The sequence below is a fragment of the Chelatococcus reniformis genome, from assembly GCF_014640075.1.
GTDB lineage: Bacteria > Pseudomonadota > Alphaproteobacteria > Rhizobiales > Beijerinckiaceae > Camelimonas > Camelimonas reniformis.
Genome location: NZ_BMGG01000004.1, coordinates 424,008 through 538,491, shown reverse-complemented (window position 1 = coordinate 538,491; position 114,484 = coordinate 424,008). Strand labels below are relative to the sequence as shown.

Genomic DNA, 114,484 nt, shown 5'->3' with positions numbered 1-114,484 from the left:
CAAGCCAATACAGCATGGGCGGCGACAGCCTCCTGATCAGGCCCCGATGGCCTCGTCGGCGTGGACGCTGGGAAACCGCGCCTTCAGGGCTGCGACCAGGCGGGAAATCCGCGTCCCGTTCGACCCCTTGACCATCACGACGTCGCCGGCGCGAATCGTGCTGGCCAGATGCGTCTCCAGTCCGCCCGGCTCGTCGGCATAATGGGCCCGGCGCTCCATGGGAAGTGCGTGCCACAGATTGAGCATCTGCGGGCCGGCCGCAAACACGAGCTGCACATCGTTCTCCACCACATCCCGGGCGAGCTCGGTGTGCAGCTTTTGCGCGTGCGCGCCCAGTTCGAGCATGTCGCCAAGGACGGCGATACGGCGGCCGCGCAGCGTGACCGCGGCCTGGCCGAGGGCGTGCAGCGCGGCCTGCATCGAGGCCGGATTGGCGTTGTAGCTTTCATCGACCAGCATGAAGCTGCCGCCCTGCACGGCGAGCTCGCTACGCGCGCCGCGCCCCTCCGGCGGCGCCAGATCGGCGAAGCGAAGGGCGGCGAGGCACAGGTCGCCGCCGATCGCCTGGATGGCGGCCAGCACCGCCAGGCTGTTGTGCACGAGGTGCCGGCCCGGCGTGCCCAGGCGATAGGCCACCAGCGTGCCCATCACGTCGGCCTCGACCACCGACATGTCCGGCTTGGTGATGGCCCGCACCAGCTTCACGTCGGAGTCCTCGCGCTCGCCGAAGGAGACGATGCGGCCGGCGGGCGAGGCCAGGGCATGCTGCTTCAGCCGCTCGAAATGCGGGCTGTCGCGATTGATGATGGCGGTGCCACCGGGCGCCAGACCCGAGAAGATCTCGCCCTTGGCATCGGCGATCGCCTCCACGGATGGAAAGAACTCCAGATGCACCGGGGCGACCGTCGTCACCACGGCGACGTCGGGCTGCACCATGGCCACGAGCGAGGCGATCTCGCCCGGAGCGCTCATGCCGATCTCGAAGATCCCGAACTCGGTCTCCCGTGGCATGCGGGCCAGCGTCAGCGGCACGCCCCAGTGGTTGTTGTAGGAGGCGACGGACGCATGGGTGCGCCCCTGTCCCATCAGCGTCTGGCGCAGCGCCTCCTTGGTGCTCGTCTTGCCGACCGACCCGGTGACGGCGATCACCCTCGCCCGCGAGCGCGCCCGGCTGGCGCGGCCCGCGGCCACCAGCGCCGCCAACACGTCGTCGACGACGAGGAGAGGCCCGAGCTGGGCCATGTCGGCCGCGTGCGCCTCGTCCACCACAGCCGCCGCGGCGCCCTTGGCCAGGGCTGCTTTGACGAAGTCGTGGCCGTCGCGCGCCTCGCCGGCGACGGCAAAGAACACGTCGCCTGGCATCAGGCTGCGGGTGTCGATCGAGACGCCGGTGACGACTTCAGGCAAGCCGCCGTGGGCCCGCGCATGCATCGCCACCATCAGTTCGAGCCCGGTCCACAGCGGACCGCTGGTCTCATTCGTCATGTCGTCATCTCCGAAACAGCGGCCCGCACCGCCTCGTGGTCCGAGAACGGCAAGGTGGTGGAACCGACGATCTGCCCCGTTTCGTGCCCCTTGCCGGCGACGACCAGGACATCGCCGCGGTTCAAGCCGCGCACCGCGGTTCGGATGGCCTCGCCGCGGTCGCCGATTTCGCGCGCCGACGGCGCGCCTTCCAAAATGGCGGCACGGATCGCAGCTGGATCTTCCGAGCGCGGGTTGTCGTCGGTCACGATGACCGCATCCGCGCCCTCGATGGCTGCCTTCCCCATCAACGGGCGCTTGCCGGGATCACGGTCGCCGCCAGCGCCGACGACGCAGACCAGCCGGCCCGACGCATACGGCCGCAGCGCCGTCAGCACCTCGCGCAGCGCGTCCGGCTTGTGCGCGTAGTCGACGATCACCAAGCCACCGTTGACCTCGGCGACGCGCTCCATGCGACCGGGCACGCCGGTGAGGCCTTCCAAGGCTGCCATCACCGGAGCGGCCTCCTCGCCCGTAGCGATGCACAGGCCCGCGGCCACGAGCGCATTCGCCGCCTGGAACTGGCCGACCAGCGGCAGGCGGACCTTGTATTCCGCGCCCCCGATCTTGACACGGAGCCGCTGTGCAAAGCCATCCGGCTTGATCTCGGTGATCTGCATGTCCTCGCCGCCCTCGCCGACGCTGAGCGTGTCGAGCCCGCGCGCCGCCGCCGCCACGAGGACCTCCTCGCCGTGACCGGAATCGACGTTCACCACGGCGACGCCCGTGGACGGCAGCAGTTCGTTAAAGAGCCGCAGCTTGGCTTCGAAATAGGCGTCCAGGCTGGGATGATAGTCGAGATGGTCGCGGCCCAGGTTGGTGAAGCCGGCCGCGCTGAGGCGCACGCCGTCCAGCCGCCGCTGCTCAAGGCCGTGGGAAGAGGCCTCCATGGCAAGGTGGGTGACGCCCTCGCCCGCGAGCTTGGCCAGCAGTTCGTGCAGCGTGATCGGGTCTGGCGTGGTCAGCGACCCGTAGACGGCCCCGGACGGGGCGATAACGCCGATCGTGCCGAGCGAAGCGGCCTGCCGCCCGCAGGCGGTGAAGATCTGACGCACGAAGTCGGCCACCGAGCTCTTGCCGGCGGTGCCAGTCACCGCCACCACCGTGCGCGGTTGCCTGGGATTGAGCCTGGCGGCGGCCACGGCGAGCGCGCGGCGGGCATCCTTGACCTGGCCGAACGCGACGTCGGCCGGCAGATCGGCCGGACGCTGCCGCTCGGCCACGATCGCCACGGCGCCCCGGGCGAGCGCCTCCGGCACGAAGCTCATCCCGTCGAGCTTGCTGCCAGGCACGGCGACGAAGGCGTAGCCCGGCTGCACCTTGCGCGAGTCGAGAGCCACGCCCGCGACCGGTCGGGAGGCCTCGTCGGCCGGGAAGCTTCCCGGAAACAGCTGGCCGAGCGTCATGTCGAGATCATCTCTCCGCACCTATCCCCCGGGCATCCCAAACCCGGCCCTTGCCATCGGCCTGCCCACGGCCATGGCGCCCTCTGCCCTGCGACGATGGCCATTCTGCGAACGTGAGCGCGGCCTTGAGGGCGACGCCAGAGCGCTCCGCGACGGGGTGGAGCCACCCCGTCGCGGAGAAGCGCACCGGATTTGAGGCCGCTCGATAACGCAAGACCGCGACGATCGCGAGGCCGCCGCATGCGCAGGCCACTCGTCGCGCCTCAGCGCGTTCCCCAGGCGCCGAGGCGCACCATGGTCGGGAAGGGCATCGCCGGGGCTTCGAAGCGCGGCGGCAGGCCGAGCAGCGGCCCCACGCGCTCGATGATCTTGCCGGTGGTCACGCCGGCGTTCCAAGCGGCGGTCGCGTAGCCGCTGGATTCCGGCAGGCCCTGCGGCTCGTCGTACACGGTGACGAACAGGTATTTGGGCTTGTCCGCCGGGGCGATGGCCATGAAGGTGGTGAACAGGCGGTTGTGGGCGTAGCGGCCACCGATCACCTTCTCGGCCGTGCCGGTCTTGCCGCCGACGAAATAGCCGGGGACCAGCGCCTTCCTGGCCGAGCCCTTGGTGCCGTTGAGACGCATGATGTAGCGCAGCGCCTCACTGGTCTCGGGCTTGATGACGCGGCGATACGAGGCCTTGGCGTCTTCGTCGCTGCGCTTGAGGAAGGTGGGCGTGATCCAGTTGCCGCCATTGACGAGCGCGCCGACCGCGGCCGCGGCCTGCAGCGGTGCCACCGCGAGGCCGTGGCCGAAGGCGATGGTCATCGTGTTGAGCTCACCCCAGCGGGCCGGCACGATGGGCTCGGCGTTCTCCGGCAGCTCGGTCTTCAGCCGGTCGAGCTGGCCCATTTTTTTGAGGAAGGTCTTGTGCCCATCGACGCCGACGGCCAGCGCCATGCGGGCCGTGCCGATGTTGGACGAATGCAGGAAGATTTCCGGCACGGTCAGCACACGGTTGGTGCCATGGTAGTCTTTGATGGTGAACCTGCCGTAGCGCAGCCCGCCGCGGGTGTCGAAGCTCGAGTTGATCGACACCTTGCCGCTGTCCAGCGCCATGGCAGTGGTGATGGCCTTGAACGTCGAGCCCATCTCGTAGACTCCCACCGCCATGCGGTTGATGCGGTCCTTCTCCAGCGCATCGACCGGGTTGTTGGGATCGAAATCCGGCAGCGAGACCAGCGAGATCACCTCGCCGGTGTTGACATCGAGGATCAGGGCGGCCGCCGCCTTCGCCTTGAAGTGCGCCATGCCCTTGACCAGTTCGTCGCGCACCGCATGCTCTGCCGGCAGATCGAGGGAGAGCTGCACCGGCTTGAGGTCGGCGGCGCTGGCGGCGAAACCGGCGCCCGCCAGATCCTTGAGGCCCTGGCTGTCGATGTATTTCTCGATGCCGGCGATGCCTTCGTTGTCGACGTTGGCAAAGCCGAGGATGTGGGCGCCGGCGGGGCCGTTGGGATAGACCCGCTTGTTTTCGGGCAGAAAGCCCACGCCCGGGATGCCGAGGCGATGCACCTCGTTGCGCTGGTTGGGCGTCAGCTCGCGCTTGACCCAGACGAAGCCGCGCTTGGTGGAGAGCTTCTCGCGCAAGTCCCGCGCGTTGAGGTCCGGCAACACGGCGGTGATGAGCTCCGTCGCCTCGTCCGGATCGATGATGTTGCGCGGCTCGGCGAAGACCGAATAGGTCTTGATGTCGGTGGCAAGCACTTCGCCGTTGCGGTCGACGATGTCCGGGCGGGCGGCGGAGATGACGCCGCCGCCGATCCGCTCGGACGCGTGCTGCGGCACGATGGCGAAGGAGACCAGGCGGGCGGTGACGGCGCCGAACACGACGGTGAAGGCGAGCACGAGCACCAGGATGCGCGCGTGGCTCTTCTCGGCGCGCATGCGGAAGACGTCTCGGGCGTGATGCCAGAGTCGCCCTCGCCAGAGGCCGCGGCCGGCCGGCGCCGCGCCGTTCGGCGACGGCGGCCCTTGTTCTGCGGTGCGGATCGCGGCGGGGTCGACGGGGGTCGGGTCGAGCATCGCTACCTCGCCGGGGTCTTGCCGGACGCTGGCGTCCGGGCCTCGCCCGGTTCAGAGACCTGGGGCGTGGCGGTGGGGATGGCGAGCCCCAGATCCTCCAGCTTGCGGCCGATCGTGTCGACGCGTGCCTGGCGTTGGGGCAGGTCCGCCATGCGCACGATCTGCTCGATCTCGAGCGGCTTGAGGTCGAGGTGGCGCTCGGCCAGCGCCTGCAGGCGCTCGGGCCGATTCAGACGCTGCCATTCGGCCTGGAGGACGGCGATCGTCTCCTTCTCCTTCTGCACGCGCCGCTTCAACTTGGCGACCTGCTCGGACAGGTAGATCGTGTCGTATTTGATGGAATAGGCGTAGACGGCGGACGCGATGAGCGCGCCGATCGCCATGATGTGCAGCAACCGGATCAAGCGCGACCTCCACGTGAGGAAGAAGCTGCGGGGAGCGCTGCCAGCGCTGCGACGGAGGTTTCTTCCTCGCGCGCCGGCGCCATGGTGCGGGCGGCAGCCCTGAGCTTGGCGGAGCGCGCGCGCGGATTGGCGCGCACCTCCGCCTCCCCGGGCAGCACCGGCCCCCGGGTCACCCCGGTGAACGTCGGCTCGGCCGGCGCGAGCCCTGGGAGGTAGCGCGAGGCGCCCCCCTTGCCTTCGCGCTTGGCGAAGAACTGTTTGACGATGCGGTCTTCCAGGGAATGGAAGGTCACCACCACCAGGCGGCCGCCCGGCGCGAGTGCCCGCTCGGCGGCGTGCAGCGCCCGCACCAGCTCCCCCAACTCGTCGTTGACGGCGATGCGCAGGGCCTGAAACGTGCGGGTCGCCGGATGCGGCCCGTTGGGCTCCGCCCGCACGATGCTCGCGACAATGTCCGCCAGTTCGCGCGTGGTGCGGATCGGCGCCTTGCGCCGCGCCTCGATCAGGGCATGCGCTACGGCGCGAGCGCGCCGCTCTTCGCCATAGTGATAGATGATGTCGGCCAGCCGCGCCTCGCTCGCGCCGTTGACGATGTCGGCGGCGCTGTCTCCGTCGCTGCCCATGCGCATGTCGAGCGGGCCATCGAGACGGAACGAAAAGCCCCGCTCGCCCTCGTCGAGCTGCATGGACGACACGCCGATGTCGAGAACGACGCCGTCGAGGGGCACGAAGCCCTCCCCCGCCGCCACCGCATCGAGCTCGCCGAAGCAGGCCTCGATCAGGGTCAGGCGGCCGAGCGAGGACCGCACCAGCTTCTCGCCAGCCATGACCGCCGTGGGATCACGATCGAGCGCGAGCAGCCGCGCCGCCCTGCTGGCCTTCAGGATCGCGGCGCTGTAGCCGCCGGCGCCGAAGGTGCCGTCCAGGAAACGGCCGCCGCGCTCGGGCGCCAGGGCCACGAGCACCTCCCCCAGGAGCACCGGAACGTGACGAGCCGGTCCGCCAGCGGCGCCGGCATCACCGTCGCCGCGGCCCGTCATGTCCCCGGAACCCCTGGGGGTGGAGAACTTCCCGGGCGCGCCGCGAGCCGCGCGCCGAGGGTCTTCTTGAGATCCCGAACCCGGGCGCGCGCCTCGTCGAGGTGCTGCCGGAAATGCTCCGGCTCCCAGATCTGAAACTTGTGGCCATGCCCCACCAAGGTCACCGTATCCGTGATGCCCGCATGGGCCTTCAAACTCTCGGTCAAGATCACCCGGCCTTCCGGATCGATCTTCAAGACCTCGCTCGTACCGAGCAGCGCGGTCGATAGATGGTCTCGCTCCTCCGAATACGGCGAGAGGGACGCGAGCAGCGCATCGATCTCGCCCAGCAGCGCATTGCCGCCCGCATCCAGCGCCGGCGCATCCAGCCCCGGATGGACGTAGAGGCCCTCGAACCCGTCGCGCGCCAGCACCGCCCGGAACGAGGCCGGGATCGACACCCGGCCCTTTGAATCGAGCCGGTTGGTGAAGTTGGACACGAAACGGTCCATCGCCCCCGACCGATCCAGCTTTCCTGCTCCGCATGACGACGACCGCAATGCCGAAGCGCACGCCTGGGCCGCATCCGCCCCGCGACGGGCCCTGCCGTTGGACCGGCCGGCTGTGGGCCAACCCCGTCCTTCCGGCCGATGCAAGCGCTGGCTGGATGATTTGGGATATCATGGGACCATATGGGCGTCAATGGAATCGACTGGGGACAACGTGGGTTGGCCCGCGTGGTCGCGATCACGCCACGTTAAGGTTAACGAAGTGTATTCAAGGGCTTGCAGAGATATTGCCGGAATGGACTCGCGCACCGACGACTGGCCGGCGCGGCAACCACCAGGGGCGGCCGCCGTTAGCGGCGCCCGCCACCAACGGCCCGCTCTGCGGGCGAAAATATGGAAGGAAATTTGCCAGCCGGCCTATAAGCCGGGTTCTGTAAGGCCCCGAACGCGTTCGGGACGTGACGACCATTCCTCTGGGACGGCCGTTACCGGCCGCCTCAAGCAACCAACCCGGGCGACTAGGCGGAAAACAGGCCTACGCTTGCGCGTGCGCCGCCCCTATTTGGTTTTGCTCCCGGTGGGGTTTGCCGTGCCGTCCCCGTTGCCGGCGACGCGGTGCGCTCTTACCGCACCCTTTCACCCTGACCTCCGGCGGGCCGAAGGCGGACTGCTCTCTGTGGCACTTTCCCTAGGGTCACCCCCGCCGGACGTTATCCGGCACCGTGTTTCCGTGGAGCCCGGACTTTCCTCTGTCGCATGCGACAGCGGCCGTCCGGCCGACTGGCAGGTCCGATGTGAGCCGCTTGCGGCGCGCGGTCAAGAGCCAGTGGCCGCCGACGGTTCAGTGGGACGCCATCATCGTGCGCACGCGGGCGCAATACTGGGCGGCGGCCCGTGTCATGCTCATCGCCCGATGGCCAGCCTGATACTTGAGGATGGTGCGGCAGGTATCCCCGTCGGCCAGTTGATAGGCCATGGCGAGATATTTGAGGCCATAGCGCAGGTTGGTGTCGGCATCGTAGAGGCCGCTCACCGGACCGCCGTAGCCGACCGAGCGGGCGGTGGCCGGATGGATCTGACTCAGGCCGATATAGGGGCCGTTGCGGGCGTTGGGATTGTAGCGGCTCTCGACGCGGATGACGGCGTCGGCGAGGCCGACCGGAATGCCGTAGGTGCGGGCATGCTTGGCAATCAGGTCGGCGACCGCCGCGCGCGCCGCCCGGTCGCGGTCGCGGCTGTGCCAGCGCCCACGACGGCCCGCCTCCGGCAACTCCTCGGGCGCCAAGGCCGCTGGCGCCTGCGGGGCCGCCGGCTGGCTCTGCTGCGGCTGGCCCGACAGAAACTTGACGATGTCGAAGCCTCCGGCAGGGGCGGTGGCCTGTGTCGCGGCCGACGCCTGCACCACCGGCGCGGCAGCAGCAGTCGCCGCCTGGTCCTGCGCCTCTGCCGCCTCGGCGGCCCGCCGCTGTGCCCGCCGCCGCGCCTTGGCTTCCCAGCGGGACATGCGCGCCGTCGCCACCCCGCTTCTGGCCTCCCCCGCGGGGAGCCTGGCGGTATTCGGCTCCGCCGCGGCAGTCCCGTCAGCGGGCTGAACCGGCTCGGTCACGGCGGGCTGGCCGGCGGCGGCCCGTGCCGTGCTCGGCGCCTCTTTCTTGGCGGCGGCCTTGGCCGGCTTCCTGTCCTGGGCGGCCTTGGTTGCCGGCTCACGGACGGGCGGCAGCGGTGCGGTCGCGGCGACGGCCGTGTCGTCTGCCGGCCCAGCGGTCTTTGCCGTGGGCTTGCTGGGCGTGGACTTGTTGGCCGAAGCGGGCTTGCTGGCCGAAGCGGGCTTGGGTGCGGCTTCCGACCTGTGCACCGGCTTGCCCGGCTTGGGCGCGTCCGGCCATGGCGAGCCGCTGGTGGGAAGGAGCGTGGACGGCAGCGCCGGCTTGGTGCCCTCCTGCGCCGAAACGGCGCTGGGCACGAGAACCGTCGCGACGGCATAAAGCAACGCCGCCGTGATCGGTGTCGGACTTCCCACGATGATGGTCTCCCGCCCCGTTGGACTGCGAGGCTACAACCTGCCGCCAAATACGGCAATCGTGTGAGGCCAATGCCATTCTGACGTCGGAAAGTTGACGACGGCCGCAGGACCGCCCAGCAACTGACCTGACCCGACATGCGCCAGCAGTTGCTGGATTATTACTGCGACGCCGGCCGGGCGGCCGTCATGCTTTGCCGCATCTTGGCCTCTTTCCCCTTTGCTGGTAGGGAATTATTCTGCGCCGCCAGCTCATTTCCCGTGCAGCGCAGGCCACGTTTCGTAACGGCGACAGGGGAGCACGCGCATGAAGAAGTGGTTGGCCATCGGGTTCGTGGCAGTGACCGTATCGGCTTGCTACACGCCGCAGGATCGTGCCGTCGGTGGCGCCGCCCTCGGCGGCCTCGCCGGTGCAGCCATCGGCGGGGCCGCGACGGGCACCGGCGGCGGTGCGCTGGCCGGCGCCGCGATCGGCGCCGTCGGCGGCGCCATGGTGGGCGCGGCCACCGCTCCCGCCAACTGCCGCTACTATTATTACGCCGGGCGGCGGTATCAGGAATGCTACTGAGTTCGTCCGACGCGACCTCGACGTTGCGCTGACGGCGCCAGCCGCGAGACCGGCCGTCGATGATGGACCGCCGCGTGGCACGACGTGAACGGGATAGTCAGATCCCGCCGGCAGAGCCGGCGGGATTTTTGCGTATTACGGCCGCTTTTCCGTTTCAGGAGCGGGGTGCGCGCGTCGCAACGGACAGAATCGCCCGCTTGCGACGTGCTCCTCTTTGATCAGGAACGCGACTCGGGCGAGCGGGTGACCCTATCCGATCGGCTGGGAAGCGCCCTTGCGGACACGAATCATGAGCGTATGGGGAAAACTAAGCGGTGCAGGACTGGGAGCCCTCATCGGCGGCCCGCTCGGCGCGCTCGTGGGGGGCGCGGCCGGCCATGCCCTGGTCGACCGTCTGCTGTTCGGCACGGCCCCGCCCGACGTGGTTTTCGCCACCGGGCTGGTGGCGCTGTGCGCCAAGATGGCCAAGGCCGACGGCGTCGTCACCCAGAACGAGGTGCTGGCCTTCCGCCGCATCATCGACGTGCCGCCGGCGGAACTGCGCCGTGTCGAGCGGTTGTTCGATCTCGCGCGCCACACCACGGCCGGCTACGAAGCCTACGCCCGCCAACTCCGCGACCGCTTCCGCGACGACCAGCCCCTGCTCGAGAGCGTCGTCGACGGGCTGTTCGAGATCGCCAAGGCAGACCACGCCATTCACGAGGCCGAGACCGCCTATCTCGAGCACGTCACCCTCGCGCTGGGGCTCGACCATGCGGATTACCGCCGCATCGAGGCCCGTCACGTGGCGCGCCCCGACGACCCTTACGTCGTGCTGGGGGCGGAACGCGGCATGAGCAACGCGGAATTGCGCACCCACTATCGCCGCCTGGTGAGCGAGAGCCACCCCGACCGGTTGATCGCCGCCGGCCTGCCCGCCGAGGCGGTGTCCATCGCCACGGACCGGACGGCCGCGATCAACGCCGCCTGGGAGCGCATCCGCCGCGAGCGGGCGGCTTAGAGCGGGATGACTCTGTTCGAATCGTCCCGCTCCAAGCCTTTGATTTCACCATGATCTTGTCCAAGAACCGGTCGTCAGTTTTTGGGATCATGCTCTAGCATGGCACCCGCGATCGATCTGACGATGGAGGGCGCGGCGCGCGCCGGCATGACTATGACGAAGCTGGTTCCCGATAGCCCTGCCGCGGCCAAGGTTTTCCCCTCGCCCAACCACGGCGAGCGGGCCGGCGGGCAGCCGCCGCGCCTGCTCATCCTGCACTACACCGGCATGGCGCAGGCGGCGGAGGCCTTGCAGCGGCTCTGCAACGCCGCTTCCAAGGTATCGTCTCACTATTTCGTGTTCGAGAACGGCCATGTGCTGCAGCTCGTGCCGGAGGCCCGCCGCGCCTGGCATGCGGGGCTCGCGCAATGGGCCGGAGAGACCGACATCAACTCCGCCTCGATCGGCATCGAGATCGCCAACCCGGGCCACGCCGGCGGGCTGCCGCCATTCCCCGAGGCGCAGATCGCGGCGGTGGTCCGGCTCTGCCAGGACATCGTGCAGCGGCGCGGCATCCGCGCCGACCTGGTGCTCGGCCATTCGGACGTGGCACCCGAGCGCAAGGACGATCCCGGCGAGTTGTTCCCGTGGCGGCGTCTGGCCGAGGCGGGCGTCGGCCATTGGGCCGCCCCCGCCCCGATCCGCAGCGGGCGGTTCTTCAGCCCCGGCGAAAGCGGCGCTCCGATCGAGGCGCTGCAAGCGATGCTGGCGCTGTATGGATACGGGATCGACATCACCGGCGTCTACGATCGGCGCACCGAGGCGGTGGTGACGGCATTCCAGCGCCATTTCCGCCCCGAGCGGGTAGACGGCATCGCCGATGCCTCGACGATCAGCACCCTGCACGACCTGATCGGCTCCCGGCCGGGGCCGCTGCTAGCCTAGAGCGTTTTCGAGCGAAGTGGACGCCGGTTCGCGTGAAGAAAACGCGACAAATCAAATAGATAGATCATTTCGGCGATTCGAATAAACGCGGAAATGCTCTAGACCGATGCGAAGGGCGGCATCGCCAAATAACCAACAAGAAGATTGTCCGCTCAGGCTTGCCTCGGCAATAGCTCTGTCACAGTGTCGTGCCATGTCGAGCGCTCGAGCATTTTGCCATTGGATGAGTCCATCCACTGGCAGAGAAATGCTCATCGTCTTTTGAATCTGGAGCGCTTCTCAGCGATCGGGTGATTCCACCTGATCGCGCAGCGCTCTAGCGCAACGAGCCGACGTGTTGAGGGGGCAACCGATGTTCGAGAAAATTGTCGACACACTTGCACGCAACATCGGGCTCACCCCGGAACAGTCGAACAAGCTGATCGGCGAAGCGATCCGTCTGCTGACATCGCAGGTCGACGGCGCGCGCGGCCTGCTCGATCGGGCCCGCACCCTCGGCCTCATCGGCTCGGCCTCCGAGTGGCTCGGCCATGCCGATGCCCCCGCGCTCAGCGGCGAGCAGAGCCGGCGGCTGTTCGGCACCTCCGTCGTGGAGGCGATCGCCGGCCGGCTGCACCTGTCCGCCGACCGCACGGCGGCCGCGCTCGGCGAAACCATCCCGCGCGTGATCGGCCAGCTGTCGCCGGGCGGCACGCTGCCGGCCGCGCTGCCGGCGTCGGTCCTCGCACTGGCGCCGACGATCGCGGGCGGCCCTCGCCTGAGCACGCGGGACGTGGTCGGGAGCTGGGCGCTGCGCGGCGTCATCCTCGCCGCCGTCATCGCCGCCCTCTGGTGGCTGGCCTACCAGCTGAGCAAGCCGGGCACCATCGCCCAGCCGCCGGCGACCACGACGGCACCGAGCGCCGACGGCGGCGCCAAGCCGGCGGCCCCCGCCACGGCCGGCGGCTCGCACGGCGCCCCCGCGGCGGGAAGCGGCGCTCCGGCGACCTCCGCGTCTCCGTCCCCCGCCACGACAGCGCCCCCCACGGCCGGCGCCCCGACGACGGCAGGCACCGGCACCCCCGCAACGGGGACCGCCGCGGCGTCGACGCAGCCGACGCTCGACCTGCGCCGGGACGAGGCCGGCAAGGTCACCTACTCCGGTGCTGTAGCGGACGCCAGCACGCGTGGCGGCATCCAGGCCGCCCTCGAAACCGCCTTTGGCAAGGACAACGTGAGCGGCAGTCTCAACGTCGATGCCAAGCTCGGCCCGGCGCCCTGGCTCAACTGGCTCGGTAAGCTCTTCGATTTGTTCAAGGGCAGCGGCAAGGGCAACTTCGCGTTCAACCTGAACGGGCCCGACCTGAAGCTCGGCACCCTGCCGCAGGGCCTGGACGCGTCCAAGCTGATGGCTGGTCTCGGCGGACTGGTCGGCGGCCCGTCGATCACGCTGCCCGACGGCACCAAGGCCGCGCCGACGCCGGCCGCCGCCACCACCGCAGGTGCGCCGGGCGCCGCGCCGACGGGGGGAAGCGGAGCACCCGCGGTGCCCGCCGCCGCACCGACCGCCCCCGCCACGCAGCCCACGCTCAACCTGCGTCGGGACGAGACCGGCAAGGTCACCTATTCCGGCACGGTGTCGGACAGCGGCACCCGCGCCGGCATCCTCGCGGCGCTCGGCGCCGCCTTCGGCAAAGACAACCTGAGCGGCACCATCGCCGTCGACCCGAAGGTCGGATCCGCCCAGTGGCTCGGCTGGTTCCGCAAGCTGCCCGGCTTGTCCAAGAGCGCCGGGAAGGGCGATTTCGCCTTCAATCTGAACGGCCCCAATCTCAAGCTCGACGCGCTGCCGCAGGGCGTCGACCCGTCGAAGCTCGCGAGCGGCCTCGCCGGCCTGTCGATCACACTGCCCGACGGCACGAAGGCGGCGGAGACCCCGGCGGCCGGGAGCGCGGCTGGCGGCGCCAAGGACACCGGACCCGGCGCCGAGCTCGACAGCGACACGGTCATGAGCGCGCTCGACAGCATGTCGCCTGACAACCCCAACGTCGACGATCTGACCAAGACGCTGTCGCTGCTGTCGATCGAGTTCGCCACCGGCAGCGCCGAGGTGCCGGCAAACGAACGGAAGGTGCTCGTCAAGGCCGCCAGCTTCTTCAAGAAGCTGCCACCCAGCTTCCGGATCGAGATCCAGGGTCACACCGACAACCAGGGCTCGGAGGCGATCAACGAGCCGCTGTCGCTGGAGCGCGCCAACGCCGTCCGCGACATCCTGGTCAAGGAAGGGGTGAGCGCTGCGAGCTTTATCACCCGAGGCTTCGGTGCGACCCGGCCGGTCGCCAGCAACGACACGCCCGAGGGGCGCGCCCGCAACCGGCGCATCGACTACGTCATCGCCGCCCGCTGACAATCGCGCACGGCTCCGGCCGGGCCGTGCGCGGCCCGGCTATTCGTCATTGCAGCGACGGCGGGCCATGACGAGCGGCATCGGGGTTCGACTAAATGCCTAAGCGGCGCAAGGCCGATGCCGGAGCCCCCTGCACGACCTTATGAATCTGATATATATCAGCCACTTATGTCTAGACCTTTGGCGATCGGCCGGCATCTGCGGCGTCACTTGCCGCCGCCGCAGTCGGGCACCCGTGTCCGATCGGCCGGCAGACGCGTCGACAACTTCGACGGCCACGGCTAGCAATCGACGAAGAGGCGGGTCTAGGGGGAGCACATGAAGTCCATCGCAACCGTCGGTCTGATCCTCGCCGCGGCGGGGCTCTGGCCTTCCGCCCCGGCCGCTGCCCAGGACCTCAAGGTGGCGCTGATCTCCAGCAAGACCGGACCGCTCGAGGCCTACGCCAAGCAGACCGAAGCCGGGTTCAACCTCGGCCTCGAATACCTGACTGGTGGCACCATGACGGTGAACGGCCGCAAGATCGTGGTGATCGCCAAGGACGACCAGGGCAAGCCCGACCTCGCCAAGTCGATGCTGGAGCAGGCCTACATCGACGACGATGTCGATCTGGCCGTGGGGACCTCGTCGTCGGGCGCCGCCCTCGCCATGCTCCCGGTGGCAGAGGACGCCAAGAAGGTGCTGATCGTCGAGCCGGCCGTCGCCGACGCGATCACCGGCGACAGATGGAACCGCTATATCTTCCGCACGGCCCGCAACTCCACCCAGGACGCGCTGGCCGCGGCGGTGGCACTCGGCGGCGGCGAGGCGTCGATCGCGACGCTCGCCCAGGACTACGCTTTCGGCCGCGACGGTGTCGCCGCCGTCAAGGCGGCGCTCGAGGCCACCAAGAGCAAGGGCAAGGTCGTCTTCGAGGAGTTTGCGCCGCAGAACGCCACCGACTTCACCGCATCGGCGGAGCGCATCTTCGAGGCCCTCAAGGACAAGCCCGGCCGGCGGATCCTCGTCATCATCTGGGCGGGGCCGAGCCCGTTCACCAAGATCATGGATCTCAAGCCCGAGCGCTTCAAGATCGAGCTCGCGCCCGGCGGCAACATCCTGCCGGTCATGAAGACCTACAAGCCGTTTCCGGGCATCGAGGGGGCCGTCTATTACTATTACGGCTTCCCCAAGAACGCGATGAACGACTGGCTGGTGGCCGAGCACACCAAGCGCTTCAACATGCCGCCCGACTTCTTCACCGCCGGCGGCATGGCGGCCGCGGCCGCGCTCGTCGCGGCGGTCAAGAAGGCCGGTTCGACCGACACGGAGAAGCTCATTGCGGCGATGGAAGGCATGGAGTTCGACACGCCCAAAGGCAAGATGACCTTCCGCAAGGAGGATCATCAGGCCATGCAGGCGATGTACGCCTTCCGCGTCAAGGCGGACGGCAAATCGGAATGGGACCTGCTCGACCTCGTGCGGGAGATCCCGGCCGCCGAGCTGCCGGTGCCGATCCGCAACAAGCGCTGACGCCCGCGCGTGGCTCCTGCTCCGTCGCCGCCGGCGCTTGAAACGCGCGACCTCACCATCCGGTTCGGCGGCCACGTCGCCGTCGACGCGGTGAATTGCGCCTTCCACCCGGGAACGCTGACGGCCATCGTCGGCCCGAACGGAGCGGGCAAGACCACCTATTTCAATCTGATCTCCGGCCAGTTGCGGCCGACCGATGGCCAAGTCCTGGTGAGGGGCGAGGACGTGACCGGCCTGACGGCGGCGGCGCGCACGAGGCGCGGCCTCGGCCGTGCCTTCCAGCTCACCAACCTGTTCCCCGGCCTGACCGTGCGCGAGAACATCCGCCTCGTCGTGCAGAGCCGCCGCGGCGCCGGCATGGATCTGCTGAGCCGCGCCGCGCGGCGGACCGACCTGGTGGACGAAGCCGACGCCGTCCTGGCGCGCATGTCGCTGGCCGGGCGCCGCGACGACCTCGCCGGCGCGCTGCCGCACGGCGACCAGCGCAAGCTCGAGGTGGCGATGCTCGCAGCGCTCGAGCCCGACGTCTTCATGTTCGACGAGCCGACCGCCGGCATGAGCGTCGACGAGGTGCCGACCATCCTCGACCTGATCCGGCGCATCAAGGAGACGACGGACAAGACCGTGCTGCTGGTCGAGCACAAGATGGACGTGGTGCGCCAGCTCGCCGACCGCATCATCGTGCTGCACAACGGCGCGCTGGTCGCCGACGGCGAGCCGGCGGAGGTCATCGCCTCGCCGATCGTGCAGGAGGCCTATCTCGGCGGGGCGATCGAGCATGCCTGAGGCCGCGTCCGGATCGGCCGCCGCGGCCGGCGCCATCTGCGCCCCGCTGCTCGCGCTCGCGGGCGTGCACACTCACATCGGCCCCTACCACATCCTGCACGGCGTGGACCTGGCGGTACCCCGCGGCGGGCTCACGGTGCTGCTCGGCCGCAACGGCGCGGGCAAGACGACGGCACTGCGCACCATCATGGGCCTGTGGCGGGCGTCCGCCGGCCGCATCGACTTCGACGGCCGGCCCATCGCCGCCCTGCCCACATCCGACATCGCCCGCGCCGGCATCGCCTACGTGCCGGAGACGATGGGCATCTTCAGCGACCTGACGGTGCGCGAGAACCTCGTCCTGGCGGCCCGCCAGGGCGCCATGGACGCGGACCGCCTGCGCTGGCTCTTCGGCCTGTTTCCGGCGATCGAGCGCTTCTGGCAGCTGCCCGCCGGCACGCTCTCGGGCGGGCAGAAGCAGATGCTCTCCATCGCCCGCGCCATCATCGAGCCGCGCCAGCTCATCCTCGTCGACGAGCCGACGAAGGGACTGGCACCGGCGATCATCGCCAACATGGTGGCCGCGTTCCGCGAGCTGAAGGCGACCGACACGACCATCCTGCTGGTGGAGCAGAACTTCCTGGTCGCCAGGGCGCTGGGCGACAACGTCGCGGTGATGGAGGACGGGCGCATCGTGCACGCGGGCGCCATGGCCGAGCTCGCCGAAGACCGGAGCCTGCAGCAGCGGCTGCTGGGCCTCAGCCTGGACATGCATCAATGAACGTTGCCAAAGCCAACGAGCCGGCACCCGCGGCGCTGCCGGCCCGCAAGGTCGACTGGGCGCCCCTGGTGCTGGTCCCTCTGCTCGCGCTGGCGGCCTTGCCGCTGGTCGGCTCGACCGCCACCTGGACGACGCTGACCATCGCAGCGCTGGCCATGGGCATGATGATCTTCATCATGGCATCCGGGCTCACCCTGGTGTTCGGCCTGATGGACGTGCTCAACTTCGGTCACGGCGCCTTCATCACCGTCGGCGCCTACGCCGGCCTCATCGCGGCGGTGCCGCTCGCCGGCTGGCTTGCGTCCGACCAGCTCGCCGTCAATGCCGTGGCGCTCATCGCCATCATCCTGGTCGCCATGGCCGTCACCGGGCTGGTCGGCTACGCCTTCGAGCGCCTCATCGTCATGCCGGTCTACGGCCAGCACCTGAAGCAGATCCTGGTCACCATGGGCGGCCTCATCGTCATCCAGCAGCTCGTCATCGTGCTGTGGGGCCCGGTGCAGATCCCGCTCGCCGTGCCCCAGGCATTGCGCGGCGCCTTCTTCTTCGGCGACGTCGCCATCGAGAAGTACCGGCTCACCGCCGTCGTCCTCGGCCTCATGATCTTCGTCGCCATGCAGCTGGTGCTGACCCGCACCAAGCTCGGCCTCCTGATCCGCGCCGGCGTGGAGAACCGCGAGATGGTCGAGGCGCTGGGCTACCGCATCCGCCGCCTGTTCGTCGGCGTGTTCGTCACCGGCTCGATGCTCGCCGGCCTCGGCGGGGTGATGTGGGGCTTCTACCGCGAGACGCTGACCCCGGGCATGGGTCTTGAGGTGATGGTGATGATCTTCATCGTCGTCATCATCGGCGGCCTCGGCTCGGTGGGCGGCTGCTTCATCGGCGCGCTGCTCGTCGCGCTCACCGCCAACTACATGAGCTTCCTCGCCCCCAAGCTGGCGCTCGGCTCCAACATCATTCTCATGGTGGCCATCCTGCTCTGGCGCGCGCAGGGGCTCTTTCCGGTCGCGAAGCGCGCATGACGGCCCCCGCCCCCGCCGCAGCTCCGGCCAAGGGCGCCGCCATGGCGCGCTCATCGGCGCCGAGGAGCCGCCTGCTCAGCGCCGTCCTCGTCCTGATCTTTGCCGGCCTGGCGCTCGCGCCCTTCGTCTTCCCGGGCTCGCAGTCGCTCAACGTCGCCGCCAAGATCTGCTACTTCATCGTGCTGGCGGCGAGCTTCGACCTTCTGCTCGGCTACACTGGCATCGTCTCGTTCGCGCACACGATGTTCTTCGGCATCGGCGGCTACGGCGCTGCCATCAGTCTCTACGCGCTGGCGCCCGACTGGACCTCGCTCGCCATCGGCACGCTCGCCGCGCTCGTCGTCTCGGTGCTGCTGGCGCTGCTGATCGGGCTGTTCTCGCTGCGCGTGCGCGCCATCTTCTTCGCCATGATCACGCTCGCGGTGGCGAGCGCCTTCGCCATCCTCGCCTCCCAGCTCGGCTGGCTCACGGGCGGCGAGGACGGGCGCACCTTCCGCGTGCCCGAGCTGCTGCGCCCCGGCACGCGGCTCATGGACGGCACCCTGTTCGGCGTCCAGATCAACGGCCGGCTGGCTGCCTACTACCTGGTCTACGCCAGCATGGTGCTGCTGTTCGTGACCATGCTGCGCGTCGTCAATTCACCGTTCGGCAGCGTGCTGCAAGCGATCCGCGAGAACGACTTCCGGGCCGAGGCGATCGGCTACCGCACCGTCGTCTACCGGGTGGTGATCAATTGCATCGCCGCCGCCATGGCGACGCTCGCCGGCGTGCTCTGCGCCGTGTGGCTACGCTACACCGGCCCGGGTACCACGCTCAGCTTCGACATCATGCTGGACATCCTGCTGATCGTGGTGATCGGCGGCATGGGCACGCTCTACGGCGCGGTGATCGGCGCCACCCTGTTCCTGCTCGCGGAGAGCTATCTGCAATCACTGATGGGCGCGTTCAGCGCCGCCACCGCCGGGCTGCCCGTGCTGCCGCAGCTCTTCCACCCGGACCGCTGGCTGCTCTGGCTCGGCGTGCTCTTCATCCTGAGCGTCTACTTCTTCCCCTCGGGCATCGTCGGCCGCCTGCGGGGGCGGTAGTCTCGGATCCCGCCCAGTTGCGCCACCCCCTGCGCCGGCTTATGTAATTGCCATCCGAGGAGTGCCCTCACCAGCGGGGGCTGAGACGGCAGGCGATGCCGAATCCTTTGAACCTGATCCGATTCGTATCGGCGGAGGGACGGGATGGCGCCATCCAAGACCTATTCAGACAACAGCAAGAGGCCGACGCCGGAGGCGATCAGCATCGTCGGCGCCAGTGTCGCCGGCACGTGGCAGGCGCTCGCCTTCGCGCAAGCGGGATGCCCCGTCACGCTCTACGAGCGCCATAGCGGCGACCTCGTCGGCGCCACCAGCTATTGGGCCGGCGGCATGCTGGCGCCGGACTGCGAGGCGGAGGTCTCCGAGCCGCTCGTGGCGCGCCTTGGGCACCGCTCACTGGCGCTGTGGCGCGACGCGCTGCCCGGCACGCGGTTCGAAGGCTCACTGGTGGTCGCGCATACGCGCGACCGGGCGGACTTCGAGCGCTTCGCCCGCCTGACGCCCGGCCATGCCCGCCTCGACGCGGCCGGTGTCGCGGCGCTGGAGCCGGCGCTCGCGGGCCGTTTCCGCGACGGGCTGTTCTACGCCGCGGAGGGGCATGTGGAGCCGCGCCGCGTGCTGCCCATGCTCTACCGGCGGCTCGCCGAGCTCGGTGTCGTCCTGCGCTTCGGCGAGGAGGTCGCGCCGCACGAGCTGCCCGGCACCGTCATCGACTGCCGCGGCCTGGCGGCGCAGGATGCCCTGCCCGAGCTGCGCGGCGTCAAGGGCGAGGTCGTCATCGTCGAGAGCCGGGATGTGACGTTCACGCGCCCGGTGCGGCTGCTGCACCCGCGATGGCCGCTCTATGTCATTCCGCGCGAGGACGGCCGCTTCCTCATCGGCGCGACATCCATCGAGAGCGAGGACGACCGCGTCAGCGTCCGCTCCGCGCTGGAGCTGATGACGGCAGCCTATGCCCTGCACCCGGCCTTCGGCGAGGCGCGCATCGTCGAGATCGGCGCCGGCCTGCGCCCGGCCTTCCCCGACCATGCGCCGCGGGTCACGGTCGAGGGCCGCATCCTGCGCGTCAACGGCCTCTACCGTCACGGCTTCCTGCTGGCCCCCGCGTTAGCCGAGCTCACCGCCGCCTTCGTCGTCGACGGGCAGCAAGACGACGAGGTGATCCACGCCGGCGCCCCCGCACATCGGCGTGCGCCTGAGGAGGTATTGTCATGATGCTGACGGTCAACGGCGAACGGCGCGAGGCGCGGTCCGCCACGGTGCGCAGGCTGCTTGGCGAACTCGACTACGAGACCGAGTTCGTCGCCGTCGCCGTCAACTACACCGTGCTGCCGCGCGGCCGTTGGGACGAGCCGGTGCTCAAGGATGGCGACGCCGTCGAGATCGTCTCGCCGCGGCAGGGCGGCTAGCTTACATCAGGCAGGAAGCCACGATGCTCACATTCTACGGCCAGGAGGTCGCCTCACGCCTGCTCATCGGCACGGCGCTCTATCCCTCGCCCACAATCATGCAGCAGGCGATCAAAGCGTCGGGCGCGGCGATCGTGACGGTGTCGCTGCGGCGGGAGGCTGCCGGCGGCAAGGCCGGTGACGCCTTCTGGTCACTGATCCGCGACACCGGCGCGCGCGTGCTGCCCAACACGGCCGGCTGCCGCACAGTGCGCGAGGCGGTCACGACGGCCGAGCTGGCGCGCGAGCTGTTCGGCACGCCCTGGATCAAGCTGGAGGTGATCGGCGACGACGAGACGCTGCAGCCCGACGTGGTCGGCTTGGTGGAGGCGGCCGCGCTCCTGACCCGGGAGGGCTTCAACGTCTTTCCCTATTGCACCGAGGACCTCACCGTTGCGGGCCGGCTGATCGACGCCGGCTGCGAGGTGGTGATGCCGTGGGCCGCGCCGATCGGCAGCGCCAAGGGCATCGTCAACCCGGCGCCCCTGGCGCTGCTGCGGGCCCGCTTTCCCGACGTGCCGATGGTGATCGACGCCGGTCTCGGCGCCCCCTCCCATGCCGCGCACGCCCTCGAGCTCGGCTATGACGCCGTCCTGCTCAACACCGCCATCGCCAAGGCGGGGGACCCGGTCGCCATGGCCGAGGCCTTCCGGCTTGCGGCCGAAGCCGGGCGCACGGCCTACGAAGCCGGGCTGATGGCGCCGCGCGACTTCGCCTCCCCTTCCACCCCCGTCGTGGGAACCCCGTTCTGGCATGCCGCAACATCCTGACCGCTTCTATCCGATCGTCGACACGGTAGCCTGGGTCCAGCGCCTGGCGCGCGCCGGCGTGCGCACCGTGCAACTGCGGGCCAAGGACCTCGACCGCGCCGAAGCCGCAGCGCTCGTCGGGGCCGCGCTGGCGGCGACGGCCGGCACGGCGACCGAGCTCATCGTCAACGACCATTGGGAGGCGGCGATCGATGCGGGCGCCCGGCACGTGCATCTGGGCCAGGAGGATCTCGCGGTCGCCGACGTCCCTGCGATCCGCAAGGCAGGCCTGACGCTCGGGCTGTCCACCCACGACGAAGCCGAGCTGGAGGCTGCCCTCGCGGCCAGGCCCGACTATGTCGCGCTGGGGCCGATCTATCCCACCACGCTCAAGGTCATGCGCTTCGGCCCGCAGGGCCTCGACCGGATCGGGCAGTGGAAGCGGCAGGTGGGCCCCATGCCGCTCGTCGCCATCGGCGGCATAACGCTGGAGCGTGCGCCCGGCGTCTTTGCCGCCGGCGCCGATTCGATCGCCGTCGTCAGCGACGTGACGCAGAACCCCGACCCGGATGCGCGCGTGCGCGACTGGCTCGCCTTCACGCAGAGCGAGCCGCGCTGAGCGTCGGGTTGCGCCGCGCCAGATGGACGCGGATCGGCTGTTGGCGCCCGCGCAGTTGCCATTCGACGACCTCATCGAAGCGGTCAGCCGGATCTTGCGCGGCCTGGACGCACGCGTCGGACGCCGCGATCGTCGCGCCGAGCTCCCGTGTGGCCCCCTCGAGGCGGCTGGCGACGTTGACCACGTCGCCGACCACGGTGAACTCGATCCGCCGGTCGGCGCCCAGATTGCCGATCATCACCGGACCGCAGTGCACGCCGACCGACAGCACCACGGGCTGGGCGCCGCGGGCAACGCGCTTGGCGCTCCAGCGCGCGACCTCCTCGCGGAGCGCGAAGGCGCAGGCGAGCGCGCTGGCCGGCGCTGCGGGACGCTCGTCCAGGCCGCCGAAGGTCGCCATGAAGCCATCGCCCAGGTATTTGTCGAGGGTGCCGCCGTGCGCGAAGACCACCTGGCTGCAGCGCTCCTGGAACGAGCGCAGCAGCGCGAAGGTCTGCTCCGGCGAGAAGCGCTCCGTCAGCCCGGTGAAGCCGACGATGTCGGCGAAGAGCACCGCCACGGGACGCGTCGCCGGCTCGCCGAAGCCGTGCGGCGCCCGGGCGGCGAGCGCATCCGCCACATCCGGCGACACGTAGCGGGCAAGATCCGCGCGCACCACCTCGGCCTCCACCTGGGCCAGCAGGAGCTGTCGGCTGCGCCAGACGGCGACCGCCAGAATTGCCGTGAACAGGCCCGTCGCGACGAGTTGCGTCCACCATTGCGTCAGGCCGACGAAGGTCGGCTCAAAATACAGACGCAGCACGTCCGAGGAGGCCACCGGGCCATTCGCAGCCGCATCCTGGTAGCGGATTGTGGTGGGCAGCTCATAGAGGACGCGGACACCGACCGACCAGATCGCGGCGATAACGGCACCGGTCCAGAGCACAAGGAGCGGCGAGAAGGTGAGCGCCGCCTCGGCGAGGAGGAGCAGCAGGTACAGGAACTCCTGCCCGCGCAGCCGCGTCTGCACCGGCCAGTCGCCGCCGAGCCCGACCGGCGGCGGCACCAGGATGGCGGCCGTGACCAGCGCCACATCGAGCACGATGAAGCCGAGCTTGATCCACTCCACCCGCCGGTGGCGCCGCAGGCGATACGGAATGTAGCCGAGGATGAAGAAGGCGACAGCGATTGCCGCGTAATAGGCGTCGCGCGGCCATGGCACGATGGCCATGAGCCACAGGGACACGACGAGGATGCCCGCCGTCCGCGCGCGGAAGGCGAAGGAGAGTCCATCGACCTCTGCAGCCCTCACGCTGGCGCGCAGGCGGCCCCTGGGGCGCGGCAACCAGAATCCGACGTTGCGACGTGCCCTGGTCGTGGTGGCCCGCGCCCGTGTATTGCGTCCGAACACGGGCCGATGTGACACCGCGCAGCCCTGCTTGTCGAGCGCCGCCGCCGGATCGTGAACAGGATGTGTCACGCGGGGCCAGAAGCTACAGCGCGCAGCCTCCCTCACCGAGCGGCCGGATGATCTCGGCCGCCGGCACCCGGAACTCGATCTTGTAGTAGTCCCAGGGGCCTCTGCTCTCGGCAGGCGCCTTGACCTCGGCCAGGAACAAATCGTTCATCAGTCGCCCGTCGGAGCGGACCTTGGCCCCTTCGGCGAACATGTCGTCGACGGGGGCCGCCTTGAGCTGCTGCGATACCTTGGGGCCGTCATCCGTTCCGGCTGCGTCGATGGCCCGCAGGTAGGCCAGCACGGCGCTATAGACGCCGGCGTGAACCTGGGTCGGCACGCGACCGCCGGAGAGCTTCTTGAACCGTTCGGTGAAGGCGCGGGTGGCATCGTTGCGGTCCCAGTAGAAACCCGTGACGACGCGCAGCCCCTGCGCGGTCTCCAGCCCCAGGCCGTGCACATTGGTGATGTAGAACGTCGTCGCCGCGAGCTTCTGGCCACCCTTGGTCAGGCCGAACTCGGCGCCCTGCTTGATGACGTTGATCGTATCCGGGCCGGCGTTGGCGAGGGCCACGATCTTCGCCCGGGATGTCTGGGCCTGCAGGACGAACGACGAGAAATCGGCGCCGTAGAGCGGATGGCGGGCGGAGCCGAGCACCTTGCCTCCGGAAGCCTGGACGACGCTCTTCAGCTGGCCTTCCATGGAATGGCCGAAAGCATAGTCGGCCGCTAGGATGTACCAGGTGTCGCCGCCGAGCGCGATGTTGGCCTTCGCCACGGCACGAGCGATCGCATAGGTGTCGTAGAGCCACAGGAAGCCGGTGGGCGAGCAGTCGGCGCCGTAGATCCGGTCGGTCGCCGAGCCCACGTGCATGATGATCTTCTTCTGCTCGCGAGCGAGCGCCTGGACCGCGAGGGATACGGCCGAGTTGCCGATATCGGTGATCATGTCGACCTGTTCGGTCTCGTACCAGCGCCGCGCGATACCCGCGCCGATATCGGCCTTGTTCTGGTGGTCACCCACCACGAGCTCGATTTTGGCGCCGCGCACCGTGGGACCGAAATCCTCGACGGCCAGCCGCGCCGCGTGCAGCGAGCCGATGCCGGTCACGTCGGCACTGGGACCCGCCTGATCGTTGAGCACACCGATCTTGACGACCTTGTCCGAGATCGCAGGGCCGGTGCTCTGGGCGTGGACTGAGGCGGCGAACAGGCAGGCCACGGCGGCCGAGGCCGCCAGCTTTAGCAAAGACATCTGGTTTCCCCCCGCGGCACCCCGCGGAGCGGAGGCCTCGTCGCTTTTCCGATCAGCCGGATTTGTTATGACCGTTTGGTAATATATCGGATGAATCGTGTCAATCGTAGCTGCGCCGCGTGGGTCGTCAGCCCCATCCCGGGAGCCGCCGGCGTGACGGCCGCCGGCACACCCTTCGCTTGGCGCATTCCGATCGGATGAAGCCGCCCGATCGGAGCGAAGCATTTTAGATTCAATGGCTTGGAGCAAATCCCGATGGCATGCGGGCCGGCACCTCGTCGAGGGGAGGCATGGCAAGAGGCGCGGACCATCGGCCTATGGTTGAGCCAGGGTCAGCGCTCGGATCGTTGGCTCGGATTATGGCAACGCCGGCGGCATCCTGAGTGACCTTGCGTAAATCTGGGCCGCCCTCCCGATTAAATTTCCGGTAAGTCTTTCGGCACTACGCTCCAGTCAACCGAACGATTCGTGGTGCGCGGAAGATATTTCGGCACGATGGCGTTAGCGTGAGCTCGGCCGACGACATATTCTCGCCATGTCCGGCCTATTCATGCGCGCCTTCCGCAACAACGAGGGATGGTTAGTTGACCCACCGAGGGATGGCGCTTGCGTTCGCCACTTTGTTCATCACCGGGACCGCCGCGTCTGCGGCTCTTGCAGACCACAGACAGGGCCGCCTCCAGGGCGGCCAACGCGGCATGGCCAGCTACTACGGCCCGGGCTTCCACGGCCGCCGCACGGCCAGCGGCGAACGCTTCAACGCCGGCGCCATGACCGCCGCGCACCGCACCCTGCCCTTCGGCACGCGCGTGCGGGTGACCAACGAGCGCAGTGGGCGCTCCGTCGTCGTGCGCATCAACGACCGCGGCCCCTTCGGGCACGGCCGCATCATCGATCTCTCGAGTGGCTCCGCCCGCGCCCTCGGCATGGGCGGCACCGCTCCGGTCTCGCTGGTGCCCCTGACCCGCGCCGCGGCCAACTGAAGCCGAGCTTCGCGCCCGCCGCCTACGCCGCTTCCTGCGCGTAGGCGGACGGGTCGTAGTTGAGCACCGGGCCCAGCCACCGCTCCACCTCGGCAATCGCCATGCCCTTGCGGCGGGCGTAGTCCTCCACCTGGTCGCGCTCCACCTTGGCGACGCCGAAGTAATGTGCGTCCGGATGGGCGAGGTAGAGTCCCGCGACGGTCGAGCCGGGCCACATGGCGTAACTCTCGGTGAGCCTGACACCGATGCGCGGCTCGGCGCCCAGCAGCCCGAACAGCGTCGCCTTCTCCGTATGGTCGGGCTGGGCGGGATAGCCGGGCGCCGGCCGGATGCCACGGTAGGTCTCGTCGATCAGTTCGTCGTTGGAGATCGCCTCGTCGGCCGCATAGCCCCAGAACTCCTGGCGCACGCGTTGGTGCATACGCTCCGCAAAGGCCTCGGCGATGCGGTCGGCCAGCGCCTTGACCATGATCGAGGCATAGTCGTCGTTGGCACCGGCAAAGCGCTTGGAGATGCGGTCCTCCTGGGCGCCGGCGGTGACGACGAAGCCGCCGACATAGTCGGCCTTACCCGTCTCGAGCGGCGCGACGAAGTCGGCCAGCGCCAGGTTCGGCCGGCCGTCGCGCTTGCTGAGTTGTTGGCGCAGGGTGAAGAAGGTAGCGAGATCCTCGCCGCGGCTCTCGCCGGTGAACAGCCGGACGTCGTCGCCGACCGCGTTGGCCGGCCAGAAGCCGATCACCGCCTTGGGGTTGAACCAGCGGCCGTCGATGATCTGCTTCAGCATCGCCTGCGCGTCGTCGTAGAGCTGGCGGGCGACCGCGCCCTGCCTCTCGTCCTCCAGCAGCGCCGGGAACCGGCCCTTGAGCTCCCAGGTCTGGAAGAACGGCGTCCAGTCGATGTAGCGCACGAGCTCGGCCACGTCGTAGCTGCCGAATACGCGGGTGCCGAGGAAGCTCGGCTTGGGCGGCGCATAGCCATCCCAATCGATCTTGAAGGCGTTGGTTCGCGCCTTGGCGAGCGGCAGCCGCTGCTTGTCGGCCTCAGCCCGGGCGTGCGCGCTCGCCACCTTGGCATATTCCGCCTTGAGCCCGTCCACGTAGGGGCCGACCTGCTCCTGGGAGAGCAGGCTCGACACGACGCCGACGGCGCGGCTGGCGTCGGTGACGTAGACGGTCTGGCCCTTGGAGTAGTTGGGATGGATCTTCACCGCCGTGTGCACGCGGCTGGTGGTGGCGCCGCCGATCAGCAGCGGGATGGCGAAGCCCTCGCGCTCCATCTCGCTCGCGACGTTGACCATCTCGTCGAGCGACGGCGTGATCAGCCCGGAGAGGCCGATGATATCGACCTTCTCCTGGCGCGCCGTCTCCAGGATCTTGTGCGCCGGCACCATGACGCCGAGATCGATGACGTCGTAGTTGTTGCAGGCCAGCACGACGCCGACGATGTTCTTGCCGATGTCGTGCACATCGCCCTTCACGGTTGCCATCAGCACCTTGCCGGCCGCCTGCCGGCCGCCACCGCCGCCGCCGGCCTGCTTCTCGGCCTCCATGAAGGGCATGAGGTAAGCGACGGCCTGCTTCATCACCCGGGCGGACTTGACCACCTGCGGCAGGAACATCTTGCCGGAGCCGAAGAGGTCGCCGACGACGCTCATGCCGGCCATCAGCGGCCCCTCGATGACGTGCAGCGGCCGCTCCACGGTGAGGCGCGCCGCTTCGGTGTCGGCCTCGATATATTCGGTGATGCCGTTGACGAGCGCATGCTCGAGCCGCTTCTCCACCGGCCAGCTGCGCCAGGTGAGATCCGCCTCGCGCGCCTGCTTGCCTGCCCCGCCCTTGAACCTCTCGGCCGCTTCCATCAGCCGCTCGGTGCCGTCCTCGCGCCGGTTCAGCACCACGTCCTCGCAGGCCTCGCGCAGCGCCGGATCGATCTCGTCGTAGAGCGCGAGCTGGCCGGCATTGACGATGCCCATGTCCATGCCGGCCTTGATGGTGTGGTAGAGGAACACCGCGTGCATCGCCTCGCGCACCGGCTCGTTGCCACGGAAGGAGAACGAGAAGTTGGACACGCCGCCCGAGACGTGGGCGTGCGGCAGGGTGCTGCGGATCTCGCGCGTCGCCTCGATGAAGTCGACGCCGTAATTGTCGTGCTCCTCGATGCCGGTCGCCACCGCGAAGATGTTGGGATCGAAGATGATGTCCTCGGGCGGGAAATCGAGCTTCTCGGTCAAGAGCTTGTAGGCGCGGGTGCAGATCTCGACCTTGCGCGCCTGGGTGTCCGCCTGACCCGTCTCGTCGAAGGCCATGACCACGACCGCAGCGCCGTAGGCCCGCACGATGCGCGCCTCGGCCAGGAACTTGGCCTCGCCCTCCTTGAGCGAGATCGAGTTGACGATACCCTTGCCCTGCAGGCACTTGAGGCCCGCCTCGATGACCTCGAACTTGGAGCTGTCGACCATGACCGGCACGCGGGCGATGTCGGGCTCGGCGGCGACGAGGTTGAGGAAGTCGACCATCGCCTTCTTGGAGTCGAGCAGGCCCTCGTCCATGTTGATGTCGATGACCTGGGCGCCGTTCGCCACCTGGTCGCGCGCCACGTCGAGCGCCGCCGCGAAGTCGCCCGCGGTGATCAGCTTGCGGAACTTGGCCGATCCGGTGACGTTGGTGCGCTCGCCGATGTTGACGAACGGGATGTCCGCCGTGAGCGTGAACGGCTCCAGCCCAGACAGCCGCAGCAGAGGCGCGACCTCCGGCGGGACGCGCGGCGCCTTGCCGGCCACCGCCTCGGCGATGGCGCGGATATGGTCCGGCGTGGTGCCGCAGCAGCCCCCGGCGACGTTGACCAGTCCCGCCGCGGCGAATTCGCCGACCAGCTCGCCCATCGCCTCCGGGCTCTCGTCGTAGAGGCCGAATTCGTTGGGCAGCCCGGCATTGGGATAGGCGCAGACGAAGGTGTCGGCCGCCTTGGCGATCTCCTGGATGTGGGCGCGCATCTCGCGCGCGCCGAGCGCGCAGTTGAGGCCGATGGAGAACGGCCGCGCGTGGCGCAGGGAATGCCAGAAGGCGGTCGGCGTCTGGCCCGACAGGGTGCGGCCGGAGAGGTCGGTGATGGTGCCGGAGATCATGATCGGCAGTTCGACGCCGCGCTCGGCGAACACCGCCTGCGCCGCCACCACCGCCGCCTTGGCATTGAGCGTATCGAAGATGGTTTCGATCAGGATGATCTCGGACCCGCCGTCGATCAGGCCGCGCACCTGCTCGGCATAGGCCTCGCGCACCTCGTCGAAGGTGACGGCGCGGAACCCGGGATTGTTGACGTCGGGCGAGATCGACAACGTCCGGTTGGTCGGCCCGATCGCGCCGGCGACAAAGCGGCGCCGGCCGTCCTGCCGGCGGGCGAGCTCGGCCGCCTCCCGTGCCAGGCGCGCGCCCTCCCGATTGAGCTCGTAGACGATCGGCTCCAGCCCATAATCCGCCTGGGCAATCGAGGTGCCGGAGAACGTGTTGGTCTCGACGATGTCGGCGCCGGCCAGGAAGTATTGCAGGTGGATGTCGCGGATCGCGTCCGGCTGGGTCAGGATCAGCAGGTCGTTGTTGCCGCGCAGGTCCTTGGAATGGTCCTCGAAGCGGCCGCGGCGGAAGTCCTGCTCGCCGAGCTTTAGGCCCTGGATCATCGTGCCCATGGCGCCGTCGAGCACCAGGATGCGCTGGCGGGCCGCCGCCGTGAGCGCCGACCGTACCTCGTTGCCGTCGGCGGCCGTGATGTCCGGAAGATCCGTCATGGTGTCAGTCCCGTGTGCCGCAGGTTGTCGGGCTTAGTCAGGTTGGGCGATCGCAGCGGAAACATAGCCGGGGCGAACCCGGCCGTACGCCCTACTCCGCTGCTTGCGCCTGCGCCCCGGCGCCGCGCGGTGCCCTGAGGCCGAGCAGATGGCAGACCGCATAAACGAGGTCGGCCCGGTTCATCGTGTAGAAATGGAGATCGGTGACGCCCCTGTCGACCAGGTCGAAGGCCTGTTCGGCGGCGACCGCCGAGGCGATCAGCCGGCGGGTCTCGACGTCGTCGTCGAGCCCCTCGAACCTGTGGGCGAGCCAGCCGGGCACCGAGGCGCCGGCTCGCGCGGCGAAGCTAGCCGCCTGCTTGAAGTTCTGCACCGGGAGGAGGCCCGGCACGATCGGAATGGCGATGCCGCGGGCGCGGGCCCGGTCGACGAAGCGGAAGTAGACGTCGTTGTCGAAGAAGAACTGGGTCACCGCGCGGGTCGCGCCGGCATCCACCTTGCGCCTCAACATGTCGATGTCGGCGTCGATGCTGCAGCTCTCGGGATGCTTTTCCGGATAGGCCGAGACGGTGACCTCGAAATCGCCGATCGCCTTGATCGCCACCACCAGATCGGGTGACGACTGATAGCCGTGCGGGTGCGGCCGATAGGCCGCCCCCACGCCCTCGGGCGCATCGCCCCGCAGCGCCACGATGTGGCGCACGCCGGCCGCCCAATAGTCGCGCACCACCTCGTCGACTTCCGCGCAGGTCGCCGAGACGCAAGTCAGGTGCGCCGCAGGCTTCAGGCTCGTCTCCTCCACCAGGCGCTTGACCGTGGCGTGAGTGCGCTCGCGGGTCGAGCCGCCGGCGCCGTAGGTCACCGAGACGAAATGCGGCGTGAGCGGCTCCAGGCGGCGGACGGAGGCCCACAGCGTCTCCTCCATGGCCGGCGACTTGGGCGGAAAGAACTCGAACGAGACACGCGGCAGCCGCGCGCCATCGCGGCTCGGCCGAAAGCCATTGCTCGTCATCACGCCACCTCCGATTGTTCCGCTTTCAACGGCCAGTCCCCGATGAGGCGCCGGTCGCGCCCGAGCGATAAGGTTACCGTCAGATGCGCCTTGTCGCCCGTGGCCAGGTCCCGCTGGGCCCTGAGGTCGAGCCCGGCCTCGTCGAACCAGGCCTCCAGCTGCTCATGGCCGAAGCCGAGCCGGCGATGCTGATGCCGTTCGCGCAGGAATTCGTGCTCGTGCGGCGCAAAATCGACCACCAGGAGGCGTCCGCCCGGGGCCAGCGCCGCCGCCGCCTCGCGCAGCGCGCGGGCCGGATCGTCGAGGAAATGCAGCACCTGATGCAACACGACGAGATCGAAGACGCCCCGCTCGACCGGCAGCGCGTGGATGTCGCCCTGGCGCAGCTCGATGCGCGCCAGACCCGCCGCCTCCAGCTTGGCCCGCGCCACGGCGAGCATGGCGGGACTGGCATCCACCCCGACCGCCCGATCCGCCAGCGGCGCCAGCAGCTGCAGCATGCGCCCGGTGCCGGTGCCGAGGTCGAGCAGCGCACGCACCGGCCGGGCCCCGACGACCTCCAGGATGGCGGCCTCGACAGCTGCCTCCGGCACATGCAGCGACCGCAGGCGGTCCCAATCCGGCGCCAGCTGGGCGAAGAAGCGCTCCGCTGCCCGCGAGCGTTCCTCCCGCACCTGTGTCAGCCGTTCTTGATCGCTGGCCAGCAACGGATCACGCCGGTCGAGCGATGCGAGGACGGTCCGCAGCACCTGCGGGGCCCCCGCCCCGTCGGCCAGCCGAAAGAATACCCAGGCTCCCTCGCGGTGGCGCTCCACCAGGCCCGCCTCGGCGAGCAGCTTGAGGTGGCGGGATATGCGAGGCTGCGACTGGCCAAGCGTTTCGGTGAGATCTGAGACGTTGAACTCACCGACGGCGAGGAGCGCCAGGATGCGCAGACGCGTCTCCTCGCCGGCCGCCTTGAGCGCCTCGAGCAGGGGCTCGAACCGGGTGGGGGACGGCGGCTTCATCGGCTCAGACACTCCCATGTAACGATATAAAGATATCTTTATGTCATATTTGGCGCCGGGGCAAGCGAATTCGCAGGGCAGATGTTGGCCGCGCCGCCCCCGGCGATCCACCCGGCGCAGTCGAAAGTCATTCATGCTCAATATGATGGAAGCGCCACGGCGGCGGCGCGGAACGGACGGGTCGGCGCGCGTCTCGACCCAAACCCTACTGTCGCTCGCGCAACAGATGCGTGAGCGGCAGCATGCGATTTCGACGTACGGCGATGATCAGCACACCGAGGAGCGCGATGCCCGTGCCCGTGACCGTGCGCAGGTCGAGCCGGTCGCCGGTGATGACGATGCCGAGAGCGATGGTGATCAACGGCGTCATCAGCGTGAGGGGCGCAACGAGGTTGGCCTCATAGCGGTGGATCAGCCCGTAGTAAGCGGTATGGGCGAAGACCGAGACGACGATGGCCGCGAACAGCACGGCGAACACGAACAGCCAGCCGCCGGCGATCGCCCGTTCGACCTGCCCCTGCTCCAGCAGAGCCGAGGTCAGCGCCATGGGGACCAGGCTGGCGACGCCGACCCAGGCCTGGAACTGCAGGGGCCGCACCCCGTGCATCTGCTTCATCATGATGGCGCCGATCGAGGCCGCCAGCGCCGACGCCGCCACATAGATGAGCCCGACGGAGGCCGAAACGCCCTGCGGATCCCACATCACCAGAATGGTGCCGAGGAAGGCGAGCACGATGCCGAAGCGACGGCGCCAGCCGATCCGCTCGCCCAACACGAGGACAGAGAGGATGGTCGTCATCGGCACGCCAAGCTGGGTGACGATGGCTGTCGCCGACGGAGTGGCCGTCTCGAGCCCCTTGAACACCAGGCCGAAGCTGCCGGCTCCCATGCACAGCGCGACAGCGATCGTGCGCCACCAGGGCTTGGGCATTGGCCACAGCCACGGCAGGCAGATCAGGCCGACCAGGACGAAGCGGATGGTGGCGTAGAACAGCGGCGGGACCTGGAGGTCGGATACCACGATCTTGCTGACCACCGTGCTGAAGGCCCACGCCACGCAGATGGCCACGAACAGTAGAAAATCCCGGGAACTCATCGGTCTCGCCAGCCACAAGAGCGGATCCGACGTCGTGGCTGCTGCGGCGCGCGCAACGCCTCTTCGGATCCGAAATCACACGAGATTGAAGGCGCGCCGGTGAGAACCGGAAGCCGCGGCGCCTCTCGCTGAGCGCCGAAGCGATGGAATTGCAGCTCCGCCGGGCCGCAGACCCGGCGCACGGCACGCGTCCGTTCAGATCGATGCTCTGGCGCTGGGCAGACCGCCCGGGCACTGTAGAGCAGAAACCTGACGATTGTGCATCGCACACATTGTCCGCGCGCCGTCCCTCCCACATGCATCCGGCGCATAGCCGACCGGATGTGCGGCAATCCGGCCGAACTAACTGACAATGCTTGCGTTTACGATTGCCTAACCATCCCCGACCCAATGTCTGGCATTGCACAACGGCTGGCGTTCCCCTAGGACGATTGACTAGGGGTGGGGGCGCTGCCTGTTGCGAGGAATCGCATGCCGGGTCAACGCATTGAGACCATCGATCTGTGGCGGGGCCTCGTCCTCGTCATGATCTTCATCAATCACATCCCCGGCAATCCGCTCGAACACCTGACGCTGCGCAACTACGGTTTTTCCGATTCGGCCGAGGCGTTCGTCTTCGTGTCCGGTCTGGCAGTGTCCTACGCCTATTTTCCGAAGGTCGTCGCCGGCGACCTGCTGGGCGCCGTGCGGCGATGCGTGCAGCGGGCGGTCAAGCTCTACGGCGTGCATGTCCTCATCACGCTCGCCGCCCTGGTGCTGTTCGGCCAGGCGTTCCTCGCCACCCGCATCCCCTCGCTGGTGGTCGATCACGGCCGCGACATCAGCTTCATGGAGCCGATGCGCGCCCTCGTCGGCCTGGCTCTGATGAGCCACCAGCTCGGCTATTTCAACATCCTGCCCCTTTACGTGGCGCTGATGTTGATGGCACCGGTGCTGCTGCTGGCCGCCCGCATCCATACTCTGCTGGCGCTCGCGGTCTCGGCCCTGCTCTATCTGGCTTCGCGCTGGTTCGATTTCGCCCTGCCGACCTGGCCGATCCAAGGACGATGGTTCTTCGATCCCTTCTCCTGGCAGTTGATCTTCACCATCGGCCTGGTCTGCGGCATCGAGTGGCGCAGCCGCCCGCTGCCGTATGCGCGCACGCTGTTCATCGGCTCGCTGGCAGTCGTCTGGGCAAGCTTCGCCCTGGTGACCGACGCCCTCGGCCAGTCGCCCGGTCTCTACGACGCGGCCCGTCACTACCTCGACCTGACGAAGACCGACCTCGGACTCACCCGCCTCGTCCATTTCCTCGCGCTCGCCTACCTGGTGTCGCAGTTGCGGCTCGGCAACGCGCTGCTGCGGCTGCCGGGCGCGGACAAGCTCATGCTGCTCGGCCGCAATGGCCTGGGCGTGTTCGCCGCCGGCTCCCTGGCCAGCGCACTTGGACAGATCCTGCTTGCCATTTCCGATGACTCCCCGGTGGTCGGTGTGATATTCGTGCTTACGGGAATTCTGGGGCTAATAGTCGTCGCGAGCATCCTGGAATGGTCGGCAGCATCGTCATCGTCCGATCGGCGGTCTTCGCCGCGGCGGCCCTCATCTGTGTGGCCGGCGCCTCGGCATGGGCCAACGAGCAAGGGCTGACCCCGGCCGTCTCCGCCCCGCCACCCCTGCCTGCACTGACAGCGCCCGATATCGCGCCGCCCAGGGCGACGTCGCCGAAGCTGGCGGCGCCGGAGTGCATCGCGGCGCGGCCGGCGCTGGCCACGACCGGCGATCTGACGGGCACCGGCGAGCGACTCGCTGCCGGCGGCAAGCTTTCCATCCTGGCCATCGGTTCCTCGACCACTGCCGGCACCGGCACGTCGTCGCCGGCGGCCGCCTACCCGGCGCGGCTGGAAGCGGAGATCGAGCGCCGGCTGCCCAACGTCGACGTCAAGGTCACCGTCTCGGGCGTCGGCGGCGAGACGGCCACGCAAACCATCGCCCGCCTCGAGCGTGAGGTGGCCCAGACGAAGCCGGATCTGGTGATCTGGCAGGTCGGAACCAACGATGCCCTTTCGGACGTGCGCGAGGATGATTTTCGCTCGCTGGTCGAGCGCGGCATCGCCGCCACGACGGCGGCCGGCGCGGATCTGATCCTGCTCGACCAGCAGTTTTTTCCCTCGCTGCGCCGCAAGGCCCGCTACGAGCGCTTCGTGCAGATCGTCAGGGACGCGGGAATGAAGAAGCGAGCCTGCGTGTTCGGACGCTATGCGCTCATGAAGGAATGGGGCGAGGAGTCATCCGAGACCCTCAAGGCCATGCTGTCCGGCGACGGTTTCCACATGAGTGATCGGGGCCACGCCTGCATGGCGCGGATCCTCGCCGACGAGATCGTCAAGGCCTCGTTCAGTCAGATCCACGCCTCCGGCGCCATCTAGAGCGTTTTCGAGCGAAGTGGACGCCGGTTCGCGTGAAGAAAACGCGACAAATCAATCAGATAGAAGCATTTCGGCGATTTGAAGAAACGCGAAAATGCTCGAGGCGCGAGCATTCCGATCCGTCGACATCATTTCGATCGGACAGGAGGGCTCCAAGGACTTGAATGTTGGAGCCGCCGGCCGGTGGTTGCGCCCGATCGGAATGCGCCCTCGACGCCCGGCTCAGAGCAGCCCCGCGCCGACGTTGATGGCGAAGGCCAGGATGGTCGTGTTGAAGAAGAACGCCAGCACGCTATGGGCCAGCACCAGGCGGCGAATCTGCGCCGAGGTGATTTGCACGTCGGATGTCTGGCTGGCAGCTCCGATGTTCACCGCGAAATACGCGAAGTCCCAATAGTCGGGCCGCGCGTTCACCCCGGGAAAGGCGAGGCCGACCTGGCCGTCGTCGTTGTAGTACTCGTGCGCGTAATGCAGCGTGAACGCCGTGTGCACGAAGAACCATGAGGTCAGGATCGTGCAGCCGGCCAGAGCCAGGGCGAAGGCGTGGGCCTCCGGTGTCTTTCCCGCGGCCGCACTCAGCACGAAGCCGATGGCAACGATGCTCGTGAGGGCCGCGGCGCAGCAGACGACGAGAATGACACCCGCACCCTCGTCCTCCTTGACGGCGCGCTGGCGCATGCGGCTGACGTTCGACGTCGCCATCATCTGGAAGGCGAGAACGAGCCAGAGGATGGCCCCTGCATTCCAAGCCACCAGGACGCGCGTGGCCAGCAGGTCGAACAAGCCGCCTGTCAGCAGGAATGTCGCCACCATCACGGCCAGTGCGATGGTCGTTCGGATGCGCGTGCGCATGACCCGCAGCCACGGGGGCCCGGCGGTCGCCACATGCCCCGCGCGACCGGCGCGGAGCCACCGCCGCCCGTTGCCATGCCGCGGCGCTCTCATCGATCGTCGCCCTTCGCCCGCAACGTGACGCTGCCGACGCCGGCCGTCATTTCACCGCCACCAGAAAGAAGCGCGGGAACCTGAGCAGCAGCTTGCCGTCCGTCTGCAGCGGATAGGCAGCGGCGATTGCGGCCCGATAGGCCACCAGATACGCCTCGCGCTCGCGCGCATCGAGCGGCGCGAGGAAGGGGCGCAGCCCCGTGCCCTTGACCCATTCGATGACCGCGTCGGGCCCGGCCAGCACGAAATTGTAGATGGTGTGCCAAACATCGAAGCGGCTGCACAGCGGCTTCAGGCGATCGTAGAAGACGGCCGGTTCCGCCAGTCGATCGCGCAGCGTGATCGCCTCGGCCAGTTTGCCGGCAAAGGGCTGCGTCGCCGCGATCTCGCGCATCAGCCGGTGCGAGGGCTCGGCCAGGTTGTCGGGCATCTGCACCGCCAGCACGCCGTCCGGCGCCAGGGCGTCGAGCAGCCCGGCCATAACGTCGAGGTGGTTCGGCACCCATTGGAAGACGGCGTTGGCAAACAGGAGGTCGGTGCCGGTCGGCGGGGCGTAGGTCGCCAGATCCGCCTCCTCGAAGCTGAGGGCAGGCAATTGCTGCCGCGCCTGGCGCAGCATGTCCGGCGAACTGTCGACGCCGCAGACTCTGGCCTGCGGAAAGCGGGCGACCAGCAGCTCGGTCGAGTTGCCCGGTCCACATCCGAGGTCGACGACCTCGCGCCGCGGGCCGGAGGGCACCTGAGCCAGGAGATCGCGCGCCGCCCGCGTGCGCTCGTCTGCAAACAACAGGTACTGCTCTGCGCTCCATTCAGCCATGACGGGCACCTCCTAATCGGCCGCGATCCGCCGCAGCGTCGCCGCATCTGGCCAGCAATCGACCGGCAACCCGCGCGCCTTCTGAAATGCGCCGACCGCGAGGCGCGTCTTCATGCCCGCCTTGCCGTCGATCTTGTCCGCATAGATGCCGAGGGCCGCGAGCTTGCGCTGCATGGCGGCGAGCGCGCTGGCCGAGGGCTGCGTGACCGGCGACCATGGGGTGGCGAAGCTGCCGCCACCGGCAATGCGGTCGGCCAGATGGCCGACATACAGCACGTAGAGGTCGGAGAAGTTGTAGGCCTTGAGCACGAAATAGTTGGTACCGATGAGAAAGCCGGGCCCGTACGGGCCGGCCGGCAACAGCAGGGCGAACCGGGCCGAGCTGGAGGCGACGCCGTTCCCGTCGACCGGCCGGAAGCCGGCGGAGAGCCATTGGCTGTAGGCCTGGGGCTGCTCTGGGCTGCCCAGCGTGCAGTCGACGCCCCGCGGGGCCACCACCTCCAGCGCCCATGGTTCGCCCGCTCGCCAGCCCTCGCCCTTGAGGTGGTTGGCGATCGACGCCAGCGTGTCGGGGGTCGACCTCCAGATGTCGGGACGGCCCGATCCGTCGAGATTGACCGCGTATTTGTAATATTGCGACGGCAGCATCTGGGCCATGCCGATGGCGCCGGCCCACGAGCTCTTCAGCGCGGCGCGCGACACGACCCCATCCTGCAGCAGCTTCAGGGCGTACAGGAACTCGCCCCGGTATTCCTGACGTCGGCGCCCGGCCCAGGCTTGCGTCGCCAGGGTCCGCACGGCGTCGTATTTGCCGACCTGCGTGCCGTAGCCGGACTCGCGCCCGAAGATGGCCAGCACGATCGGCCCCGGCACGCCAAAGCGACGTTCGATCGCGGCGATCTGCGGCCGCAGGCTGGCGAGGAGCGCCCGCCCCCTGCCGGCCGCTCCGCCAATGGCCTTGTCAGACAGGTATTGCGCCGGCGTCGCCGTAAACTCGGCCTGTCCGGCATTGGTGGGGCCGCCCTGCCCCCGATCCAGGTTGGGTAACGACAGGTCCGGCGTCAGGCCGGTGGTTGCAGCGTCGAACGTAGCCGCCGATACACCGAGGGCTTGCGCCTCGGGCTTGAGCGAGGCGACGAAGTCCGGGAAATCGGCCGCCGCGGCCGGTCCGGCCCACGCCCCCAGCGCCAGGGCGAGAGAAAGCACGGTCGCAAACGTCATGCGCACGTCGGCACCTCGGATCATGCTGCGGTCGAATCGGCCGCGGTCGCGTTGTCTTGCGCAGAGCGCCTGAAGTACGCCATCACGCCCTTCTGGGGTAGCGCTGGAGCGCTTCGCGATTGGCCCGATCCGTCCAATCGCATAGAAACGCTTCGGATTCAAAGATTTGGAGCCCTTTTCCGCGGGCGGATGATTGCGTTCAATGGCACAGGCGTGCTGGAGGCACCAAGGCACTGCATGATCCGATATGTCTTCGCCGGCTTGGCGGCGGTGGGTTTGATGGCGGCAGTCTTGACGACCGTCTCGCTGGTTCACGCCGAGACGCCGGCCGAGCTCTGCCAACGCGTCGGAACCGACAATGAGTTCCGGCCGGTGCCACACGCCTTGATGGACAAGGTGATGTCCGCGTTCGGCGCTCATGATCTCTCCAAAGGCGCGGGCAAAGGGCCGATCTGGCGATGCATGGCCGGCAAGGTGGTGGCCTGCGTGCCGGGCGGCGAGCGCTATTGCGGCCGTGCCGATACGCAGGTGATGGCAACGTCCGATTCGACCGACTTCTGCCGGACTCACCCCGGCAGCACCACGATCCCGACCGCCGTCACCGGCCGCGACACCATCTTCAAATGGAGCTGTGACGGCGACACGCCGAAGAACGGCGGCCCGGTGCGCACCGTCGACCCGCGCGGTTTCGTAGCGGACTATTGGAGGGTGATCGATTAGAGCCTTTCCCTATCAGTCGGAACCCACCGACCGGGATGAAAGGGTACAAGCCATTGGTCTTTATGGATTTATCGGACCGAATGGTTCACCGGATCGGCATGCGTTCCAAACACCGCCGGCTCTTCAAAAGGACTGCGGCCGCATTCTTGCGTCGAGGCTCGCGGCGAACTGCTCGAGGTAGCTTGCGAGGTCGCGGCCCGGCTCGTCGGTGAACGCCGCTTCGAGGACAACCGGCTCCGCGACGCGATCGAGACGAAACGCCCGGAAGTCGTGGCGCAGCCCGCACCAGGCGATCAGCAACCAGCCCTCCGAGAACGCGGTGAGCGCCAGGGGCCGCACCTCCCGCTCGGTGCGCTTGCCGTCGGCGTCGGTGTAGCGGAAGGCGACGAGCTTGCGGGCGCGTAGCGCCCCCCGCAGCGCGGCGGCGAAGGCCGGCGCCCGGCGCTCGGGTCGCTGCGACGCGCGCAGCCGACGGTCCTCGCCCCCGGGCGTCGACCGGCCGGTCCAGACCGCATCGATCTTGGCCTGGGCCGCACGGGCTGCCGCCGACAGGGCGGGGTCGCCGACCTGCGCCACGTAGGCCAGACCGAGGGCCAGGGCCTCGAGCTGGTCGTGGTCGAAGGTCAGCGGCGGCAGATCGACCGGGCCGCGCAGCAGGTAGCCGACACCGGCCTGGCCCTCGATGGGAAAGCCTTGCGCCTGCAGCGAGACGATGTCGCGGTACACCGTGCGCACCGAAACTTCCAGGCGCCGTGCGAGCTCATCGGCGATCACCAGCTTGTCCTGCCGAAGGTGGCCGATGAGCTCGATCAGGCGGTCTGCGCGGCGCATGTGGAGAAGCCTCCTGACACCATGCTGTCAGGAGCGACAGGCTAATCCTCTCCCCCAAGCGCGGCAACGAACCGGCGGGAGCAAGTCATGACGAATCGACAGATGCGCGAAACGGACGCAGCCGAGGCTCTCCTCGACAGCATTCCGATGCCGCCGAGTGCCCAGCTGCTGGGTTGGCACATCGTGGCGGCGGATCCCACCCGGGGCTGGATCAGGATCGGCTTCGACGGCAAGCGGGCGTTTCTCAATCCGGCGGGCCTGATCCAGGGCGGCCTCCAGACGGCGATGCTGGACGACACCATGGGGCCGGCCGTGTGGATCCGGACCGGCGGCGAGCTCTACACCGCGACGATCGACATGCACGTGAGCTTCCTGGCGCCCGCCCGCCCGGGCCAGCTCTTCGGCGAGGGCCAGGTGGTCCAGCTCGGCCGCACCATCGCCTTCATGGAGGCCCGCCTCTTGGACGGCGACGGGCACGTTCTGGCCCGAGCCAACGCCAGCGCGCGGCTCATGCACGCCGCGCGCGCGTTAGGCTGAGATTCAGCTGGTGGATGGGCGGTCGGGTCAAGCCCGGCCACCTATCCACCAGGCAGGTATCACCGCGAGAACTTCTTGTACTGGATACGCTTGGGGATGACCGAGTCGATGCCCAGGCGCCGCTTCTTGTCGTTCTCGTAGTCCTGGAAGTTGCCTTCGAACCATTCGACGTGGCTGTCGCCTTCGAAGGCCAGCATATGGGTGGCGATGCGGTCGAGGAACATGCGGTCGTGGCTGATGATGACGGCACAGCCGGCATAGTCCTCCAGCGCTTCTTCGAGCGCGCGCAGGGTGTCGATATCGAGGTCGTTGGTCGGCTCGTCGAGCAGCAGCACGTTGGCGCCGGACTTCAGCATGCGGGCCAAGTGAACACGGTTGCGCTCGCCGCCCGAGAGGCTGCCGACCTTCTTCTGCTGGTCGCCGCCCTTGAAGTTGAAGGCACCGCAGTAGGCCCGGCTGTTGATTTCCTTCTTGCCGAGATAGATGATCTCGTTGCCCTCCGAGATCTCTTCCCAGACCGTCTTGTTGGCATCCAGCGCGTCGCGCGACTGGTCGACATAGCCAAGGGACACCGCATCGGCGATGTCGATGCGGCCCTCGTCGGGTTGATCCTGGCCGGCGATCATGCGGAACAGAGTGGTCTTGCCGGCGCCGTTGGGGCCGATGACACCGACGATGCCGCCAGGTGGCAGCCTGAAGGAGAGATCGTCGATGAGGAGCTTGTCACCGAAGCCCTTCTTGATGCCGTCAAACTCGATGACCTTGTTGCCCAGGCGCTCGGCCACGGGAATGATGATCTGTGCCGTCTGCGGCGTCCTGTCCGCCTGCTTGGCGACCAGCTCCTCGTAACGCTGGATACGCGCCTTGCTCTTGGTCTGGCGCGCCTTGGGCGAGGCGGCGATCCATTCCTGCTCGCGGTCGAGGGCACGCTGGCGCGCCTCGTCCTCCCGGCCCTCCTGCTTCAGCCGCTTCTGCTTCTGCCCCAGCCAGGAGGAGTAGTTGCCCTCGTAGGGAATGCCGCGGCCGCGGTCGAGCTCGAGGATCCAGCCGGTGACATTGTCGAGGAAGTAGCGGTCGTGGGTGACGATCAGGATCGCGCCGGGGTAGGTACGCAGATGGCCTTCCAGCCAGTTTACCGTTTCGGCGTCGAGATGGTTAGTTGGCTCGTCGAGCAGCAGCAGCTCCGGCTTTTCGAGCAACAGGCGGCAAAGCGCCACGCGGCGCTTCTCACCGCCGGAGAGACGCCCGACGTCCCAGTCGTCGGGCGGACAGCCCAGCGCCTCCATGGCCTGGTCCACCTGGCTGTCCAAGTCCCAGAGGCCCTGCGCCTCGATCTTGTCCTGCAGCTCGGTCATCTCGTCAGCGGTCTCGTCCGAGTAGTTCATGGCGAGATCGTTGTAGGCGTCGAGGATCGCCTTCTTGTCGGCGACGCCTTCCAGGACGTTCTCGCGGACGGTCTTGCTCGCATCGAGCTGCGGCTCCTGGGGCAGATAGCCGACGCGTGCGCCCTCCGCGACCCAGCCGTCGCCCGTCCACTCCTTGTCGATGCCGGCCATGATCTTGAGCAAGGTCGACTTGCCGGCGCCGTTGACGCCGAGAACGCCGATCTTGGCATCCGGGTAAAAGGACAGATTGACGTCGTCGAGGATCTTCTTGCCCCCGGCGTAGGCCTTGGTCAGGCCGCGCATGTGGTAGATGAATTGACGGGACATGGAACGGGCTCCACCCGGTTGGGGGTGTTTGGGATCGGCACACCGGATGGCGCGGCCGGCCGCAGGGACATGATTGGCGCCCTATCTAGCGTTCGCTCACCGCCCCCGCAAGGCAGGCTGGGCAAGCCTGGGATACTCGTTCTACGGTTGTCACGCAGTCTTGGCAGGAGAGGGCGTGCGCCGTCCGTCCTCGCGCACAGATGATTGGCGCCGGGCGGCCAGGTGAGCTGGAACCGGGCGGACGGGCGACGGGAGGGACTATCGATGAGCCAAACGGACGATCTCGAGGGCCTCAGGGGCCTCATCAACGAGCCGCTGTCGCGCCGCGGCTTCGTCATGACCGCGCTGATGAGCGGCTTCACCGTCGCCACCGCGCACGCCCAGGCCGGCCAGGCGATCCAGACGCCGGCCGACGGGCTCGTCGCCGGCGAAGTGAAGATCAAGGTCGCCGACGGCGACATGCCGGCCTATCGGGCCATGCCGCAAGGAGGGGGTCCGTTCCCCATCGTGCTCGTCGTCGAGGAGATCTTCGGCGTGCACGAATACATCAAGGACACCTGCCGAAGGCTGGCGAAGCTCGGCTACGTCGCGATCGCGCCCGAGCTCTACGCGCGGCAGGGCGACATCTCCAAGGTCACCGACGTGCAGCAGATCCTGCGCGATTTCATCGCCAAGACGCCGGATTCGCAGGTGATGTCGGATCTCGATGCCGCGGCCAAATGGGCTGTCGCGGACAGCAAGGGAGATCCCAAGCGGCTCGGCATCACCGGCTTCTGCCGCGGTGGCCGGGCCGTGTGGCTCTATGCTGCCCACAACCCGGATGTGAAGGCGGCGGTGGCCTGGTACGGCCCGCTGGCCGGGCAGACCACCCCGATCCAGCCCAAGACGGCCGCGGATGTCGCGGGCGACATCAAGGTGCCCGTGCTCGGCCTGTACGGCGGCGCCGACCCGGGCATCCCCGTGGCGGCGGTCGAAGCGCAACGCGACAAGGCGAAGGCGGCGGGCAAGACCGTCGAGATCGTCATCTTCCCCCAGGCGGGGCATGCTTTCCATGCCGACTACCGGCCGAGCTACAACAAGCAGGCGGCGGAGGACGGCTGGCAGCGCATGCTCGCCTGGTTCAAGACCTACGGCGTCGCCTGAGGCGCCCGCTGGCGGCGGCTTGACGGCCGCCGCCCTTTCATTGGGCACCAAATCAAGAGATTGTGGTCACGGCGCAAACCGATCACGCGATCGGACAAGCCGCCGCGACGGGACGGAAACGCTGAGAGAGCCTGCCCAGCGTCCCTGGCGCCGGCCGAGGAGTGGACCATGTGCGGAGTATTGCGGCCGTGACGGCCCTGGTCGACGCCTCCAGACGGCGCGAATCGGCCAGATGGGGCTGGATCGTCGTTGCCGCCGCCTTCACGGTGATGTTCATCGCGCTGGGCAGCACCTACACCTTCCCCGCCTTCTTCGCGCCGTTGCAGCAGGAATTCGGCGCCCCGCGCGCCTCTTTGTCCTGGGCGTTCTCCATCGGCGTGGCGATCTACTTCGCCGTGGGCGCCCTCAGCGGGCCGCTGACGGACCGGTTCGGTGCGCGCTGGGTGGTGCTCACCGGCATGATCCTGGTCGGCGCCGGTCTCATCGTCGCCGCCCGGGCGACGAGCCTGTGGGCCCTCTATCTCGGCATCGGCCTGGGCCTCGGCATCGGCGTCGGCTTCGCCTACGTGCCGTCGATCAGCGCCGTGCAGCGCTGGTTCGTGCTGCGCCGCGGCTTCGCGTCTGGCATCGCCGTGTCCGGCATCGGCGTGGGCACCCTGGTGATGCCCAAGATCGCCGAGGCGCTGATCGATCAGCTGGGATGGCGCGGCGCCTATCTCACGCTCGGCCTGCTGGCCGTCGTCGGCGGGGGCCTCGCCGCCCTGTTCGTCGACAACTCGCCCGAACGGCGCGGCCTGCTGCCTGACGGCGGCGTGGCGAGCGGCGCCCCGCCGGCGCGCGGCGAACTGCCCGGCATGAGCGTCGGCGAAGCCCTGCGCTCCAAGCCCTTCCGCCTCCTCTACATCGCCTCGGTCCTGGCCTCCATCGGCCTGTTCATGCCCTTCGTCCACCTGACGCCATCGGCGGAAGATCGCGGCGTCGAGCATTCGACGGCGGTGACGCTCTTTGCGCTGATCGGCGTCGGCTCGACCGCGGGCCGATTCCTGATCGGCGGCATTGCCGACCGGCTCGGTCGCCGGCGGTCGCTGATGATGATGTTCGCCGGCATCGCGGTCATGCTGGGCTGGTGGATGATCGCCAATACCGCCTTCGGGCTCGGGGTCTTCGCCCTGATGTTCGGCGCGTGCTACGGCGGCTACGTTGCGCTCGCGCCTGCCCTGCTGGCCGACTATTTCGGGCCGCGCAACGCCAGCGGCATCATCGGCCTGGCCTACACCGCAGGCGCGCTCGGCACGCTGCTGGGCCCGCCGCTGGCCGGATACGCCTTCGACGTCAGCGGCAGCTACGTGCTGCCGATCGCAGGGGCCGCCCTGGCGGCCCTGTTGAGCGCGGCGCTGGTCAGCCTGCTGGACGAGCCGGGAGCCGCGCCGCGTCCATGATCGGGGCGCAGCGCCCCGACGCATGCCACAGCCTTCTTTGACCGGAGCGCCGCCTTCGCGATGGGAGTGAACCCACCCAACGCGAGGCGCGCCACCGCACCGAATTAGAGCATTTCCGCGTTTCTCCGAATCGCTGAAATGCCCTATCTATTTGTTTTGTCGCATTTTCTTCACGCGAACCGGCGTCCACTTCGCTCGAAAATGCTCCTAGCTGACGAACAGGTTTCGCAGGTCGCGCTTCACGATCTTGCCGTTGGCATTGCGCGGCAGCGGCTCGCGGCGGATGTCGATGCGAACCGGCACCTTGAAGGCGGCGAGCCGACCGGCCACGTGCTGCTTCAGCCCGTCCTCGTCCAGCTCGAAGCCCGGCTTGACCTGGACGACGGCGCCGACCTCCTCGCCGAGCACCCGGTGGGGGATGCCGACCACCGCGGCATCCATCACGGCGGGATGGCTATAGAGGGCATCCTCGACCTCGGTGCAATAGATGTTCTCACCACCCCGGATCAGCATGTCCTTGGCCCGATCGAGAATATAGATGTAGCCGTCGTCATCGCAGCGCACCACGTCGCCGGTGTGAAGCCAGCCCTCGGTGAAGCTCTTGGCGGTCTCCTCGGGCTTGTTCCAGTAGCCTTTGACCACGTTCGGGCCCTTAACCCAGAGCTCCCCGATGCCGCCGGGCGGCAGGTCGCGCCCGTCGGGATCGACGACGCGGATGTCGCACACGGGTATTGCCGGGCCCACGCTGTCGGGCCGCTCCACGTATTCCGGCCCCTGATTCTGGGCCACGACCGACGAGGTCTCGGTCAGCCCGTAGCCATTGCCGGCGAAGGCGGCCGGAAAGGTGCTTCGCACCCGCCGCAGCAGTTCCGGTGAGGCCGGCGCGCCGCCGTAGCTGACGTTCTCCAGGCTCGACAGATCGTATCGGTCGAAATCCGGGTGCTCCAGGATCTGCCAGGCAATGGCGGGCACGCCGGTAAAACCGCTGACCTTCTCTCGCTCGATCAACTGCATGCCGCGCGCCGGATCCCATCGATACATCAGCACCAGCTTGTTGCCCGCGGCGAAGGTCGGCAGCATGCCGGAATGGCAGCCGGTGACGTGGAACAGCGGCACCGGCAGCAGGAACGCCCGCTTCGGCGCAGTAGCCGGATCGGGCAGCGGCACGCCTGCGACGAGCGCCGTCTTCGCCCGGTTGTAGGCCACCGTCCACTGGTTGGTGCAGATGTTGCGGTGGGTGCCGAGCGCGCCCTTCGGCTTACCCGTGGTTCCTGAGGTGTAGAAGATCGTGGCGTCGTCGTCGGGAGCCAGACGGACCGGCGGCAACTCGAGGTCCTGGTCGGCGGCGACTAGGTCTACCCACGGCAGGGCACCGTCCGGCAGCGGCCCTTCGGCGCGTGTCACCACCAGGCCGCGCAACGCCAGGCCGCCCAGATGGGGCGCGATCCGCGCCAGGCGCTCGCCGTCGGCGACGAGTACGGCCGAGCCGGAATCGGCGAGGCAGTACTCGAGCTCCGGGCCACTCATCCAGGCATTGAGGGGCACCACGACGGCGCCGATGGCGGCGGCGGACCAGAAGGCCACGGACCACTCCGGGTAGTTGCGCATGGCAAGGGCGACGCGGTCGCCCTTGCGGACACCGAAGCGCGACGCCAGCGCGTGCGCGAACTTGGCGCAGGCGCGAAAATGCGCCGCGTAAGTCAGCCGCTCATCCTCGTAGACGATGTAGTCGGCATCGCCGTGGGCCCTGCTGGCGTCGAGGAAGTGGCGGAGGTGGGGAGCCGCGTTCTTCCAGACGTGGGTGCGCAGGCCGCGGATGACGGCTTCGTCCACTTCGTAGGGCGCGCCGGGCGCCGTCAGCATCGCTCTCGCCTCGGCCGGTGTCGCTGCCGCCATGGAAACGCTGTCCTCCCCAATCGGTCGTCCGCCGATCTTGACCGCAGACGGCCTCGACAGACAAGGCCGGGCGCGACACCAGCCCTGCGCGCCATGGGTGAACGGCACCGATCAGACGCAGGGGATTCGCGATAAATTCTCCCCTTCAACGCAAGACGAGAGAATTAACGGCTCCAACTGTCGGAGCTAAACATGACGCGAATTCTGAAGTCGACGAATTTATGACTCTTTTGTGACAGGCGCTTGCCGCCCATTCGCGCTTCAGAACACGGAAAGCGCGCACGTAAGCCGCAATTCTGCCGCCGAAACCTGTGGCGGCAAGTCCACACAAGGAAGTTGAGGCGTGTCACAGGGGATCGTTGCATTGACCGTGCGCGGACCAGCCGCTTAGGTTCCGCACTAGGGTGGAGGTGCTTCGAACTCGGTTGCGCCTTGGGAATTTGGGGCATTGACGCGGCCGGCGAGGCGGCGCCCCCAATTTTCCTCGGCGGCATAAGCCGTAAGTCCGTAACGCCACTGTCATGATGCGCCGCTAGGCAGGGGCTGCATCGCACAAGAACAATTTTTCGTCGCATTTTGAACACCTTGCCCAACGCGCAGGGGTGTCCGTCTTTAGACTCTGGAGGTTGATCGTGAACATCGTGAGAGCAATCCTGCTCGGCTCCGCTGCTGGCCTGTCGATGATGACGGGCGCCGAAGCCGCGGACTTGCCGATGACGAAAGCCGCGCCGGTTGAATATGTGCGCGTTTGCACCGCCTATGGACCAGGGTTCTTTTACATCCCCGGCACCGACACCTGCATCAAGGTCGGTGGCCGCGCCCGCTTCGAGTATCAGTACAGCGGCCCGCTGAAGAGCGTTAACTCGGACGCGTCGAGCTACCGCGGCCTGGGCCGTCTGCAGGTGGACGCCCGCACCGCGTCCGAGTGGGGCACGGTCCGCACCTTCGTCCGCTTCGAGATCGCGAGCCGCACCGGCGGCTGGCCGCTGCGCTCCGGCACCGCCGAGCGCCAGGCGCAGGCCTTCTTCGCCACCGGCATCGACACCTTCAGCCGTGCCCAGAAGTATGTGGAAGCCGACAAGGCCTTCATCCAGTTCGCCGGCCTCACCGCCGGTCGCTTCAGCTCGTTCTATGACTTCTACGGCCACGAGCTGGAGTTCATCGGCTACACCTTCAGCTCCGAGGTGCAGAGCACCAACGGCATCGCCTACACCGCCAAGCTCGGCAACGGCTTCAGCGCCACTCTGTCGGTCGAAGATCCGACGGCCCGCCGGCAGCCGCTCTACACGGCCGGCGGCATCTTCCCCAACAATGCCGCGGCCAACTCGGCCGTGCCGAGTGGGCTCCGCAACCTGCCGTACAACGGCACCACCTTCCCGGGTGCCATCGGCCTGACCTTCGATCCGTCGACGGGGCTGCCGACCTCGTACGCCTCCGTCGACATCGCCCAGCGCAATCAGCTGCCCGACTTCGTCGGCGTGCTGCGCTACGACGGCGGCTGGGGCTCGGCCCAGCTCTCCGCCGCCACCCACCAGATCAGCGTCGGCACTTTCGTCCAGGCCAACCAGGGCAGCACGGTCCTGACGCCGACCCAGGTCGCCGCGCTCGGCGGCGTTCAGCGTCCCGAAGCCGCCTATGGCTACGCGGTCCAGGCCGGTGTGAAGTTCAAGCTGGACATGATCGCCCCCGGCGACCAGCTGTGGCTGCAGGCCGCCTACGGCAAGGGCGCCCTGTCCTACACCGGCATCACCGGCCTGTGCGGCGGTGCGAACCGGACCTGCCAGAGCTGGGGTCGCTTCAACGTCGACACCTTCGACGGTTACCTGAACGCCTACGGCGATATCAAGCTCACCGAGAGCTGGTCGGTGGTGGCGTCGTACCTGCACTACTGGACGCCGACGGTGCGCCAGGCCGTGTTCGCCAGCTACGCCGGCGTCGACTTCGGCAAGGGCGCCCGCGGCGCGCTTGGCCCGCTTTACGCCGGCCTCGGCGGCTCGCTCATCCCGGCCAACCTGAACTTCACGCCGGCCCAGGCCATCGCCTACGCCTACTCGCCGTCGCTGAAGAACTACAACATGTTCTACGTCGGCACCAATCTGGTTTGGTCGCCGGTCAAGAACCTCGATATCGGCGCCGAGGTCAGCTACGCCCAAAAGAACGTGTCGGGCCGCGTGGTCGATGTGAACAAGCCGCTCACCTACACCATCAATGGCGTGCCCACCCCGAAGACCACCAGCATGGACTACGTCTGGGAGACCCGTCTGCGCATCCAGCGCGACTTCTGATCCCAAGCTCGGCTTCGGCCGATCCGAACGAGAGGCCCCGGTTCGCCGGGGCCTTTTTTCGTGTTGGGGGCAGGACAGCGCGGTCGAACATGCCCCCGTCGGGTCAATCACACCAGGTTCAAACACTCTCAGCGCGTCGCTCCAATCGGCTGATGTCACCGGAGCGGACTGAAACGCTCGATGCGCCGAACCGGCATGTGCCGGGCGCGGGGCCATATGCGAGGGGATGCGCCGGGCCCAGCTAGGAAGCCCCCGCATCTGGGGCTATGGACTGCGGGTGACGGAAACGCCCATGCACGCGCCTGCCCAACGCGCCAATACGTTCTTCGGCTGGTACATCGTCGGCGCCATGATGCTCATCCTGGCGACCACCGGCGGCTTGGCATTCTACAATCTGTCGGTCCTGCTGGACGCCTTCGTCGCCGAGCGGCGTTTCCCGGTCGCCGCGGCGAGCGGCGCCACCGCCGCATTCTTCATCTCCTCCGGTCTGGCCGGGATGGTGGCGGGACGCCTGCTCGACCGCATCGACGCGCGCATCGTCATCGTCACGAGCGCGGTCCTCAGCTCGCTGGCTCTGTCGGCAACGGGCCTGGTCGAGAATCTGTGGCAGCTCTACGCCTTCCATATCATCTTCGGCCTTGCCTACGGCGGCTGCGGCCTCGTTCCGGCCATGACCATTCTGGCCCGCTGGTTCGACCGCAAGCGGGCGCTCGCCCTGTCCATCGCGATGACCGGCCTGTCCCTCGGTGGCGCCGTGATCACACCGCTTACCGCCTGGGCCATCCGGCAGGTTGGGCTCGCCGGTGCCGGGCCGTGGCTCGGCGCAACCTTCTTTCTCGGCGTCGTGCCCGCCACTCTGCTCCTGCTCTACCCGTCGCCCGAAGCGAAGGGTCTCACCCCCGATGGCGAGGTCCAGGCGACGAACCGGTCCGGGGTCGTGGCCCGCGCCGGCACCCCCTACCATGAGGCGAGCCGCAGCCGCTTCTTCATCGCCGTGTCCCTGGCCTACGTCTTCACCATGGCCGCACAGGTCGGGGCGCTGGCCCATCTGTTCCGGCTGGCGACGACGCGCAACGGTCCCGAGATCGCCGCGATCGGCGTCGCCGTCCTCGCCCTGGCCAGCATCATCGGGCGCTTGAGCGGCGGCTGGATCCTGCTCAAGGTGAGGAGCCGCAGTTACACGCTGGCCTGGATGGTGTTTCAGGCTGCGGCGCTGGTCGCCCTCGCCATCACCCACGATCCGGTGCTGATGCTGGTCGCCATCGCCCTCCTCGGGCTGCCGGTGGGCAACCTGCTGATGATGCAGCCGCTGCTGCTCGCCGAGGCCTTCGGTACGCGCGACTATGGCCGCATCTACGCCACCGGCCAGTTGATCTCGGTGCTCGGCGTGGCCGGCGGCCCACTGATCTTCGGATTGCTCTACGACGCCAGCGGGGGCTATTTGATCCCCTACCTCGTCGCCGGCATGCTCGGCTGCGGCGGGGCGGCCATCCTCATCGCCTCCGGGCCGACGCCGCGGCCCCCCGTGCGGGAATAGGCCACGGCGCGCCACCGCTATTCAGGTGCTGCAACGGGCGACGGGATCGAGCCACTACCGGCAGGTGGTTCCAAAGGGCACCCGGCCTCGCCTATGCTATGGCAGTCGACGCAGGCTCGATGGATCCGATCGGTCAAGGCCGGCTCGATCGGACGCTCTTGGGGTCGTGAAGGTGCTGCGTGAACGAATCCCAGCCGGATTCTTCTGCCGGACATGAGGACGATGGCCGCCTGCGGCCGCGGCGCCGGCGAGGCAGAGCGCCGCGACAGAAGAGCACGTCGTTCCGGCGCCGCCTGCTGCTGCTGGTGCTCGCCCTGACCGTCCCGGCGCTGGCGCTGGCAGCGGGCGGCTTCTACTCGGCCTATATCACCCAGCGCCGGGCCACCGAGACGCTGCTGACGCGCACCACCCGGGCGCTCGCACTGAGCGTCGATCGCGATCTGGCGGTCGCCGAGGCGTCCCTGCGGACCCTTGCACTGTCGCGGCAGCTCGTCGACGGCGATCTCCGCGCCTTCCACGAGCTCGCCGCCCGGGCCGCGCCCCTGGAAGGCGCCTGGCTGGTGCTCTCCGACCCGGCCGGCACGCCGCTGCTCAGCTCCAAGCAGTCATTCGGCGAGCCCGTCGCGCCGGACCTCACGCCGGTGGAGGCCGCGCAGCTGGCGCAGACCCAGGCGGCCGAGCTCGCCTTCGGCGAGCTGATGCCGACGCCGGGGCTCTGGATCGTCAAGGTCCACCTCCCGGTGCTGGCCGGGGGCAAGGTCGCGTATATCCTGTCCGCGCTCATCCCACCGCAGACCTTCGAGCGGTTGATGGGCGAGCAGGGCCTCTTTCAGAGCAGCTGGGTTGCGGCCGTCCTCGACGATGCGGGCCGGGTGGTCATGCGCTCGCGCGGCGGCGACGACTTCGTCGGCCGGCCGGCATCCGAATCGCTCAGGCTCGCGCTCGGATCGCAGCTCGAGGGTGCCGTTACCGCCACGGCACTGGACGGCGTCCCGGTCCGCTCCTTCTTCAGCCGGACGCCCCGCTACGGCTGGTACTTCGTCATCGGCTATCCCCTCTCCGAACTGAGCGGCTCGTTGCTGCGATCGCTGGCCTGGTTCGGCGCCCTCGCCCTGGCCATCGGCTTCGGGCTCACTTATGCAGCCTTCCTGCTCCGCTCCCTGCTGGTATCGGTCCGTCGCCTCAGGGCGACGGCCGGAGCGCTGGGCGCCGGGACGCAGATGGCGCTCGAACCGACAGGGGTCGCCGAGTTCGACGCCGTCGAGCGGGCGTTCGCCGACACGGCCGGCCAGCTGCACATGCGCAACGCCGAGCGTGACCGTGTGCTGAGCCTGCTGCGCGAGAACGAGCAGCGGCTCGAGTTCGCCCTGGAGGCGGGCGAGCTCGGCACCTGGGCCTTCGATCCCCGTCACGGCGTGTTGACCGGCTCGGACCGCGCACGGACCATCGTCGGCCTGCCGGTGGATCGGGGGCTGACGCTGAAGGACCTCAGCGCCGCCGTGCACCCGGATGATCGCGACTGCCTCCAGGCGGCCATCGAGCGAGCCATGGTCTCGCGCGGCCCGTTCGCCATGGACCTGCGGGTGGTGTGGCCCGATCGCAGCGTGCATTGGGTCGATGTGAGAGGCCTGCCGATGGCACGCGGCGGGGCGCCGCCCCTGCTGACCGGCATGGTGCAGGACATCACCGAGCGCAAGACGGCCGAGCAGCGCCAGCAGCTGCTGGTGAGCGAACTCAATCACCGCGTGAAGAACTCGCTCGCGACGGTGCAGTCGATCGCCATGCTGACCCGTCGCTCGGACGACCGCAGCGAGGACGCCTGGGATGCTTTCGAGCGCCGGCTGATCGGCCTCGCCAAGACCCACGACCTGCTGACCGCCGAGAGCTGGAATGGCGCCTCGCTGGCCAGTGTCCTCGCCAACGAACTCGCTCCCTACCAGGACGTGAACAGCGCGCGCGTCACGCTGACGGGCGAACCGACCCGCCTCAACGCGCGGGCGACGCTGACGCTGGGCCTCTGCGTCCACGAGCTGGCAACCAATGCCGCCAAATACGGCGCGTTATCGGTGCCCACCGGCCGGGTCGACGTCGCCTGGCGCGAGGTCGAGAGTGACGCAGGAGCGATGCTGGTGATTGATTGGCACGAGAGCGGCGGCCCCCCGGTGGCGCAGCCGACACGCCAGGGTTTCGGATCGAAGTTGCTGGAGCGCGGCCTGCGCCGGGAACTGGCGGCCGAGATCGCCCTGGACTACGCTGCGGCGGGGCTGCGCTGCACCATCCGCCTCCCGCTCGTCCGCGTCATGGCCGCCGCGAGATCGGGCGAGCCCGCGGCGGCCGAGGCGCGACCCGGCGGGGTGTGATCGTGCGAGCAGCGGGCGCCTGCGGATAGCGGCCCCAAGATGCCCTAGGGCCTTTTCGCGCGAATTGGACGCCGGTTCGCGCGAAGAAAACGCGACAAATCAAGCCGATAGAGCATTTCGGCGGCTCGAAGAAACGCGGAAATGCTCTCGGTGCAGGTCAGCCGTTAGTGGCAAACGTGCGTCTGAACTTCGCCATGCCGCCGATCCAACGGTCGTAGTTGTCGGTCTTCTTCTTCATGTAACCAGCGACCTGTGGGTGCGGCAGGATGAGGAAGGTCTCCTTGTCCAGGCCGTCGACGACGACCTCGGCGAGCTGGGCCGGGGTCAACACGCCGTCCACGTGCTGCGGTCCCTCGCCGCCGGCCCGCAGCATCGGCGTGTCCACCGCCTGCGGCGCCAGCACCGAGACGCGAATGCCCTGGTCGCGATGGGTGATCGCCAGGATCTCGGCAAATCCCACGGCTGCATGCTTGGTGGTGGCATAGACGGCGCTGCCGATCTGCGAGAGCAGCCCGGCCGCCGACGCGGTGTTGAGGAAGTAGCCGCCGCCGCGCGCCACCATGCGCGGCACCAGAGCGCGCGCGGCGTAGACGTGGGCCATGACATTCACGTCCCAGCTGCGCTGCCAGACCCCATTGCCCGCCGCCCCGACGAAGTTCGGATCGGAGCCGGTGAAGTCGCCGATGCCGGCGTTGGAGCAGAACAGGTCGATCGGACCGTGCAGCGCCTCGGTCTTGTCGATGAGGGCGATGACCTCCTCCTCTTTCGACACGTCGCAGCCGAAGGCCGTGGTGCCGATGGCCCCGCCGACGCCCTCCACCTTGGGCTTGTCGATGTCGGCGATCACCACCGCCTTGGCGCCCTCCTTGAGGAAGCGCTCGGCGAGCGCGCGCCCGATGCCGTCGGCACCGCCGGTGACCACGATGACCTTGCCTGCGATCTTCATCGCGCGTTCCTCCCGTTGAATTGAAGTTTCCCGCCATGACGACGGGAAGGCCCGCCCACAAGAGACCATCGGCCTCTGCTGGGGTTGGGCCCGGCCGTCCGCCCGTCAGTAGGAGTTGCGGCGTGCCAGGCGGTCGGCGTGAAAGTTCGCGTCGCCGAACAGCTCCTGGCCGACACGTGCGCGCTTCATGAACAGTCCGAGATCGAATTCGTCGGTCATGCCCATCCCGCCGTGCATCTGGACGGCCTCCTGAACGGCGAGCCCGGCACTCAAGCCGGCTCGCGCCTTGGCCACCGAGACGATCTGCGCGGCACCATCGGCGTTTTCGTCCAGCACCTGCAGCGCCTTGAGCACGGCGGCCTTGGTCACCTCGAGCTCGCTGAACAGATGGGCCGAGCGATGCTGCAGCCCCTGGAACTCGCCGATGAACTTACCGAATTGCTTGCGCTCCTTGAGGTAGCCGAGGGTGCGCGTGAATGCCTCCTCGCCGACGCCGACGAGCTCGGCCGCCACCGCGGCACGGCCGACGTTGAGCGCGCCTTCCAGCAACGCGTAGCCGCCGTCGACGTCGCCGAGCACCGCATCGGCATCGACCGCCACGTCGTCGAAATCGACGCGCGCGGCGTTGTGGCTGTCGACCATGACGGTCCGCTCGGTCGTGAGCCCCTTGGCACCCGGCCTCACCAGGAAGAGCGTGATCCCAGCTGGGTCGCCCGGGATGCCGGCGGTGCGCGCCGCAACGATCAGGAGATCGGCGACATGACCGTCGAGCACGAAGGTCTTGGCGCCCGTGAGCCTGAAGCCATTGCCGGCGCGCGTGGCCGCGAGCGCTGTCTTGGCCGGCCGGTGCTTGGCCCCCTCGTCCGCGGCAAGGGTGGCGATCATTTCGCCGGCGGCTATCCCCGGCAGATACTGGGCCTTCTGCCCGTCGCTGCCGCCGCGCGTCAGCGCGGTGGCCGCGAGCACGGCCGTCGACAGGAACGGCGTCGGCGCGAGCGTGCGGCCGATCTCCTCGGCCACGACCCCGGCCTCAACCGCGCCGAGCCCGAGACCGCCATGGGCCTCCGGCACCAGGATGCCGGCAAATCCCATCTCGGCGAATTGCTTCCACAGGTCGCGCGAGAAGCCCGTCTCGTCGTGGCTGTCTCGCAGCCGGCGCAGATAGGCGATGGGCGCCTGTTCGCTGACAAAACTGCGCGCGCTGTCGCGCAACATGGCCTGTTCGTCGTTGAGTACCAGCGGCATGGTCGCAATCTCGGTCGAGGGTGTCACGGGCCCGGAGCATTCCGCCTCCGGATGAAACTCATCCAATGGCGGAGGCGATGCTCCAACTCTTCAGATCCGGAGCGCTTCGCTGCGATTGTCGCTTCCGACCATCGCAGGCCGCCCAGGCGCCTCAAGCGCCCGGAAGCTCCAGGATGCGTTTGGCGACGATGTTGAGCTGCACCTCCGAGGTGCCGCCTTCGATCGAGTTGGCCTTGGTGCGCAGCCAGGCGCGCGCTGCTGCTCCATGGTCGGAGCGTTCGCTCTCCCACTCCAGCGAGTCGGAGCCGCCGGCCGACATCAGGATCTCGTGGCGGCGCTTGTTGAGCTCCGAGCCGTAGTATTTGAGCACCGACGAATACGCCGGATGGATCTGGCGGCGCTTGGCGAGATCGCCGGCCCGCTCCATGGCAAGCTCGAAAGCGATCTCGTCGATCTCCAGGTGCGCGACATCGCTGCGCAAAAGCGGATCGGCCAATTCGCCGCGATCGTCGAGGCCGATGCTGTCGGCGGCGACCTGGTGTACGGGCCGGTGCGCCCGCCCGCCCATGCTGCTGATCGAGTTGCGCTCGTGCGTCAGCAGGTACTTGGCGATTTCCCAACCCTTGTTGAGCGTGCCGACCAGCTGTTCCTTGGGCACCTTCACATCGTCGAAGAAGGTCTGACAGAACGGCGACTTGCCGGAGATCAGGAGGATCGGCTTGGTCGAGACCCCGGGCGAGGCCATGTCGAAGAGCAGGAAGCTGATACCCTCGTGCTTGGGCGCCGCCATGTCGGTGCGCACCAGGCAGAAGATCCAGTCCGCCTTGTCGGCATAGCTGGTCCAGATCTTGGCGCCGTTGACGAGATAGTGGTCGCCCCTATCCTCCGCCTTGGTCTGCAACGAAGCCAGGTCCGAGCCGGAGCCGGGTTCGGAATAGCCCTGGCACCACCGGATCTCGCCGCGCACGATCTCGGGCAGGAAGCGGCGCTTCTGCTCCTCGTTGCCGTACTTCAGCAGCGCCGGCCCGAGCATCCAGATGCCGAAGGACGAGAGCGGCGAGCGACAGCCGAGGGCCCGCATCTCGCCCGCCAGGATCTTGGCCTCCTCGCGCGAGAGCCCCCCGCCGCCATACTCCGTCGGCCACTCCGGCGTGGTCCAGCCTTTGGCGGCCATGCGCTCCAACCAGAGGCGCTGCCCCTCAGACTTGTAGGCCGGGTTGCGGCCGCCCCAGACCACATCGTCTTCGTCCTCGGTGGGCGTGCGCATGTCGGGGGGGCAATTGGCCTCGAGCCACGCCCGGGTCTCGGTGCGAAACGTCTCCAGATCGGCCATTGCCCCTCCTTCCACATCATCATGGCCGGGCGCCCGCCCGGCCGGCCGTCAGTCCATCGTCACCACGACCTTGCCCATGGCCTTGCGAGCGGCGAGATGCGCGATGGCGTCACCGGCCCGGGCCAGGGGGAAGCGCTCGGAGACGTGGGGCTTCACCAGCCCCTTCTTGTAGAAATCCATCAGCTCGGCGATGCTTTCGCCGAAGCCCTTGTTGTTGCGGGCCACCCACGCACCCCAGAAGACGCCGATGATCTGGCACGACTTCAGCAACGTGAGGTTGAGCGGAATGGCGGGAATGCCGGCCGGGAAGCCGACCACCAGAAAGCGTCCTTCCCAGCCGATCGCCCGCAGCGACGCCTCGGCGTAGTCGCCGCCGACGCCGTCGTAGATAACGTCGGCGCCCTTCTCGCCGCAGGCCTTCTTGAACAGGTCGGCGAGCGCCTTCTTGCCGTCCTTGTCGAACGGCCCGCGTGGATAGACGACCACGTCGTCGGCGCCGTGCGTCCTGACGAAATCGGCCTTGTCCTGGGACGATACGCCGGCGATGACACGGGCACCCATGGCCTTGCCGAGCTCGACCGCAGCCAGGCCGACGCCACCGGCCGCACCGAGCACCAGCAACGTCTCGCCGGGCTTCAGCTCGCCGCGATCCTTGAGCGCGTAGTGCGACGTGCCGTAGGTGAGGATGAATGCCGACGCCTCGTCGAACGGCATGTTGTCCGGCATGGGAATGCAGCGGAACTCGTCGACGACCACCTTCTCGGCCATGCCGCCGTGGCCGGTCGAGCCGATGACCCGGTCGCCGACCCTGACCTTGGTGACGTTCTCACCGACCGCCTCGACGATGCCGGCGACCTCGCCGCCCGGCGAATAGGGCCGTTCGGGCTTGAACTGGTACTTGTCCACGATCATCAGCGTGTCGGGATAGTTGACGCCGCAAGCCTTGATGTTGAGCAGCACCTTGCCCGGGCCGGGCTTGGGATCGGCGACCTCCTCGAGAACGAGGGTTTCCGGCCCGCCGACCGCCTTGCTCAAGATCGCCTTCATGTATGCCGCTCCCTGTCCGTTTGCCGCTGTCGCGGACCCGGAGCATGTCCCTGATCGGATCGATGCTCCAGGATTTGCATGCGCAACGCCGCCGATCGGATGGCCGCACCCGATCGGCAAGCGCCTTAGTTGATGGTGACGCCGCCGTCGATGACCATGGCCTGGCCGGTCATGAAACTCCCGGCGGGCGAAGCGAGGAACACGGCGGCGCCCGCGATCTCGTCCGGCGTGCCGATGCGCTTGAGGGGGGCCGTCGACGTGCTGCGCTCGAGCGTCGCCGGATCGTCCCACAGCGCCTTGGCGAAATCCGTCTTGATCAACCCCGGCGCGATGCAGTTGACGCGCACGTTGCTCGGCCCGAACTCCGCCGCGAGGTTGCGGGCGAGCTGGAGGTCGGCGGCCTTGGAAATGCAATAGGCGCCGATCACCGTCGAGGCGCGCAGGCCGCCGATGGACGACACGATGGTGATCGAGCCGTCCTTCCGTTCCAGCATCTGCGGCGCCACCATGCTAATCAGCCAGTGGTTGGAGACGATGTTGTTGTCGAGAATCTTGCGAAACTGCTCGTCCCTGATGCCGGCCATCGGCCCGTAATAGGGGTTCGACGCCGCGTTGCAGACGAGGCTGTCGATCCGCCCCCACTTGGCCATGGTGGCGTCGACCAGCCGCTGCAGATCCTCCTTCTCGGAGATATTGGCCGGCGCCACGATGGCGCGCTCCTCGCCATGGCGATCGTTGATGATCTTGGCCACCTCTTCGCAGGGCCCGGCCTTGCGCGACGAGACGACGACCTTGGCGCCGTGCTCGGCCATGCGCTCGGCGACCGCCCGTCCGATGCCGCGGGACGAACCGGTGATGATCGCAACCTTGCCGGTCAGATCGAACAGTGTGGGCATCGCGCTTTCTCCCTCGCCTGCATCGCTTTTCGCGTAGGTTGGCTTCTTGCCTCCGACGACGCTTGCGGCAGTCGCTTCTTGCGTAAGTCGTTGTCTTGCATGGTCCGGCGGCGGTGGCCTGGCCACCGCCACGCGAGCTCAAGCCGGCGTCAGGCCCCGGCCTTCCTGGCATAGTCCCAGGCCATGACGGCCAGCGGCTCGGCCCGCTCGCCCGCCTCGATGGCCTGCGGGCTGGCGGCGGTGCCGTCGCGGACGCGCCCGGCGATACCCTGGGAGATCGCCGACAGCCGGAACAGGTTGTAGGCGAAGTACCAGTTCACGTCCGGGATGCCGTCGCGGCCGGTGGCCTTGCAGTAAATGTCGACGACCTCGTCGACCTCCGGAATGCCCAGCCCCTTGAAGTCGATGCCACCGAGCGAGGCACGCCCGTCGTGCGGCATGACCCAGCCCTGGATCACATAGGTGAAGTCCGCCAGTGGATCGCCCAGCGTCGACAGTTCCCAATCCAGCACCGCGAGCACGCGCGGCTCCGTCTTGTGGAACATGATGTTGTCGAGCCGGTAGTCGCCATGCACGACCGAGGTGCGCGTCTGCTCCGGCACGGTGCGCGGCAGCCATTCGATCAGGTTCTCGATCGCCTCCATGCGGCGGGTCTCTGACGCCCGGTACTGCTTGGTCCAGCGGTCGATCTGGCGGGAGAAGTAGTTGCCGGGGCGACCGAAGTCGCCGAGGCCGATCGCCTGCGGATCGAACTGGTGCAACTGCGCCAGCGTCTCGATTTCCGAGCGGTAGAGTCGGCCGCGATCTTCCTTGCTGAGGGTGGGCAGGGCGCCGTTCCACAGCACCCGGCCCTCCTCCATCGACATGATGTAGAAGATCGTGCCGATGATGCTCTCGTCCATGCACAGGCCATAGGGCCTGGCGACGGGGAACCCGGCGCCGTGAAGCGCCGAGATCACCTTGAATTCGCGGTCGACCGCGTGAGCGGAAGGCAAGAGCTTGCCCGGAGGTTTGCGCCGGAGCACGTAGGCTTGCCCCGGCGTCCGCAGGCAGTAGGTCGGGTTCGATTGCCCGCCCTTGAACTGCTCGACGGTCAGGGGGCCCTTGTAGCCCTCGACGTTGTCCTTCATCCAGCCTTCGAGCAGCGCCTGGTCGAACCGATGGCGCTCCTCGACGGGCTTGGTACCGGCGAAGATCTCCTCCGCGCTTGCGCTCTCTCCACTCACTGGGTGCGATGCTCCGCGTTCGAGTAACGGGCGAACTCCAGGCGCGCGATCGCCCGGTTGTGCACCTCGTCGGGACCGTCGGCGATCCGCAGGCTGCGGATCCCCGCATACATCTTCGCCAGGCCGAAGTCGGTGGTGACGCCGCCGCCGCCGTGCGCCTGGATGGCGTCGTCGATGATCTTGAGGGCGATGCGCGGGCCCGCCACCTTGATCATGGCGATCTCGAGCTGGGCCGCCTTGTTGCCGACCTTGTCCATCATGTCGGCCGCCTTCAGGCAGAGCAACCGGGTCATTTCGATGTCGGTGCGCGCCTCGGCCACGCGCTGCTCCCAGACCGACTGCTCGGCCACCTTCTTGCCGAAGGCGGTGCGGGACTGGAGCCGCTTGACCATCTTTTCTAGCGCCCGCTCGGCGACGCCGACGGTGCGCATGCAGTGGTGGATGCGGCCCGGGCCGAGGCGGCCCTGCGCGATCTCGAAGCCGCGGCCCTCGCCGAGGATGAGGTTCTCGGCCGGCACGCGGACGTTCTCGAACAGCACCTCGCCGTGGCCGTGGGGGGCGTCGTCGAAGCCGAACACCGGCAGCATACGCAGGATCTTGACGCCGGGCGTGTCGAGCGGCACCAGGATCTGAGACTGCTGCTGGTGGCGCGCCGCCTCAGGATCGGTCTTGCCCATCAGGATGCCGATCTTGCAGCGCGGATCGCCGACGCCCGACGACCACCACTTGCGGCCGTTGATGACGTAGTGATCGCCCTCGCGGCGGATCGACGTCTCGATGTTGGTCGCATCGGAAGAGGCGACCAGCGGCTCGGTCATCAGGAAGACGGAGCGGATCTCGCCGGCCATCAGTGGACGCAGCCACTGGTCCTTCTGCTTACGCGTGCCGTAGCGGTGCAGCACTTCCATGTTGCCGGTGTCCGGCGCCGAGCAATTGAACGCCTCCGAGCCGAAGGTGACCTTGCCCATCTCCTCGGCGCACATGGCGTATTCGAGGTTGGTCAGGCCGGCGCCACGGTAGTCGTCCTCGTCGTGCTCGGCATTGGGCGCCAGAAACAGGTTCCAAAGGCCCTCGGCCTTGGCCTTGGCCTTGAGATCCTCGAGCACCTTGACGACCTTCCAGCGCTCCTGGCCGACCACGCTCATCTCTTCGGCGTAGACGGACTCGGCGGGATAGACGTGCTCGTCCATGAACTTGTGGACACGATCGCGCCAATACTTCTGCCGTTCGGTGATGGTGAAGTCCATGATCGCTTTCCTCTCCTTCGTCACATTAGTGGCACCTCGAGCCCGGAGGCGAGGCACGGCTTTGGTCGATGTTGGCGACACGGTTATCAGGCCGTACGCGCCCTGAGAACCAAATTTTTTATCTCGGATGCGCGAGCCCCTCGATCGCCTCCAGCTCACGCAGACGGGTGCCGCGGACGGCCTCGGAGCCGCCCGGGAGGCTTTGGCCCGCCGGCGAGCCTACGACCTCTGGCGCTTGACACAAGGTCCTTGCTCTGAGACCTCGGGATAATCAACCTAGCGCTTGTTTGCCCGAAAGCCGCATCATGGAGCATCAACAGCCGCGGGCCCCGCTCGCCGAACGCGACAGCGGCGGGCCGCCTGCACCCGATTGGTTCACGGCTGCCCTGGCGCGTGCGCCGGAACGCATCCTCGTGCCGGTCGCCGACGCCCGCATCGAAACCCTGATCTGGGGCGAGCGCGGCCGGCCCGGCCTGCTGTTCCTGCACGGCAACGGCGCCCATGCCGATTGGTGGAGCTTCATCGCTCCCTTCTTCGCCGACGACTACCGCGTCGCGGCCATGTCCTGGTCCGGCATGGGCGGCTCCGACCGGCGACCGCACTACACGCTCGACCTGTTCGTGCAAGAGATTCTCGAGGTCGCGCAGGCGGCGGGGCTGTTCGACCAGGGCCTGCCGACGGTGGTCGGCCATTCCTTCGGAGGCACACCGCTGATCGCCTGTGCGGCGCGCCACGGCGAGCGCCTGAAGGCGGCGGTGGTGGTCGATACGCCGATCATGTCCCCCCAGGTGCGGCGCGAGCGGCGCGCGCGCCGCGGTGAGCCGCGCGAGCCGCGCGCCCACCAGATCTATCCGACGCTGGAGGCGGCGCTGGCCCGCTTTCGCTTCCAGCCGCCGCAGCCGTGCGAGCATCCCTACATCGCCGATCATATCGGCCGCACGTCCCTCCGCCAGCAGCCATGCGGCGGCTACAGCTGGCGCTTCGATCCGTTCATGTGGAAGGACTACCGGCGCGGCAACCCGACGATCGACCTGCCCGGCGTGCGCTGCCCGGTGGCGCTGATGTACGGCGAGAAGTCTTCGTTCCTGGACGATGGCATCGTCGACTACACGCGCTCCATCGCCCCGCCCGGCACGCCCATCATGATGATCGCCGAAGCCCATCATCACATCATGGTCGACCAGCCCCTGGCGTTCGTCTCCTCCCTGCGCACGCTGCTCGCCGCGTGGCCGGGGCCTGGTGGGCTGATCCGCCCCGGGGCTTGACCGGCCGCGCGCCGACCTCTTCATTCCCGCGGGAGGGACGACCATGGATCTGGGACTGGCGGGCCGCAAGGCCCTGGTGACGGGCGCTTCGAAGGGCATCGGCCTTGCTACCGCCAAGCTGCTGGCCCAGGAGGGCTGCCGGGTGGTTCTGGTGTCGCGGGACCAGGACCGGTTGGAAGCCGCGCGGGGAGCCATCCTGGCGGAGGTGACCGGCGCCGACCTCGCCATCCATGCTGCCGACGTCTCGCGCGATGAAACCGCCGCGACCCTGGCGGCTGCCCACGGCGACGTGAACATCCTCGTCAACAACGCCGGCGCGATCCCACTCGGCGACATCGCCAGCATCGACCAGGCCCGCTGGCGGGAGGCCTGGGACCTCAAGGTCTTCGGCTTCATCGGCGTGACGCGGGCCTTCTATGCCCTTATGGCGGCGCGCGGTGCCGGCGTGGTCGTCAACATCATCGGCATGGGCGGCGAGAAGGTCGACGCCGCCTACATCGCCGGCTCCGCCGGCAATGCCGCCCTCATGGCCTTCACCCGGGCCCTGGGCGGCGCGAGCCCGGCGCAGGGCGTGCGCGTCGTCGGCATCAATCCCGGGCCGATCGCCACCGATCGCATGGAAACGCGGCTGAGGACGCAGGCGGCCCAGACCCTGGGCGACGCCGATCGCTGGCGCGAGCTCACGGCCGGCATGCCGTTCGGCCGCCCCGGCAGGCCCGAGGAGATCGCCGCCGCCGTCGCCTTCCTGGCGAGCGATCGCTCCGCCTTCACCACCGGCACCGTCCTGACCATCGACGGCGGCCTCGCCAACAAGCCCTGATTGGCGCTTGATTGCGCCGCAAGTTTCGCTGAAGAGAAATCAATTGACCGAACAGGGAGTCCGGAGCGTGGCGGACGACAAGGAGCGCCGACGCGCGCGCGTGGTGGAAGAGGGCGAATTTGCGGGCTGGCGCACGCCGGACCGCGACACCTTCGATTCGCGCTCGGGCCCTTACTACCACCGGCGCGAGGCCGACGGCTCGATGCGCTGCGCCTTTCGCGCCGACAGGCGCCACCTGAACGGACTGGACATGGTGCACGGCGGTGCCCTGCTCACCTTCGCCGACCATGCCATCTTCATGATCGCCTCCCGGGAGATCGAGGGCATGCCGTCGGTTACCGTCACCCTCAACAGTGAGTTCGTCGGCGCCTGCAGCGAAGGCGACCTGATCGAGGCGAGCGGCGAGGTGGTGCGGGCCGGAGCCTCAATGATCTTCGTGCGCGGCCTCCTCAAGACCGGCACGCAGCCGGTGCTCAGCTTCTCCGCCACGATCAAGCGCATCCGGCCGAAGACGCCGCCCAATCCGGGTGCGGGCGTCGACTGACGCCGCCTCAGCCGTCACCGGCGTGGTGGCGCCGCGTAGTGGTTGCGCAGGCCCGCGATCACGGCCTTGAGGGCCTCGCTGCCGGTGCGCTGAGCGACGGCGCGCCCAGTCACCTGATGTACGATGTCGTGCACGAACGACACCTTCACGATCACCGCCGGCGACAGCACGAACGGATAGAGGTCGGGCTGGCCCATGCTGCGGTTCAACGAGTTCACGGCGAATGTCAGCGGCAGCCAGGCTGCGATGAGTCGCTCCATGTCGATGGCCTCATGCGGATCGAAGTCGACGCTCGCCATCAGGTCCGGCGCGCTGGGGACGCTCGGCTTGACCTTGAGGCCGAAGGCGCCGGCCGTCTCCAGCGTGTCGACGATATGGAGATAGTGCGCCCAGGTCTCGGCGAAGTCCTCCCAGGGATGGGAGCTGGCGTAGGGTGTGACGAAGCGCTCCCGCCAATCCGCCGGCGCCCCGCTGGCGTAGTGCCGCTTCAGGGCTTCGCCATAGTCATCCCGCTCGTCGCCGAAGACCTCGCGGAAGGGCGCGAGAGAGCCGCCATCGGCCACCAGCCGATCCCAGAAATAGTGCCCGACCTCGTGGCGGAAGTGGCCCAGCAGCGTGCGGTAGGCCTCTCCCATGTCGTGGCGGCGCCGTTCGCGCTCCACATCGTCGGCCTCCGCCAGGTTGATGGTGATGAGGCCCTTGTCGTGACCGGTCAGAATGGTCGGCAGCGAAGGCTCGCTCGGGTCGGCGAGGAAGTCGAAGGCCAGCCCCTCGGCGCTCTCCGCCCGCGTCCGGAGGGGCAGGCCCAGCCGCAGCAGGGTGTAGAACAGCCGGTGCTTGGCGATCTCGATGCGCCGCCAGCGCTCCAGATTGATGGCCCCGGAGAGATCCGGGATGGTTCGGTTGTGGCGACAGGCGGTGCAATAGTCATCCGCGCCGTCGGCCGGCACCAGCCAATTGCAGCTGGCATGGACCGCGTTGGCGCAGAACCGGTAGGGCCGGCTGGGCTCGGCCAACGCCGCCCAGCTCTGGCCGGTCGGCTCGAGCGCCGAGAGCTCGCCGAGCGCGGCCACATAACCGAGACTGCGGCCGCAGCTTTCGCATGCGCTGTTCTCGAAATAGAGCGGCTGGCCGCAGTGCTGGCATTGGAAGAGCTTCATGGGCGCGACAGTCTCGGACGAGGAAGGCGTTGGCGCGGCCGTTCGGCCGCGACATTGCCTAATGCGTCACGCGCCCTATCGTTCCCAATCCCCGCCACGCCTCACAGGTCGCGGTCGCCCTCCAGGTTGGTGATGACGCGGCGGTTCTGCGCCTTGCAGGAAATGTCCGCGCAATCGCGAACGATGCGCTCCTTTTCGCGCCCATAGGTCTTGGCGCGCAGGCGGCCGGGCGCCACGCCGTGAGCCGACAGGTAGGCCTTGACCGCATCGGCGCGGCGCAGGCCCAGCGCCCGGTTCTGCTCGTCCGAGCCCGGGTCGTCGGCGAAGCCCTGAATCTTGGCGTTCCAGCGCGGAAACTTGGCGAGCCACGCCGCCTGGTTGTCGAGCGTCACCCTCGCCGTGTCGTCGAGCTCGGCCGAGCCCTCCTTGAAGTACACCCGGCGGCCGACGTTGACGATGAAATCCTCGTTGCTGCCCGGCGGCACGTCGGCCCCGCTGCCGACCGGCGCGTTGGTGACGTTGGGGCTCGGGCCCACCGGGCCTCGCACGGCCTCGCTCGCACACCCCGCCAAGAGCAAGGCAGCCGTCAGCAGTGCCGCCTTGGCCGCCCATTTGCCGATTCGCATGAATGCCCCCGCACTCGAAGTCGCCGCACGGGCCGGTTCGCGCCGGCCGGCGGGCTATCCATTTGGAGCTCGCTCCGCCTCGTTCGTCCAGCAGCCATCGGCGCGGAAGCGACCCCCTCGTTCGGGCTCGCCCCTCGGCGATGGCGACTGTCTGGCGTGCTGCTCCGGCGTCAGGTCGCGTCGCCCGAGCCCAGGTGCTTCAGGACAAGCACCTTGGTTCCTTTCGGGCAGCGCTGGTAAAGATCGACGACGTCTTCAGGAAACATGCGGATGCAGCCGCTGGAGACGTCGCCACCGATCGACCACGGCTCGGTGGTGCCGTGCAGCCGATAGCCCAGGTCCCGGCCGTCGCGGTAGAGGTACAGGGCGCGCGGTCCGAGCGGGTTGTCGGGGCCGCCGGCCACGAAGGTCGGCAAGTCGGGACGGCGCTTCAGCATTTCCGGCGGCGGCACCCAGCTCGGCCAGATCTGCTTGCGGTCGACCTGCGCGCGGCCAAACCACTGGAACCCTTCCTTGCCGACCCCGACGCCGTAACGCAACGCCGTCTTGTTCTCGAAAATGATGTACATGAAGTGGTTGCGCGTATCGACAACGACGGTGCCCTGCGGCTCCTCGGAGTAGTATTTCACCAGCTGCCGACGCCACACCGGGTCTATCTTGCTGAAATTGGTCTTGCGATAATACTGGCCGTTGTCGGGGACATCGCCTTGGAAATAGGCGGCCGTCTGCTCCTGCTGGGCGAGGGCTGGCGCCGCGGCGCCCGCCACGGCTATCGCCGCGCCGCCCGCGACAAACTGCCTCCGGCTGATTGTCATGTCATCTCCCCCCGGGGTCGCGGGCGTCCGAGCAGAGACCCGAGCGTCGGCTCGCGCGCCCCCAATCCCGTCATCTTTACGGACACTTGGGGAAAGCCGTCAACTCGCAACGCCGCGCGGTTGGGCACGATGGCGGGCCGCTGCGGCGGCTTCGGCAGCGCTTATGATTATCTCCTGACGAAAGTTGACATTCGTCAGTCGTCACCTACGTTGCCGGGTGGGGAGCGCCGGGCGGGGGCAGCGGCGCAGTCCTCGCCCGACCGGAGATCTCGCACTCATGCGCCAGCCTCGCCCTGCCGCCCGGTATCCTGCCCGCGCGATGGCGCTCCTCGCACTCGCCGCCGCCCTCCCCCTCGCCGCCTGTAACGAGGAGGCGCCCGCCGAGGTCAAGCAGAACCGGCCGGTGCTGGTGGCCCCGGTGCGCTTCGAGAGCGAAACCCCGTCCCGCACGCTGGTGGCGACGATTCGCCCGCGCATCGAGAGCGACATCGGCTTTCGCCTGAACGGCAAGGTGGCCAGGCGCCTGGTCGAGATCGGCGACCGCGTGGCCGCTGGCCAGACGCTCGCGGTGCTGGACGATATCGACCTCAGGCTTCAGGCCGAGCAGGCCGAGGCCGAGCAGCGGGCGGCGCGGGGTGCCCTGGCCCAGGCCACCGCCGCCGAGCAGCGCGCGCTGGAGCTGCGCAAGAAGGGGTGGTCGACGGACGCCGTGCTCGATTCGAGCCACGCGGCAGCAGATGAGGCCCGCGGCCGCATCGCCCGCGCTGACCGTGCCGTCGAGCTCACCAAGAACAGCTTTTCCTACGCCAAGCTGACCGCCGACGCGGCGGGCATCGTCACCGCCGTTCTGGTCGAGCCGGGGCAGGTCGTGTCCGCGGGGCAGACGGCGATCCGCGTCGCCCGCACCGGCGAGAGGGAGGCCGTCGTCGCGGTGCCCGAGACGATGATCGAGCGGGCGCGCACCGGCAAAGCCGCGCTGGTGCTGTGGTCGAAGCCGGGCAAGTCCTACGAGGCCAAGCTCCGCGAACTGTCGCCCACCGCTGACGCCACCACCCGCACCTTTCTCGCCAAGTTCTCGCTGCCCAGCGTCGGCAACGATGCGGAGATCGGCATGACCGGCACGCTGTCGCTCGTTGATGCCAGTGCCGCGCGCGTCGCACGCTTGCCGCTGTCGGCGCTGTTCAACCAGAACGGCGGGCCGTCGGTCTACGTGGTCGATCCGGCGACCGGTGCGCTCACGCTGAAGCCGGTGGTGGTCAGGAGCTACGACAGCCGCGACGTCGTCGTTGCGGCGGGCGTCCAGGACGGCGACAAGGTGGTCGCCGTCGGCGTGCAGAAGCTCGACCCGGTCCAGAAGGTCCGGGTCGTCGACGCCCTCTCTTTCTGATCGCGAGGCGGGGGCCATGAAGAGCTTCAACCTGTCAGCCTGGGCGGTCCGCCACCAGGCGCTCATCCTGTTCCTGATCGTCATCCTCGGCGTCGGCGGCCTGATCTCGTACCAGCGCCTCGGCCGCGCCGAGGACCCTTCCTTCACCATCAAGGTGGTGGTGGTGACCGCCATCTGGCCGGGCGCCACGGCCCAGGAGATGCAGGACCAGGTCGCCGACCCGATCGAGAAGAAGCTGCAGGAGCTGCCCTACTTCGACAAGGTCATCACCTATGTGAAGCCGTCGTTCACGGCCATGCAGATGGCTTTCAAGGACACGACGCCGCCCAAGGAGGTGCCGGAGCTGTTCTACCAGCTGCGCAAGAAGCTGGACGACATCCGCGCCGGGCTGCCGGCGAACCTGATCGGCCCCAACGTCAACGACGAATACGGCGACGTCGATTCGATCCTCTACATGCTCACCGGCGGCGGCGCCGACTATGCTCAGCTCAAGAAGGTGGCCGAGGGCCTGCGCCAGCGCCTGCTCAAGGTGCCCGACGTCACCAAGGTCAACCTCTACGGGGTGCAGGACCAGAAGATCTACGTCGAGTTCTCCCACGCCAAGCTCGCTACGCTCGGCCTCACGCCGCAGGCGCTGTTCGACAGCCTGGCCAAGCAGAATGCCGTGGTGCCGGCCGGTGTGGTGGAGACCGACGCCCAGCGCGTGCCGCTGCGCGTCAGCGGCGCGCTCGATGGCGCCAAGGCTGTCGCGGAAACGCCGGTGGAGGCGAACGGCCGCGTGTTCCGCCTCGGCGACATCGCCACCGTGACCCGTGGCTTCGAGGACCCGACCGACTATGTGGTGCGTCAGCGCGGGGAGCCGGCGCTGGGCATCGGCGTGGTGATGGCCAGGGGCGCCAATATTCTCGATCTCGGCAAGGCGGTGGCGGCGGCGACCGCGGAATTCATGGCCGCCGTGCCGCAGGGCATCGATATCGAGCAGGTGGCCGATCAGCCGCTGGTCGTCGACCACGCGGTCGGCGAGTTCGTGCGCTCCTTCATGGAAGCGCTCGGCATCGTGCTCGTCGTGAGCTTCATCTCGCTCGGCTGGCGCACCGGCATCGTCGTCGCCCTGTCGGTGCCGCTGGTGCTCGCCATCGTCTTCATCGTCATGGCGGCCATGGGGCTCGACCTGCACCGCATCACGCTGGGCGCGCTGATCATCGCGCTGGGCCTGCTGGTCGACGACGCCATCATCGCCGTCGAGATGATGGTGGTGAAGATGGAACAGGGCATGGACCGCATGAAGGCGGCCGCCTTCGCCTGGACCTCGACCGCCTTCCCGATGCTCACCGGCACATTGGTGACGGCCGCAGGCTTCCTGCCGATCGGCTTCAACAACTCGGCCACGGGCGAATATGCCGGCGGCATCTTCTGGGTGGTGGCGATCGCGCTGGTCGCGTCATGGATCGTCGCCGTCACCTTCACGCCCTACCTCGGCGTCAAGCTGCTGCCCAAGCTGGCCAAGGGGCACGCCCACGGCGATCCGCACGCGATCTACGAGACGCGGCTGTACCGGATGCTGCGCGCTGTCGTCACCTGGTGCGTGCGCCACCGCATCGTCGTCGTGGTCTCCACGGTCGCCGTCTTCGCGTTGTCGATCGTCGGCTTCGGCCACGTCCAGCAGCAGTTCTTCCCGCTGTCGGAGCGGCCGGAGCTATTCTTCCAGATGCGGCTCCCCGAGGGTACCGGCATCGGCGCCACCACGGCGGCGGCCAAGAAGGGCGAGAAGCTGCTCGAGGGCGATGCCGACATCGCCACCTTCACCACGTATATCGGCCAAGGCAGCCCGCGCTTCTGGCTCGGCCTCAATCCGCAGCTGCCGAACGAGGCCTTCACCGAGATCGTCATCGTCGCCAAGGACGTGGAGGGGCGCGAGCGCATCAAGGCGCGGCTGGAGAAGGCCGTCGCGGACGGCGCCCTTTCCGAGGCACGCGTGCGCGTCGACCGCTTCAACTTCGGCCCGCCGGTCGGCTTTCCCGTGCAGTTCCGCGTGATCGGCCCCGACACCGGCGAGGTGCGCCGCGTCGCTTACGAGGTCCGCGACGTGATGCGCGCCAACGACAAGATCCTCGACCCTCACCTCGACTGGAACGAGCAGACCCCCAACGTCACCCTTGAGGTCGATCAGGAGCGCGCCCGGGCGCTCGGGCTGACGCCGCAGGACATGGCGCAGGCGCTCCAGACCCTGATCTCGGGGGCGAGCGTCACCACGGTCCGCGACGGCATCGAGAAGGTCGAGGTGGTGGCCCGGACGGTGCCGGAGGAGCGGCTCGACCTCGGCCGCATCGCCGACCTCACCATCGTCTCGCGCAATGGCGTCGTCGTGCCCTTGTCCCAGGTGGCGCGGCTCGGCTACGGTCACGAGGAGCCGATCCTGTGGCGGCGCAACCGCGACATGGTCGCCACCGTGCGGGCCGATATCGTCGACGGCGTGCAGGCGCCCGACGTCACCAACGCGATCTGGCCGAAGCTCCAGGATATCCGCGACAAGCTGAAGCCCGGCTACCGCATCGAGATCGGCGGCGCCATCGAGGAATCGGAGAAGGGCAACGCCTCGCTGGCCAAGCTGATGCCGCTCATGATCATCGTCATGCTGACGTTGCTGATGATTCAGCTGCAGAACTTCTCGCGGTTGATACTCGTGTTCATGACGGCGCCGCTCGGCATCGTCGGTGCCTCGCTCGGGCTCAACGTCGCCCAGCAGCCGTTCGGCTTCGTCGCGCTGCTCGGGCTCATCGCGCTGGCCGGCATGATCATGCGCAATAGCGTCATCCTCGTCGATCAGATCGAGCATGACGTGGCGGAGGGCGCGACGCGGCGGCACGCGATCGTGGAGGCTACCGTGCGCCGGGCGCGTCCCGTGGTGCTGACGGCGCTCGCGGCCATCCTGGCCATGATCCCGCTGTCGCGCTCTGCCTTCTGGGGGCCGATGGCGACCACCATCATGGGCGGCCTGTTCGTGGCGACCTTCCTGACCCTGCTGTTCCTGCCGGCGCTCTACGCCCTGTGGTTCCGTCGCTCGCTCGACACCGCCGAGGGCCGGACGACGACCGACGGGCGGCCCGGAGATGGCGGGCTGCGGCAGGTGCCGCCGCCGCTGCCGCTGGCGGCCGAATAAAGGCCCCTAGCGGCACCGCGCGCTCCGATCGGGGGCGGCGCGCTGCAGCCGGGCGCCGGCGGCGATCACGTTTGCGCGGCGGGCATGCCAAAACGCCGCTCGCACAGGGCGTTGATCTGGTAGAATGACGGATCGAAGAGCAGGCCATGCCAAGTGGCCGCCGAGTTGGGACTGAGAGGTTTGACCGACACCGCGTTTCATATCCCTGACGGCGCCGCCGGCCCGGAGCTGGATGTGCGCACGCGCGTGGTCACGGAGGCCGAGCGGCTGTTCCGCGACATCGGCTACCAGAAGACCACGGTGGCCGACATCGCGCGCGCGCTGAAGATGAGTCCGGCCAACGTGTATCGCTTCTTCGATTCCAAGAAGGCGATCAACGAGGCCGTCGCGATCCGCGTCATGGGCGAGATTGAGGATGCGCTGAGCGCTGTCGCGAACGGACCGGGCTCGGCACGCCAACGGCTGCGCGCCTTCCTGCTCGCCAATCATGCCATGAGCGCCGAGCTGTTCACCGGCGACGTCAAGCTGCACGAGATGGTCGAAGTGGCCATGAGCGAAAGCTGGGCGGCGATCAAGGCGCACGTCGACCGCGTGCGGGAGATGGTCGAGCGCATGATCGCCGACGGCTGCGCCGCCGGCGAGTTCACCACGCCCGACACGCACGTCGCCAGCCACTGCGTCATGACCGCCTGGGTCCGCTTCTGCCATCCGCAGTTGATCGCGCAATTCGTCGAGAAGCCCGAGCCAACCCGAGAGCAGATGGTCGAGTTCGTCCTCGCCGCGATCGAGAACCGGCCTGCGCCGGCACGCTGAGCCCGGTCCCGCCCCCGATTTGCCCCGCCATTGCCTCACCGCCGCGTGGCATCGCGATTCGTGCTCCCGCTCCCTCTTGCAGCAGGACCGCCGATCGCGCATTCAGCACGATGGCGTAACGACGGAGGCGGCCAATGGCTTATCGCTCAAGCTGGATGACGGAGGAACTGGACAGCTTCCGCACGCAATTTCGCCGCTACCTGCAGGCCGAGCTTGCGCCCCACGCGGCGCGCTGGCGCGAGGCCAAGCTGGTCGACCGCCGGGCCTGGCGCGGCCTCGGCGAAATGGGCGCCCTGCTGAGCAGCGTCCCAGAACAGTATGGCGGCATGGGCGGTACCTTCGCCTTCGAAGCGGCGGTGCTGGAGGAGCTCGAGGTCCATCTGCCGGAGATGAGCACCAGCGTCTCCGTGCACAGCGCCATCGTCGCCCACTACATCCTTGCCTACGGCTCGGAGGAGCAGCGCCAGCGCTGGCTGCCGAAGATGGCGACGGGCGAGTTCATCGGCGCCGTCGCCATGACCGAGCCGGGCACCGGCTCGGATCTCCAGAACGTCCGCACCACGGCGCGCAAGGACGGCTCGTCCTACGTCATCAACGGTTCCAAGACCTTCATCACCAACGGCCAGAACGCCGATCTGATCGTCGTCGTGGCCAAGACCGATCCCAACCTGGGCGCCAAGGGCATGTCGCTCCTGGTGCTGGAAGCGGAGGGCAACGACGGCTTTCGGCGCGGCCGCAACCTGGACAAGATCGGCCTCAACGCCTCCGACACCTCCGAGCTGTTCTTCGACAACGCGGTGGTGCCGGCCGAGAACCTCCTCGGCGACCAGGAAGGCCAGGGCTTCTACCAGCTCATGCAGCAACTGCCGCAGGAGCGCCTGGCCCTGTCGTTGCAGGCCGTGGCGGCGATCGAGCACGCCGTCGACATCACCGTCGACTACACCAAGGATCGCAAGGCCTTCGGGCAGCCGCTGATCGCCTTCCAGAACTCGGCCTTCAAGCTGGCCGAGCGCAAGACCGAGGCGGTCATCGCCCGTGTCTTCATCGACCATTGCGTCGAGCGGCTGATCGCCGGCGACCTCGACGCCGTCACGGCCTCCATGGCCAAATGGTGGACCACTCAGAAACAGAACGAGACGGTGGACGAGTGCCTCCAGCTGCATGGCGGCTACGGCTTCATGCAGGAATACCCCATTGGCCGCATGTTCGTCGACGCCCGCGTCCAGAAGATCTACGGCGGCACCAACGAGATCATGAAGGTGCTGATCTCCCGCTCGCTGTGAGTCGCGGTCTGCGACCGCGCCCGCGGCATCACGGCCCGTCTCGGCCGTGATCGACGGGCGCCCCGGGTGTGCCGGTGCGCGCGAGCGCGGCCGCCCGCCGGCGGGTGCCGACGGGATGGGAAATCTGCTCTTCTTCTTGTGATATCAGTCGGTCGCCCCGCCACCCATGTCGGCCGACCCGTCACTTGACGGGCGCGCCGCGAGCGCCGGGCGAGCCGGATCGCGAGGGCCTCGCGCCACCCGCCGTCTTGGTCCTTTGGCCAATTTGCCGAGCCTCACCGCAATCTTTATAAAAAACAAAAAAGCTCAAACCGTGTGCGAGACATGGATATCGAACGGAGCCAATTGGGAGGTGTACGTACCGAGAGCCTTGCTCTTCAGGCCTACTGGTACTTTCGCCGGCAGCTGATGGCCGGCCGGTACAAGCCGGGCGAGAAGATCAAGCTCAAGGACGTCAGCGAGGAGCTCGGCATCAGCGCCACGCCCATCCGCGAGGCGCTGGGGCGGCTCGTGTCCGAACAGGCGTTGTTCCAGATCGATCGCCGCTCCGTCCGCGTGCCCGTCATGGACGCGGAGCGCTACCGGGAGATCAGCGACATCCGCATCCTGCTCGAGGGCGAGGGGGCGGAGCGCGCGGCGTTGCGGTCCACCGACGGCGAGATCGATCAGCTCGAGGCCATCCACGAGCGTCTCTGCGTCGCCAACGACGAGGGCCGCGCAGGCGACATGATGGCCGAGAACGAGCGCTTCCATCAGGCCTTGTGCAGCATGGCCCACATGCCAGTGCTGCTGCGCGTGATCGAGAACCTGTGGCTGCAGTGCGGGCCGACCATGAACGCCTTTCGGGACTACCCGCCCCGCGCGCCCCGCGCCAAGCACGCGCACCTCAAGATCATCGCCGCCGTGCGGGCGCATGACGGCCCGGCGGCTCGCGAAGCCCTCGCCGTCGACATCAGCTACAGCGTCAACCGCATCGTCAGCTATCTCGCCGAGGAGGCGCGCCGCCACGACGCACCGACGCCCGAGCGCTCTCCGATGACCAACGGTGCCGGCCCCTGACCGGCCGGCGCGGGGCGTTGCTCGGCGGCGACGCCGGGGGCGCTGCACCGGCGATGATCAGGTTTGAGCCCGTTCCTCAGGCCAACGATGATCATGGCGGCGTTGACGCCCGGCGCTTTGCAGCTCGTAGATCTCCGACACGCAGCGCCAGCGCATCTGGCCACGCAGGTGGCTCTGCAGCATCAGGCTGGCGATCTCATAGATAGGGGTAAAGGAAATCGATTTGTCCACCGTCGCCACGAAGATGCGCACGGCGAAGACGCTGTAGAGTAAGAGTATCGGGATGAAGATGAAGAGGAGCCGTGGCGCAGTCGATCTGAGGCGCGTATAACGCACATTGCGCAAAGACGAATACGTAACGTAGGCCGTAGAGCGTATCGTCGGTCGGATTGGCGTATAGCTCGCCGATCACGCGGACGCCGAAACCGTGTCCACTCCTGTCGTTGCCTGGGTCGTTCGGGTTCAGCTTGATGTACTGGTAGTTGAGCCGATGCAGGCGGCGGGGTGGATGTCCGGCTCGGTCCACTCATATCCGATGACGCCCGAGGTGCCCGGCTGATTGCGGGTGATCTTCTCGCCGTTGGTGGTGTGCTCGAAGGTGTCGATCTGCCCCTGGCCGCGCACGCGCCAGCCGGACGTCTGCTCCAGGTCGCCGGTCAGCGCTGCCGTGACGGACGTGTCGACGGCGATGATCGAGCCGCTGGACCGGGCCGGCGTCGAATTCTAACCCGCAGATCAGTCGTGGCATCGGTCGACACGGCCCCCGCGGCCATGGCGGCCACGACGAGCGGCCGCCGCCCGACATCCGGCCCCCGACTCCAGCGGCGCGCCAGCGTTCGCGCACGCGGGTCTGCTATGTCAGAGCCTGATCCATCGTCGGGTCCCTTCGCGAGATCCGGCAGCGATGCAGGCTGCCCGGCTTCGTATCGGGTGACCCGGAATGGTTAGTCGGGCGTAAAAGCGCCCGTTTGCAGCGGGTTCTGGCCGCGGGAGCGCGCCAGCGCGACCTCGGCCTTCGCCGTCAGCGCCGCCGGAACTGGCCGCCCCGCGGCGGCGGACGACCGGGCCCCGACGAGCGCTCATCCTTGTGGCGATAGACGAGGCGCGCCTTTTCAAGGTCGTAAGGCGACATCTCCACGGTGACCCGGTCGCCGGCCAGGGTCTTGATGCGGTTGCGCTTCATGCGCCCCGCCGTATAGGCGACCACCTCGTGCCCGCTCTCCAGCTGAACGCGGAAGCGGGCGTCCGGCAGGATTTCGGTCACAAGGCCTTCGAATTCGATCAACTCTTCTTTCGCCATGCCAAACTCGCAAGTGGGAGGGCACGCAGAGAGCCGCTCCGGGTAGCGATGCGCTTGCCCAAGCCAATCGCGTCAAGTCGCTCGTCTCGACGGGTCATTGCGGCAGGCGGCATCTGTCGGGCTGCCTCCCTGACGGGGACGCCCACGAACCGCCGCTTAGAGCACGTTTCGGGACGATCTTAAACCCAGACCTGCGGCCACTGAGATATGGGGCGGCAAGGCTGGGATCAAGGGAACAGAGCCGGGCGTGAAGCCCCCCGATTTCGTCGTTTCCCCGCCGGGAGAGGTGCTCCCGGCTTCGGAAAATCGGAGCACCATCGATCGCGGCAGATCACAAATGAATCGCGCGGCCTTGGATGAGGCCGCGCGTCGGAGAACCGGATTTGGTGAGGCTCACGCTGCCTTGAGGTTGGCGGCGGCCTGCTTGCCCGTGCGTCGGTCCGTCTCGATCTCGTACGAAATCTTCTGCCCCTCGACCAGACCGCGCAAGCCCGAACGCTCGACTGCGGTCACGTGCACGAACACGTCCTTCCCACCGGCATCCGGCTGAATGAAGCCGTAGCCCTTTTGATCATTGAACCACTTGACGGTTCCCGTCTCCATGGAATGTCCTTTCTGACGGTTTACGCGTACGACCGAGGACGCCGAACGGGCGCCTGAAGCCGCATATCTCGATGTTTGGGGATAGAAGGAACGCGCGCCTCTCGAGGCTACTCGGCCCAGTCGTCCGGCCAAATGTCGATCGCTGTCAGATACTTCCGAAATGCGTCCAATGCAAGGCGCGGACACCGGCCTACAGCCGCAGCCGCGTGCCGCCGCGGCTGCACGCGGCTGCAGCGGAGCCGGAACCAGGGTTGTGCGCGCGCGTTAGAGCCCTTGCGCCACCATGCCGATCACCACCGCCAACCTGCCGCGGCACACTTGGAGTTACCCCCGTGAGCTGCGAACGGACACGTGCCGATCGACTGCTATCCGCCGCCTCTCCCCTCGCCGAGTCTGCAGCCATCGTGGCGATTCCCGTGCGCAACGAAGCTGAGCTGCTGCCGGCCTGTCTCGACGCATTGTTCGCCCAGCGCGACGCGCATGGCCGGCCCCTGCCGCCCGGCTCCTTCGGCATCCTGCTGCTGCTGAACAACTGCGGCGACGCGAGCGCGTCGGTGGCCGCGCGTTATGCACGCGCCGCCTCGCGCCCCGTCCGCATCGTCGATGTCCGGCTGCCGCCGGCGATGGCGCATGCCGGAGCGGCCCGGCGAGCGGCCATGGATCTGGCGGGCGCCTGGCTCACCGCGGCGGGCCAGGGGAGCGGCGCGATCCTGACGACAGACGCCGACAGCCGCGTGCCCGCCACGTGGATCGACGCCAATCTGGCCATCCTGGCCGGGGGCGTCGACGCCGTGGCCGGGCTCGTCGCGCTCGCTGCACCCGACGAGGCCGGCCTGGGGGAGCAGCTGAGGCGGCGCGGGGGCCTGGAACAAAGCTACCAAGCCCTGCTCATGGAGGCTGCGGCGCGGCTCGATCCCTTGCCTCATGATCCCTGGCCGAACCATTGGACCGCATCGGGCGCCACGATCGCCGTGAGGCGCGCCGCCTACGCGGCGATCGGCGGCATTCCCATGCTGCCGGCCGGCGAAGACCGTGCTCTCGTCACTGCGCTCGTGGCGCACGGCTTCGCGGTCCGGCACGAGCCGTCGATCGTCGTCACCACCTCCGGCCGGCTCGCCGGGCGCGCCAGCGGCGGCGTGGCCGATACCCTGCGCCTGCGGCGGGAACGGCCGGACAGTCCCTGCGACCCCAGGCTTGAGCCGGTCGCCTCGGCCCTTGGCCGCTACCGGACGCGCAACCGGCTGCGGAGACTGCACGATGCCAAGCGGGCCGTGAGCCTGGTCGCGGCGCTGCGCGAACTGGGCATGGCGCCGGCCGGCGCCGCTGCCGCGGCACGCCTTCCCCACTTCGAAGCGGCCTGGACCATGGCCGAGGTCGCGAGCCCTGCGCTGGCCTATCGACCGCTCGCGCCGGCCGAATTGCCGGTCGCCATCGCCCATGCCGAGATCGCGCTTGCCGGACTGCGCCGCTTGCGACCGGCGATCGGCTGGGGCGGAGCCTGACCCGCCTAATCCGGCCCCTGCTTGCCGGCGCTCCGTCAGCGCACCCGGGCAACCATGTCCAATCTGTAGGCGTCGGTCCGCCGTTGCAGCAGCACCTCTGCCACCGGCGCCATGCGAGCCATGACCAACTCCGCGGCCGCATCGCCTGAGAGCGGATAATCGGTCTTGCCCAGCCAGTGCACCAGCAGCAGATGACCGCCGTGCTCCAGGCCGTCGACCAGACGCGCGCACAGGTGTTCGACATCGGCGGCGGCGAGATAGTAGACCACCTCGGACAGCACGATCAGGTCGAAGGTCTCGTTGGGCCACTGCCCGGGCACCGCGCGACGAGCGAAGCGGACGTGCTGCAGGTCCGCGCATCGCTGCCGTGCCGCGACGAGGGGCTCCTCGGCGATGTCGACCGCCAGCAGGCGGTCGCAGCGCCTGGCCAGACCCGCTGTCAGCACGCCGATCGAGCAGCCGACCTCGAAAGCGTTGCGGTAGCGCGGGTGCGGCAGGGCGGCGAGGGTCGCAGCGTATTTGTCCCGCTCGTAGTCGCTGGTGGCGAACGACCAGGGGTCGGGATCGGTGCCGTACAGCGCGCGGAAATAGGCCGCGCCCAGGCTGGCCGCTGGCCTCATGCGCTGATCTCCAGAAACACCTCGTGCGGCCGTTCGACATGGACGAGCAGATCCGCCTCGAGGCGGAACGCGTCGGGGTCATCGACAATGATTCGCCCGTGCTGCGAGTGATGGGCTGCGATGGCGGCATGCTTCGCCGCCTGGTAGGGCCCGATATCGATGCGGAAGCCGGCCAGCGGCCCCTTGTCCAGCTCTGTGGACCTGGGCAGCGTCCAGCCCCAGACCGGGTAGGCGAGCAGCCGTCCTGGCCGCATACGCATGGCGAGCTCGACGATGGCAAAGGAGGCCTGGTGGTCGCGATGGGGATCGTGATGCCAGGCGGCGCAAATGGCGGAGGCACCGATACCGTCGGCGATGTCGGCGACGGCGCGCCCCGCGCGGCTGGCCTCGGGCCCGGCGCTCGGCACGAACTGGTCTGGCAGGGCGAGGAAATGGACGGCGCGCGGCGGCACTCCCAGCTGCTCCACGGCAGCCAGCGTCTCGGTCTCACGCAATCGCCGCAACCGGGTGCGGGGATGGCTGCGCGAGGCCGGGTGCGAAGCGGATCCGTCACTGACGACGATGATGGCGACGGGGCGCCCCTCGGCGGTGCATCGCGCGAGCGTGCCGCCGCAGCCGATGCTCTCGTCGTCGGGGTGAGGCGCCACGACCACGAGCCCGCCGGATCCGAAGGCATCAAGCCCCCGCACCGGCAGCTCGGTCACCTGACGCAGGAATGTTCCCAGCTTCAACGCCGCCCTCCTCTCGCAAGGCTAAATAGCCTGCTTGGAAACGACATCTGGTCCGCTCACACGAGCGTCCGCCAGAGATCGCAACTCGGCGCGGAATTAGCAAGGACGTGGGCCGCGGCGACGGCCAGAGCGCGATCGGGCGCCGGCTGTCTCAGGTAGGTGGCAAGGTCTCGGGCAACCCGCTCGACCGGGTGCGTCCGCAGGAAGCCGGACAGGCCGATGGAGCGCGCCACGCCCTCCATGACGTCGAGCCCTGCGCGCTCCACGGCCGTACGCGCCAGGCCGGTATAGGCGACGACCTCATCCGCGTTCCCGGCCGCACCCGGCCGAAGCGCCATGTCGGCGGCCCGTTCGACCCACAGCCGCGCCGTCTCGACCGCGACGGCCGCCTGGCCGGTGCGCGCCAACTGATATGCGTCGTCGCCGCGGCCGGCGGCGCACAGGTGGTGCCGCAACTCGTCGAGCAGCCGGTCCATGCCGCCGAGCTGGACCGCGAGGAAGCGCCAGGCGCCTCCCGAGAAAGCCGGCTCGCGGTGGTAGTCGCCCTTGGCCCCGATGATGTCGCCGCCCTCCACGGCAAGTCCGGTGAAATCGTAGCGGCCGGTAGCGGAGGCGCGCATGCCATGGGCGCGCCAGGTGCCAACGTCGGCCCGCGCGGGATTACCATCGAGCTGCGGCATCACCATCAGGATCTCCCCCGCGGAGGTCGCGGCGGTGATGAGCGGCCGCGCCACGTAGCCGGCGCCCGAGGCAAAGGTCTTGGCGCCGTCGAGGACGATGCGATTGCCGCGCGCCAGCAGCCGCACCCCGCTCTCGGGCGACTGGGTGTTCCACACCCCGAACAGCCGGCCACGGGCGGCCTCGTCGGCGAACCGTCCCAGTTGGCCGGGTGTCCCGTAGGTGGCGACGAGCTGTATGGCGTTGACATGGCCTTCGAACAGGCGGCCCACGGCGAGGTTGCCCCAGCCGATCAGCGCCAGGACGACGGCCCCCTCCCGCCCTGCCGCAGCGGTGGTGGCAAGCCCCACACCGCCGCAGGCGGCGGGCAGCGGCGCCTGCAGCAGGCCGAGGCCTGCCAGCTCGGCCATATCCTCTGCGGGGAACGCATCGTCCGTGTCGAGCGCCACGGCTCGCTCGCGCGAGCGCAATGCGAAACCGCGCGCTTCGTCGATGAGGCGACGGAGATCGGTAACCTGCGATGGGGAAGCGGTGGCAGCGCGCAGCATGGAATGCGAAAGCGGCGCTGCCAACCTTTGTTCCCGGCCGCGGCCTCGCTGATCGTCGGGCGAAGGTTCTCTACGTCGGCGGCCGGGCGAGCGGAGCAAGCTGATGTGCCAGAGCGTTCTTCACCGGTTCCGGCGAGATCGAGCAGATGCCCCCGAATGGCTCGCCCATATCGAGGATCAGCGCCATGGCGCCGGCCACCGACAGGGAGCACACGAACATCGTCGCCACGGTGAGGCCGTTGCGGGGCGAGAACAGGCCGAAACTGGCGAAGGTCAGGGTGATCCAGATGGTCAGCACGACGATCACGATCGGCGTCGCCGTGCTGCTGTTGCCGACGACGACCCGCCAGCGCATCTCGACGAGGTGGCGATAGAGGTCGATCGCCGAGCTCTTAATGGACTGCTGCCGCTCGTCCATGGGGGCCATTGCGCGGATGTCGCGGGCGACCTGCCCCAACAATGCGTAGGACCTGGGGTCGTCGATCCGGATCCGGGCGGGATCGTCGGGCCAAGTGTCGTCCAGGGATTGCCGGGTATAGGCGATGAGCTCGCCGCGAGCGGCGTCGGCCTCGGGACCGAAGCGGCGGAAGGCGCTGTCGAGCATGACGATGTAGGTCGAGAACTGGCGGATATTCTGGTTGGTCTCGTCGAACGAGCCCTTCACCGACGAGACCAGCAGTCCCAGCATGAGAGACGTCATGGCCGCCACCATGCCGACGGCGAGTTTCACCACGTCCCGCGTATCGGCGGAGCGATGGTGCGGACGCAGGCGCTTGCCATAGATGATGGCGAGCATGGCGCCCCCGAACACTGCGGCGAAGACGAAGAGCCCGATCACAAACGCCAGGTCCACCATGCGGCGTGCTCCGCCCCCTCGCCCGCTGATGCCGGTTTGTCGGGGAGATCTATGGCCCGGTCAACCCGAGCCTTGAGCGACGGTCGGGCGGCCCGCCCCTCTATGCAATCGGCGCGCACGGCTCTAACTGGTCAGGGACGACGGGTGCCCCATGTCCGACCGCCTTCCCCTCTCGCCCACTCCGGCGCCGCCGCCCTCCCGCCCGCAGCGTCCGTTCGGCCTGCACTTGCGCATCGACTTTGCCGGGGCCGCGCCGCAGGCGCGCATCGGCCCGGGCAAGATCGCGCTCATGGAAGCGGTGGGCCGCACCGGCTCGATTTCGGCCGCGGGGCGATCGCTCGGCATGTCGTACCGGCGCGCCTGGCTGCTGATCGACGCGGTCAATCACCTGTTCGATCGTCCGCTGGTCGAGGCCATCGTCGGTGGCCGCTCGGGTGGCGGCGCGCGGCTCACCCCGCTCGGGGAGGACCTCGTGGCGGCCTATCGGTCGCTGGAAGCCAAGACGATGCGACAGGCCGACGCCGACCTGAAGGCCTTTACGGCGCGCGTGATGGCGAGCGCCGCCGAGGACGCGCACGACTAGAGCATTTCCGCGTGTGTTCGAATCGCCGAAGCGCTCAATCTGTTTGATTTATCGCGTTTTCTTCACGCAAACCGGCGTCCACTTCGCTCGAAAACGCGCTAGAACGGGATGATTTGCTCTGAATCATCCCGCTCTAATCTTTGTGTTGAGCATGATCTTCTTCAAAAGCCGGCGTCCCCTGTTTGGGATCATGCTTTATGCAGCGCCAGTCACGGGTCACCCCGCGCCGCGCGGTGCCGGCTCGTCCTCATATTCGTCATGGCGGCGCACGAAGTTCATGGTCGAACCCTCGTTGCGCCCTTTGGGAGCCCGATCGAGGATCATCAACGTGCCGATCAACTGTTCGGGGCCGCGCGCATAGCTGGAATAGGTGTGAAACACCTCGCCGGTTTCGTCCTTGTAAAAGGCGCTGAGGCCGGGCAGTTCATCAGGGCAGCCGTCCGCCGGGATGCGGGTAAAATTGTAATCGACGGCATCGCTCTTCAGCTCGTCTTCCGTGAACGACACATGGAAGTCGAAGTTGAAGTCGCTGCCGTTCGACGACACCCACGGAACCTGCCAGCCCATGCGACGCTTGTAGGCCTCGATCCTGGCGAGGGGCGCCCGCGACGCCGCCACGAGCGTCACATCGTGATGATTGAGATGGGGCAAGGCGCCGTCGAGATGGTCGGTGAGGAAGGAGCAGCCCGGACAGCCCGCCTCCCACTCCGGTCCGAGCATGAAATGGTAGACGATCAGCTGGCTGCGGCCATCGAAGAGATCGGCCAGCGTCTTGGGACCGGCCGGCGTATCGAACCGATAGGCCTTCTCCAGCCTCACCCAGGGCAGCGCCAGCCGCTCGGCGTTCACGGCATCGCGCAGCCGTGTCTCCTCCTTCTCTCGCAGCAGCAGGGCGCGGCGGGCCTCGGTCCATTCTTCCCGTGAGACGATGGTATGGTTCTGCATCGGTCAACTCCATGCGGGGTTAGCGGACCCATAGGACGTGCGACCAGCGCCGCTCCCGACACGTCGCCGCCTCCCGGCCGCTCATCAGCGGACGCCAGGTCGGGCCAGCCCCGGGGGCGCGCAGCCTACGCTCCCCCGGCTGCCTCGACCATCGCCCCAGATGCGTCTTCCCTCAGCCGATCAGCGGCCGCTCGTCGATCGCCACCGTCTTGATCAGCGCATACACCGGCTTGCCAGGCGCCAGCGCCAGCTCATCGACGGCCTTGCGCGTGGCGGAGGCCGTCAGCAGGCCGTCGCCGGCAAGCGCGATGCGGACAGCGACGAGGGCGGGCCCCTGCGGCTCGATCGCGGCCACGTGGCCGGCGAGCACATTGCGGATGCTGACCTGAACGGGTCGCGCCGTCGCGAGGCTCACGTCGGTGGCGTGGATGATGACACGCACCGGCTTGCCCGGCGGCGCGAGCTCGGCGGGCAGGCTGAGCGTGCCTGCCGGGTGATGCAATGCCGTCAGCCCATAGGCCGCGTCGACTTCGCCCAGCGTGACGTCGAGAACGGTCGCCTGGGCGAAGCGGTCGCCGGGGTCGGCGAGCCCGAGGGTCTGCTGCGGGGAGCCGACAGCGACGACACGGCCGGCGTCGAGCAGCACCACGGTCTGGGCGAGCCGCGCCACCTCGGCCATGGCATGGCTGACATAGACGATCGGCGTGCCGAACTCGTCGCGCAGGCGCTCGATCAGCGGCAGGATCTCGGCCTTGCGGGCGTCGTCGAGGGAGGCCAGCGGCTCATCCATCAGCAGCAGGTGCGGGCAGGCGAGCAGGGCGCGGCCGATGGCGACGCGCTGGCGCTCGCCACCGGAGAGGCGCGGCGTGCGCCGCGCCAGCAGGTGGCCGACACCGAGTGTCTCGACCACCGCATCGAAGCCGACGCGACGGGCGGCGCGCGGTGCGAAGACGCGGCCGAACAGCAGGTTCTGCCTGACGGTCAGGTGGGGGAACAGCTGTGCGTCCTGGAACACCAGCCCGATGCGGCGTCGGTGCTTGGGCACGAAGATGCCCCGCTCGGTATCGACCAGGACATGGGCTGGGCCGAGCGCGATGCGGCCCCGGTCGGGCCGGTCGAGCCCCGCGATGAGCCGCACCAGCGTCGACTTGCCGGAGCCGGAGCGGCCGGAGAGCGCGACGATCCCCGGCCCGCCGGCGAACTTCGCCACCAGATGGAAGGCGCCCAGGCGCTTGTCCACATCGATCGAGATCATCGCAATCGTGTCATGCGTGCTGCGACACGCGCCGCGCCGCGCCGCGCTGCACCAACTCCGCCGCCACCAGCGCCGCGACGGCGATCATAATGGCGATGACCGTGAGCCGCATAGCCTCGGCGTCGCCGTTCGGCACCTGGGTCGCCGTGTAGATCGCCGCCGAGATCGTCTGGGTCTCGCCGGGAATATTGGAGACGAAGGTGATGGTGGCGCCGAATTCGCCCAGTGCCCGGGCGAAGCAGAGGATGGCGCCGACGATGACGCCGGGCAGCGCCAGCGGCAGCGTCACCGCGAAGAACGTGACGACCGGCCCGGCGCCCAGCGTCCCGGCGGCATCCTCGAGACGCCGGTCGATCGCCTCGAAAGCGAGACGGATGGCGCGCACGCTGAGCGGCAGGCCCATGATGGCGCAGGCGAGCGCCGCCCCTGTCCAGCGGAACGAGAAGACGATGCCGAAGTGCTCTGCGAGGAAGGCGCCGACCGGGGCTCGCCGACCGAAGGTGATGAGCAGCAGGTAGCCGGTGACCACCGGCGGCAGCACCAGCGGCAGGTGGATCACCGCATCGAGCAGGGTCTTGCCGGGAAAGCGGCCGCGGGCCAGCAGGTAGGCGAGCAGCACGGCGATCGGCAGGCTGGCGAGTGTCGCCCAACCGGCGACCCGCAGGCTGAGGTGAATGGCAGTCCATTCGGCAGGCGAAAGCGCATACATCACCCGGACGCTCCGATGTCGCGCCTCAATAGTTCATGGATGGCCGGGTCAAGCCCGGCCACGACGCTGGACAGTCAGGCGTCCCATCCCAACCGCGTCATGGCCGGGCTTGACCCGGTCACCCATCCCACGGGACGACTCGTCCCAGTCAAGCTGCTTTGCCGCAGATGGCGATCTGGCCGCACAGCACAAAGCCGTATGTGCCGAAGATCGCCGCCGCCGCGGGCCCGTGCAGGAAGGCGAGGAAGGCGCCCGCATCCGGATTGGCGGACGCAGCGAGTTGCGCGACGGGATAGACAATCGGCAGGTGGCTGGTCGCCGGGAAGGTGGCGAGCACCTTGACCTTGGGCTCGACCTTGGCGTCGGTGCCGTAGACGATGCCGGCCTTTGCCTCACCGCGGGCGACCAGGGCCAGCGTGGAGCGCACGCTCTCGCTCTGGGCGAGCTTGTCCTTCACCTTCTCCCAGATGCCCAGCGCCGTCAGGGCCTGCTCGGCGTAGCGCCCGGCGGGAACCGAGCGCACGTCGCCGATGGCGAGGCGCCCATCCCCGAGGAGCCCGGCGAGATCGGCGCCCTTGTCGAGCTTGAGGCCCGCGCTGGTGTCTGCCGGCGCCACCAACACGAGGCTGTTGCCCAAGAGGTTGGCGCGGGATCCCGTCTTCAGCAGCTTGCGCTGGTCCACGTAGTCCATCCACTCCAGGTCGGCGCTGACGAAGATGTCGGCCGGCGCGCCCTGCTCGATCTGCTTGGCCAGGGGGCCGGATGCGGCGAACGACAGCGTCGCCCGCTTGCCCGTGTCCTTCTCCCATCTGGCGGCAATGTCGCTCAGCGCGTTCTTGAGCGAGGCGGCGGCGAAGACGAGCACCGGCTTGTCCTCGGCCAGTGCGGGAGGCGGCGCCAGCGCGGCACCGGTGACGAGCGTGAGGGCAACGGCCGCGGTTCTCGAACGGATGCGCATGCTGGGCTCCGGCGGTTTTCGCTATGTATAACTGGATATAGCGCGGGCTCGACCGCGGCAAGGTCCCGGTGGCGAGCATGCTCCGTCGCCGCCCGTTTTCGGCGCCCGCCCACCGAGCAACAGCACGAATTCCGGCGTCGGCCTGTGACGGCCGCCCGTCGCTTGACAGGGCTTGGGCCGACGCTTCAGATTTGTTTGTACGCAAACAACTCGCGGCGGACGGTCCGATTGCGGCCAACGGGTCGGACCGCCGCTTGATCGTCCCGTCACGTGCGCTGTTCCTCCGCTCGGCTCCGCCGAGATCGAGGCGGCCTTTGGCGCGAGGTCTGGTGCAAGCCCGGGGCCTCGCGGGCGTCGGCCTGATCCACGGCGTCGCGCTGCACCCGCAGGGCGAGACGCGCGCGGAGGGCTGCGGGCTGACGGCGCTTGAACATGATCAGCAGCCCGGCATGGACGGGATCGATTCTCGCGCGTTAGAGCAGAGTCGGCGCGTTGCGCCATTTACCGGGAGCCCGCTCCATGCCTGACGTCATCATCCGCAAAAGCGTGCTGCACGTGGAGGAGATCTTCCACGAAGGTGGCCCCGTCGCCCCCGAGCCGCTGCGCCGGGCCGCCCTCCTGACGGTCATCCGCAATCCGTTCGCCGGCCGCTACGTCGAAGAGATCCAAGGCTTCATGGCCGACCTGAAGCCGCTCGGCCTGTCCATGGCCCGCGACCTGCTGGGCGCCCTCGGTGACGATCCGGCTGCGATCGAAGGCTACGGCAAGGGCGCCATCGTCGGCGCCGCCGGCGAGTTGGAGCACGGCGCGCTGTGGCACGAGCCCGGCGGCTACGCCATGCGCGAGGTGCTGGGCAAGGCCAAGGCGATCGTCCCCTCCGCCAAGAAGGTCGGCGCCCCCGGCGCCCGCCTCGACGTGCCGATCACCCACATCAACGCCTCCTACGTGCGCAGCCATTTCGACGCCATGGAGGTCGGCGTCAGCGACGCCCCGCGCGCTGACGAATTGCTGCTGGCGCTGGTGATGACCACCGGTCCGCGCATCCACGCCCGGGCCGGCGGCCTCGCGGCGACGGATATCCGGGGCGAGGACGGGCTGCGATGAGCCGGGTCGGCCTCGGCACGGCGGCGCCGCTCGCCGGCGCGACGGCGGCCGCCGCCGCGCCGACCTATCGCCTCGACGACCAGACGGGCTTTCTGTTGCGGCAGGCCAACCAGCGTCACGCCGCGATCTTTGCCGAAGGGATCGGCTGCGACCTCACGCAGACCCAGTGGGCGGCCGTATCGAAGCTGGCCGAGACCGGCCCGGTGTCCCAAAACCGGCTCGGCCGCATGACCGCCATGGATGCCGCCACGATCAAGGGCGTGATCGACCGGCTGCGGCTGCGCGGCCTGATCGAGAGCCGGGCGGACCGAAACGACGGCCGCCGCCTGCTGGTCGGCCTCACCGAAGCCGGCCGCGCGTTGGTGACGGCGACGGTGCCGCACGCCCTGGCGGTCACCGAGGCCACCCTGGTGCCGCTGACGGCCGACGAGCGCCGGATGCTCGCCGCGCTGTTGCGCAAGCTCGCGTAGGCGCGCGCCGATCGAGGCCTCGGCTGCCCTTGTTTCCGCCCATGCAAGGCCAACATGTGAGGCGAAGCGGCCGAGTTGGTGCAAGCTGCGAGCTTGACCAGGACGGCAGATCGACTCAATTGTTAGTGCGCAAATGGAATGTCGATGGCCTGCGTCGGTCCGCTCCTTGCTGGGCGCGGTCGATGCGGCTAATCGAGCCCTGCGGGAATTTGGCCGGTGGCGGCCGCAGACGTTGGACTTGGACGGCAGATGAGCAATTTGAACACCGAGAAGGTCCTCAACGTTCGGCACTGGACCGACCGGCTCTTCAGCTTCCAGACCACTCGCGATCCCGGCTTCCGCTTCCGCAGCGGCGAGTTCGTGATGATCGGCATCGAGGTCAACGGCAAGCCATTGCTGCGCGCCTATTCGGTGGCCAGTGCCAACTACGACGACAAGCTCGAGTTCTTCTCGATCAAGGTCCAGAACGGACCTCTCACCTCGCGGCTGCAGCACCTCGCGGTTGGCGACAGCATCGTCGTCGGCCGCAAGCCGACGGGCACGCTGGTGCTCGACAACCTGGAGAACGGCCGCAACATCTACCTGCTGGCCACCGGCACCGGGCTGGCGCCGTTCGCCAGTCTGATCCGCGACCCGGAGATCTACAACCGCTTCGACAAGGTCGTGCTCGTGCACGGCTGCCGGGAGGTGGCCGAGCTGTCCTACGGCGAGGCCCTGGTCGAGCAGTTGCGCAACGACGAATTCCTGAGCGAGGATGCCGAGAAGAAGCTGCTCTACTACCCCACCGTGACGCGCGAGCCGTTCCGCAACCGCGGCCGCATCACCGACCTGATGCAATCGGGCAAGCTCTACAGCGATCTCGGCCTGGAGCCGCTGTCGGCGGCCGAGGACCGCGTCATGATCTGCGGCAGCCCGGAGATGCTGAAGGACCTGAAGGACATGCTGCTGGCCCAGGACTTCAGCGAGGGCAACACGGGCGAGCCCGGCCAGTTCGTCATCGAGAAGGCCTTCGTCGAGAAGTAGCGCCGTCGCGGTTCCCGACCGGATGGGCGCCATCCGGCCGAAAGGCGCGCTCCAGATGAACGAGGCGGTCTCCTAGAGCATTTCCGCGTTTCTTCGAATCGCCGAAATGCTCTATCTATTTGATTTGTCCCGTTTTCTGCACGCGGAACCGGCGTCCACTTCGCTCAAAAACGCTCTAAGCCGCCGCCATCGTTGCGGCGATGTCGGCGGCGAGGGCGCGTGCCTCCTGGCTGCGGGCCGACTTGGACCAGACGATGCCGACGCGCGAGCGCGGCAGCGACGGCAGCCCGTCCGCCGCCTCGAGGATGCGCAAGCCGGTCCGCACGGCACCGCGCGGCAGCACGGTGACGGCGAGGCCGGCGGTCACCATCGGTGCGATGGCCGAATAATTGTTCGACACCAGGATCATGCGTGAGGGGATGCCGGCGGCAGCGAGCGCCGCCTCGGTGTCGCGCCGCCAGTTGCAGGTGGGGTTGCCGAGCGCCAACGGCAGCGGTCGCTGGCGCGCGACCGCCCCGTGCGCGGCGGCGACCCACACCAGGTCCTCCTCACGCACCACGTCCACGTCGGGAATGGCGCCGCAATCGGTAACGACGGCCAAGTCGAGGTCGCGCGAGTTGATGCGCACGGCGAGGTCGAGCGAGCCCTCGCACACTACGGTGAGCTCCACCAAAGGGTGGCGCGCCCCGAAGCGGGCGAGGATGTCGGGCAGAAACGGTTCGGCGTAGTCGTCGGGGATGCCGAGCCGCACCCGACCGCTCAGGCCGCGCTGGGCGATGGCCGACAGCGCCGAGGCTTCGACCCGCAGCATTTCGCGGGCGTAGTCGATCAACCGCTCTCCGTCGGCCGACAGCCTGACGCCGCGACCGTTTTTGACGAACAGCTCGCAGTTGAGCTGCTCCTCCAGCCGCCGCACATGCATGGACACCGCGGATTGCGTCTTGTTCACGCGTTCGCCGGCGCGCGTGAACGAGCCCGTGTCGACGATGGCGAGGAAGGAGCGCAGCTGTTCCGTGTCGAGCATGACCGATCTCCTTTCGTCATCCATGATCATAAAAACATTCGTTAGACCGATCAATGGATCGCGCGCATAGCAATCCCTCCAACCCCGGAGGAGGATCATGGCGGTCTTTGATCTCGGCGCGGCGCGGCCCGGACGGGGCTGGCAGCGCGCCATCGGCGCATGGGCGCGGCTCGTGCGGGCGGCCCGCGCCCGCCGCGAAATGGCCGTCCTGGCGCAGCTGAGCGAGGGCGAGCTGAAGGACATCGGCCTGCGTCCGGACGATGTCGCCAACGCCCTGGCGCAGCCCTATGGCAGCGACCCAACCCACTACCTCGCCGATCTCGTGCGCGAACGCCGGCGCCTCGCCCGCTGCGGCCGCTTCTGAGGGGTCTGGCAGGTCGCCCGCGACGGAGCCGCGGCGCACGCTCTCCCAACCACGCCGGGTGAGGCGTGGCGCCTGCCTCGTCGGGGATCAACCCGCATTGCATGCTTCTTGCTCGCGGGGCGCCTATGGTGGCGAAGCGGATTCGCCTGGCCTATGCGCAGGAGCAAGGATTTCGTGTCGATCCTCGTCGCCCTTCACCACGTGATGCACTATCGCTACGACCGGCCGGTCGGGCTCGGTCCGCAGACCATCCGCCTGCGCCCGGCCCCCCATTGCCGCACCCGCATCCCCAGCTATTCGCTGAAGGTGACGCCGGCCGAGCACTTCCTGAACTGGCAGCAGGATCCGCACGGCAACTGGATCGCCCGTGTGGTGTTCCCCAACCCGGCCCGGGAGTTCAAGGTCGAGGTCGACCTGATCGCCGACATGGCGGTGATCAATCCATTCGACTTCTTCGTCGAGCCCGACGCCGAAGTGTTTCCCTTCGACTACGCCGCCGAACTCAAGGCCGAGCTCCTCCCCTACCTGGAGACCGAGGCGCCGGGACCGCGCCTTGCCGGTTTTCTCAGCAGCTTGCCGAAGAGCGCGCCGAACACCGTGCAGTTCCTGGTTGACCTCAATGCGCGCCTGGCACGCGAGGTCCGCTATCTCATCCGGCTGGAGCCCGGCGTGCAAACACCGGAGGAGACGCTGGAGCGGACGTCCGGCAGCTGCCGCGACTCCGCCTGGCTGCTGATCCACATCCTGCGGCAGTTGGGCTTCGCCGCCCGCTTCGTCTCCGGCTACCTGGTCCAGCTCAAGGCCGACGTCGACCCGATCGAGGGGCCGATGGGCACCGACCGCGATTTCACGGATCTGCACGCCTGGGCCGAGGTCTACATCCCCGGCGCCGGCTGGATCGGCTTCGACGCGACCTCCGGCATGCTGTGCGCCGAGGGGCACATGCCGGTCGCCGCCACGCCGCACCACCGCTCGGCGGCACCGATCACCGGCATGGTCGAGCCGGCCGCCGTCGACTTCAGCTTCGCCATGGACGTCACCCGCATATCGGAGCCGACGCGGGTCACCAAGCCGTTCGACGATGCGAGCTGGGAGGCGCTCGACCGGGTCGGCGAGGCCGTGGACGCCGACCTCGAGGCAGACGACGTGCGCCTGACCATGGGCGGCGAGCCGACCTTCGTCTCCGTCGACGACCTCCAGGGGGCGGAGTGGAACACCGCCGCCCTGGGGCCGACCAAGCGCGCCCTCGCCGACAAGCTGCTCCACAAGCTGCGCAGCCGCTTCGGGCCGCAGGGGCTGCTGCACTACGGCCAGGGCAAATGGTACCCGGGCGAGGTGCTGCCGCGCTGGGCCTTCACGCTTTATTGGCGCAACGACGGCCGCGCCATTTGGCGCGACCCGGCGTTCGTCGCCGGCGAAGCGAAGCCCGGGGAGGGAACGCCCGGGGAAGGCGAGCCGGGGAAAGGCAAATCGGGGGGAGGCAAATCGGGAAAAGGACAGCCCGACGACATCGGCCGGCCCGGCGCCGACGCGCTCGCCAAAGCCATTGCCCGACGGCTCGGTGCCACCGACGGCCACGTCATCCCGGCCTACGAGGATCCGCTGGTCTGGATCGCTCGGGAGGCGGAGCTGCCGGACAACATCGATCCGCTGGCGCGGGCACTCGACGTCCCCGAGGAGCGCACCGGCCTGGTGCGCGTGCTCCAGAGCGGGCTGACGACGCCGGCTGCTTACGTGCTGCCGCTGCAGCGCCGCCCCGCCGCCGCTAGCGGTGCGCCCCACGCCCGCCCGTGGACGACGGAGCGCTGGAGGTTCCGGCGCGGCCACCTGTTTCTGGTCGCCGGGGATTCGCCGGCGGGCCTGCGCCTGCCGCTCGCCAGCCTGCCGCAGCTGCCGCCGGGCGAGTACCCGCACCTGATCGAGCAGGATCCGTCCGCCGTCAGCGGCGCGTTGCCCAGCTTCGATGAGATCTACGCCGGCATGGCGCCCGCGCCGGTGCCCGAGGGCATCGTGCGCACGGCGCTGATCGTGGAGGAGCGGGATGGCATCCTGCATGTGTTCATGCCGCCGGCGGAGCGCTCCGAGGACTATCTCGAGCTGCTGGCGCGGATCGAGCGCGCCGCCGCAGACCTTGCCACCACCGTCCGCATCGAGGGCTATGGGCCACCGGTCGATCCGCGGCTGAGCCTGATCAAGGTCACGCCCGATCCCGGCGTCATCGAGGTCAACGTCCACCCCGCCGGCAGCTGGCGCGAGGCGGTGGCGATCACGCAAGGCCTCTACGAGGATGCGCGCCAGTGCCGCCTCGGCACCGAGAAATTCATGATCGACGGTCGCCACACCGGCACGGGCGGCGGCAACCATGTGGTGCTGGGCGGCGCCAGCCCTGGCGACTCGCCGTTCCTGCGTCGGCCCGACCTGCTCAAGAGCATCATCCTCTACTGGCAGCGTCACCCCTCGCTGTCCTACCTCTTCTCCGGCCTGTTCATCGGCCCGACCAGCCAGGCACCGCGCGTCGACGAGGCGCGGCATGACAGCCTCTACGAGCTGGGGATCGCGCTCGGCGCCGTGCCGCTGCCCGGCGCGGGCGAGCCGCCGGCGCCGTGGCTGGTCGACCGGCTGTTCCGCAACCTGCTCGTCGACCTTACCGGCAACACGCACCGGGCCGAGATCTGCATCGACAAGATGTACTCGCCCGACAGCTCCACCGGCCGGCTCGGCCTCATCGAGTTCCGCTCCTTCGAGATGCCGCCCGACGCGCGCATGAGCCTGGCCCAGCAGCTTTTGCTGCGAGCGCTGGTCGCCTGGTTCTGGCGCGAGCCGCAGAGCGGCCAGCTGGTCCGCTGGGGCACGGCCCTGCACGACCGTTTCATGCTGCCCCACTTCGTCTGGGCGGACCTCCTCGACGTCATCGCCGACCTGAACCGGGCCGGCTACGCCATCAAGCCCGCCTGGTTCGAGGCGCAGCAGGAGTTCCGCTTTCCGTTGCTCGGCCGCGTCGGCTTCGGCACAACGACGCTTGAGCTGCGGCACGCGCTGGAGCCGTGGCACGTGATGGGCGAGGAGCCGGCGGGTGGCGGCACCGTCCGCTTCGTCGACTCCTCGGTCGAGCGGGTGCAGGTGAAAATGAGCGGCTTCCTGCCCGAGCGACACATCATCGCCTGCAACGGCCGGCGCGTGCCGATGACGGCGACGGGTCATGCCGGCACCGCCGTCGGCGGCGTCCGCTACAAGGCCTGGCAGCCGGCGAGCGGCCTGCACCCGACCATCCCGGTGCAGGCGCCGCTGACCTTCGACATCATCGACGCCTGGAACGGCCGTTCGCTCGCCGGCGCCGTCTACCACGTCGCCCACCCGGCGGGTCGCAATTATGAGACATTCCCCGTAAACTCGTACGAAGCGCAGGCGCGGCGGCTCGCGCGCTTCCAGGATCACGGCCATACTCCCGGCCCGATCGATATCCCCCCGGATGAGCGAACGGGCGAGTTCCCGTTGACGCTCGACCTCAGGACGAGCCGTGCCCGCTGATGCGACCCATCGTGTGCCCCCCTTGAGCGACGACCGCGGCGACGCGGCCGAACGCCGGTTCCTGGATTGGATCGAAGGCTACCGGCCGCTCCCCGGCATTCCCGACGAGCTTTTCGGACCGGACGGGCAGCCCCGCCCCTATTGGCGCCGGTTCCTGGAGACCTTGGCGGCGGTTCCGGCCGAGGAGAGCGAACGGCGCTTCGCCGCCGCCAACCGCCATATCCGTGACGCCGGCGTGACCTACCGGGTCTATGGCGAAGAGAACGACCGCAGCTGGCCGCTGGGGCGGATCCCGCTGCTGATCGACGAGCGGGAGTGGCGCGGCATCGCCGAGGGCATCGCCCAGCGCGCCAGCCTGCTCGAGGCGATTCTGGCCGATGTCTACGGCCACGGCTATCTCGTCGCGGACGGTGCGCTGCCCGCCGCGGCGGTGACCGGCAGCGAGGATTTCCTGCCCGAGGCGCACGGCATCGATCCGCCCGGCGGGCGCCACCTGCGCATCTACGCGGCCGATATCGGCCGCGGACCGGACGGCGGCTGGTGGGTGCTGGCCGACCGCACCCAGGCCGCCTCCGGCGCGGGCTACGCCCTGGAGAACCGGCTCGTCTCGTCGCGGGCCTTCCCCAACCTCTACAACGAGATGAACGTGGAGCGGCTGGCGCCGTTCTTCGGGGCGTTCCGCACCGGGCTCACCGAGGCGGCCCGGCGCTCGGACCCGCGCATCTGCCTGCTGACGCCCGGTCCGTTCAGCCAGACCTATTTCGAGCAAGCCTATCTGGCGCGCTATCTCGGCTTCCTCTTGGTGGAAGGCGACGATCTGATCATTCACGAGGGACGCCTGCACGTGCGCACCGTGGCGGGCCTCAAGCGGGTCGATGCCCTGTGGCGGCGCGTCGACGCCGATTTCATCGACCCACTGGAGTTCAACAGCGCCTCCCGCCTCGGCGTGCCTGGACTGATGCAGGCCCTGCGCAACGGGGAGGTCGTCGTCGCCAACATGCCCGGCGCCGGCTTCGTCGAAGGCCGGGCGCTGATGGGCTTCCTGCCGGCTTTGTCCCAGCGGCTGTTCGGCGAGGACCTGAAGCTGCCCAACATCGCGACCTGGTGGTGCGGCCAGCCGCGCGAGCGCGCCTTCGTGCTCGACCGGCTCGATGACCTCGCCATCGCGGGCGCCTTCGACCGGTCCGTGCCGGGCCTCGGCAGCCCCGCGCCGGTGCCGGGCCGCAGCCTGACCGGGGCTGCGCGCGAGGCGCTCGTCGCGGCGATCGAGCGGCGGCCCATCGATTTCGTCGGCCAAGAGGTGGTGCGGCTGTCGACCATGCCGGTGTGGGAGGACGGGCGCCTGGAGCCCCGCCCATTCGTGCTGCGAGTCTACGCCGCCGCGACCGCCGACGGATGGACGGTGATGCCCGGCGGCTTCTGCCGCGTCTCCAGCTCGCCCGACGCCCGCGCGCTGTCCATGGGCGAGGGCGTGCAGTCGGCCGACGTCTGGGTGCTGGCCGACAAGCCGGTCGAGATCACCACCCTGCTGCCCCGCTCGGACGCGGTGAAGACACGGCGCATCGTCGGCGTGCTGCCCAGCCGCGCCGCCGACAATCTGTTCTGGCTCGGGCGCTACCTGGAGCGCGCGGAGGCAACGCTCCGGCTCGTGCGCTGCCTGTGCAGCAGCCTGATCGAGGCAGATCCGGCGATCCATGGCACCAGCCCGGCGCTGGAGCGGCTGGAGCGGCTGCTCGTCGCATGGGGCGCGGTGGCACCGGAGCAGCTGGGCAACCCGGGCGCCGTCGCGACGGCGGCTCTCCACGGCGAGGCCAATTACGGCTCAGCCGTGGCGCTGGTCCGCTCGGCGCGGCGCACGGCGGCGCGCGTGCGCGAGCGCCTCGGCTCCGACGCCTGGCGGGCGCTGACGGCGCTCGCCGAGCTGCTGGCGGACGACCCGCACGGGCTGCTGACCGAGGCGGAGGCCTTCGACCGGGCCGACCGGGCCCTGCAATGGCTCGGCACGCTGTCGGGACTCGCGCAGGAAAACATGAATCGGGTTGCCGGCTGGCCCTTCATCGACATCGGCCGGCGCATCGAGCGCGGCGTCGTCACCTGTCGCTTCGCCCGCCAGTTCGCGGCCGACGATGCGACCGTCGACGACCTCGACGTGCTGCTCGACCTGGTCGATTCGCAGATCACCTACCGCTCCCGCTACATCGCCGGCTTCGCGCTGGCACCGGTGCGCGACATGGTGGCGCTCGACCCTTTCAACCCACGCTCCGTCGCCTTCCAGGTGCTGCGCCTGCGGGACCATCTGGCGGCGCTGCCGTCGTTGCGCGCCGACGGGTTGCTCGAGGCGCCGAGCCGGCTCGGCATCGCCCTCGCCGCCGAAATGACCACGCTGGAGGCGGAGCAGCTCGATGTCGGCAGGATTCTCGCCATCGAGCAGCGCCTGCTCCAGCTGTCGGAAGCCATTGGATCGCGTTATTTCCTGCACGGGCCGGGCATCGCGCGGCCGGAAAAGCTGACGGGCCTCGCGTGATCTACGACATCCGCCACCTGACCACCTACAGCTACGAAGCGCCCGTGGGTTTTGCGCGCTGCACCATGCGGCTGATCCCCACCAGCTCGCCCGGTCAGAAGGTTTTATGGAGCCGACTCTCCATCACGCCCGCGCCGTCCGAGCGACGCGAGCGCGTCAGCTTCTTCGGCCACGTGGTCGTCACCGTGACCATCGAGACGCCGCACAGCGAGCTCAGCGTCGAGGCTCATTCGCGCGTCGACGTGGACCGGGAGGGGCAGATGGGCCTGTTCCTGGGGCGCGGCTGGGAGGATATCCGGGCCGAGGCCTTCGCCTCCAACGCGCTGAGCGCGGCGTCGCCGGCTCATTATCTGTACCCAAGCCGACTCGTCAGCCTCGACCCAGCGATCACGGCCTATGCCGAGCGCTCCTTCACCCAGGGGCGGCCGCTGCTGGAGGCCGCGGACGACCTGACCGGACGCATCAAGGCCGAATTCGCCTATGACACCAAGGCGACGGCGGTGTCGACGCCGCTCAAGGAGGCCTTCGAGCACCGCCGCGGCGTCTGCCAGGACTTTGCCCACATCATGATCGCGGGCCTGCGGGGCCTGGGGCTGCCCGCCGCCTATGTCAGCGGTTACCTGCGCACCGTGCCGCCGCCGGGCCAGAAGCGCCTGGAGGGCGCCGATGCCACCCACGCCTGGGTCGCCGTCTGGGCCGGCAGCGACCTCGGCTGGATCGGTTTCGATCCCACCAACAACATGCGGGCGCTGAACGATCACATCGACCTGGCGACCGGCCGCGACTACGCGGACATCTCGCCCGTCGACGGCGTCATCCTCGGCGCCGGCGACCAGGACCTCGACGTCAAAGTGGACGTGGTGCCCGTCGGCGCCGCAGGCGCGTGACGCAGACCGGGCCTGGAGGCTTGGCTCCCCCGGCCGTGATCGGCGCCGGGGGTACGTTCAGACACCGGGGGCTTGGCAAACGGCGATAGGCCCCGGCTCATCGGCCGGCGTCGTCTCAGAACTCCACGTCGAGCTCTTCCAGCTCCTCGGGCTCCTCTTCCGCCGCCTTGACCCACTCCCGCATCGGCGCCCAGACGAAGATGGCGTCGGAATAGGCCTTCAGGCCGGGCTCCAGGGCCACGGCGTAAGTGCGGAAGCGCGAGCATACCGGCGCATACATGGCGTCGGCCATCGTGGGTGCCGCACCGAACAGGAAGGGCCCGCCCGACGCCGCCAGACAGTCGCGCCAGATCGTCAGGATGCGCTCGATGTCCGACTGGGCGCCCTGCCAGACCTTGAAGTTCGGGAAATAGCCCTTGACGTTCATCGGCAGCGCCGAGCGCAGGTTGGCGAAGCCGGAGTGCATCTCGCCCGAAATCGAGCGGCAGAGGGCCCTCGCCGCCCTGTCCTTCGGCAGCAGACCGGCCGCAGGGACAGCCTCCGCCAGATATTCGGCGATCGCCAACGTGTCCCAGACCTTTACGCCATCGTGAACGAGGCAAGGGACGAGGAAGGACGGCGACAGCAGCAGCAGTTCGGCCCGGGCCGACGGGTCATCGAGCGTGCGCGCGTCCTCCTCGAACTCCAGCCCCGCCATCTTGCACAGCAGCCATCCCCGCAATGACCAGGAGGAATAATTTTTGCTGCTGATCGTCAGGGTCGCCTTCGCCATCTCGCCCATTCCTCCCACCGTCCGACGAACGCCGCATTACCGTTCCCGACAATTTATGTCGCAATGCAGCAAAACATGCACTAGCTTTCGCTGTCGTTGAGGACCCTCGGGAAACGCCATTCCATGCTTTATCAAGCGTTTCAGGCACAAGCTGACGTGATGGCACCGATCCGCGAGATCGCGCGGGGCCAGTACGAAGGGCTGAAGGTCTGGCGGGGCAAGAGCGAAACGCCTGCGCTCGCCCATATGTCGGCCGCTCTCGAGATGATCTCGCGCGCCGGTTTGTCGCACAGCCGTCCGCCCTATGGTATCGACGCCGTCACTGTCGGCAACCGCGAGGTTGCGATCACCGAAGAGCCGGCGCTGGTTTCGCCGTTCGGGACGCTGCTGCATTTCAAGAAGGACATCGAGGCCGCCCAGCCCCGGGTCATGATCGTGGCGCCCTTGTCGGGCCATTTCGCCACGCTGCTGCGCTCCACAGTGCGTACCATGCTGCCCGATCATGACGTCTACATCACCGATTGGCACAATGCGCGGGACGTCAGCCTGGCCGACGGCCGCTTCGGCTTCGAAGAATACGTGGATCACCTGATCCAATTCCTGGAGCATCTCGGGCCCGGCGCGCACGTCGTGGCGGTGTGCCAGCCGTGCGTCCAGGCGCTGGTGGCGGTTTCGCTCATGGAGGAAGGCAAGAACCCGGCCAAGCCCAGCAGCATGACGCTAATGGCCGGACCGGTCGATACCCGCATCAGCCCGACCGAGGTCAACAAGCTTGCCACCACGCGGCCGATCGAATGGTTCGAGAACAACCTCCTCGCCACCGTGCCGGCCCGTTACGTCGGCGCCGGCCGCCGCGTCTACCCCGGCTTCGTGCAGCTCAACGCCTTCATGTCGATGAACAAGGAGCGTCACATCAAGGCACACCGGGAGCTTTACCAGTTGCTGGCTGCTGGCGAGACCGACAAGGCCGAGGTGGTGAAGACCTTCTACGATGAGTATTTCGCCGTGCTCGATCTGCCGGCGGAATTCTACATCGAGACGGTGAACTGGGTGTTCCAGCGCGCCCTGCTGCCCCGGGGCGAGCTCACGTACCGCGGTCACAAGGTCGACCCGCGGGCGGTGACGCGCACGGCATTGCTCACCGTCGAGGGTGAGCGCGACGACATCTGCGCCGTCGGCCAGACCTTGGCCGCCCACGATCTGTGCAGCCGCCTGCGTCCCTACCTCAAGCGCCACCACCTGCAGGCCGGCGTCGGCCACTACGGCGTGTTCAGCGGCCGCCGCTGGGAGAACCAGATCTATCCGCTGGTGCGCAACGTGATCCTGGCGAGCGACTGAGCGCGACCAAATGGCCCGCGGCGCGCCGGGTCGGGACCATCTCGCCCCTGACCGATGCCGCGACGCGCCGGCGCCGGTCACGAAGCGCCGGCTAGAGCATTTCCGCGTTTCTTCGAATCGCGAAAATGCTCTATCTATTTGTTTTGCTGCGTTTTCTTCACGCGAACCGGCGTCCACTTCGCTCGAAAGCGCTCTAGGCCACCGCACCACGGACCCCCGATGACCGACGAGCTGCAGCCGGCCGACCGCCGCGGCGTCGCCACGGACGGGGGCAGTCCCGCCGAGGTGTTCCGCGTCTTCCTCAAGCTCGGCCTCACCTCGTTCGGCGGCCCCATCGCCCACCTCGGCTATTTCCGCGACGAACTGGTGGTGCGCCGCCGCTGGATCGACGACGCCGGATATGCCGACCTCGTCGCGCTGTGCCAGTTCCTGCCGGGCCCTGCCTCGAGCCAGGTGGGCTTCGCGCTCGGCCTGCTTCGCGGCGGGGGCTGGCGCGGCGGCCTCGCCGCCTGGGTCGGCTTTACCCTCCCCTCCGCCCTCCTCCTCGTCGCCTGCGCCCTCGGCGCCGCCGCTGTCGCCGGCGCCGGCGGGCTGCTGCATGGGCTCAAGCTGGTCGCGGTCGCCGTCGTCGGCCAGGCCATCTGGGGCATGGCGCGGAGCCTGACGCCGGACCGGCCGCGCGCCGCCATCGCCCTCGCGGCGGTGCTGGTCGTGACCTTCGCTGGCGGCGCCGGCGGCCAGATCGCCGCCATCGTGCTCGGCGCCCTCGCCGGTCTGCGGCTGTGCCGGGGCGAGGCTCCCGCCGCGGCGAGCCAACTGAGAGTTCCCCTGTCGCGGCGCACGGGCGCCGCCTGCCTTGCCGGCTTCGCCGCTCTCCTGGTGCTGCCGCCGGCGCTGGCGGGCGCCACCGGCTCGCAGGCGATCGCCCTGTTCGATGCCTTCTACCGCTCGGGCGCCCTCGTCTTCGGTGGTGGCCACGTGGTGCTGCCGCTGCTCCGGGCGGAGACGGTGGCGCCAGGCTGGACGAGCAACGAGGCCTTTCTCGCCGGCTACGGCCTGGCCCAGGCGGTGCCCGGGCCGCTGTTCACCTTCGCCGCCTATCTCGGCGCGGTCATGGAACCGGCGCCCAACGGCATTGCCGGCGCCGCCATCGCGCTCGTCGGCGTGTTCCTGCCGGGCCTGCTGCTGGTCGCCGGCGCGCTGCCGTTCTGGGATGCGCTGCGGCGGCGGGCGCTGGCCCAGGCGGCCATGCGTGGCGCCAACGCCGCAGTCGTCGGCATCCTCGGCGCCGCCTTCTACGACCCGGTGTGGACGAGCAGCGTGCTGACACCGCTCGATTTTGCGCTGGCACTGGCGGGCTTCCTGCTGCTCACCGTGTGGACGGCGCCTCCCTGGGTCGTCGTGGTGCTCCTGGCCTTGGCAGGGGCGCTGCTCGGCGGCGCCTGATGGGCGCCTCGCACGCGAGATCGCGCTCGGCTGTGGCCTGCGCCGGCCCCGCGCCAACGGTCCCGCCTTGGGAATCGTGGAGCAGCCTGTCATATCTTGCTAAGGGGGCACTGCCGGCAGACGACCACTGCTGCGCGAACAGGCTCAGACGCGACGCCGACAAGGGGGCAGGCGGCTCATGGATATGCTCACCGCGCCGGGCTTCTATCCTTTCACCATCGCCGCCCTCATCCTGGTCGGCCTGGTCACCGTCGAGGTCGCGTCGCTGGTGCTCGGACTGTCGGTCTCCACCTTGGTCGACGACGGCCTGCTGCCGCATACGGATCACGGCGACGGCCTGCTGGGGCCGTGGATGTCCTGGCTCAACACCGGCGGCGTGCCGCTCCTTGTGCTGCTGATGATCGTGCTGGCCGCCTTCGCGGTGACGGGATTGTCCATCCAAGCCATCGCCCAGGCCGTGGCGGCACCGCTGCCGACCGGTGTCGCGGGCCTCGGCGCATTGGGAGCGACGGTGCCGGTCACCCGGCTGCTGTCGCGCTGGATCGGCCGCGTCTTTCCGCGCGACGAGACGGCCGCGGTGAGCCAGGCCGAATTCATCGGCACGATCGGCACGGTGACGCTCGGTCCGCTCGACGACGGGCACCCGGGCCGCGTGCGCATCAAGGACCGGCACGACAACGTCCACGTGCTGCGGGCGCGGGCAGCCCCGGGGCACGTCATCGCGCAGGGCGCGCTGGTGGTGGTGGTGGGCGGCGCCGACGGCCTGTTCGAGGCCATCCCGGCGCCGGACGAACTCAGCCCGATCAGCTAGCCATAGGGGGGACACGGCGATGACCTTTGCATCCATCATCACCATAGCCGGCGTGATCGTCGCGCTCATCATCGGCATCGGCCTGGTCATGGCCGCGCTCTACACGCGCGCCACGCGGGACAAGGCCTATGTGCGCACCGGGCTCGGCGGCAAGCGGGTGGTGCTCGACGGCGGCTCGGTCATCCTGCCGATCTTCCACTCCTATTCCTGGGTGCAGCTGAGCACCCTGCGGCTCGAAGTGCAGCGCAGCCAGAGCGAATCCCTGATCACCGCCGACCGCATGCGCGCCGACATCACCGCCGAGTTCTACGTCCGGGTGAAGCCCGATGCCGAGAACATCTCCCTCGCCGCCCAGACGCTGGGCGACCGCACCAACAATGCCGACCTGCTGAAGACGCTGGTGGAGGCCAAGTTCGTCGACGGGCTGCGCTCGGTGGCCGCCACCATGACGCTGAAGGACTTGCAGGAGAAGCGCTCCAACTTCGTCAAGGCGGTGCAGGACGCGGTCGCCGCCGACCTCCAGTCGAACGGCCTGGAGCTCGAATCGGTGTCGCTGACGCGGCTCGACCAGACCGACATTGCCCACTTCAATCCCAACAACACCTTCGACGCCGAGGGCCTGACGGCGCTGACCCGCGTCACCGAGGAGCGACGCCGCGAGCGCAACGAGATCGTGCGCGAGAACGAGGTCGCCATCGCCACCAAGGACCGCGAGGCGGCGCTCCGGCGGCTGACCATCGAGCGCGAACAGCGGGACGCCGAGCTCACCCAGCAGCGTGACATCGCCAACAAGACCGCCGAGACGCGCGCCGAGCAGGCCCGCGCCGAGCAGGCGGCGCGCCTCGCCGAGGAGACGGCGCGGCTGGAGACCGAGCGCGGGGTGGCCAAGAGCGAGGCCGAGGCGCGGCAGGCCAAGGAGACGGCGCGCATCCTGGCCGAGCGCGGCATCGCCGAGAGCGAGGCCGAGGCCAAGCGCATCTCCGAGACCGCCCGCATCGGGGCGGCCATCGCCGTCGCCGAGAAGAGCGAGGCCGAATCCCAGGCCAAGGCCAAGGCCGAGGAGGCCCGGGCCGCCGCGGTGACCGCCGAGGAGCAGGTGGCGACGGCCCGCGCCGTCGAGGTGGCCGAGCGCACCAAGAAGATCGCCGTCATCGAGGCCCGCAAGGAGGCCGAACAGGCGGCGACGGGGGTCACCGTCAAGGCCGAGGCAGAGCGGGAGGCGGCGGAAAACCTGGCCGCCGCCATGCTGACCCAGGCGCAGGCGGAGGCGGAGGCCAACAAGGTACGGGCCGGTGGCATCGTCGAGCTCGGCGAGGCCGAGGCCAAGCGCGAACGGGCGCTGAACGAGGCGCGCAACGCTCTGTCACCGCAGATGGTCGACTTCGAGCTGACCAAGCAGCGCATCGCCGTCATCCCCGAGGCGCTCGAGCAGGCGATGAAGCCGGTCGAAAAAATCTCCGACATCAAGATCTTCAGCGCCGGCGGCCTGCTCGGCGCCGTCGGTCACGATGGGGGCGGCGCGGCGAACGGTGGCGGCCCGATCGCGGACCTGAGCAGCCAGTTGCTGAGCTACGGAGCCCAGAAGCCGATCCTCGACGCCATCCTGTCGCAAGCCGGCTTCACCGGCGCCAGTCCCGTCGATGCGCTGCTCGGCGGCACCCAGCGCGGCGCGCTGCCCGCGGCGCTGGATGGCCCGGTCAAGCCTGCCCCTGACGCTGAAATGTAAGGCGCTTTCGCCATGACCGGGGGCAGTTAGGCCATAGGGCGTGCTCGCCCGCCCTATGGTGCTCTCGGCTGCTGGCTGTTGGCTCTTGCGGCTCCCCCTGAGCCGTCAGCGGCCGACAAACAGCGCCACGTTCCTCACGGTCGGGTAGGCGACCGAGAACAGCTGGGCGGCCGAGCGCACGGCCCCCGCCATCGCCGGCAGCGAGTCCTTGCCGAAGTATTTGCTCCGGCCGGTCAGGATGATCGACCCGAACAAGCCGCCGTCGGGAAGAACGATGGGGGATCCGACCGCCGAGATGCCGTCGCAATACTCGTCGAAGTTGGTCGCGTAGCCGCGCTCGGCCGTCCGCTCCAGGTCCTCCCTCAGAGGCGCTTCATCGACGATCGTCGACGCGGTCAGCCGCGGATATGGCGCCGGGCCGAGCAAGGCGGAGGCCTGTGGCCAAGCCAGCGACGACAGCAGCATCTTGCCGGAGGCCGAGGCGTGAAGCGGCGTGCGCAGATGCGTGTCGAAATAAGGGACGAAGCCGTCGTCGCCCGAAGCGAGCTCGACGACCATACGCTCGGTACCCATGACGATGGTCATGGACGCACTCGGCCCGTAGGTCGTCTGCAGGTTCCGCAGCACCTCCGACGCGTTCCGGCGCAGCTTGCTCATCGGATGGTAGAGGCTGAGCGGCGAGGCCGATCGCGGCGACAGGATGAAGCCGCTCGCCAGCCGTAGCACCCGCCCACTTTCGCCGAGCTGCTGGAGCAGCCGGTGCGTGGTGCTGGCGGTCAGCCCCACCTGCTGGCTGATCTCCGCCAAGGTCAGCGGCCGCTCGGTCGCTGCCAGGCTGTCGAGGATCGCGAGCCCGCGGCGCAGCGCCCCCTGCTCCGACGACGGCAGGTCGCTCTCAGGCTCCTGACCGGTTGCCGCCCTTTGCGCTCTCGACCCGGCGGGCCGTCCCGCTTTCGCGGCTTTGCTGGTCTGGTTCATCCGGAGCCCGGTGACATTGGCCTCGTTCCAATCTCGGACAGGCTCCCTAGCATGGTTCCCCGATCCGCCGAAGGCCGCCGTGGAGAACAAACATCTCCAAAAGCGGAATGAATTGGGATTTATTTCGGAAAGAAAATTCCATTATATTCTTTACCGCCTGCCATTTTCCGTGGCAAGTTGCGCGCGGTCTCGGGTCTGCGCCTCGAGCGCTTCGCCATTGCGCGAGTTCAACTAAGCGCGAAGCGCTCCAGTTCGTCAGATGAAGCGCTTCCGATCGGACGGCTTCGTTTGGCCGGAAAGCGGGCAAGCAAGAACGAAGGTAATTCACATATGACACCGAAGGTTTTGCGGGCGGGGCTGCTGTCTGGCGAAGAAATCGCTCTGCTCGACGTCAGGGAGGAGAAGACGTTTGCGGCGCGCCACCTGCTGCTGGCCGCCAGCGCCCCGCTCAGCCGGATCGAACTGCTGATCGCCGATCTGGTGCCGCGCCTGACGACGCCGATCGTCCTGTGCGATGCCGGCGAGGGTCTCGCGGACAGAGCCAAGACCAGGCTGAGCGCGCTCGGCTATACGAACATCGACACCCTGGACGGCGGCATCGACGCCTGGGAGCGCGAGGGCGGCACGCTGTTCAGCGGCGTGCATGTGCCGAGCAAGGCTTTCGGCGAGTTCGTCGAGACGACGTACCACACGCCCTCGATCGGCGCGGACGAATTGCGCGCGCGGCTCGAGCGCGGCGAGCCGACGGTGATCCTCGATAGCCGCCCGTTCACCGAATACGAGGTGATGAACATTCCGGGCGGCATCAACATGCCCGGTGCGGAACTCGTGCACCGCCTCGATCAGGTGCCGCGCGCCGACGACGCGCTCATCGTCGTCAATTGCGCCGGGCGCACGCGCAGCATCATCGGCGCCCAATCCCTGATCAATGCGGGGACGCCAGGTCGGGTCGTGGCGCTGCGCAACGGCACCATGGGCTGGGAACTGGCCGGCCTGTCGCTCGAGCACGGCAGCACCCGGGCCGCCCCCCTCCCCTCGCCGGAGCGCGTTCGACTGGCACGGGAGCGTGCCGCCGCCGTCGCCCGTCGCTTCGGCGTGACCGCGATCGATGCCGCCACCCTCGACGCCTGGAGGGCCGAGCGGCACCGCCGCAGCCTCTACGTCTTCGACGTCCGGCAGCCTGATGAATACGCCGCCGGGCACCTGGCGGACGCGGTCAACGCGGCTGGCGGACAGCTCGTCCAGGAGACCGACCGCTACGTCGGCGCTCGCGGCGCCCGCATCGTTCTGTTCGATCCCGACGAGGTTCGCGCCGTCATGACCGCCTCGTGGCTGATCCAGATGGGCTGGCGCGAGGTCCGCATCCTCACCCGGCCGCCGGCGGGAGAGACGCTGGTGTCCGGCCCACGGCCGGCGCCGGTGCTCGGGCTGGAGAGCGCCCGCCCGGCGACGATCGATGCCGCCGGCCTCGAGGCCGAGCTGGCGAGCGGCCAGGTGCGCGTCATCGATCTCGCCCTCAGCCGCGCCTACAAAGCCGGGCACATTCCCGGCGCCGTCCACGCGGTGCGGGCGCGGCTGGTGAAGGCCGTCGCGGCCGCAGGCGCAGCGCCGCTGGTCCTCACCTCCGACGACGGCATTCTGGCCACCCTGGCGTCGGGCGATCCAGGCCTTCCGGCCGGGACGCGTGTGCTCGCCGGCGGCACCGCCGCCTGGATTGCGGCGGGGCTACCGACCGTTGGCGCGCCGCTCTGGACCGACGAGCCGGACGACATCGAGCCGAAGCCGTTCGAGGTCGAGACCAACCTCGAGCAGGCGATGCGCAACTATCTCTCCTGGGAGATCGACCTGGTCGATCGGCTCAAGCTCGACGGAACGCTGTCGTTCAAGACCTATCCAAAAACAGCTTAGGCCAGCCGGCCGGCGGAATAAGACCAGTTGGGGAGGATTCTCCGGTGAGATACTTCGCTCGCGCAGGCGCGATGCTTTCACTCGCCGTCCTGGCGCACATCATGCCGGCTCGCGCGGCCGAGGATGGCGTGACCATCGGCGTCATGACCGACCTGTCCGGCATCTTCCGGGATTACCAGGGGCCCGGCGCCGTGCTCGGCGCCCAAATGGCCGTGGAGGACTTCGGCGGCAAGGTGCTGGGCAAACCGATCCGCTTCATCTCGGCCGACTACCAGAAGCCGGACATCGCCTCCGCCCTGGCGCGGCAGTGGTATGACGAGGACAAGGTCGACCTCATCGTCGGCGCCGAGAACTCCGCCGTTGCCCTCGCGGTCATGAAGATCGCCAAGGACCGCGACCGGCTGCTGATCGTCACCGGCGGCGCGGCCATGGCGATCACCAACGAGCAGTGCAACGACCGCACCGTCAATTGGGGCTTCGACAGCTGGGCGCTGGCCCACGGCACCGCCAGCGCCGTCACCAGGCACGGCGGAAAGTCGTGGTACTTCCTCACCGCCGATTACGCCTTCGGCCATTCGATGAAGGACGTCGCCGGCAAGTTCGTCGAGAAGGAAGGCGGCAACGTCGTGGGCTCGTCGCCCTATCCGCTCGGCACGCTGGATTTCTCCTCGTTCCTGTTGAAGGCGCAGGCCTCCGGCGCCCAGGTGATCGGCCTCGCCAGCGCCGGGCTCGATACGGTGAACGCGATCAAGCAGGCGGCGGAGTTCGGCATCCAGCCGAAGCAGACGCTCGCCGGCCTCGCCATCTTCATCACCGATATCCACAGCCTCGGCCTCAAGGCCACCGGCGGCATGTACCTCACGGCCGGCTTCTACTGGGACCGCGACGAGGCAACCCGCGCCTGGTCCAAGCGCTTCTTCGCCCGCCACAAGGCGATGCCGAGCGTGGTCCAGGCCGGCAATTACTCGGCCATCACGCACTACCTGAAGGCCGTCGAGAAGGTGGGCAGCACCGACGCCGGCAAGGTGCTGGCCGAGATGAAGGCCAATCCGATCCGCGATTTCTTCGCCGTCGACGGCCGCATCCGGGACGACGGCCGCATGATCCACGAGATGTACCTCGCCCAGGTCAAGACCGAGGCGGAATCCAAGTATCCGTGGGACTATTACAGGATCCTGACGACCATCCCGCGCGACGAGGCGTTCCAGCCGCTCGCCGACGGCGCCTGCCCGCTGACGAAGAAGTAGCGGCCGGGACACGGACGCCCTCGCCCGCTCCGCCCGCCCTTCGACTGGAGACCGCCGTGACCTCGATACAGGAGCCGGATGCCGACGTTGTCGTTCCGTTGGCCGATCATATCGTCGGCCTCGCCTACGACGACCTGTCGGTGCAGGCCATCGCCGCCGCCAAGCTGTTCATCCTCGACACGCTGGCGGCGACGGTCATCGGCTCGGACCAACCGGGAATCGCGGCGATCGTCGATACGCTGGCGCGCCAGGGGGGCCGGCCTGACGCGACCGTCGCCATGTGGGGCTATCGCCTGCCGGCGCACGAGGCGGTGATCGCCAACGTGGCCATGGCCCATGCGCTCGAGATCGACGACGCGCATTACCCGGCCATCGTCCACCCGACCTCGCCGTCCTTGTGGGCGGCGCTCGCCACGGCGGAGGTGATGGGCGGGGCGAGCGGGCGCGATCTGATCACGGCGGTGGCCGGCGCCGTCGACCTGATGGTGCGGCTCGGCCTGGCGGCGCCGCGCACCCTCTACCTCGGGTATCACACGGCGCTGTTCTCCGGCTTCGGGGCCGCCGCCGCGGCCGGCAAGCTGCGCCGGCTCGACGCCGCGACGCTGCGCGACGCCTTCGGCATCACCTTCTCGCAGGCCGGCGCCACGGTGCAGGCCGCGACCGACGGCGCCCTGGTGAAACGGCTGCAGCCGGCCTTCAATGCCGCCGACGGCCTCAAGGCGGTGGATCTGGCGATGCGCGGTATCACCGGCATCCGCAATGTCTTCGAAGGCCCCTACGGGTTCTACCGGCTGTTCAACCACAGCGCTTTGGACCGCGCGCCGCTGCTTGGCGAGCTCGGCCGCCGCTTCTACGGGGCCGAGCTGACCATCAAGCGCTATCCCACCTCCCGCTGCGCCAACGGGCCGATCGAATGCGCGCTGGAGCTGGTGCGGCGCTACGACGTGCGGCCGGACGAGGTGGAGAGCGTCGTCGTCGAGGTATCGCAGGGCTGCGTCGAGATCTGCGGCGCACCCTACCTCCCCGATCCCGAGCCGTCGCAGACCTTCGCCCAGTTCTCCATCCCCTACACCGTCGCTGCCGCGATCCTGTGGCGCGACGTCTTCGCCGCGCAGATGCGCCCCGAGGCGCTCGGCGACCCCGCCGTCGTGGCGCTGGCGGCGCGGGTGACGGCCGCCGTCAGGCCCGGCGGCGCCGGCTCGATGAGCTTCACCCCGGTCACCATCAGGCTCGCCACGCGGGATGGCCGCGTGCTCGTCCATACGGTCGAAGAGCTCAAGGGCAGCCCAGAGCGGCCGATGTCCTGGGACGAGATCATCGCCGAGCGGGTGCAGCGCGTCGGCGCATTCAGCCGCATCCCCTTCAACCAGGACCGGATCGACCGGCTGGTCGACGTGGCCGGCCGGCTCGAGCGGCTCGCGGACGCCAGAGACCTCGTCCAGGCCGTGGCCGGCTCGCCGCCGGCCGCGGCACCGCGGCCGACCCCGGCAAAGCGAGCCGGCCCCGCGCCCGCCGGCCACGAGGATGCCATCGTACGCGTCGCGCGGCATGTCGCGGAGACCACCTTTTCCGACATTCCGGACACGGCCCGCGAGGCCACCAAGAAGTTTCTGCTCGATGCCATCGCCACCACCATCGCCGGCTCGGCCGCGCCCGGCTGCGCCGCGGTGGCCGATCTCGTGCGCGGCTGGGGCGGCACGGCGGAGAGCCGCATCGCCGTCCTGGGCGGCACCTGCCCGGCGCCCAACGCCGTCGTCGCCAACGTGATGATGTGTCACGCGCTGGAGCTGGACGACCTCTATGACCCCGCCGTGGTCCACGCCACGGCCCCATCGCTGTGGGCGACCCTGGCCGCGGCGGAGGCGCAAGGCAAGGTCGGCGGCCGCGACGCGCTCACCGCCATCATGCTCGGCGCCGACGTCATGTGCCGCATCGGCGCCGCGGCGAAGCGGACCTTTGCGCTCGGCCACCACAACGCACTGCTGGCAGGCTTCGCCGCCGTCGCCGGCGCCGGGAAGATCCGCGGCGCCTCGCCGGCGGTGCTGCGCGAGGCCTTCGGCATCGCCTCGTGCCAGGCGGCGGCCTCCGTCCAGGCGCTCCCCGACGGCGCCCTGGTGAAGCGGCTGCAGCCGGCGCTGAACGCCGGCGACGGCCTGCGCTCGCTCCGCCTGGCGGAGGCCGGCGTCACCGGCGTCATCCACGTGCTGGAAGGCAAGTTCGGCTTCTGCCGTCTGTTCGGCCATGCCGCCTGCGACCGCGAGGCGCTATTCGACGGTCTTGGCGCGCGCTTCCTCGGCGCCGCCTCCAGCATCAAGCGCTTCCCCTCCTCGCGCTGCACCCACGCGCCGATCGAGGCGGTGTTGCAGCTCAAGCGGACGCACGGCCTGGAGGCCGCGGCCATCGACGAGATCGAGGTGCTCGTCTCGGAGACGTGCGTGCGGGTCGCCGGCGCGCCGGTCTCGCCCGCTTCGCCGTCGCCGCAGGTCGAGGCGCAGTTCAGCATTCCGCACACGGTGGCGGCGGCCATCGTGTTCGGCGACGTGTTCATCCCCCATGTGGACGGGGAGCTGATCGCCGATCCGACGGTGCGGGCCCTCGCCGAGCGCGTGCGCGTCGACGTCCTGCCGACGGCGCGCGGTGTCATCCGCTTCACCCCGATCGAGGTGCGGGTCCGGCTGCACAGCGGCGCGGTACACCACCTCGTGCTGGAGACGATGCGCGGCACGCCCGCGGATCCGCTTGATTGGGACGACATCGTCGAGGAGCGCCTCTTGCGCTGCGTGCGCTACGCCGCCCGCCCCCTCGCCGACGCCACGGTCCGGCGCCTGGTCGAGGCGATCAGGCATTTCGAGGATCTTGACGACGTGGCCGACATCACGCGGCTGCTCGCGCCCGAGGAGCGCCACCCATGACCAGGTTCGCTGCCGCCCGCCGCTTCGCCGCGGCGCTTTTCGCCATCGCCGCGATCGCGCCCCGGCCCGCACCTGCAGCCGAGCTGAGCGACGGCATCGTCAGGATCGGCGTCCTCACCGACCTGTCGGGCCCCTATTCGGCCATCGCCGGCCAGGGCTCGGTCATCGCCGCCAGGATGGCCATCGCCGATTTCGGTGGCCAGGTGGCCGGCCGGCCCGTCGAGCTGGTCGCCGCCGACCACCAGAACAAGCCCGACATCGGTTCCGCCATCGCCCGCCAATGGTTCGACGCCGACAAGGTCGACGTGGTCGTCGACCTGGTGAACTCGGCCGTCGGGCTTGCGGTGATGAACATCGCGCGCGAGCGCCACAAGGTGACCCTGCTGACCGGCACCATCACCGGCCGGGCCGTCAACGAGGAATGCAGCCCCACCAACATCCAGTGGACCAACGACACCTACGCACTGGCCAACAGCTCGGCGGATGCGCTGGTCAAGCGCGGCGGCAAGTCCTGGTTCTTCATCACCGTCGACAACGCCTTCGGCCGCTCGCTGGAGAAGGATGCGGCCGCGACCGTGAAACGGCTCGGCGGCACCGTGGTGGGCTCTGTCGCCCATCCGCTCGATACGACGGACTTCTCCTCCTACCTGCTGCAGGCGCAGGCCTCCGGCGCCGATGTGATCGGCCTTGCCAACGCCGGCGCCAACACCATCGATGCGGTCAAGCAGGCGGCGGAGTTCCGCATCGCGCCCAAGCAGACCCTGGCGGCGCTCGACGCCTTCCTCACCGACATCCACGCCATCGGCCTCGAGGTGGCGCAGGGCATGTACGTCACGCAGGGGTTCTATTGGGACTTCGACGATGCGACGCGGGCCTGGTCCAAACGTTTCTTCGCCGAGCGCCAGGCCATGCCCACGGTGCAGAACGCCGCGATCTACTCGCTCGTCACCCACTATCTGAAAGCCGTCGAGGCGGTGGGCGGCGATGACGCGGCCAAGGTGATGGCCCAGCTGAAATCCAGCCCGGTGAAAGATTTCTATGCGCGCAACGCCGAGATCCGGCGCAACGGCAGCCTGATCCACGACATCTACCTGATGCGGGTGAAGACACCCGCGGCCTCGACCTATCCGTGGGACTATTACGAGATCGACACGGTCGTCCCGGCGGCAAAGGCATTCCCGCCGCTGGAGGCGAGCGCGTGCGGGCTGAAGTGACGGGCCGCCCTCTCACCGCTGACGCCACCTGGCTCAAATCCTCGCAGTAGCGGCCGACGGTCTCCGGTTACCCTTCACCCTATTCCGGGAGGCCCCCTCACCTCTCCCTCTCCCCGCAAGCGGGGCGAGGGTGCGCGGCTGCGCTCGACGGCCCTAGACTACGTACGGGGAGAGGTCGGCTTGCGCTCAAGCGCAGGCCAGGTGAGGGGCGCTCCAGAATGAGGCGCCCGCGGAGCACATGCCGGCACCGCCCCCTCACCCGGCCCTTTCCCGCATGTGGAGAGAGGGTGCAAAGTCACGCCCCGATCAGCGCCTCGATGCGGATCGGGAAACGGCGCACGCGCACCCCCGTGGCGTGCCAGACGGCGTTGGCGACGGCGCCGGCCGAGCCGGTGATGCCGATCTCGCCGACACCCTTGATGCCGAGCGCGTTCACGTGCGGGTCGTGCTCGTCGACCAGCACGGCTTCCAGCGAGGGCACGTCGGCGTTGACCGGCACGTGGTACTCGGCGAGGTCGGCGTTGAGGATGCGGCCCGAACGCCGATCGGTCACCGCCTCCTCGTGCAGGGCGAAGGACACGCCCCAGATCATGCCGCCGTAGAGCTGGCTCCGCGCCAGCTTGGGGTTGATGATGCGCCCGGCGGCGAAGGCGCCGACCAGGCGCGTGGCGCGGACCTGGCCGAGGTCGGGGTCGACCTTGACCTCGGCGAACACCGCGCCGTGCGCGTGCATGGCGTAGGTGGACTGGGCCGCCGGATCCGCCGTGCCCTGGCCGCGGGCCTCGACCTCGGCGAGACCGGCCCGGGCGAGAATCTCGCCGTAGCCTTCACTGCGGCTCTGGTCGTCACGACGGTGCAGGCGGCCGCCGCGCGCCACCACGCCGGCGTTGCCGGCGCCGAACAGGGGTGAGCGCTCGTCGCCCGTCGCCAGGTCGGCGAGCTTGGCGATGACCGCCGCGCCGGCGTTGTGCAGGGCCGTGCCGGCGGTGGCGGTGTGGGCCGAGCCGCCGGCGATGCCCGCATCCGGCAGATCCGACGTGCCGGCGCGGAACTCGACCTCGTCGATGCCGAGCCCCAGGCCGTCGGCGGCGATCTGGGCCAGCGCCGTCCAGGCGCCCTGCCCCATGTCGTGTGCCCCGGTCTCCATGACCCCGGTGCCGTCGGCACGGATCACGGCCCGCGCCTCGGCGGCGAACATCAGGGCCGGGAAGGTCGCGGTGCCCACGCCCCAGCCGACGAGGAAGCCGTCCTCGTCACGCATCTGCCGCGGCTCACGCGGCCGGCCCGCCCAGCCGAAGCGCTCGGCTCCCTGCGCGTAGCATTCGCGCAGCGCCTTGGAGGAAAAGGGCTTGCCGGTGATCGGCTCGACCTCGGCGTAGTTCAAGAGGCGGAAGGCCAACGGGTCCATGCCGCAGGCGTGCGCCGCCTCGTCGATGGCGCTCTCCAGCGCGATCGAGCCGGTCGCCTCGCCCGGAGCGCGCATGAACAGCGGCGTGCCGATGTCGATGCGCACCGCCTCGTGCGAGGTGGCGATGGCGGGCGCGGCATAGAGCGTGTGCGAGGCGTCGGCCGCCGGCTCGTAGAAATCGTCGAAACTGCTGGTCACCGTCTTGGCGTGGTGGGCGATGGCGGTGAGCCGGCCCTCGCCGTCGGCGCCGAGGCGCAGCCGCTGACGGGTGGGCGCGCGATGGCCCACGGGCCCGTACATCTGCTCGCGGCGCAGCACCAGCTTCACCGGCCGGCCGACCAGCTTGGCCGCCATGATGCCCAGCAGCTGCGGCCCGGAAATCATTCCCTTGGAGCCGAAGCCGCCGCCGAGGAAGGGGCTGCGGATATGGATGTGGTCCGGGGCGATGCCGAACAGCCCGGCGATGCGTCCCTGGGCCATGATGAGGCCCTGGCTCGGCGTATCGACGGAGAGGCGGTCGCCGTCCCAGGCCGCCACGACGGCATGCGGCTCCATGGCGTTGTGGTATTGCGCCGGCGTCTCGTAGGTCGCCTCGACGGTGAGGGGTGCAGCGTCCAGCGCCGCCTCCACGTCCCCGTGCGTCACCGCCGCCGGGTTGCCGATGCCGACGGCCGGCGGCAGGAAGCTCGTATCGCCGTCGAGACCGACGCGGGCTGGCAACGCCTCGTAGCGCGGCGCCAGCAGCGCGGCCCCTTCGGTCGCCGCCTCCAGGCTCTCGGCGATCACCACGGCGATCGCCTGGCCGGCGTAGCGCACCTGGTCGTTCTGCAGCAGCTCGAGCCGGAACATGAACGGGTTGGTCTTGGCGTCCGGGTCCTCCGCCAGCGGCGGCTTGTGGGCCGGCGTCATCACGTCGACGACGCCCGGGTGGGCCTTGGCGGCGGCGATCTCCAAAGCGGCGACGCGGCCGCGGGAGATGGCCGCGGTGGCGAGCACCGCATAGAGCAGGCCGGGCGGGTGGTTGTCGGCCGCGTAGCGGGCAGCGCCGGTGACCTTGAGGACGCCGTCGCGGCGGGTGAGCGGCTGGCCGCTGTTTGAGCCGTGGCGCTGGTGGGCCGGCGCCTGGCTGAGGCTGATCTCAGGCATGGGGGAGCGCTCCTGGCTGAGAAGCGAAAGGGGATGCCGGCAGGGCCGGCAGGCGCGCCGGAGTGCCGGCGGCGGCGAGCGTCAAGGCGCGCACGACGAGGCGGCGGGCGAGCTCGATCTTGAAGGCGTTGTCGCCGGAGGGCCTCGCCTCGGCCAGCGCCGCCTCGGCGACCGCCCGGAACGTCGCCGCGTCGGGCGTGACGCCCACGAGCAGTGCCTCGGCCTGCCGGGCCCGCCACGGCTTGGCGGCGACGCCGCCGAGCGCCAGCCGCGCCGCGCGGACCGTGTTGCCGGCGATGTCGATCGCCGCAGCGGCCGACACCACGGCGAAGGCATAGGAGGTGCGCTCGCGGACCTTGAGATAGCGGGCATGGGCGGCGAAGCGCGCGGCCTCCGCCGGCAGGCGCAGCGCCACGATCAGGTCGCCCGGCTCCAGCGTATTCTCGTGCGCCGGCGCATCCCCCGGCAGCCGGTGCAGGGCCTCCACCGGCACCTCGCGCCGCCCTGCCCGACCCTCGATCTCCACCACCGCGTCGAGCGCGACGAGCGGCACGCAGAAGTCGGACGGGTGGGTGGCGATGCAGGCCTCGCTCCAGCCCAGCACCGCATGCTGCCGGTTCTCGCCCTCACGAGCGTCGCAGCCGGCGCCGGGCTCACGGCGGTTGCAGGCACTGGCGATGTCGTAGAAGTAGCCGCAGCGGGTCTTCTGAAGCAGGTTACCGGCCACCGTCGCGGCGTTGCGCAGCTGCGCCGAGGCGCCCGACAGCAGCGCTTCCGCGACGGCCGGATAGGCCGCGGCGAAGGCCCGATCGTGGGCGAGATCCGCGTTGCGCACCAGGGCGCCGATGCGCAGGGCCCCGCCGGGCAGGCGCTCGATGCGGTCGAGCTCCGGCAGGTGCGTCACGTCGACGAGCCGCTCCGGCCGGGCGACGCCGCCCTTCATCAGGTCGAGGAGGTTGGTGCCTGCCGCGAGATAGGCCGCGCCCGGCTGGGCCGCCGCGGCGATCGCCTCGGGGATGGTCGCGGGCCTGACGTATTCGAAATTCTTCATGCCGCCTTCTCCCGCTCGGGCGCGGCGAGGCGCCGCTGCGCCTCCAGCACCGCCTCGGTGATGCCCGCGTAGGCGGCGCAGCGGCAGAGATTGCCGCTCATGCCCTCGCGGATGCGCTCGGGGTCGTCGCCGGCCTGGCCCTCCCCGATCAGGCCGACGGCGCTCATGATCTGGCCCGGCGTGCAGAAGCCGCACTGGAAGCCGTCGTGGGCGATGAAGGCAGCCTGCACCGGATGCAGCTCATCGCCATGGGCGAGGCCCTCGATAGTGGTGATGGCGGCTCCGTCGTGGCTCACCGCCAGCGCCAGGCACGCGTTGATGCGCCGGCCGTCGACGAGGATGGTGCAGGCGCCGCACTGGCCGCGGTCGCAGCCCTTCTTGGTGCCGGGAAGGTCGAGGCGCTCGCGCAGGAGGTCGAGCAGCGTGACGCGCGGATCGTCGAGTTCGACGTTCCGCGCCACGCCGTTGACGGCGAGGCTGATGGAGAAAGACATGGCGCTGCTCCGATCAGTGGTATCGTTTGGCAAAGCGGATTCGGCCGCGCGCACGGTCGTGCGCCGGGGGGCCGGCGGCTTTCAGGCGCGCCGGGAATGCTGGGAAACACGTAAGGGTCGGCGCGGATACGCGGCGTCGAGCAGGACAGGGCATGCGGCGTGCCCTACATGTTCAATATGCGGAGGTGGCCTCCGCTTTTCAAGATATGGAGAATGCCTCCAACTTGCAAGACGGAGGACGAACGATCCCGATGATGGCTCCCTCAGCCCAGGAACCTAGCGCCGAAGAGGCGGCGGCCAAGGGCCCCGAGCGGCCGCGCCGGCGGCGGGCCGACGCCGTGCGCAACCGCGAGCGTGTGCTGGCCGCGGCCAAGGCGGTGTTCAGCGCCGGTGGCACCGAGGCGAGCCTGGAGGCGGTGGCGCGGCAGGCGGGGGTCGGCATCGGCACGCTCTACCGCCACTTCCCGACGCGGGAGGCGCTCTACGAGGCGGTGTACCGGCGCGAGGTGGAGCAGCTCGGCGAATTGGCGGAAGCGCTCAAGGGCGAGCCCGATCCGGTCGAGGCCCTGCGCCGCTGGCTGCACTCCAACGTCGCCTTCGTCGCCACCAAGAAGGGCATGGCCGCGGCCCTCGCCATCGCCGCCCATGGCAAGACCGACCTCGCGGCCTTCTCCTACGAGCGCCTGACCACGGCCGTCGGCAGCCTGCTCGCCCGCGCCGCCGCA

Annotated in this window: 97 protein-coding genes, 1 other RNA gene and 1 riboswitch (2 of these 99 only partly in view); of the genes, 50 read left to right on the top strand and 48 right to left on the bottom strand. The window is 68.8% G+C overall.

What is annotated here, in order from left to right; all coding sequences use genetic code 11:
• The 9 genes from mraY to IEW34_RS30515 all read right to left on the bottom strand — a co-directional run.
• On the bottom strand, positions 1-16 hold the start of the coding sequence (gene mraY / locus IEW34_RS13470) for a phospho-N-acetylmuramoyl-pentapeptide-transferase (RefSeq protein ID WP_188609688.1). The gene continues 1,088 nt to the left of window position 1, outside the view; 16 of the gene's 1,104 nt are visible here — the first part of the coding sequence; the start codon lies at positions 14-16; the stop codon falls past the left edge of the window.
• A 20-nt stretch (positions 17-36) separates the two neighbouring features.
• Positions 37-1,485, bottom strand: a complete 1,449-nt coding sequence (locus tag IEW34_RS13465; RefSeq protein ID WP_188609687.1) for a UDP-N-acetylmuramoylalanyl-D-glutamyl-2,6-diaminopimelate--D-alanyl-D-alanine ligase — start codon at positions 1,483-1,485, stop codon at positions 37-39.
• Complete coding sequence (locus tag IEW34_RS13460; protein WP_188609686.1) at positions 1,482-2,930, bottom strand: UDP-N-acetylmuramoyl-L-alanyl-D-glutamate--2,6-diaminopimelate ligase; 1,449 nt, start codon at positions 2,928-2,930, stop codon at positions 1,482-1,484. Before IEW34_RS13460 ends, IEW34_RS13465 begins: the two co-directional genes overlap by 4 nt.
• Positions 2,931-3,193: 263 nt before the next feature.
• Positions 3,194-4,996 carry a peptidoglycan D,D-transpeptidase FtsI family protein gene (locus IEW34_RS13455; RefSeq protein WP_188609685.1) on the bottom strand — a complete coding sequence of 601 codons (1,803 nt, stop codon included), beginning with the start codon at positions 4,994-4,996 and terminating at the stop codon, positions 3,194-3,196.
• Between the two features lie 2 nt (positions 4,997-4,998).
• Entirely contained in the window at positions 4,999-5,400 is a 402-nt protein-coding gene (gene ftsL, locus IEW34_RS13450) for a cell division protein FtsL (protein WP_188609684.1), read from the bottom strand.
• The gene (gene rsmH, locus IEW34_RS13445) at positions 5,397-6,440 is read right to left on the bottom strand and encodes a 16S rRNA (cytosine(1402)-N(4))-methyltransferase RsmH (RefSeq protein WP_188609683.1); all 1,044 of its coding nucleotides are present in this window, start codon (positions 6,438-6,440) and stop codon (positions 5,397-5,399) included. The genes ftsL and rsmH overlap by 4 nt, the downstream gene beginning before the upstream one ends.
• Complete coding sequence (locus tag IEW34_RS13440) at positions 6,437-6,931, bottom strand: division/cell wall cluster transcriptional repressor MraZ (RefSeq protein WP_188609682.1); 495 nt, start codon at positions 6,929-6,931, stop codon at positions 6,437-6,439. The genes rsmH and IEW34_RS13440 overlap by 4 nt, the downstream gene beginning before the upstream one ends.
• Positions 6,932-7,332: 401 nt before the next feature.
• Positions 7,333-7,712, bottom strand: an RNA gene (gene rnpB, locus IEW34_RS13435) — RNase P RNA component class A.
• A gap of 57 nt (positions 7,713-7,769) precedes the next feature.
• On the bottom strand, positions 7,770-8,948 hold the full coding sequence (locus IEW34_RS30515; protein ID WP_244641959.1) for a lytic transglycosylase domain-containing protein: 1,179 nt from the start codon (positions 8,946-8,948) through the stop codon (positions 7,770-7,772).
• Positions 8,949-9,255: 307 nt separating this feature from the next.
• On the opposite strand from IEW34_RS30515, the gene IEW34_RS13425 reads away from it, so the two are divergent.
• The 13 genes from IEW34_RS13425 (at position 9,256) to IEW34_RS13365 (ending at position 21,807) form a co-directional block, all read left to right on the top strand.
• Positions 9,256-9,516, top strand: coding sequence for a YMGG-like glycine zipper-containing protein (locus IEW34_RS13425; RefSeq protein WP_188609681.1), 261 nt, complete (start codon positions 9,256-9,258; stop codon positions 9,514-9,516).
• Positions 9,517-9,805: 289 nt separating this feature from the next.
• Positions 9,806-10,516, top strand: a complete 711-nt coding sequence (locus IEW34_RS13420; RefSeq protein WP_188609680.1) for a J domain-containing protein — start codon at positions 9,806-9,808, stop codon at positions 10,514-10,516.
• Between the two features lie 153 nt (positions 10,517-10,669).
• Positions 10,670-11,440: an N-acetylmuramoyl-L-alanine amidase gene (locus IEW34_RS13415; RefSeq protein WP_188609796.1), complete on the top strand. Its 771-nt coding sequence runs from the start codon at positions 10,670-10,672 to the stop codon at positions 11,438-11,440.
• Between the two features lie 352 nt (positions 11,441-11,792).
• Positions 11,793-13,826 (top strand): OmpA family protein, encoded by a 2,034-nt coding sequence (locus IEW34_RS13410; protein ID WP_188609679.1) that lies wholly within the window; start codon positions 11,793-11,795, stop codon positions 13,824-13,826.
• Between the two features lie 318 nt (positions 13,827-14,144).
• The gene (locus IEW34_RS13405) at positions 14,145-15,338 is read left to right on the top strand and encodes a substrate-binding domain-containing protein (protein WP_188609678.1); all 1,194 of its coding nucleotides are present in this window, start codon (positions 14,145-14,147) and stop codon (positions 15,336-15,338) included.
• Between the two features lie 9 nt (positions 15,339-15,347).
• A complete protein-coding gene (locus IEW34_RS13400; protein ID WP_188609677.1) occupies positions 15,348-16,124 on the top strand; it encodes an ABC transporter ATP-binding protein in 777 nt (258 codons plus the stop codon).
• Positions 16,117-16,884 carry an ABC transporter ATP-binding protein gene (locus tag IEW34_RS13395; protein ID WP_210324496.1) on the top strand — a complete coding sequence of 256 codons (768 nt, stop codon included), beginning with the start codon at positions 16,117-16,119 and terminating at the stop codon, positions 16,882-16,884. Before IEW34_RS13400 ends, IEW34_RS13395 begins: the two co-directional genes overlap by 8 nt.
• Positions 16,881-17,906: a branched-chain amino acid ABC transporter permease gene (locus IEW34_RS13390; protein WP_188609676.1), complete on the top strand. Its 1,026-nt coding sequence runs from the start codon at positions 16,881-16,883 to the stop codon at positions 17,904-17,906. The genes IEW34_RS13395 and IEW34_RS13390 overlap by 4 nt, the downstream gene beginning before the upstream one ends.
• A gap of 41 nt (positions 17,907-17,947) precedes the next feature.
• Positions 17,948-18,991 carry a branched-chain amino acid ABC transporter permease gene (locus IEW34_RS13385; RefSeq protein WP_188609794.1) on the top strand — a complete coding sequence of 348 codons (1,044 nt, stop codon included), beginning with the start codon at positions 17,948-17,950 and terminating at the stop codon, positions 18,989-18,991.
• A gap of 47 nt (positions 18,992-19,038) precedes the next feature.
• A riboswitch (TPP riboswitch) is annotated at positions 19,039-19,148 on the top strand.
• The gene (locus IEW34_RS13380) at positions 19,136-20,206 is read left to right on the top strand and encodes an FAD-dependent oxidoreductase (RefSeq protein ID WP_188609675.1); all 1,071 of its coding nucleotides are present in this window, start codon (positions 19,136-19,138) and stop codon (positions 20,204-20,206) included. Its footprint overlaps the riboswitch before it by 13 nt.
• On the top strand, positions 20,203-20,400 hold the full coding sequence (thiS, locus tag IEW34_RS13375; RefSeq protein WP_188609674.1) for a sulfur carrier protein ThiS: 198 nt from the start codon (positions 20,203-20,205) through the stop codon (positions 20,398-20,400). The genes IEW34_RS13380 and thiS overlap by 4 nt, the downstream gene beginning before the upstream one ends.
• Before the next feature lie 23 nt (positions 20,401-20,423).
• Complete coding sequence (locus tag IEW34_RS13370; RefSeq protein WP_188609673.1) at positions 20,424-21,209, top strand: thiazole synthase; 786 nt, start codon at positions 20,424-20,426, stop codon at positions 21,207-21,209.
• Positions 21,193-21,807, top strand: a complete 615-nt coding sequence (locus tag IEW34_RS13365; protein WP_188609672.1) for a thiamine phosphate synthase — start codon at positions 21,193-21,195, stop codon at positions 21,805-21,807. Before IEW34_RS13370 ends, IEW34_RS13365 begins: the two co-directional genes overlap by 17 nt.
• Here the strand turns inward: IEW34_RS13365 and IEW34_RS13360 are convergent.
• Both IEW34_RS13360 and IEW34_RS13355 read right to left on the bottom strand, forming a co-directional pair.
• Positions 21,785-23,266, bottom strand: coding sequence for an adenylate/guanylate cyclase domain-containing protein (locus tag IEW34_RS13360; protein ID WP_244641958.1), 1,482 nt, complete (start codon positions 23,264-23,266; stop codon positions 21,785-21,787). The two genes, IEW34_RS13365 and IEW34_RS13360, sit on opposite strands and share 23 nt — an antisense overlap.
• Before the next feature lie 13 nt (positions 23,267-23,279).
• Positions 23,280-24,497, bottom strand: a complete 1,218-nt coding sequence (locus IEW34_RS13355) for an ABC transporter substrate-binding protein (RefSeq protein ID WP_188609671.1) — start codon at positions 24,495-24,497, stop codon at positions 23,280-23,282.
• A 599-nt stretch (positions 24,498-25,096) separates the two neighbouring features.
• Here IEW34_RS13355 and IEW34_RS13350 point away from each other — a divergent pair.
• Positions 25,097-25,480 carry a septal ring lytic transglycosylase RlpA family protein gene (locus IEW34_RS13350; RefSeq protein ID WP_210324502.1) on the top strand — a complete coding sequence of 128 codons (384 nt, stop codon included), beginning with the start codon at positions 25,097-25,099 and terminating at the stop codon, positions 25,478-25,480.
• A gap of 22 nt (positions 25,481-25,502) precedes the next feature.
• Here IEW34_RS13350 and metH read toward each other — a convergent pair whose 3' ends face one another.
• From metH to IEW34_RS13330, 4 genes are all read right to left on the bottom strand, one after another.
• Positions 25,503-29,261 (bottom strand): methionine synthase, encoded by a 3,759-nt coding sequence (metH, locus tag IEW34_RS13345; protein ID WP_188609670.1) that lies wholly within the window; start codon positions 29,259-29,261, stop codon positions 25,503-25,505.
• A gap of 91 nt (positions 29,262-29,352) precedes the next feature.
• Complete coding sequence (metF, locus tag IEW34_RS13340; RefSeq protein WP_188609669.1) at positions 29,353-30,273, bottom strand: methylenetetrahydrofolate reductase [NAD(P)H]; 921 nt, start codon at positions 30,271-30,273, stop codon at positions 29,353-29,355.
• The gene (locus IEW34_RS13335; protein WP_188609668.1) at positions 30,273-31,280 is read right to left on the bottom strand and encodes an ArsR/SmtB family transcription factor; all 1,008 of its coding nucleotides are present in this window, start codon (positions 31,278-31,280) and stop codon (positions 30,273-30,275) included. Before IEW34_RS13335 ends, metF begins: the two co-directional genes overlap by 1 nt.
• Before the next feature lie 205 nt (positions 31,281-31,485).
• Positions 31,486-32,376 (bottom strand): DMT family transporter, encoded by an 891-nt coding sequence (locus IEW34_RS13330; protein ID WP_188609667.1) that lies wholly within the window; start codon positions 32,374-32,376, stop codon positions 31,486-31,488.
• Between the two features lie 471 nt (positions 32,377-32,847).
• Here IEW34_RS13330 and IEW34_RS13325 point away from each other — a divergent pair, with 471 nt between their 5' ends.
• Together IEW34_RS13325 and IEW34_RS13320 are read left to right on the top strand one after the other, a co-directional pair.
• Positions 32,848-34,002, top strand: a complete 1,155-nt coding sequence (locus IEW34_RS13325) for an OpgC family protein (protein ID WP_188609666.1) — start codon at positions 32,848-32,850, stop codon at positions 34,000-34,002.
• Complete coding sequence (locus tag IEW34_RS13320; protein ID WP_188609665.1) at positions 33,903-34,781, top strand: SGNH/GDSL hydrolase family protein; 879 nt, start codon at positions 33,903-33,905, stop codon at positions 34,779-34,781. The genes IEW34_RS13325 and IEW34_RS13320 overlap by 100 nt, the downstream gene beginning before the upstream one ends.
• Positions 34,782-35,003: 222 nt before the next feature.
• On the opposite strand, the gene IEW34_RS13315 is transcribed toward IEW34_RS13320, so the two are convergent.
• The 3 genes from IEW34_RS13315 to IEW34_RS13305 all read right to left on the bottom strand — a co-directional run bounded on the left by IEW34_RS13315 (position 35,004) and on the right by IEW34_RS13305 (position 38,184).
• Positions 35,004-35,633, bottom strand: coding sequence for a DUF1345 domain-containing protein (locus IEW34_RS13315; protein ID WP_188609664.1), 630 nt, complete (start codon positions 35,631-35,633; stop codon positions 35,004-35,006).
• A 139-nt stretch (positions 35,634-35,772) separates the two neighbouring features.
• Positions 35,773-36,543 carry a trans-aconitate 2-methyltransferase gene (gene tam, locus IEW34_RS13310; protein ID WP_188609663.1) on the bottom strand — a complete coding sequence of 257 codons (771 nt, stop codon included), beginning with the start codon at positions 36,541-36,543 and terminating at the stop codon, positions 35,773-35,775.
• Between the two features lie 12 nt (positions 36,544-36,555).
• Positions 36,556-38,184, bottom strand: a complete 1,629-nt coding sequence (locus IEW34_RS13305; RefSeq protein WP_308424378.1) for a lytic murein transglycosylase — start codon at positions 38,182-38,184, stop codon at positions 36,556-36,558.
• Between IEW34_RS13305 and IEW34_RS13300 the strand changes: the two genes are divergently transcribed.
• The gene (locus IEW34_RS13300; RefSeq protein WP_188609662.1) at positions 38,164-38,484 is read left to right on the top strand and encodes a hypothetical protein; all 321 of its coding nucleotides are present in this window, start codon (positions 38,164-38,166) and stop codon (positions 38,482-38,484) included. The genes IEW34_RS13305 and IEW34_RS13300 overlap by 21 nt on opposite strands.
• Positions 38,485-38,607: 123 nt before the next feature.
• On the opposite strand, the gene IEW34_RS13295 is transcribed toward IEW34_RS13300, so the two are convergent.
• Positions 38,608-39,315: a helix-turn-helix transcriptional regulator gene (locus IEW34_RS13295; RefSeq protein ID WP_188609661.1), complete on the bottom strand. Its 708-nt coding sequence runs from the start codon at positions 39,313-39,315 to the stop codon at positions 38,608-38,610.
• 87 nt (positions 39,316-39,402) lie between these two features.
• On the opposite strand from IEW34_RS13295, the gene IEW34_RS13290 reads away from it, so the two are divergent.
• On the top strand, positions 39,403-39,852 hold the full coding sequence (locus IEW34_RS13290; RefSeq protein WP_244641956.1) for a PaaI family thioesterase: 450 nt from the start codon (positions 39,403-39,405) through the stop codon (positions 39,850-39,852).
• A gap of 59 nt (positions 39,853-39,911) precedes the next feature.
• Here the strand turns inward: IEW34_RS13290 and ettA are convergent, their stop codons facing one another.
• Positions 39,912-41,564, bottom strand: a complete 1,653-nt coding sequence (gene ettA / locus IEW34_RS13285; protein WP_188609660.1) for an energy-dependent translational throttle protein EttA — start codon at positions 41,562-41,564, stop codon at positions 39,912-39,914.
• A gap of 264 nt (positions 41,565-41,828) precedes the next feature.
• Here ettA and IEW34_RS13280 point away from each other — a divergent pair, with 264 nt between their 5' ends.
• Both IEW34_RS13280 and IEW34_RS13275 read left to right on the top strand, forming a co-directional pair.
• Positions 41,829-42,707, top strand: coding sequence for a dienelactone hydrolase family protein (locus IEW34_RS13280; protein WP_188609659.1), 879 nt, complete (start codon positions 41,829-41,831; stop codon positions 42,705-42,707).
• Positions 42,708-42,877: 170 nt separating this feature from the next.
• Positions 42,878-44,146: an MFS transporter gene (locus tag IEW34_RS13275; RefSeq protein WP_308424377.1), complete on the top strand. Its 1,269-nt coding sequence runs from the start codon at positions 42,878-42,880 to the stop codon at positions 44,144-44,146.
• Between the two features lie 207 nt (positions 44,147-44,353).
• Here the strand turns inward: IEW34_RS13275 and IEW34_RS13270 are convergent, their stop codons facing one another.
• Complete coding sequence (locus IEW34_RS13270; RefSeq protein WP_188609658.1) at positions 44,354-46,042, bottom strand: class I adenylate-forming enzyme family protein; 1,689 nt, start codon at positions 46,040-46,042, stop codon at positions 44,354-44,356.
• 632 nt (positions 46,043-46,674) lie between these two features.
• On the opposite strand from IEW34_RS13270, the gene IEW34_RS13265 reads away from it, so the two are divergent.
• From IEW34_RS13265 to IEW34_RS13255, 3 genes are all read left to right on the top strand, one after another.
• Positions 46,675-48,327 (top strand): porin, encoded by a 1,653-nt coding sequence (locus IEW34_RS13265; RefSeq protein ID WP_244641955.1) that lies wholly within the window; start codon positions 46,675-46,677, stop codon positions 48,325-48,327.
• Positions 48,328-48,619: 292 nt separating this feature from the next.
• Entirely contained in the window at positions 48,620-49,864 is a 1,245-nt protein-coding gene (locus IEW34_RS13260; RefSeq protein ID WP_188609657.1) for an MFS transporter, read from the top strand.
• A gap of 179 nt (positions 49,865-50,043) precedes the next feature.
• Entirely contained in the window at positions 50,044-52,224 is a 2,181-nt protein-coding gene (locus tag IEW34_RS13255; RefSeq protein WP_188609656.1) for a sensor histidine kinase, read from the top strand.
• Between the two features lie 157 nt (positions 52,225-52,381).
• Here IEW34_RS13255 and IEW34_RS13250 read toward each other — a convergent pair whose 3' ends face one another.
• The 7 genes from IEW34_RS13250 to IEW34_RS13220 form a co-directional block, all read right to left on the bottom strand.
• A complete protein-coding gene (locus tag IEW34_RS13250) occupies positions 52,382-53,170 on the bottom strand; it encodes an SDR family oxidoreductase (RefSeq protein WP_188609655.1) in 789 nt (262 codons plus the stop codon).
• Positions 53,171-53,275: 105 nt separating this feature from the next.
• Complete coding sequence (locus tag IEW34_RS13245) at positions 53,276-54,415, bottom strand: acyl-CoA dehydrogenase family protein (protein ID WP_188609654.1); 1,140 nt, start codon at positions 54,413-54,415, stop codon at positions 53,276-53,278.
• A 151-nt stretch (positions 54,416-54,566) separates the two neighbouring features.
• Positions 54,567-55,748: an acyl-CoA dehydrogenase family protein gene (locus tag IEW34_RS13240; protein ID WP_188609653.1), complete on the bottom strand. Its 1,182-nt coding sequence runs from the start codon at positions 55,746-55,748 to the stop codon at positions 54,567-54,569.
• A gap of 48 nt (positions 55,749-55,796) precedes the next feature.
• Positions 55,797-56,795 carry an NADPH:quinone oxidoreductase family protein gene (locus IEW34_RS13235; RefSeq protein WP_188609652.1) on the bottom strand — a complete coding sequence of 333 codons (999 nt, stop codon included), beginning with the start codon at positions 56,793-56,795 and terminating at the stop codon, positions 55,797-55,799.
• A 125-nt stretch (positions 56,796-56,920) separates the two neighbouring features.
• Entirely contained in the window at positions 56,921-57,691 is a 771-nt protein-coding gene (locus IEW34_RS13230; RefSeq protein ID WP_188609651.1) for an SDR family oxidoreductase, read from the bottom strand.
• Between the two features lie 149 nt (positions 57,692-57,840).
• A complete protein-coding gene (locus IEW34_RS13225; RefSeq protein WP_244641954.1) occupies positions 57,841-58,917 on the bottom strand; it encodes a phosphotransferase family protein in 1,077 nt (358 codons plus the stop codon).
• Positions 58,914-60,164 (bottom strand): acyl-CoA dehydrogenase family protein, encoded by a 1,251-nt coding sequence (locus IEW34_RS13220; protein ID WP_188609650.1) that lies wholly within the window; start codon positions 60,162-60,164, stop codon positions 58,914-58,916. The genes IEW34_RS13225 and IEW34_RS13220 overlap by 4 nt, the downstream gene beginning before the upstream one ends.
• A 305-nt stretch (positions 60,165-60,469) precedes the next feature.
• Here IEW34_RS13220 and IEW34_RS13215 point away from each other — a divergent pair, with 305 nt between their 5' ends.
• From IEW34_RS13215 to IEW34_RS13205, 3 genes are all read left to right on the top strand, one after another.
• Positions 60,470-61,429: an alpha/beta fold hydrolase gene (locus IEW34_RS13215; protein ID WP_188609649.1), complete on the top strand. Its 960-nt coding sequence runs from the start codon at positions 60,470-60,472 to the stop codon at positions 61,427-61,429.
• A 43-nt stretch (positions 61,430-61,472) separates the two neighbouring features.
• Positions 61,473-62,249 (top strand): short-chain dehydrogenase/reductase, encoded by a 777-nt coding sequence (locus tag IEW34_RS13210; protein ID WP_188609648.1) that lies wholly within the window; start codon positions 61,473-61,475, stop codon positions 62,247-62,249.
• A 67-nt stretch (positions 62,250-62,316) separates the two neighbouring features.
• Complete coding sequence (locus IEW34_RS13205) at positions 62,317-62,793, top strand: PaaI family thioesterase (protein ID WP_188609647.1); 477 nt, start codon at positions 62,317-62,319, stop codon at positions 62,791-62,793.
• A 14-nt stretch (positions 62,794-62,807) separates the two neighbouring features.
• Here the strand turns inward: IEW34_RS13205 and IEW34_RS13200 are convergent, their stop codons facing one another.
• The 3 genes from IEW34_RS13200 to IEW34_RS13190 form a co-directional block, all read right to left on the bottom strand.
• A complete protein-coding gene (locus IEW34_RS13200) occupies positions 62,808-63,953 on the bottom strand; it encodes a zinc-binding metallopeptidase family protein (RefSeq protein WP_188609646.1) in 1,146 nt (381 codons plus the stop codon).
• A 101-nt stretch (positions 63,954-64,054) separates the two neighbouring features.
• Positions 64,055-64,579, bottom strand: a complete 525-nt coding sequence (locus IEW34_RS13195) for an OmpA family protein (RefSeq protein ID WP_188609645.1) — start codon at positions 64,577-64,579, stop codon at positions 64,055-64,057.
• Between the two features lie 170 nt (positions 64,580-64,749).
• Positions 64,750-65,394, bottom strand: coding sequence for a L,D-transpeptidase (locus IEW34_RS13190; RefSeq protein WP_188609644.1), 645 nt, complete (start codon positions 65,392-65,394; stop codon positions 64,750-64,752).
• Between the two features lie 277 nt (positions 65,395-65,671).
• On the opposite strand from IEW34_RS13190, the gene IEW34_RS13185 reads away from it, so the two are divergent.
• The 5 genes from IEW34_RS13185 to IEW34_RS13165 all read left to right on the top strand — a co-directional run bounded on the left by IEW34_RS13185 (position 65,672) and on the right by IEW34_RS13165 (position 73,096).
• Positions 65,672-66,781 carry an efflux RND transporter periplasmic adaptor subunit gene (locus IEW34_RS13185; protein ID WP_188609643.1) on the top strand — a complete coding sequence of 370 codons (1,110 nt, stop codon included), beginning with the start codon at positions 65,672-65,674 and terminating at the stop codon, positions 66,779-66,781.
• Positions 66,782-66,797: 16 nt separating this feature from the next.
• Positions 66,798-69,941: an efflux RND transporter permease subunit gene (locus IEW34_RS13180; RefSeq protein ID WP_188609642.1), complete on the top strand. Its 3,144-nt coding sequence runs from the start codon at positions 66,798-66,800 to the stop codon at positions 69,939-69,941.
• A gap of 180 nt (positions 69,942-70,121) precedes the next feature.
• Positions 70,122-70,754: a TetR/AcrR family transcriptional regulator gene (locus IEW34_RS13175; RefSeq protein ID WP_244641953.1), complete on the top strand. Its 633-nt coding sequence runs from the start codon at positions 70,122-70,124 to the stop codon at positions 70,752-70,754.
• A gap of 134 nt (positions 70,755-70,888) precedes the next feature.
• Complete coding sequence (locus IEW34_RS13170) at positions 70,889-72,037, top strand: acyl-CoA dehydrogenase family protein (protein ID WP_188609641.1); 1,149 nt, start codon at positions 70,889-70,891, stop codon at positions 72,035-72,037.
• A gap of 324 nt (positions 72,038-72,361) precedes the next feature.
• Positions 72,362-73,096 carry a GntR family transcriptional regulator gene (locus IEW34_RS13165; RefSeq protein WP_188609640.1) on the top strand — a complete coding sequence of 245 codons (735 nt, stop codon included), beginning with the start codon at positions 72,362-72,364 and terminating at the stop codon, positions 73,094-73,096.
• A 57-nt stretch (positions 73,097-73,153) separates the two neighbouring features.
• Here IEW34_RS13165 and IEW34_RS13160 read toward each other — a convergent pair whose 3' ends face one another.
• Entirely contained in the window at positions 73,154-73,348 is a 195-nt protein-coding gene (locus IEW34_RS13160) for a hypothetical protein (RefSeq protein WP_188609639.1), read from the bottom strand.
• 307 nt (positions 73,349-73,655) lie between these two features.
• Between IEW34_RS13160 and IEW34_RS13155 the strand changes: the two genes are divergently transcribed.
• Entirely contained in the window at positions 73,656-73,823 is a 168-nt protein-coding gene (locus IEW34_RS13155; RefSeq protein ID WP_188609638.1) for a hypothetical protein, read from the top strand.
• A 294-nt stretch (positions 73,824-74,117) separates the two neighbouring features.
• On the opposite strand, the gene infA is transcribed toward IEW34_RS13155, so the two are convergent.
• Together infA and IEW34_RS13145 are read right to left on the bottom strand one after the other, a co-directional pair.
• Complete coding sequence (infA, locus tag IEW34_RS13150; protein WP_188609637.1) at positions 74,118-74,396, bottom strand: translation initiation factor IF-1; 279 nt, start codon at positions 74,394-74,396, stop codon at positions 74,118-74,120.
• A gap of 393 nt (positions 74,397-74,789) precedes the next feature.
• On the bottom strand, positions 74,790-74,999 hold the full coding sequence (locus IEW34_RS13145) for a cold-shock protein (protein WP_188609636.1): 210 nt from the start codon (positions 74,997-74,999) through the stop codon (positions 74,790-74,792).
• 416 nt (positions 75,000-75,415) lie between these two features.
• Between IEW34_RS13145 and IEW34_RS13140 the strand changes: the two genes are divergently transcribed.
• Complete coding sequence (locus tag IEW34_RS13140; RefSeq protein ID WP_188609635.1) at positions 75,416-76,501, top strand: glycosyltransferase family protein; 1,086 nt, start codon at positions 75,416-75,418, stop codon at positions 76,499-76,501.
• Positions 76,502-76,536: 35 nt separating this feature from the next.
• On the opposite strand, the gene IEW34_RS13135 is transcribed toward IEW34_RS13140, so the two are convergent.
• The 4 genes from IEW34_RS13135 to IEW34_RS13120 all read right to left on the bottom strand — a co-directional run bounded on the left by IEW34_RS13135 (position 76,537) and on the right by IEW34_RS13120 (position 79,934).
• On the bottom strand, positions 76,537-77,121 hold the full coding sequence (locus IEW34_RS13135; RefSeq protein WP_188609634.1) for an SAM-dependent methyltransferase: 585 nt from the start codon (positions 77,119-77,121) through the stop codon (positions 76,537-76,539).
• The gene (locus tag IEW34_RS13130; protein WP_188609633.1) at positions 77,118-77,852 is read right to left on the bottom strand and encodes a PIG-L deacetylase family protein; all 735 of its coding nucleotides are present in this window, start codon (positions 77,850-77,852) and stop codon (positions 77,118-77,120) included. Before IEW34_RS13130 ends, IEW34_RS13135 begins: the two co-directional genes overlap by 4 nt.
• A 56-nt stretch (positions 77,853-77,908) precedes the next feature.
• The gene (locus IEW34_RS13125) at positions 77,909-79,078 is read right to left on the bottom strand and encodes an acyl-CoA dehydrogenase family protein (RefSeq protein WP_280516287.1); all 1,170 of its coding nucleotides are present in this window, start codon (positions 79,076-79,078) and stop codon (positions 77,909-77,911) included.
• Between the two features lie 70 nt (positions 79,079-79,148).
• A complete protein-coding gene (locus IEW34_RS13120; protein ID WP_188609631.1) occupies positions 79,149-79,934 on the bottom strand; it encodes a bestrophin-like domain in 786 nt (261 codons plus the stop codon).
• A gap of 151 nt (positions 79,935-80,085) precedes the next feature.
• Between IEW34_RS13120 and IEW34_RS13115 the strand changes: the two genes are divergently transcribed.
• A complete protein-coding gene (locus IEW34_RS13115) occupies positions 80,086-80,517 on the top strand; it encodes a winged helix-turn-helix domain-containing protein (RefSeq protein WP_188609630.1) in 432 nt (143 codons plus the stop codon).
• Positions 80,518-80,733: 216 nt separating this feature from the next.
• On the opposite strand, the gene IEW34_RS13110 is transcribed toward IEW34_RS13115, so the two are convergent.
• The 4 genes from IEW34_RS13110 to modA all read right to left on the bottom strand — a co-directional run bounded on the left by IEW34_RS13110 (position 80,734) and on the right by modA (position 84,384).
• On the bottom strand, positions 80,734-81,462 hold the full coding sequence (locus IEW34_RS13110) for a DUF899 domain-containing protein (protein WP_188609629.1): 729 nt from the start codon (positions 81,460-81,462) through the stop codon (positions 80,734-80,736).
• 172 nt (positions 81,463-81,634) lie between these two features.
• On the bottom strand, positions 81,635-82,717 hold the full coding sequence (gene modC / locus IEW34_RS13105; RefSeq protein ID WP_188609628.1) for a molybdenum ABC transporter ATP-binding protein: 1,083 nt from the start codon (positions 82,715-82,717) through the stop codon (positions 81,635-81,637).
• 10 nt (positions 82,718-82,727) lie between these two features.
• Entirely contained in the window at positions 82,728-83,426 is a 699-nt protein-coding gene (modB, locus tag IEW34_RS13100; RefSeq protein WP_188609627.1) for a molybdate ABC transporter permease subunit, read from the bottom strand.
• A gap of 148 nt (positions 83,427-83,574) precedes the next feature.
• Positions 83,575-84,384 (bottom strand): molybdate ABC transporter substrate-binding protein, encoded by an 810-nt coding sequence (modA, locus tag IEW34_RS13095; protein WP_188609626.1) that lies wholly within the window; start codon positions 84,382-84,384, stop codon positions 83,575-83,577.
• 519 nt (positions 84,385-84,903) lie between these two features.
• Between modA and IEW34_RS13090 the strand changes: the two genes are divergently transcribed.
• From IEW34_RS13090 to IEW34_RS13080, 3 genes are all read left to right on the top strand, one after another.
• The gene (locus IEW34_RS13090; RefSeq protein ID WP_188609625.1) at positions 84,904-85,488 is read left to right on the top strand and encodes an amino acid synthesis family protein; all 585 of its coding nucleotides are present in this window, start codon (positions 84,904-84,906) and stop codon (positions 85,486-85,488) included.
• Positions 85,485-85,958, top strand: coding sequence for a MarR family winged helix-turn-helix transcriptional regulator (locus tag IEW34_RS13085; protein WP_188609624.1), 474 nt, complete (start codon positions 85,485-85,487; stop codon positions 85,956-85,958). Before IEW34_RS13090 ends, IEW34_RS13085 begins: the two co-directional genes overlap by 4 nt.
• 249 nt (positions 85,959-86,207) lie before the next feature.
• Complete coding sequence (locus tag IEW34_RS13080; protein WP_188609623.1) at positions 86,208-86,981, top strand: ferredoxin--NADP reductase; 774 nt, start codon at positions 86,208-86,210, stop codon at positions 86,979-86,981.
• 175 nt (positions 86,982-87,156) lie between these two features.
• Here IEW34_RS13080 and IEW34_RS13075 read toward each other — a convergent pair whose 3' ends face one another.
• A complete protein-coding gene (locus tag IEW34_RS13075) occupies positions 87,157-88,005 on the bottom strand; it encodes a LysR family transcriptional regulator (RefSeq protein WP_188609622.1) in 849 nt (282 codons plus the stop codon).
• A 97-nt stretch (positions 88,006-88,102) separates the two neighbouring features.
• On the opposite strand from IEW34_RS13075, the gene IEW34_RS13070 reads away from it, so the two are divergent.
• The 4 genes from IEW34_RS13070 (at position 88,103) to IEW34_RS13055 (ending at position 95,308) form a co-directional block, all read left to right on the top strand.
• Positions 88,103-88,369, top strand: coding sequence for a YjiS-like domain-containing protein (locus IEW34_RS13070; RefSeq protein WP_188609621.1), 267 nt, complete (start codon positions 88,103-88,105; stop codon positions 88,367-88,369).
• 174 nt (positions 88,370-88,543) lie between these two features.
• Complete coding sequence (locus tag IEW34_RS13065) at positions 88,544-91,897, top strand: transglutaminase family protein (protein ID WP_188609785.1); 3,354 nt, start codon at positions 88,544-88,546, stop codon at positions 91,895-91,897.
• A gap of 13 nt (positions 91,898-91,910) precedes the next feature.
• Positions 91,911-94,421, top strand: coding sequence for a circularly permuted type 2 ATP-grasp protein (locus IEW34_RS13060; RefSeq protein WP_373288251.1), 2,511 nt, complete (start codon positions 91,911-91,913; stop codon positions 94,419-94,421).
• The gene (locus IEW34_RS13055) at positions 94,418-95,308 is read left to right on the top strand and encodes a transglutaminase family protein (RefSeq protein WP_188609619.1); all 891 of its coding nucleotides are present in this window, start codon (positions 94,418-94,420) and stop codon (positions 95,306-95,308) included. The genes IEW34_RS13060 and IEW34_RS13055 overlap by 4 nt, the downstream gene beginning before the upstream one ends.
• Before the next feature lie 115 nt (positions 95,309-95,423).
• On the opposite strand, the gene IEW34_RS13050 is transcribed toward IEW34_RS13055, so the two are convergent.
• The gene (locus IEW34_RS13050) at positions 95,424-96,080 is read right to left on the bottom strand and encodes a glutathione S-transferase family protein (RefSeq protein ID WP_188609618.1); all 657 of its coding nucleotides are present in this window, start codon (positions 96,078-96,080) and stop codon (positions 95,424-95,426) included.
• Between the two features lie 123 nt (positions 96,081-96,203).
• Here IEW34_RS13050 and IEW34_RS13045 point away from each other — a divergent pair, with 123 nt between their 5' ends.
• From IEW34_RS13045 to IEW34_RS13030, 4 genes are all read left to right on the top strand, one after another.
• Positions 96,204-97,418 (top strand): polyhydroxyalkanoate depolymerase, encoded by a 1,215-nt coding sequence (locus IEW34_RS13045; protein WP_188609617.1) that lies wholly within the window; start codon positions 96,204-96,206, stop codon positions 97,416-97,418.
• Between the two features lie 219 nt (positions 97,419-97,637).
• Entirely contained in the window at positions 97,638-98,864 is a 1,227-nt protein-coding gene (gene chrA, locus IEW34_RS13040) for a chromate efflux transporter (protein ID WP_188609616.1), read from the top strand.
• 178 nt (positions 98,865-99,042) lie between these two features.
• A complete protein-coding gene (locus IEW34_RS13035) occupies positions 99,043-99,675 on the top strand; it encodes an OB-fold-containig protein (RefSeq protein ID WP_188609615.1) in 633 nt (210 codons plus the stop codon).
• Positions 99,676-99,694: 19 nt separating this feature from the next.
• On the top strand, positions 99,695-101,401 hold the full coding sequence (locus IEW34_RS13030) for a flotillin family protein (protein WP_188609614.1): 1,707 nt from the start codon (positions 99,695-99,697) through the stop codon (positions 101,399-101,401).
• Positions 101,402-101,506: 105 nt separating this feature from the next.
• Here the strand turns inward: IEW34_RS13030 and IEW34_RS13025 are convergent, their stop codons facing one another.
• Positions 101,507-102,379, bottom strand: coding sequence for an IclR family transcriptional regulator (locus IEW34_RS13025; protein ID WP_188609613.1), 873 nt, complete (start codon positions 102,377-102,379; stop codon positions 101,507-101,509).
• A gap of 330 nt (positions 102,380-102,709) precedes the next feature.
• Between IEW34_RS13025 and IEW34_RS13020 the strand changes: the two genes are divergently transcribed.
• From IEW34_RS13020 to IEW34_RS13005, 4 genes are read left to right on the top strand one after another with little or no spacing between them, the layout of a single operon-like run.
• Positions 102,710-104,287 carry a rhodanese-like domain-containing protein gene (locus tag IEW34_RS13020; RefSeq protein ID WP_188609612.1) on the top strand — a complete coding sequence of 526 codons (1,578 nt, stop codon included), beginning with the start codon at positions 102,710-102,712 and terminating at the stop codon, positions 104,285-104,287.
• Between the two features lie 44 nt (positions 104,288-104,331).
• The gene (locus IEW34_RS13015; RefSeq protein ID WP_244641951.1) at positions 104,332-105,534 is read left to right on the top strand and encodes an ABC transporter substrate-binding protein; all 1,203 of its coding nucleotides are present in this window, start codon (positions 104,332-104,334) and stop codon (positions 105,532-105,534) included.
• Positions 105,535-105,590: 56 nt separating this feature from the next.
• Positions 105,591-108,446: an MmgE/PrpD family protein gene (locus IEW34_RS13010; RefSeq protein WP_188609611.1), complete on the top strand. Its 2,856-nt coding sequence runs from the start codon at positions 105,591-105,593 to the stop codon at positions 108,444-108,446.
• The gene (locus IEW34_RS13005; protein WP_188609610.1) at positions 108,443-109,660 is read left to right on the top strand and encodes an ABC transporter substrate-binding protein; all 1,218 of its coding nucleotides are present in this window, start codon (positions 108,443-108,445) and stop codon (positions 109,658-109,660) included. Before IEW34_RS13010 ends, IEW34_RS13005 begins: the two co-directional genes overlap by 4 nt.
• 295 nt (positions 109,661-109,955) lie before the next feature.
• On the opposite strand, the gene IEW34_RS13000 is transcribed toward IEW34_RS13005, so the two are convergent.
• The 3 genes from IEW34_RS13000 to IEW34_RS12990 are packed head-to-tail and all read right to left on the bottom strand — an operon-like array spanning position 109,956 to position 113,759.
• Positions 109,956-112,214 carry a xanthine dehydrogenase family protein molybdopterin-binding subunit gene (locus IEW34_RS13000; RefSeq protein WP_188609609.1) on the bottom strand — a complete coding sequence of 753 codons (2,259 nt, stop codon included), beginning with the start codon at positions 112,212-112,214 and terminating at the stop codon, positions 109,956-109,958.
• Positions 112,207-113,265, bottom strand: a complete 1,059-nt coding sequence (locus IEW34_RS12995; protein WP_188609608.1) for an FAD binding domain-containing protein — start codon at positions 113,263-113,265, stop codon at positions 112,207-112,209. The genes IEW34_RS13000 and IEW34_RS12995 overlap by 8 nt, the downstream gene beginning before the upstream one ends.
• Positions 113,262-113,759: a (2Fe-2S)-binding protein gene (locus IEW34_RS12990; RefSeq protein WP_188609607.1), complete on the bottom strand. Its 498-nt coding sequence runs from the start codon at positions 113,757-113,759 to the stop codon at positions 113,262-113,264. The genes IEW34_RS12995 and IEW34_RS12990 overlap by 4 nt, the downstream gene beginning before the upstream one ends.
• Positions 113,760-114,013: 254 nt before the next feature.
• Here IEW34_RS12990 and IEW34_RS12985 point away from each other — a divergent pair, with 254 nt between their 5' ends.
• Positions 114,014-114,484: the 5' portion of a TetR/AcrR family transcriptional regulator gene (locus tag IEW34_RS12985; protein WP_373288246.1), read on the top strand. 153 nt of this gene lie beyond the right edge of the window; only the first 471 of its 624 coding nucleotides appear in the window; the start codon lies at positions 114,014-114,016; its stop codon lies beyond the right edge, outside the window.

Excerpts from the sequence above, each read along its gene's own strand:
- chrA (WP_188609616.1), top strand. The coding sequence starts at position 97,638 with ATGACCGACGAGCTGCAGCCGGCCGACCGCCGCGGCGTCGCCACGGAC.
- IEW34_RS13085 (WP_188609624.1), top strand. The coding sequence starts at position 85,485 with ATGAGCCGGGTCGGCCTCGGCACGGCGGCGCCGCTCGCCGGCGCGACG.
- IEW34_RS13425 (WP_188609681.1), top strand. The coding sequence starts at position 9,256 with ATGAAGAAGTGGTTGGCCATCGGGTTCGTGGCAGTGACCGTATCGGCT.
- IEW34_RS13220 (WP_188609650.1), bottom strand. The coding sequence starts at position 60,164 with ATGGACTTCACCATCACCGAACGGCAGAAGTATTGGCGCGATCGTGTC.
- IEW34_RS13215 (WP_188609649.1), top strand. The coding sequence starts at position 60,470 with ATGGAGCATCAACAGCCGCGGGCCCCGCTCGCCGAACGCGACAGCGGC.
- IEW34_RS13380 (WP_188609675.1), top strand. The coding sequence starts at position 19,136 with ATGGCGCCATCCAAGACCTATTCAGACAACAGCAAGAGGCCGACGCCG.
- IEW34_RS13210 (WP_188609648.1), top strand. The coding sequence starts at position 61,473 with ATGGATCTGGGACTGGCGGGCCGCAAGGCCCTGGTGACGGGCGCTTCG.
- tam (WP_188609663.1), bottom strand. The coding sequence starts at position 36,543 with ATGGCTGAATGGAGCGCAGAGCAGTACCTGTTGTTTGCAGACGAGCGC.
- IEW34_RS13020 (WP_188609612.1), top strand. The coding sequence starts at position 102,710 with ATGACACCGAAGGTTTTGCGGGCGGGGCTGCTGTCTGGCGAAGAAATC.
- IEW34_RS13125 (WP_280516287.1), bottom strand. The coding sequence starts at position 79,078 with ATGCTGCGCGCTGCCACCGCTTCCCCATCGCAGGTTACCGATCTCCGT.
- IEW34_RS13145 (WP_188609636.1), bottom strand. The coding sequence starts at position 74,999 with ATGGAGACGGGAACCGTCAAGTGGTTCAATGATCAAAAGGGCTACGGC.
- IEW34_RS13165 (WP_188609640.1), top strand. The coding sequence starts at position 72,362 with ATGGATATCGAACGGAGCCAATTGGGAGGTGTACGTACCGAGAGCCTT.
- IEW34_RS13385 (WP_188609794.1), top strand. The coding sequence starts at position 17,948 with ATGGCGCGCTCATCGGCGCCGAGGAGCCGCCTGCTCAGCGCCGTCCTC.
- IEW34_RS13090 (WP_188609625.1), top strand. The coding sequence starts at position 84,904 with ATGCCTGACGTCATCATCCGCAAAAGCGTGCTGCACGTGGAGGAGATC.
- IEW34_RS13330 (WP_188609667.1), bottom strand. The coding sequence starts at position 32,376 with ATGAGTTCCCGGGATTTTCTACTGTTCGTGGCCATCTGCGTGGCGTGG.
- IEW34_RS13240 (WP_188609653.1), bottom strand. The coding sequence starts at position 55,748 with ATGGCCGATCTGGAGACGTTTCGCACCGAGACCCGGGCGTGGCTCGAG.
- metF (WP_188609669.1), bottom strand. The coding sequence starts at position 30,273 with ATGACGAGCAATGGCTTTCGGCCGAGCCGCGATGGCGCGCGGCTGCCG.
- IEW34_RS12990 (WP_188609607.1), bottom strand. The coding sequence starts at position 113,759 with ATGTCTTTCTCCATCAGCCTCGCCGTCAACGGCGTGGCGCGGAACGTC.
- IEW34_RS13190 (WP_188609644.1), bottom strand. The coding sequence starts at position 65,394 with ATGACAATCAGCCGGAGGCAGTTTGTCGCGGGCGGCGCGGCGATAGCC.
- IEW34_RS13420 (WP_188609680.1), top strand. The coding sequence starts at position 9,806 with ATGAGCGTATGGGGAAAACTAAGCGGTGCAGGACTGGGAGCCCTCATC.
- IEW34_RS13180 (WP_188609642.1), top strand. The coding sequence starts at position 66,798 with ATGAAGAGCTTCAACCTGTCAGCCTGGGCGGTCCGCCACCAGGCGCTC.
- IEW34_RS12995 (WP_188609608.1), bottom strand. The coding sequence starts at position 113,265 with ATGAAGAATTTCGAATACGTCAGGCCCGCGACCATCCCCGAGGCGATC.
- IEW34_RS13315 (WP_188609664.1), bottom strand. The coding sequence starts at position 35,633 with ATGCGCACGCGCATCCGAACGACCATCGCACTGGCCGTGATGGTGGCG.
- IEW34_RS13135 (WP_188609634.1), bottom strand. The coding sequence starts at position 77,121 with ATGAGGCCAGCGGCCAGCCTGGGCGCGGCCTATTTCCGCGCGCTGTAC.
- IEW34_RS13075 (WP_188609622.1), bottom strand. The coding sequence starts at position 88,005 with ATGCTCGACACGGAACAGCTGCGCTCCTTCCTCGCCATCGTCGACACG.
- IEW34_RS13295 (WP_188609661.1), bottom strand. The coding sequence starts at position 39,315 with ATGCGCCGCGCAGACCGCCTGATCGAGCTCATCGGCCACCTTCGGCAG.
- modB (WP_188609627.1), bottom strand. The coding sequence starts at position 83,426 with ATGTATGCGCTTTCGCCTGCCGAATGGACTGCCATTCACCTCAGCCTG.
- IEW34_RS13235 (WP_188609652.1), bottom strand. The coding sequence starts at position 56,795 with ATGAAGGCGATCTTGAGCAAGGCGGTCGGCGGGCCGGAAACCCTCGTT.
- IEW34_RS13390 (WP_188609676.1), top strand. The coding sequence starts at position 16,881 with ATGAACGTTGCCAAAGCCAACGAGCCGGCACCCGCGGCGCTGCCGGCC.
- modC (WP_188609628.1), bottom strand. The coding sequence starts at position 82,717 with ATGATCTCGATCGATGTGGACAAGCGCCTGGGCGCCTTCCATCTGGTG.
- IEW34_RS13045 (WP_188609617.1), top strand. The coding sequence starts at position 96,204 with ATGCTTTATCAAGCGTTTCAGGCACAAGCTGACGTGATGGCACCGATC.
- IEW34_RS13395 (WP_210324496.1), top strand. The coding sequence starts at position 16,117 with ATGCCTGAGGCCGCGTCCGGATCGGCCGCCGCGGCCGGCGCCATCTGC.
- IEW34_RS13260 (WP_188609657.1), top strand. The coding sequence starts at position 48,620 with ATGCACGCGCCTGCCCAACGCGCCAATACGTTCTTCGGCTGGTACATC.
- IEW34_RS13070 (WP_188609621.1), top strand. The coding sequence starts at position 88,103 with ATGGCGGTCTTTGATCTCGGCGCGGCGCGGCCCGGACGGGGCTGGCAG.
- IEW34_RS13080 (WP_188609623.1), top strand. The coding sequence starts at position 86,208 with ATGAGCAATTTGAACACCGAGAAGGTCCTCAACGTTCGGCACTGGACC.
- IEW34_RS13005 (WP_188609610.1), top strand. The coding sequence starts at position 108,443 with ATGACCAGGTTCGCTGCCGCCCGCCGCTTCGCCGCGGCGCTTTTCGCC.
- IEW34_RS13195 (WP_188609645.1), bottom strand. The coding sequence starts at position 64,579 with ATGCGAATCGGCAAATGGGCGGCCAAGGCGGCACTGCTGACGGCTGCC.
- infA (WP_188609637.1), bottom strand. The coding sequence starts at position 74,396 with ATGGCGAAAGAAGAGTTGATCGAATTCGAAGGCCTTGTGACCGAAATC.
- IEW34_RS13320 (WP_188609665.1), top strand. The coding sequence starts at position 33,903 with ATGGTCGGCAGCATCGTCATCGTCCGATCGGCGGTCTTCGCCGCGGCG.
- IEW34_RS13305 (WP_308424378.1), bottom strand. The coding sequence starts at position 38,184 with ATGAGCGCCGAACGCGGACATCACCTTGTCCATCAAGGCGTGTGGCAC.
- IEW34_RS13355 (WP_188609671.1), bottom strand. The coding sequence starts at position 24,497 with ATGTCTTTGCTAAAGCTGGCGGCCTCGGCCGCCGTGGCCTGCCTGTTC.
- IEW34_RS13050 (WP_188609618.1), bottom strand. The coding sequence starts at position 96,080 with ATGGCGAAGGCGACCCTGACGATCAGCAGCAAAAATTATTCCTCCTGG.
- IEW34_RS13280 (WP_188609659.1), top strand. The coding sequence starts at position 41,829 with ATGAGCCAAACGGACGATCTCGAGGGCCTCAGGGGCCTCATCAACGAG.
- IEW34_RS13325 (WP_188609666.1), top strand. The coding sequence starts at position 32,848 with ATGCCGGGTCAACGCATTGAGACCATCGATCTGTGGCGGGGCCTCGTC.
- IEW34_RS13200 (WP_188609646.1), bottom strand. The coding sequence starts at position 63,953 with ATGAAGCTCTTCCAATGCCAGCACTGCGGCCAGCCGCTCTATTTCGAG.
- IEW34_RS13350 (WP_210324502.1), top strand. The coding sequence starts at position 25,097 with ATGGCGCTTGCGTTCGCCACTTTGTTCATCACCGGGACCGCCGCGTCT.
- IEW34_RS13415 (WP_188609796.1), top strand. The coding sequence starts at position 10,670 with ATGACGAAGCTGGTTCCCGATAGCCCTGCCGCGGCCAAGGTTTTCCCC.
- IEW34_RS13170 (WP_188609641.1), top strand. The coding sequence starts at position 70,889 with ATGGCTTATCGCTCAAGCTGGATGACGGAGGAACTGGACAGCTTCCGC.
- IEW34_RS13000 (WP_188609609.1), bottom strand. The coding sequence starts at position 112,214 with ATGCCTGAGATCAGCCTCAGCCAGGCGCCGGCCCACCAGCGCCACGGC.
- IEW34_RS13030 (WP_188609614.1), top strand. The coding sequence starts at position 99,695 with ATGACCTTTGCATCCATCATCACCATAGCCGGCGTGATCGTCGCGCTC.
- IEW34_RS13250 (WP_188609655.1), bottom strand. The coding sequence starts at position 53,170 with ATGAAGATCGCAGGCAAGGTCATCGTGGTCACCGGCGGTGCCGACGGC.
- IEW34_RS13365 (WP_188609672.1), top strand. The coding sequence starts at position 21,193 with ATGCCGCAACATCCTGACCGCTTCTATCCGATCGTCGACACGGTAGCC.
- IEW34_RS13410 (WP_188609679.1), top strand. The coding sequence starts at position 11,793 with ATGTTCGAGAAAATTGTCGACACACTTGCACGCAACATCGGGCTCACC.
- IEW34_RS13460 (WP_188609686.1), bottom strand. The coding sequence starts at position 2,930 with ATGACGCTCGGCCAGCTGTTTCCGGGAAGCTTCCCGGCCGACGAGGCC.
- ettA (WP_188609660.1), bottom strand. The coding sequence starts at position 41,564 with ATGTCCCGTCAATTCATCTACCACATGCGCGGCCTGACCAAGGCCTAC.
- IEW34_RS13335 (WP_188609668.1), bottom strand. The coding sequence starts at position 31,280 with ATGAAGCCGCCGTCCCCCACCCGGTTCGAGCCCCTGCTCGAGGCGCTC.
- IEW34_RS13035 (WP_188609615.1), top strand. The coding sequence starts at position 99,043 with ATGGATATGCTCACCGCGCCGGGCTTCTATCCTTTCACCATCGCCGCC.
- rsmH (WP_188609683.1), bottom strand. The coding sequence starts at position 6,440 with ATGACGGGCCGCGGCGACGGTGATGCCGGCGCCGCTGGCGGACCGGCT.
- IEW34_RS13025 (WP_188609613.1), bottom strand. The coding sequence starts at position 102,379 with ATGAACCAGACCAGCAAAGCCGCGAAAGCGGGACGGCCCGCCGGGTCG.
- modA (WP_188609626.1), bottom strand. The coding sequence starts at position 84,384 with ATGCGCATCCGTTCGAGAACCGCGGCCGTTGCCCTCACGCTCGTCACC.
- IEW34_RS13465 (WP_188609687.1), bottom strand. The coding sequence starts at position 1,485 with ATGACGAATGAGACCAGCGGTCCGCTGTGGACCGGGCTCGAACTGATG.
- IEW34_RS13455 (WP_188609685.1), bottom strand. The coding sequence starts at position 4,996 with ATGCTCGACCCGACCCCCGTCGACCCCGCCGCGATCCGCACCGCAGAA.
- IEW34_RS13405 (WP_188609678.1), top strand. The coding sequence starts at position 14,145 with ATGAAGTCCATCGCAACCGTCGGTCTGATCCTCGCCGCGGCGGGGCTC.
- thiS (WP_188609674.1), top strand. The coding sequence starts at position 20,203 with ATGATGCTGACGGTCAACGGCGAACGGCGCGAGGCGCGGTCCGCCACG.
- IEW34_RS13440 (WP_188609682.1), bottom strand. The coding sequence starts at position 6,931 with ATGGACCGTTTCGTGTCCAACTTCACCAACCGGCTCGATTCAAAGGGC.
- IEW34_RS13245 (WP_188609654.1), bottom strand. The coding sequence starts at position 54,415 with ATGCCGCTGGTACTCAACGACGAACAGGCCATGTTGCGCGACAGCGCG.
- metH (WP_188609670.1), bottom strand. The coding sequence starts at position 29,261 with ATGACGGATCTTCCGGACATCACGGCCGCCGACGGCAACGAGGTACGG.
- IEW34_RS13230 (WP_188609651.1), bottom strand. The coding sequence starts at position 57,691 with ATGCCCACACTGTTCGATCTGACCGGCAAGGTTGCGATCATCACCGGT.
- IEW34_RS13300 (WP_188609662.1), top strand. The coding sequence starts at position 38,164 with ATGTCCGCGTTCGGCGCTCATGATCTCTCCAAAGGCGCGGGCAAAGGG.
- IEW34_RS13185 (WP_188609643.1), top strand. The coding sequence starts at position 65,672 with ATGCGCCAGCCTCGCCCTGCCGCCCGGTATCCTGCCCGCGCGATGGCG.
- IEW34_RS13120 (WP_188609631.1), bottom strand. The coding sequence starts at position 79,934 with ATGGTGGACCTGGCGTTTGTGATCGGGCTCTTCGTCTTCGCCGCAGTG.
- IEW34_RS13270 (WP_188609658.1), bottom strand. The coding sequence starts at position 46,042 with ATGGCGGCAGCGACACCGGCCGAGGCGAGAGCGATGCTGACGGCGCCC.
- IEW34_RS13115 (WP_188609630.1), top strand. The coding sequence starts at position 80,086 with ATGTCCGACCGCCTTCCCCTCTCGCCCACTCCGGCGCCGCCGCCCTCC.
- IEW34_RS13290 (WP_244641956.1), top strand. The coding sequence starts at position 39,403 with ATGACGAATCGACAGATGCGCGAAACGGACGCAGCCGAGGCTCTCCTC.
- IEW34_RS13110 (WP_188609629.1), bottom strand. The coding sequence starts at position 81,462 with ATGCAGAACCATACCATCGTCTCACGGGAAGAATGGACCGAGGCCCGC.
- IEW34_RS13370 (WP_188609673.1), top strand. The coding sequence starts at position 20,424 with ATGCTCACATTCTACGGCCAGGAGGTCGCCTCACGCCTGCTCATCGGC.